The following is a 115,343-nucleotide window of genomic DNA, read 5'->3' as shown; positions in this document are numbered from 1 at the left end:
AGTATGAGTATCAGTGTTAAATAAAATCCAAAATTCGTATCGAATGTTAAGTTGAATAACGCCGAAACAGAGAAAATCAGAAATACCGTGGTGACATCCATTGCGGTGCGAAGTGAAGCTCGTTTATCCTTTTTCCATCCATACATAGCCCAGTACACAATAAGAAACGGAAAAAACGGCAGTATGCTCAGCACAATAAAAAAACCCATCAACTCACTCCTTCCGGCCTAATTCCTTCGATCAGATAAAGCATTAATTCATGTTGCGGAGCAGTCAGCCCACACCGATGGGCCATGCGTACCATTTGCCCACTGATGGATTCCACTTCGGTACGCCGTCCTTGCACAACATCTGCGAGCATCGAGGACGTATTCGAAGCCGTCGATCGACAAACGGACAAAATTTCTTCCCACATGTCGATATCCAACATGATTTCATTCGCCTTGTAAATAGCCACAGCTTCATCGTATAAATGGCGCATAACCTTTACGCGATAATCATTCTGAAGCAATTCTCCGTTGGGTATTCTCCATATCGCGGTGAGCGGATTAATGACGGCATTGATCAGAAGCTTCCTATATATCAGCTTATCGATTTGATTCGACGCTGTACAGTTAAATCCTGCCTGCTGCAGTCGTGCTTGGAGGCTAAGGTCTTGCAGATTCGCTGTGGTGTCTTCTTCTATTGCTCTAGTACGTACATCTCTACCAAACCAGGTTTGTCCCTCACCAGCCCGTATAACCCCGTTCTCCGCCCTCTTGGCACCTTCGGTAGTTACTGCGCGGTATACACGGGACAACGGCAAAGCAGCCTGAAGCTTCTCTATATGGCCCATCCCGTTCTGGAAACAGACAATATTAAGGATATATTCTTTCATCGTATCCATGTTATGAATAACATCATCTATACTTGTCTGCTTAACCATGAGGAAAAGCCAGTCTCCAGGCTGATGATGCCAGTGAGCAGATAATTCGGATATCGGATAAGCCTCAACATATTCGGGAAGCAGCTTAGTCTTCTCCCCTTGCTCTGTTATCGTTAGTCCGTGCAAACGCAGTTCTTCCGCTTGTTCTGACGTCCTTGTCCATAACCGCACAGCATTACCTGCAGCCTGAAGCTTCCCTCCATATAAGAGGCCAAGTGAGCCTGCTCCTACAACGTCGATTACCATGGGACATCCCTCTTCCAGTCTCAATAATTACTTCTATATATAATAGAACAAATACTTCAAACAAAAAACCCGTCTTACCTGCCGTTTGTAACGGAGATGTGACGGGTCTGATCAAATATCGCCATTCTTACAACTTGATCCGTTATTCAATTCGTTCCAGATTGCCGTTGGCATCCATTTTGAAACGGGTTTTCAGTTCCTCTTCTTCTTCAGCCAGAAAAGCAAGCCTGCGCGCACGATCCATGATCTGAATCAATGCTTTGTAATCATCGTTTACTACACGGTAATCGGTTTGCACTTCATTTACTTCTTTGGATAAACGGTCATTCTCACAACGAAGTTCGTGGAGTTCATCTTCTTTTTCACGAAGCTCCTTCTCAAGCATTTTGAGTTGACGACCATTTTCCTGAACCGTACCTTTCCATTGGCGCAAAAAGCGAATTACCGCATCAATGGACAGGGAGTCTTCTGAAACTCCATCAGTCTTATACAGGTTTTCTTCCGTATCAAGCGTTGACAAAGCTGCGACCTGTGGTCCAAGCAAAGCTGGCTGTTTCCGGAGATAACTTCTCTTTTGACGTTGTGCCTTCGCATTGCTGATGGCAGACTCATACTTTTTACGCACACAGCTGTTCCAGCGAAAACCGCAAGCGGCAGAAGTTCTGCCTATTTTTTCGCCAACTTCCTCGAATGCCGCGAGTTGTGTGCTGCCTTCCCGAATATGCCGCAAAGTAACCTCAGCCAAGATCAAATCGTCCTCTGTACTCCAAGCATCCTGTCTCACTGCAGTCATGCTATAATACCCTCCTAACAACATCCTAAAATAACCGTCCTCATTACCGGTTTCCCGGTTTGTGAATTAGGTATAAAAGCTGCTTCATTCATTCTTATGCCTCTCATAGAGTTCATAGAATTGATTTCATACTAAAATGTATGTCCATATTTGCGAGCACTCATACCTTACATATGGAAAAGATGGCCTATTCACATACTGATCTGCTAAAAAAAGAATTCGCTTTCATATCCAATTCTGTTTACACCTTTTTCCTTTCCCGGTATAATGTTGTGTAGACAATCTATGATCGTACATAGAGAGGAGGACTAACCGTGGCACGCATGTTTCGGGTACTCGGGTTCTTCACGCTAACGATTGGCCTGATGGCTTTTGCGGGAGATCTGGTCGAGATGGCTTTGCTTTTTTTCCTGCAGACTGCGTTTTTCGTCATTTTGGGGTATCTAAAATTTACCGAAAGAACGTACATATTGCTCTTCTGGGGTTATATGATCGTTACCTTCACAGGGTTCAGCTACTGGACCGTGTTCCAAATGGGGTTGCCGCTTTAATCCGCCAACAGCATCAAAGCGATTCGGCCATAAGCCGTTTCGCTTTTTTGTTTTTCCTTTATAGGTCCATCTGATAACGGATTGTTTTCACTGTTATGTAACCACTAAGGATATTTCAAGATTTCATTTCATATATTGTCTGGAAGACAGAAGCCTGTACAATGGATATTGTACTTAGAGGAAAGGAGAATGATACGGTGAACCGTCGATATAGCATTTGCGCCCTATTCATCTGCACACTACTATTTGTCCAGTTCACATCGGCATATGCCTATGGAGAACCTTCACCCGAGGAAACACGTGGAATTTTGCAAAAGAGTCTGTCCATCGTGGAAATCGATCATGAGATTGAACGTATCGCCGTTAGGCAAAAGGAACTCGATCAACAACAGGAAGAGTTGAAAGTTCAGCTCCAGGAACAGGAAGATCAAATACATATCCAGCAAGATCGGGCAGGTGCTGTGGTCAGATCGTATTACACGGGAGAACGAGACAGCCTTCTCATGACGGTCCTTGGGGCCAGATCGTTCAAAGACTTGTTTATCCTATATGACTATTACCAAATTATTATTGGCAGAGACCAAGCAGTCCTAAGCAAATATCAGGATCGATACCGCAGTATGCAGGAGACCTCAACAAAAATAAGCCAGACCACGGCTGAACTGGACGAATTAAAAAACAATTTGGAAAATCAGCGGGAGCGTGTGCTCGCATTGCAGAAGGAAGTTGATGGACAGGTTTCGGCAAGTGGAAATCCGGCAGCCATCCAAAAGTTAATGGATGAATTGACGATTTATTGGGAGAATGTTGGCATTTATGAGGTCAAACGTTATTTCAGAGCACTGGCAAATGCGATGCAAAATCTCCCTGAGTTTATTCAAGAGCAGAATGGTGGAATTTCCACGACCGGAACAGCTTATACCATTCGCATTGGACAAGAGGATCTAAATCAATTCCTGCGTGAACAGAACCCGATATTCGAAGATTTTGCCTTTCAGTTTGATGAGGAACGAATTACAGCTTCCGGACAACGTGATCAGTTACAGCTCAGCATTGAAGGTCATTACACGGTAGAAAATGAACCTCAAAATTCTATCCGTTTTCATGTAGATAAACTTGTTTTCAACCAGTTGGAACTACCGGATACGACAAGACGAATGCTTGAGAAGGAGTTTGATCTTGGATTCTACCCCCAGAAAATTCTGTCCTTCGTGAAAGCTACTGATGTATCGACAAGCAAAGGGATGCTTGAAGTTAAACTTGCCATATCATTTTGATGATTGATGTATATTCAAAATGCCATTCACATACTGATTCGCAGAAATCTCCCCTTGAAGAAACTGCTGAACTTTCTTTTGGTATGGTGATAAGTGCCCTTGGTCTTCTAACACACCCTTTTCAGATGTTTTGGACGTAAACCATTCCTGACCATGACCACTCATTATTTGCCCTTCGACTGATAGCTTTTGGGACTCTACGTTCAACTGCTGCTGTTGGGCGGGCAAATGATGAGCTTGCTGGTACCAGTCCGATTGCACTGAAGCGGAAGTCATGCCTTCAATCCATCGACTCGCCTGCTCTGCTTCATGTGAACCGGAAGTTATCACGAAACTTCTGGATGTTGCAGGTGCCAGGGGTTTAAACATGATCCGATTGGGTAGACGATCCTCAGTTAATGACGGTTTACCCTTCACCAGTTGGGAAAACGGTGTCACAACCATTAACGCTTCTTCCTGCATGTCTTTATCTGCGAAACCCGGGTCGGCATCTTTGGCAAGGATATGCGGCTGAACCCGATTGAGCACCTGCAGCGCCTGTTCATATCCCCCGGCTGTATACGACTCTGATGCATTTCTTAACGTACTCGGAGCGACTCCAGACCCAAACTCATTTAACCATGCATCTGCTGCGTAAGAATCATTGATATTAATCGCAAGCAATTTCTGTGTCTTATTCTCCACTAGATTAATAAGCCTAGTCCACTCATCCAGGTTATCTGGTAACCTTTCCAAGCCAGCTTCAGCAACCGAGTTGGATCTAGATGCAAGAACGTAGGGGTCAAAGTCAAATGGCATCCCCCATTGGTAACCATTCCACTCTGTTTTTTCCCGTAAATGAGATATCGAGTCACCGAGTGCCTTCGACAGCGTTGTTGCATTCAAAGGATACAGATGACCTCTTTTGGCATACCCCTGAATGTCACCACTATCAAGCAGGAGGATGTCCCCGCTGTCCCCCACAGCCAGCTCGTCATCCAGCACTTTTTTATATGTATCCGTTTCCAGATTCCGTAGATTGATCTCCACCATCCGCGCGGCCGCTACTTGTTTTGCGATTGTAGAGAACACCTGAAACTCGCCTTCAGACATTGAAACAACAATCTCAACCGGGACCTGTTGATTCTCATTACGTGATACAGCATTGGGAAATGTATCATTCTCCTGATCTTGATCTTGGTTCTGTGGTACCCCTCTAAAATCAAAGCTCGGAGACAGAATCGTCAAAGAAAGCAGTAGAACTGCAAATAAAACAACCTGATGTCTACGCTTCATTAACTCTCCTCCTCACTCCCTATATTTTTCCTGTAAAGTTTATTGTAACAAATAAGTAGTACTCCTGTCCTATCCTGCCAAAAAACATATTTTTGAGATTTTGCATACTACGAGAATACCCAGTTCTGTGTAATAACTCTTTTTAAATTTTTCAGTCAAAAGACCGGCTCCAGTGAGCCGGTCTTTTCTTTATTTTCCCGGGAAATATATCCACTTAAACTTATAACAAATCCGCCGCCAATTGAGCCAGTTTGGAGCGTTCTCCTTTTTCAAGCATAATATGTCCACTAATGCCCTCTTGTTTGAATCGTTCCACAACATAAGTTAGGCCATTGCTCGCGGAATCCAGATATGGATGATCAATTTGTTCAGGGTCACCCATCAGTATAATTTTACTGCCTTCACCTACCCGCGAAACGATGGTTTTCACTTCATGACGGGATAAGTTCTGGGCTTCATCTACAATAATAAATTGACCAGGTATGGAACGTCCGCGAATATACGTTAATGCTTCCACCTGGATACTGCCAAGCCCCATCAAAATCTTATCGATATCTCCTGCTTTTTTTGTATCAAACAGAAACTCCAGATTATCATATATAGGCTGCATCCAGGGTCTCAGCTTCTCTTCCTTTTCCCCTGGCAGATAACCGATATCCTTACCCATGGGAACGACTGGCCTCGCAATCAACAACTTTTTATATTTATGGTCGTCCTCCACCTTAAGAAGGCCTGCCGCAAGAGCCAGCAAAGTTTTTCCTGTACCGGCTTTTCCAGTAATGGTGACGAGTGGAATATCATCGTTCAGAAGCAATTCCAGCGCCATTCGCTGCTGTGCATTTCGAGCACTAATACCCCATACATTGTCATTGCTTAGGAACAGCGGCTCAAGTTTGGTTCCTTCTGTGTTTACCTTGAGCAGCGCTGATTTATTGGTGCCCATCTCATCCTTAAGAATCACAAATTCATTCGGATACAGCTTATAGGACAGCTGTAATGGTTTAATCGGCAGAAAACGATATGTGTAAAACTCATCGATTACCGACGGGTGAACTTTCAAGGCCGTGTAGCCTGGATATAGTTCACTGAGCCCTGCTGTCCGATCGGACAGGTAATCCTGAGTGAACAGACCGAGTACATCTGCTTTGATACGAACTAATACATCTTTACTAACCAATACGACCTGCCGTTCCACAACCTCTTTCTCATTTTCCTCAATTTGATAATTCAGGGCAACCGCCAGAATACGATTATCATTGGTGATTTCACCGAACATTTCTTGCACCTTTACAAAGCTACGATGATTCAGCTCCACCTTCAGGTTACCTCCATTGGCCAGAGGAACGCCACTATGCAGGTGACCCAGCTCACGCAGACCATCAAGCAATCTCGATACATTTCGGGCATTGCGGCCAATCTCATCAGCATTTCTTTTTTTGGAGTCAATTTCCTCCAGTACAACCGCGGGAATGATTACCTCATGTTCCTCGAAGGCAAAAATGGCATTGGGGTCATGCAGAAGCACGTTGGTATCCAATACAAAAATCTTTTTCATTCAATCCCCTCCAAAGCGGCGTCGTTAAAGGCATGGTTTGGAACGTGAACTCGGGAATGCCGGATCAGATCATAGGTTTTCCATGCACAAGCAGTCCCTTTTTTCCATTCCCAAGTTCATCTGTGATCGTGTGATCTTTCAGCAGCGGCATGGACAATCATGCTCCCATACATAAATGTATTCGTCTAGGACAAAATAATTGTCAACCATTCTGAAAAACTCCAAGAAAGGATGAACATTTATGAAATATTGGGTTTGCACGCTGCTTCTGATCTTTATACTTACAGGTTGCAACAGCACTTCACGCAATGCCTCCCAAGAGCAGCAAGGTACTCATGCGAGGGGTTACGGAGGAAATGTCACAACACGGCAAGATCAACAAAACGGATCCCACATGCTCTATACAGAGGATGACCGAATGAATCCTTCACGCCTTGACCGTTTCAATGAAAATACGGGTGAAGTTCATGAACTGAACGTTGCTGATGATAACCAGACAGGCCGGATGACCAATGAAAATCGAATTACCCATCTCAAGGCACTTGCCAAGCAAGTGGAAGGTGTCAAAGACGCCAATTGCGTCATTCTCGGAAATACGGCGGTCGTAGGCATTGATGTAGATGGCGAATTGGAACGCGCTCGCGTTGGAACGATTAAATACTCGGTTGCAGAAGCTCTGCGCAAAGATCCAGAAGGTATTGATTCTATTGTAACCGCTGATGCGGATGTTACCGAACGAATCCGGGAGATTGGAGAGCATATCCGCCAAGGACATCCCATATCTGGTTTTGCTTCTGAACTAGCTGACATGGTCGGACGGATTATTCCACAGCTCCCGAAAGACGTCAAAGTCCGTCAAAATCCAGATGAGCAGGCTCCTGAAGAACAGCAAATGCAGCAGCATACCACGGACAAAAAGCAACAAAAAGCCCAGTGATTTCTCACTAGGCTTTTTTCATGGCAGCAAAAACCTGCTCATCTAATTTTTCAGCAGCACGCTGATCGTATATTTTGACATATTGAGGCATAGAAGATAGCTGGGCTCCATAAAACAGGGCATTTCTGACCGCTTCAATGGAAATGTCGAAACAGCACATTTTAAAGGGGACATCTTGCAATGGATCCTGTCGAACGGAAGCGCGTCCATTGATGGCATAGACCGTTTCTTCTCCAAATACCGTAACGGTAATCAACGGATTTTGTTTCATATTGTTCACAAGACGTGAACGATGATCCAAAGCAACCCGAAGTGTGGATGCATTCTCCGCATAGATCCAGGAGATTGCCGTGGATGTCGGGCCTCCAGATTCAATGTCTACCGTATTCAGGAGTACAAACGTCTCGTTCTTGAATTGCTGCAAAAGAGATTCAGTCAATTGTGTGACGGCTTCGGACATTAAACCAGCCCTCCCTAACCTTCTTTATGCAATTCTTGATACTATGATTGATGTTATTATAACATACCCGGAAACATGCTTCCAATCCCCAGCTACTCCGCCGCCGGAGTAGCTGTTACTTTGCCAGAGAGCGTATCCTGCAATGCTTGCTTTGCATTGGCCAGCTCCGTCTCATTCACATAGACATAAGGACTTCTCCAGTCCCCGGTCACAGGCGTATAGTGCACATCCGATTTGGAAATGTTCCAATACGTAGAAATAAAGTTTTTCATCTGTTCGGATTCCACGTCTGTTGTCATATTGTCATCAACCGCACCAATCACTTTACTGATCTTCGTCACACCACCAAGTGATTTCATCTGATCCAGCATGGAGTTCAGCACCTGGTTTTGACGCTTGTTACGGTCAAAGTCATTGGATTCGGCTGTTTTGGGATCACAGTTGGATTTGCGGTAACGCACAAAATCGAGCGCTTGCTTGCCATCCAGATGCTGGTCACCCGCAACTAGATTAATATCTGTATTGTCGGCCGTATCCCTATAGCACATATTTTTGTCGACCGTCACATCCACACCGCCCACAGCATCAACGACATCGCGGAATGCCTGGAAGTTAAGCACGGTTGTGTAATTGATATCGACGTCAAAATATTTGCCCATCATTTCTTTCATTTGATCCTCAGCATTCTTACCCGAGGTCTTCTCCTGGGCTTTAAACTTAGGATAATATGAATTCAGTTTGTTCGCCTTGTATCCTTCAAGTTCAATCCGCGTATCCCGAGGCAAGGAAACTATTGTGGCCGTTTTGGTATCCGGATTCATGGCTGCTACCATGACAACATCGGATAGATACGTTCCAGTTTCAGGACGGTTGTCTGTACCCAACAGAAGCATGGTAATGGGCTTCGTCTTGGCCGACATCCCTGGAGGCACTGGTTTATCAATGCCAGTGTCCGCCACCTGATTGTATACCCAGTAGAGATATCCCCCACCTACAATAATGGCAATCACCAACAGGCTCAGAACGAATTTGGCAAAAGTACGCATCCGTTTTTTCTTTTTGGGTGGTTTACCTTTACTGTTGTTAGACCCTGAAGCTCCGGATTTGGCTGGTGCCTGTCTACGCGGAGGCAGTCCGTTCGAATTCGAGTTCATATCTTCAACACCTTTATCACATCTGTTTTTTGTCTAAATAAAAGACAACCGCTTTCCCGAAGGAAAACGGATGGTCTATACAGAGACAGATTTTATGAGTTTCTGGCGGCAGCTTCCGCCTTTTTCTTTTGACGACCTTCGATGAAATAGCGCACTCGCACTAACAGCATCAGACCGACGGCTACCAACAAGCATTGAATAATCGGGAGCTTGTCGATCTGAAAAATAAGAAGCATGAATGTGCCCATCGCCATCAATAGATAAAGAAAGATTTCCTTAACGAGCGGCAATTTCTGACGTACCCGAAACACCTTATTATATACGTAAGTAATTAGCACAAAGATGACGATGTAGGCTACGATCGGGTTTGATGCGAACCATGCTTGCATGCACAGTCAGCTCCTTTCGTTGTTCATGCTAGATATAAGTTAAATGGTTGAGGGACACTACTTCCGAATCAGATTATATAGACGCGAAATTGACCGTTCCGGTTTCGGATCGTTCTTTCGATCGCTGTTGTCTCCAAATTTTCTTGAACACCTCTTCGAGGGTTAAAATTCAGAGACAAAGGCGAACGCTTCGCTTCTACAGAATCGATTCCGATCCCTACACTACTTTAGCGGGTTAAAAATCTTCGTTCGGCTGTGTACCCTCAAACGTTAACTTATATAGTTTTATTTTTGTTGCTATTAGGATTTTGTAGCCATTTTGCGTTGTTTTTCTGCACGCTCACGCTCGGATTTGTTCAGGATCTTCTTACGAAGACGAATAGATTTCGGTGTAATCTCACAATATTCATCATCATTCAGATATTCAAGCGCCTGTTCCAACGAGAAGATAATCGGCGTTTTAATTTTAACCGTATCATCTTTACCTGAAGAACGAACGTTAGTCAGTTGTTTTTCTTTGCAGATGTTGACAACGATGTCATTGTCTCGTGTATGCTCACCAACGATCATACCCTCGTAAATTTCTGTTCCAGGCTCAAGGAAGAGCGTACCACGATCCTCAACACCCATCATTCCATAGAACGTTGACGTACCTGTTTCAGTTGAAATCAGTACACCTTGGTGACGTCCACCCACTTGACCGGATACTACTGGAGCGTAGCTGTCAAATGCATGGTTCATTACGCCATAACCACGAGTCAATGTCAGGAAGTTGGTGCTGTATCCAATCAGACCACGTGCAGGAATCAGGAACTCCAGACGTACTTGACCGCTACCCGTGTTGACCATGTTAACCATCTCTGCTTTACGTGCGCCCAGGCTTTCCATTACGGAACCCATGCTTTCTTCAGGGATATCAATCAACAAGCGCTCAAGAGGTTCCATTTTCTTACCGTCAACTTCTTTGACGATAACTTCTGGTTTGGATACCTGAAGCTCATATCCTTCACGACGCATATTTTCAATCAGGATACCGAGGTGAAGCTCACCGCGTCCGGAAACGATAAATGCATCTGGGCTCTCTGTTTCTTCAACACGAAGGGATACGTCAGTTTCCAATTCTTTCAACAAACGCTCGCGCAGTTTACGGGAAGTTACCCATTTACCTTCACGACCTGCGAATGGACTGTTGTTTACGAGGAATGTCATTTGCAGTGTTGGCTCATCAATTTTCAGAACCGGCAAAGCTTCAGGGTTGTTCGGGTCAGCAATCGTTTCACCGATGTTGATATCCTTAATACCCGCGATCGCAACGATGTCACCTGCGCCAGCTTCCTCTGTCTCAACACGTTTCAGACCTTGGAAACCAAACAGTTTCTCGATACGAGCTGTTTTGCTTTTGCCATCACGCATAATAACAGTAACGGATTGGCCTTGACGAATCACACCGCGGTTTACACGACCGATAGCGATACGTCCGAGGTATTCATTGTAGTCCATCAGCGTAACGAGGAATTGCAGTGGCTCTTCAACGTTCTCTGTTGGATGAGGGATATGACTTACGATGGTATCGTAGATCGCCATCATGTTGTCATCTTGTTTGGCAGGATCGTCTTCCATGCTGGATGTTCCGTTCAATGCGGAAGCATATACGACAGGGAATTCAAGTTGTTGATCGCTGGCACCCAGTTCGATGAACAGGTCAAGTACTTCATCAATAACCTCAGCCGGACGAGCCGCTGGACGGTCAATTTTGTTTACAATAACGATTGGAGTCAGGTTGTGCTCCAGTGCTTTACGAAGTACGAACTTCGTTTGTGGCATACAGCCCTCATAAGCATCAACAACGAGCAATACGCCGTCAACCATTTTCATGATACGTTCTACTTCACCACCGAAGTCGGCGTGTCCTGGTGTATCTACAATGTTGATCAGGTAATCTTTATAAGTTATAGCCGTGTTTTTGGCCAAAATCGTAATACCGCGTTCACGCTCCAAATCGTTGGAGTCCATTGCGCGCTCCTGTACCGTTTCGTGATCACGGAAAGTACCGGATTGCTGGAGCAACTTGTCGACTAGCGTTGTTTTCCCGTGGTCGACGTGGGCAATAATCGCAATATTGCGAATGTGTTCTCTTGAATGCATGGTTTGTATCCATATCCTTTCCAATTTCAATTCTTATCTACTAAACTTCCCGCTTTTTCGCAGGTTACTCACCCAAAATAAGCGTCGGTGATATCCCGACGCATGTCTTTATCCCTTATATTATAGTTGATCATAGCTAAAAATCAAGATATTTCGCTTGGAGTAACGTCTTTGGCAATGTTACCAGCCCTTTCGGCCACGTCCTCGTCCAAGCAGCAACCAGACCCCGCCCAAAATCAAAAGGATCGCCAGCACATAGATAATTCCGGTATGAAGCAGGGTAAATCCGAATAAAACAATGGACAAAGCACCTATACCCCATGCTGCTGGCAGCACAAACTCGGGTTTATAACGTTCAGCGAGTCCGTATTCCAGTAAACCAACGGCAATTCCCAGCAAGAACGCTGGCCAGAGACTGCTCATCAGCCCTCCGCCCCATGTATTCGTAATTCCGAACAAAATACCATACACCGTCAATATGCCTGCGGGAACAAGTGACCACGTAGGAGTGACTCTTGCATAGTACAGGGCATGGAGAGCAATGCCTGGCAGCAATAGAAGCAAAGGCCAGAAATGGCGTCCAATGAAGCCAAACACCCCAAGTTTGCCAAGCAAAATAATAATACCTGCTGCCACAATAAATATGCCGATCGCTTTTTCATTTCTCATTTTCATCTGCAATCACCTCTTATATCAATTAGGCTATGTAGGTTGTAAGCTTCAACGAATTTGCCGTTTCATGATGATCAGCTTTTGTAGACCTGCCTCTAGTGTAGCCCATGTTTTTGCAAAAAACTATACTTGATGTCGCTTTTTGCCGCTGCTCTTGTATGTATTACCCTTAACGAAATGAACCGTCCCTTATTCCTCAATGTTCACAACATAGGACGATTAAATTCAACAAAAAAACCGTCCTCGGCAGACGGTTGTCTTCCACTCTGTTTTTTTCGCTGCTATCCAGAACCAAATTATACATTCCGCCTGACAAACTTGTGCGCTCCTCCAACCGCTATGACCAGACCAGCCATTGCCACTGGTAGAAGTGTGTGGGCTTCAGCCGTCAAGCCGCCAAGCCATTGACCCAGCTTCGGGTCACTCATGACCATTTCACCTGCCGTAAATGCCAGGATCCCTGCGCCGGCAAATACCAGAATGGGGAATCGTTTCAACAAACCGACGATTAATCCGCTCCCCCACACCACAATGGGAATACTGATTGCTATTCCGATAACTATAAGTGCCAGATCTCCATCAGCCAATGCCGCAATGGCAAGCACATTGTCCAGACTCATGACAAAATCGGCAATCAAAATGGTCTGAATCGCTTTCCAGGTCGTAGAAGCTTCCCGAATATGTACTTCGTCTTCGTTTTGAAGCAGGAGCTTCACGGCAATCCAGAACAGTAATATCCCGCCCGCTGCCTGTATAAAAGGAATCCCGAGCATTAACACCGCTGCAAAAGTTAATACACACCGAAGTACAACCGCACCAAAAGCCCCCCACCATACCGCTTGTTTACGCTGCTTCTCCGGCAGATCCTTACTCGCGAGAGCAATGACTACCGCATTATCTCCACTCAAAACCAGATTGATCATTAGAATTTCAGTCAACAGCCACAATGTATCCATGTTTCTCCTCCCCCCATTCTTACTTGTATGTCAAAGTTGTCCATGCTATTCTTAACGATTGAACAAGCTTTTCTAGGTTCGGACATATAGAAGGAGTGACAGCATATGGAGCTTTTTAGCGCTGTTTTTTGGCTTGCTTTGGTGAAAATTGTATTTATTGATCTCATGCTGGCTGGCGATAATGCAATCGTTATCGGTCTAGCTGCACGTAATTTGCACCCATCTGTGCAGAAAAAGGCGATTCTCTACGGGACAGCGGGTGCCCTAGTGATTCGGATTGTAGCCACAGTTGTCGTACTTTGGCTGCTTAAGGTGCCTTGGCTGCTGCTAGTAGGTGGCGTTTTGCTGATCTGGATCGCTTATAAACTATTGGCGGACCAGGGTGAAGAGCATAACGATATTAAGGCAGGCAGCTCTTTATGGGTAGCAGTTCGCACCATCGTTATTGCCGATGCGGCCATGGGACTGGATAATGTGATTGCAGTAGCTGGTGCGGCTGAACAGCATCTGGTACTTGTTATCATCGGACTGTTGATCAGTGTGCCCATCATCGTATGGGGAAGTACCCTGTTCATCAAGCTGATCAATCACTTCCCATGGATTATATATCTTGGGGCCATTGTACTCGGCTATACCGCGTCCCATATGATTACAGAGGAACATCGGCTTGTGCCGTTTTTCACCGAGCATCCTGCCCTGCGCGTTCTGTTTATCGTGCTGGTCGTTGCAGGTGTGGTATTCGCAGGATACCGCAAACGTTCCAGCAGCAATAGACGAGGTGGAGAGCAGCAGCGTTCATATTCATAAAACCAAGATAGACATACAAAAAGGACTGGCCGATTTTCCATCGGCCGGTCCTTTTTCCATTGAAGGTAACATAGTCCTTATTATGTCATTCTGCAAGTTGATGCGATGATCAGAACCAGTCTTCCTTGATTTCATTTTCCGCGTTTTCACTAGTTGCAGGAGCTGATTCCCCTGCATGCAGAACAATGGTCTCCGTTTGAGCAACAGCTTCGTCTACCCATTCAGTCAAATGACTCATCGTTGCTTCAATTTTGTCCACGATGCGAAGATTTGGATTCGTTGTAGGCGATTTGGGCACAAAAAGGGTACAGCAATCCTCGTAAGGCAGAATCGATATATCATACGTCCCAATCTGTTTGGACAACGTAATAATTTCCTGCTTGTCCATCATTACGAGAGGACGCAAAAGTGGAAGTTCTGTTGCGCGTCCGATTACATTCATGCTAGGCAGCGTCTGGCTTGCGACTTGACCAAGACTATCTCCGGTAATTAATGCAAGTGCCCGCTCACGTTCAGCCAGCTTGGTCGCAATTCGCAGCATGGAGCGGCGCATCAGTGTGATGATGAGATTATCCTGTCCCAGCTGAGTGAACGCTGTTTGGATCTCTGTAAAAGGGACCAGGTGCAACTTGATGGTACCGGCATGATCAGCCAAAGCACGGGCCAGATCGATCACCTTTTCCTTAGCACGCTGGCTGGTGAACGGATAACTGTAAAAGTGTACACACTCCACTTCCAGTCCACGACGCATGGACGCCCAGGCCGCAACAGGACTATCTATTCCTCCCGAAAGCAGCGCCATCGCTTTGCCATTGGTACCGAGAGGAAACCCGCCGACAGCTGGAATCACTTCATTGAAAATATAAGTTCCCTGATCTCGGATCTCTACTCTCAGTTCGATGTCCGGATTACGTACGTCCACACGAAGCTGCTGGAATTTTCTTAGGATCGGGGAGCCGACCATGTGGTTCATTTCGTGTGAAGAATGAGGGAACTCTTTCCACACCCGGCGGGTATTTACTTTGAACGTTGTACCTTCCCTGAACTCATTTTCTCTCTCATCCATGAAAGCTACGGCCGTTTCCACAATATCCTCAAGCACAGAAGGAGTCACTTTAACCGGGCTGATGGACATCACACCAAAAACCCGTTTCAGCACTGCGATCAGCTCTGTATGGGAGTGACCACCGAGATCCACGTACAATCGTCCAAATTCCTTGCGCAAGCTTGCGCCTGGATATGGCTTGAGCAGGGCACGCACCTGAGATATAATCGTTTTTTCAAATCGTGCACGATTTTTGCCTTTTAACATAAACTCTCCAAAACGGAGAAGCAGCATATCATATTTCATTTGACTTTACATCCGCCTTTCCAACGGGCGCAGTTGCGCCACCATCTGATGCAGCGCTTGTTCCAGCAAGGCCACATCCTCTTCTGTATGTTCATTACCTAGACTAATCCGCAATCCGCCTGAAGCGCTCGCCGCATCTCTTCCCATCGCAAGAAGGACTCTGCTGGGCTCCGCAGAGCGGGAGGAGCAGGCTGATTGTGTAGAAACGATGATCCCAAGCTGCTCCAGCGTATGGAGCGCCACTTCAGCCTTCATCCCCGGATAGGAAAAGTGAATAATGTGGGGGGCTCCATCCTTCCGACTGTTCAGGATAAGTCCAGGAATCGTTTCAATGGTTTCCATAATTCGATCTCTCAGTACGGTTGCACGTTCAGCAAACTCCAACTGCCGTTCTGCTGCAAGACGCATCGCCTTCGCCATCCCTACAATTAAAGGGACATTTTCGGTTCCTGCTCTCATGCCCTGCTCCTGCGAACCACCAGACAGCAGTGGGGTAAGCTCTACCCCGCTTCGTACATACAGGAGCCCCACTCCTTTCGGACCACGGATTTTGTGGGCAGATAAACTGTACAGATCAGCCCCCCACGTGGCAGGCTTTGCGTCCATTTTGCCAAACCCCTGTACCCCATCCACGTGAAAAAGTACGCGCGGCGCATCACTTTTTAATCGGTTGCCTATCTCTGCAACGGGATGGATAGCGCCTGTTTCATTGTTTACATGCATCAAGCTGACAAGTACCGTGTCTGGTCTCAATGCATCCATAATCTGCTGAGCGCTCACGCGGCCATCCGAATCCACGGGCACCCAGGTCACTTCCCAACCCCACTGCTGCAGCTGCAAAAAGCTCTCATATACCGAAGCATGTTCGGTAGCCGTCGTGATGAGATGTTTTCCACGTGTCTGATATCTAAGTGCCGCTCCTTTTATCGCGAGGTTGTTGCTCTCCGTTGCCCCGGAAGTAAACACGATCTCCCCAGGCTTAACACCAATGGCAGCTGCACAACCGAATCGTGCACGTCTCAGCAGTTGATCCGCTCGTTCTCCGTACCCATGAATGGATGACGGATTGCCATAATGAGCCTCCATAATTTCAGCCATCGTTCGAACCACTTCTGAATCAGGAGGAGTTGTCGCCGCATAATCAAAATATTTCAAATGAGGTCAGACCTCCTTCAGATGTTCTCATAAACCTACAGTGAGCATTGTAACACGATCCCGCCCCAACACAAAAAGACCAAACCGGAACAGGCTGGGTTCCCAAGCATGCTCCTGAATTGATCTCTTCCTGAACTCGCTGTAATCATAGTCTTTTGCTCTATACTGTATATTTCGACTGTGCTTTTTCCACTTTGGAAATATAGGCCTGTGTCTCCGCAGGCAAAAGGTTAAGTACGCTCATCAGTTCACTGTCATTTGACACACCAAGACGGGAAACGCGCCCTGGTCCGGCATTATAAGCCGCAAGCGCCATCTTCACTTCGCCACCAAAACGCTGAAGCTGAAGGGAGAGATATTTGGTTCCGGCATCAATACTCTGCGCAGGATCGAAGGCGTTCGTTACACCAAGTCCGGCTGCAGTCCCATCCATTAATTGCATCAAGCCTTTGGCGCCAGCAGAAGATACCACGTTCGGATTAAAACCGGATTCCGTGTCAATTACAGCCTTAATCAGAGCTTCAGGTACACCGTATTTGGCACTCGCCGCTGCAATCAGAGATTCAAAATCTGTCGGCACAGATGCCTTGGCATCAGCGCTCTCAGTCTTGCTAAGAGTCGACAATGACACACTTTCCCTACTGCTGGATGAACTCACACTTGAATCCGTATTATACAAACTGCCCAGTTGTAACCATAACAAGCCGTCACTTGATCTTTTGGAGATACCAACTGACGTTGAAGAAGATGAATCGCCGCTGATGGAGGAACTTGTATTCGCACTTAACAGCCCGTCCATCATATCAGCAAAGTCTGATGATGAACCAGCAGCATCACCGGACACATTCGTTTGATTGGCAACATTGGACAACTGAAGGTCCAGTAACTGCCGTGACCCACTTGGATCAATCTGCATCTGTTTTCCCACTCCCGTATAAATAAACGTATATTATGCCTATATTCTACATCGTTTTACAAAAATCTGCCATGGTTTTCAGAAAAATAAACCAATCTTAACCTTTTGTTTGCGCAAAAACGAAAAACCTTCGCCCATATCCCGTATTTACGGGAAGGGAGAAGGTGAAGATATGCAATATTCAGATGAAATCCCTGGCTAATCAGGTATTCGTCAAGCCTGAATTTAACGGGCAAATGGAATCATGAAGAAATAACTGATCGTTGCCAGTGCGCCAAGTCCAATGGACCAGGCTCCGGCTGTTTTACGCCCGTTTACATAAGCATAGTAACCAAGCACGGCTGCAGCTGGACCAAGTACGATAGACCACATGAACAAGGACGCGATCCCGCATGCAAGCCCAATATAAGCGGAAACTTTACCGGTTGACTCCATAACGCGGTCAGCTTCATGCTTTTCTGGGGCTGCTGCAGCAGGTTCCTTGCGTTCTGTACGAACAGAAGCCGGAGGAGCTACCTCTGCGCCGTACTCCTCGCGATGTTCACGTCGTGGATAATCCACACGGTCACGCTTCTTCACATTGGCGGGGGTGGCAGTTTTGGAACGATGAAATGGATAATCCTCTTTATGGTCATTCTTCACTTCAAAGCACCTCCATTATGAATATAGGGATGACTGCTCATTTGGGTTTGAATGTGTGACAGCATGTCGCTGAAGAAGTACGTGCATGATCCTGATGATCCGAATCAAACGTTTCTCCTGCGAATTCTTCATGCAAGCGACGGGTAGCATGTTGGTCAATGTCAATCATGATGGCATCTGCATGGCAGAAATTGTTTTCTCCCCAGAAATGACAGTTGGACACACTGCATTTGACAATTGGCTTGTCTTGGCTCATTTATTTATCACCTCGACATCTATTGTCTCCCCAGCGTAAATCGGCTATTCTCTGGCGAGATGTCAGATGATGACATGAAATCAGGCACTCTTTTCTTGTTCGGAAACGCCAAAAAAACCGCCATTGCTGGCGGTTTCATCCATTTTATATAATCAGTTAGACGTTGAACTATGCGTGGTTGCGTTGATTCTGCATCCGGCGCTGGGTCAAATAGTCACTTTCATAATAGGCCAGATCATCACGCAGTTCTTCATACGTTTTGGAAATTTCAAGAATAACATCGCGCACTGCACGAACTGGCTTGTCGCGGAAGCGAATAGCATCCTGACCTGTGTACGCATATCTTCCATCTTCGGAATAACATTCATTTTTCGGATAGAAAAAGCTATTTACGCATTGATGATACGTATTATAGAGAGCCTTTTCGGCAAAATCGACATCGAAATTGGCACGACGCAGCACAACGCCAAGTTTTTCGTAAGAAACTTCAGAAAAAACAAGCAAATGACGGAGATCCGAAAGAAATCCTTTGTAGAAGGTTGTTGATTCCTCAGTCTGATTCTGATCCAGTTCAGGCAAGGCATTTTCATTCAAAAATTGTTCGATCCGATCGATAGCAGGTTTTAACTTTTCCCTAGTTGACTCACAAGTTTTCTGTACATTGGCTGCTGACATAAAGGTAGCTCCCCCTTAAATAAGTCCTTACATATAGGTCGGCCACGGTGGTTGTCCCCTGACCTTGAATTCTCAGCTACTATCCTACCATAAAAAGATGACGAGCGGTATCCCTTAATCATCCTTTACATAACCGCCACGATCCTTACCCATTAAGCGAAGTCTGCTCCGTTTTCACCTGCATAAAAATAACCGCTTTTCCTAACGATAGAACTATGCCAAGGACAACGATGAATACAGGAAACTCTCATGACTGCTGTCCAAAATACAAGAGGAGGTTACATCCCCCATGTCCAGACCTAAATGGATAAACTGGGCCATTGCCGCTGGTGCAGGAGCACTTGCGCTGACCTTGCTGCTTCCGACATCCAACCGTCCTGCACCTGAGCCGAGTGCCATGCACGATGCTCCTCATGAGGAACATGCGAACAAACAGCGTTTAAAAGTACAGGATGTGAAAGCGACAGACTTGTTGACTCGTATGGATGCCAAGCAGCATCTGAGGTTAATGCTCGAAAAGAGCACCTCAATGAATGAGGCCGAGTTTGGTCGTTACGTTCAGGATTTACAGCGTACACACGATCATATCCGTGCCATTGATGTGCTGGATACGAAAAGCTCCATCAGCAAACATTTCGCTAAAGCATCTGGTGAAGGAAGCAAAGTGGAGCAGCAAAAACTGGCGCACTCCCTTAACCTTGCGAAAAAAGCTGTTATGAAACGTCAAAGCTTTGAATCTTCCTCATTTCCCTTAGGCAAAGAAAAATACTTCGTCATGGGAATCCCCTCCAAGGACGGGAACAAAGCGGTTATTGCACTCTTTAGCCAAAGTGTCCTGAATGCGGTGGAACAACATCAGCGCAAAAATCTGCGTATGATTCCTTACCCACGTGAGGGCAAATTCAAAATCGAATCCGTTCACCCTGATACCCTTAACGAAGTCACTGTAAAAACAGGTCATGATAATGCCAATGCCAGCCATTTCTACGAAAATGAAATCGTTATTCGTTTCCGACAGGAGCCGGGTGAACGGGATATGCGAATCATCAAATCCGATTTACGTACCCAATCTGCGCGTAAGCTGGGATACACTTATGTTTTTCGATCAGAACACATGAACTACGAGCAGCTGCATGCCTATTTTGAACGCAAATGGAATCCACTGTATATGGAACCCCACTACATGTATTTAACCAATGAGACTGCACCTGAACAAACCGATACGGATGTAACGATTCCCAACGATATTTTGTTCACCGATTATCAATGGAATCTCCCCGCCATTGAAACCAATCGGGGCTGGAATATAACCAAAGGAAAAGAAGACGTTATTGTTGCAGTAGTGGATACCGGGGTAGATCTGAATCACCCGGATCTGAAGGGCAAGCTGCTGGAGGGATATAACGTGGTTGATCCTAAGAGCAAACCACTTGATGATGTAGGGCATGGTACACATGTAGCCGGAATCATTGGTGCTATTGTTAATAACAGTGAAGGCGTGGCGGGGATGAGCTGGTATAACAAGGTTCTCCCTGTGAAGGTGCTGGACAATTCAGGTTCAGGAACCACATATGCTGTGGCCGAAGGCATTATTTGGGCTGCAGACCATGGCGCTAAGGTCATTAACATGAGTCTGGGCAACTATGCAGATGCCCAATTTCTGCATGATGCCATCAAGTATGCCTTTGATCGCGATATTGTCCTGATTGCTGCAACCGGGAATGATAACACCGAACGGCCTGGATATCCTGCCGCTTATCCCGAGGTGTTCGCCGTCTCGGCCACTGATCCGGATATGAATAAGGCTTCGTACTCCAACTATGGGGATTATGTGGATGTGATGGCGCCAGGCACCAGCATCGCAAGCACCTATCCCAATAATCAATATGCCGCCTTGTCCGGAACGTCCATGGCCAGTCCCCATGTCGCTGCACTTGCAGGGTTAATTCGTTCGTTAAATCCGGATCTAACCAATACGGAAGTCATGGATCTGATGCGTCAGAGTGTCATTGACCTAGGCGACCCCGGCCACGACAAGTATTATGGTTATGGACAGGTCGATGTTTACAAGGCCCTTCAGGCTGCTTCAAGCAACAGTGCACCTCTACAGTTCTGGCCTCAACATGTGAGGCAGCAGATGGATAACACCATGAAAAAATATAACAAGTAGCCATTTCGTTGATTGTTCTCCGAGTTAGCTTGGTATAAAAAAACAAAAGCAGCTGCGCCCCGGGGCGTATGCTGCTTTTTAAGCTGTTCTCTATTTCCCCGGGGCACCCGCTGCAACTAGCGTTTGCGGGACGTTGTGCGGGCTTTGCCTGATTTTTTCACGGATTTTTTCTTGCCGTTATGGCTGGATACATAGCAAGGATCTTCTTCTTTGACAACGACAGGATACATGTGATGATGAATCGGCACACAGTGCGTTTTTTTGATGACTTCAATCGGGTGGATGACAGGTACGATCTGTGGAACGTAGTAATCCTCAACAACCTGGATCGGGTCACATACAATCGGGCAAAGCGGTGGACAGTAATGGTTCATTTCAAACCAACTCCCTTTCAAGTGATACTATAACGTATTGCATCAGGACGAAAGTGGATTGGATGTATGTCCTTGTTCCGGAAAATTAAATGAGCGGCAGCCTGTCCGCCGTTGCCCCACCCTGCTGAGGCATGACCCTCTGAATAACACCGCACAACACACGAAGCCCTTCACATAACCTGTTCAGATTCGTTACCGTGAAGCAAATTCGCAAGCTTGCCGTATCCGTCTCACCTACGTAGCAAGCTGATCCCGGCAGAAAAGAAACCCCTGCGGCCAGAGACTGACGGTGCAGCTCTCGCATATCCAGACCATCCGGCAGCTGGAGCCACAGATTCAAGCCGCCTTCAGGCAGGACCCAGTACATGCCCGGCACACCGTGTTCCTCCAGAACATCGGATGCGGCCTGAAGCCTGGCGTACAGCTCTTCGCGCAATCGAACGATATAGGAGCTATACTGATGCTGAATGAAGGATTGAAGTGCCTTTTGTGTGAGCAGAGGACTGCCCAGATCCGCTGTGGATTTGGCTGCCACCAAACGGGTCAGCACACTCCCTTCAGCGATTGCACAGGCTACGCGGCAACCTGGAGACAGTACCTTGCTGAAACTTTTTATATAAACGACATGCCCTGTAACATCCATCGATTTAATAGACGCGGGAGGAGAATCCCGGAAGTACAGATCGGCAAATGGATCATCCTCCAAAATGAGACAATGATAACTTTGGGCCAGATTCAACAATTGTGCCCGTCTTCTGGCACTCATCGTTACACCTGTCGGATTGTGGTACGTAGGAATGGTATAAATCAACTTCGGCGGGTACGTGTCGCAGAGGCGTGTCAACAGATCAATACGCATGCCTTCACTGTCCATCGGCACAGTAATGATTTTGGCTCCCCTGCTCGTAAATACATCAATTGCACCCGTGTATGTAGGAGCCTCCATGTATACCACATCTCCAGGCCCCACGAAGGTGCGAGCGACTAAGTCGATTCCCTGCTGTGTACCACTCGTAATCAGCATCCGCTCCGGGGTGACTTGCAGACCCCTTTCGGCAAAATGGCCTGCAAAGGTCTGGCGCAGCTCACGATCCCCCTGAAAAGAGCCGTACGCTGCCATGCGTTCAGGATGGTCGGAGGATAGCCGGTAGGCACTATTGATAATTTCAGTCGTTGGCAGCAGCTCAGGCTGGATGGCTGACATATGCAGTTCATACTGAACCTGAGGAGAAGCATCAAAGTGCCGCCAAAGCTGTGCACGCGGCAAATAATCCACAAGTGCCATTTGCCAGTTCCATGGGGTGTTATTATCGTGATTTCGATCTGATTGCTGGTTTTTCTCAAGATCCTGCGTTTTATCCATCTCCTGAGCCCCGCGTACATAGCATCCTTTTCCCTGTGAACAGGTTATCAGTTGAATGGCCTCAAGTTCGGCATACGCCTTAGACACGGTGACCAGACTTACTCCCAGATCCGCGGTCATTTTCCGTACAGATGGCAGACGTGTTCCCGGCTCAATCAAACCCGAACGGATCCGGTCTGCGAGTGTAAGTGCGATTTGAATATACAATTTGGTGCTGCTTCCCCGTTTCAATTCGATGTGCATCTGCCCGCTCCCCCAACTGTTATCATCCACATTTTACTGTTATATAGCATTCCGGCTATTATAGTTTATAATATCAGTATAACAGTGAATAACAGGAGATGAGAACACGATGAGTATCCCTTGGTCCAAAATGGCTTTAAACACCCCGTCCTCTGTCGTTCGCGACATGCTTCAGGCCGCTCAGGCGCCCGGAATGATATCCCTTGCCGGAGGTTTGCCAGCACAGTCATCATTCCCGGTTGAAGCTATACGTGACGCGTATCAACAGGTGTTTATGAGCGGCGCCGCTGCCCTTCAATATGCAGAAACGGAAGGCTATAGACCGCTTCGTGCCAAAATTGCCGAGCGTCTGGAATCCAAGGGCATTCCCGCTTCCCCCGATCATATGCTCCTGACTACAGGATCACAGCAATCCATAGATCTGGTCTGCCGAATTCTGCTTGATCCGGGTGACAGTGTACTGGTTGAATCACCAACCTACCTGGCTGCTCTTCAAGTTATCCATTCCTATCAGGCCGAATCTCATGGTGTAGCCTGTGATGAAGAGGGTATGCTCCCTGAATCCCTTGAAGAACAGTTAAAACGGCATCAACCGAAACTGGTTTACATTAATCCAACGTTTTCCAATCCATCAGGCAAAGTATGGAGTCGCACCAGAAGACAGCAGGCTGTTGACCTCTGTCGCAAATATGGAGTACTTATTCTGGAGGACGATCCATATGGCGAAATCCGTTTCAATCCGGAACAATTGGATGCACCTTCGCTCGTCGAACTGGATGCAGCGTCCTATGATGGACCATCCAACGTCATCTATACCAGCACATTCTCCAAAACCGTAGCCCCAGGCCTTCGTACGGGTTGGATTCTTGCTTCTGCAGATATTGTTAAGATCGCTGCACGAGCGAAACAGGGAGCCGATCTGCATTCCAGCAGCATCGACCAGAGAGCTCTTCATGCCTTGCTCGAAACGTTTGATCTTGATGGACATATTCGCAGTATTTCCAAAGACTACGCCAAACGGATGCATACCATGACTTCACTTATGACTGAGAAGGCTTGGGAAGGTATCACTTGGAACTCCCCACAAGGCGGCATGTTCCTGTGGTTAGAACTGCCTGAAGCAATGGCAGCCAGCAATTTGTTTACTTACGGTATCCAGGAAAAAGTGTGTATTGTCCCAGGTGATTCCTTCTATGCGGGGACTCCTGAACTGAACCGGATGCGTATCAATTTCACGCATACAGACCCTGACCTGCTTCCTGAAGCCGTTGAACGTATGGATCGGGCAATTCAGCGCTGGCATGCTTCTATACAATCCGATACCGCGGTTACACTGTAATAAACTGTCATTAACTGTATTATGAGTACTGTTCACTCATAACCAAATTAGTTCAAAAAAAATAAGGCGGCAGATCCGAGATCATCGGTTTCTGTCGCCTTATTGATGTTTTAATTTTAAAAGTACAATTACATACTCAGTAAGTAGTTCAGTACATGTTGTTGCAGTTTGGAAAGCTTACCGTAAGCCGGGTTCTGTGCTCTTCGTGGTTCAAACGGGAACTACCCTCCCACCACAAGCGACAATCATCTATCTAGGCCATACATTGCTGCACAGCTCAAGCGACCAACCTAGACACACCTCGGGCTAAGGCTGTCTCCTCCGAAGAGTCGACTGTGTCCCATTAGGTCTTGCTCCAGATGGGGTTTACCAGGAACGAAGTCACCAGCGTTCCTCGGGGTCTCTTACACCTCGGTTCCATCCTTGCCTGTGCCGGAAAATCCGGCCATCGGCGGTCCATTTCTGTGGCACTATCCTTCAACTCGCGCTGACTGGACGTTATCCAGCATCCTGCCCTGTGGAGCCCGGACTTTCCTCTCGTGGCAACAAGGCCACCAGCGATTGTCTGTCAAGCTTTCCGAACAACATTACATAGTATACAGGCATTTGGGTTTACAAACAAGCTTAATATTACTGGAAACAGATGACCCCGACATTACTACATAAATTGGAATACTTCCGTATTGACCTCCGAGGCCGTCACTTGAGTCTCATATCGCTTATCGGCCAAGCGGGATCGCAGCCAGTCCGCTGTTTTGGGCTTCATGATCTTCTCGGCATTGTGCCCAGCATCAATGATGCACATGCCAGCCATCAGCGCATCATGTGCGGTGTGATAATCAATATCTCCCGTTACGATGACATCGGCCCCCTTGAAGCGAGCAGTCAGGGTATAGCGGCTTCCTGAACCACCAAGGACTGCCGCCTTTTTGATCTGCCGGTTCAGATCCCCTACTACACGAACGTATGGCACGTTTAATTGGGCCTTCACGACCTCTACTAGCTCACTCAGTGTCTTTGGTTCCTTGAGGGGTCCTAGACGTCCCAGACCGAGCGTACGGCCCTTTAAATCCATCGCATACAGGTCATAGGCCACTTCTTCATATGGATGAGCCTTCAGCATAGCCTGTATGACTTTGCTCCGCAGGCTTTGCGGTACAATGGTCTCAATACGCATCTCTTCCACCCGCTCCAGCTGACCCTGTTCACCGATAAAAGGCTGTGTTCCTTCTCCTGGTACAAAGGTTCCCGTTCCTTCCGTATTGAAACTGCATTTGCTGTATTGACCAATGCTTCCGGCTCCTGCTTCCAGAATGGCCTGAAGCACCTGTTCATGATGTGTGCGCGGGACGAATACAGCCAGCTTGTACAGATGGTCTGTATGTACGTCTTCCAAAGACTCTTTGCTCTCAATCCCAATTGCTTCAGCCATCCAATCATTCATGCCGCCTTCGGCTACGTCCAGATTCGTGTGACTGATATATACGGCAATATCATGCTTGATCAGCTTCTCATACAATTTCCCCATCGGTGTATCCGTACTGAATGATTTTACCGGCCGGAAAATAATAGCGTGATGTGCAATGATTAGGTTGGCACCGATTCGAATAGCTTCTTCAACAACTTCATCGGTCACATCAAGGGCAACCAGAACGTGACTTATCTCTTTTTGCAGACTTCCCAGCTGCAGACCAATCCGGTCATCGGGTACAGCCAGGTGTTTGGGAGCCAGCTGCTCCATCAATTGAATTACGGTTTGACCTTTGGCAAACATTCGAGCACCTCCTTCAGGTTTGCAATCAGACGTTCCACCTCGGCAGCTTTTTCACGAGAAGAGTCCTGGTCGGACTTTGAGATGGACTGTACAACGCCCTTCAGCTTAACGATCTCACTTTCCCATTTTGCAAAGAATACATCTGTCGGTCTATCCACTAGGTATGGACCCATACGCAGCAGTAGATCTTTCGTCAGAACGACTCCACCTTCAAGCGGACGGGCAAGGTAGACTTCCTCATTCGCAATTGGACTGGATGCCTGGGGCATAGCTGTAATAATCTCATAGATCTTGCCATCTTCCTCGAGCAATCGTTCCGCCACGACCACCCATTGATGATCCATCAGCCAGCGTCTGAGAATATCCTCTCCCACATTAGGTTGAAGAATAAGCATCTTCACTTCTTCCAGTTTGGAAAGGCCACGATCCAGTATGGAAGCAATTAATGCTCCGCCCATTCCCGCAATCGTAATGACGTCTACCTCTCCCGCAGAGACGACCTCAAGCCCGTCTCCACGACGGACGGTAATCTGCTCCTGGAGCCCTGCATCACTCACCTGTTTGCGCGCGGCCTCGTAGGGCCCCGGGTTAACTTCACCAGCCACAGCACTTGCAGCCTTCCCACTGCGTACTGCCGCTACCGGTAGCAGTGCGTGATCTGAGCCTATGTCGGCTATGCGGCTGCCTTCGGGAATTTGATCATGTATTTGTTGTAATCGATTCGAAAGTTTCATGAAGCACCTGCACATTCATTTAATTTATTGATTTGCATTGGACAACGAAAAGCGATAAAATGAAATCCAATCAAACATTTCAAGGATTAATTACCAAAACCAAGCAATTTAAGACATTCCATTTAAAAATAAAGGAGACCTCGCCGCCGCCTGAGCGGCTTGCGAAAAGTCTCCCGTAGTTCTGTTATTCGAGGAAATCCTTTAGCCGTTTGCTGCGGCTTGGGTGACGCAATTTACGAAGAGCCTTAGCTTCGATCTGACGAATACGCTCACGCGTAACCCCAAATACCTTGCCCACTTCTTCCAGCGTTCTCGTCCGTCCATCGTCCAGACCAAAACGAAGGCGAAGTACATTTTCTTCACGTTCTGTCAACGTATCCAGTACGTCTTCAAGCTGTTCTTTCAGCAATTCATAAGCAGCAGCATCTGCTGGAGCCAGAGCTTCCTGATCCTCGATAAAATCGCCCAGATGGGAATCATCCTCTTCACCAATCGGTGTTTCGAGGGAAACCGGTTCCTGTGCAATCTTCGTGATCTCACGCACTTTCTCCACACTCAGATCCATTTCGGCTGCGATTTCTTCCGGCGTTGGTTCACGTCCAAGTTCTTGCAACAACTGACGGGATACCCGGATCAGTTTATTAATCGTTTCGACCATGTGCACCGGAATACGAATGGTACGAGCCTGATCGGCAATGGCACGTGTGATCGCTTGACGGATCCACCAGGTTGCATACGTACTGAACTTATAACCCTTTTTGTGGTCAAACTTCTCTACGGCCTTGATCAGACCCATGTTTCCTTCCTGAATCAGGTCAAGGAACAGCATACCGCGTCCCACATAACGTTTGGCGATACTGACTACGAGTCTGAGATTGGCCTCAGCCAGTCGGCGCTTTGCTTCTTCATCCCCGTTTTCAATCCGTTTGGCCAACTCCACTTCATCATCCGCAGACAACAAAGGTACGCGACCAATTTCCTTCAGATACATCCGGACAGGGTCATTGATTTTGATGCCTGGAGGCAAGCTCAGATCATCATCAAAGTGGAACTCATCGTCTCCCTCTCTGCTGTTGTTCTCTGAGTCATCATTAGGGCGAAGCGTAACCTCTTCATCATTCTCGTTTACCACGTCGATACCCAGGTCACTTAATTGTTCGTAAAACTCATCCATTTGCTCTGCATCCTGCTCAAACGGGGAGAGTTTCTCAATAATTTCCTTGTAGTTCAATGAAGCTCTCTTTTTGCCTGATTCAATCAGTTGATCCTTAACCTGATCCAGCGTCAATTCTGTTTCTAGTTCAGTATGCTGATCATTCGCCATAACTCGACTCCCTCCTCCCTAGAAACATCCAACACACGGACATTTACTGTCTCTCTAGGGCAATCATTTCAATTGCGATTTGTGCCGCGCGTACAAAATCACCTGCACGCTCTGCAGCAATCATTTCTTCCTTTTTTAGATCGTACTCTTTTTTGCGCGGATATTTCAGCACTTCCCTGATACAATCATCGAGTATCTGAACGTTCCATTCACCCGGGCCGTCCATCATTGAGATTGAACTGACGGTTTTCTCCAATCGGTCATCATGCAATGAGGACATAAAACGGCTTGTATCCGGCGATTTGCCTTGCGCATAATAGGCATATAGATAAGCAGCAATAGCTGCATGATCATCCAAGTTAAAAGCTTCACCAAGATGCTCATTCACATACTGTGCAGCCTCGTCATCCTGAAGCATCCAGGCAAGAAGTTTGCGCTCGGCAGCATGGTAAGCCGGCAATAGATTGGGTGTAGGCACCTGCCTATTTTGTTGCCTACCATTATTCCACCTTTTCGGGTTATTATCCCCATACTGCTCGTTATTTTTCATGGACTGACGCTCTTCGTTACACTCCTGCTTGAGTGTCTCAAAAGATACATCCACTTCAGCAGCCAGTTCACGCAAATACACTTCGCGTTCCGTAGGGGAAGATAATGGCGCGATTAGCTTTACCGCTTCCTTGGAATAGGCGATCAGACCGCCGCCTTCTAGCAGTATATGGTTTTTTTTAAGGTTTATAAGCTTAAATTTTGTTGTCGTTACAGCACCGTCTACAATCTGGTTGCGAAACCGCTCACCACCGTACTTGCGGATAAAATCATCCGGATCAAGTCCTTCGGGTATAAGAGCAACCTTAACCTGCAGTCCAGCCTCTTCCAGGATGGGGAAGTTCTTAAGTGCAGCGGCCTGCCCCGCTCGGTCTCCGTCATAACAGATTATGACTTCGTCGCACATGCCCTTGAGCATGAGCGCCTGATTCTCGGTCAGCGCTGTGCCCATGGCCGCTACTCCGTTTTGGATCTCTTGATCCCAGGCGGAGATCACGTCGCCGTAACCTTCGAATAAAATAGCTTGTCTTTGTTTGCGAATCGCATTTTTGGCCTGATGCAGATTGTAGAGAACTCGACTTTTGTTAAATAACCGGGTTTCCGGTGAATTTAGGTACTTCGGCTGCCCGTCTCCCAAAATGCGACCTGCAAATGCAATCGGTTTGCCGCTTCTGCCATTAATCGGGAACATGATCCTGTCTCGGAAGCGGTCCACATAGCCCTGACCTTCATTCCGCTGCGACAGAAGACCGCCCTTCTCCATCTCTTCAAGTGGGAAGTTGCGTTTCTCCAGAAATTGCACCAACGTGTCCCAACGATTCGGCGCATAGCCAATCTGGAACTGGTCAATCAGCTTGTCGCTAAAGCCCCGCGAGCGCAAATATTCCATGGCTGCTTTTCCATGCTCTGTATTTTTCAATAAGAAATGATACAGTTTTGCAGTTAGCTCATACGCCTCCAGCAGACGTTCGGTCTCCGGATTCACATGAGCGGATTCACGCCCTTGCCAGTCCCCCATGGAAATGTGACTTTCTTCCGCCATCGTCTTGACAGCCTCGGGAAAGGATAACCCTTCGATTTCCATCCTGAATTTGATGGCATTTCCACCCGTGCCGCAACCGTAGCAATAGAAAATTTGTTTCTCTGGTGTGACTGTAAACGAAGGCGTCTTCTCGGAATGAAAAGGGCAGAGGCCTTTCATGTATTTCCCCTGCTTGGTCAGATGCACAAATCGGCTCACCGTATCGACAATATCATGCTGCTGTAACACCGATTCGATAATGCTTTCGGGTATACCGCCTTGTCCGGTACTCATCTCTGGCCACCTTCATCTCTTTCAGCACGTAAATATAATTCGCTAAACTTACACATTCTCCTGCAAATCTTTTAAAAGTTTTGTCAGTTTATGTTGAAAAATTTCCCGATCCTGCTCTGTGAAAGGCTTTGGACCTTTCCCATAATGCCCTCTTTTCCGTGCTTTGGCAGCAGTATGACGGGAATCGAGCATAAAATCAATATCACGATCATTAAATTCGCGACCACGAAATGATAAAACATAACAACGTTTGCCAAGCGCGAGTGCAGCCAGTCCATAATCCTGTGTAATGACTACATCACAGGGCTTGATATGATTGGCGATGTACAGATCCGCGCTCTGATCACTGCGGTCCACCTGCACCGTACGCACCCCTTCTCCTCCCTGAAGCAAATGATCAAAGGAAGATACTAACAATACGGGGATATCAAAACGGCGGGCCGTTTCTGCAATCTCGGCTTTCACCGGACAAGCATCGCCGTCCACAACAATCTGGCGTACATTCAACTCACTCAACCTCAGGATCACCCGGCTTCATAAAATAGCTGCATATTGTTATATACGACTTCCGCCAGCGAAATTCCTTCTGACCAGTCAAGGTAAATCAAAGGCTAAAATACGGAACGGCTGTTAAAAATAAAATTTCACAACCCGTTCCGTATATTTATACCCTCATATATCCTTCTTTAATACTGAATTTGATGCGTATCCTCTAAGCCGTTGGGGGCGGGATATTACACTAACACCAATTTGGAGAAATCGGCAAATCCTTTCAAGTCACGGTCGATAGCTGCAAGCAGAGCCAGGCGGTTTGCACGCACTGCTTCATCTTCAGCCATTACCATTACGGAATCGAAGAATGCTGTTATGGCTTCCTTCCAAGCTGATGCAATCGCCAACGCTTCAGCAGCAGCGTGCTGCGACAGGGCTTTGCGATATTCCTCATTCGTTCTGCTCCAGGCTTCATGCAGTTGCTTCTCTCCCTCTTCGGTAAACAGTTCAGGATGAACAGAAGCATTGGACGCTTTGGCAGCTAGGTTACCCACCCGGTTAAAAGATTCCACTGTCGTTTTGAACGCATCGCCGGTTTGGACAGCTGCCATCAGTGCCTCACCTTTTGGAACAATGGCACTAATATCATCGAATCCAGAAGAGATCACTGCATCGACAACATCATAACGAACCGTCTCGGATAACAGTTTTTTCACACGAAGACCGAAAAAGTCCTGCAGATCTTTACGAACCTCTTCATCTGCACGTTTCAAAAGGTTCATCTGAGCATGCACCTGAAGTGCGACCCCAAACACATCGGAGAGGGTCAGTGGAAGCTGGTGATCCAGCAAAATTTGTACAATACCCGCAGCTTGACGACGAAGTGCATATGGATCCTGGGATCCAGTCGGGATGATATTGATGGAGAAACAGCCCACAATGGTATCCATCTTATCTGCAGCACTTACGATCGCACCTACGAGCGAAGCAGGAGATTGATCCCCGGCAAAACGCGGCTGATAGTGTTCAAATACCGCTTTGGCTACTTCTTCCTTCTCGCCTGCTTTGCGAGCATAATCCTCACCCATCACACCTTGCAGTTCAGGGAATTCACCCACCATCTGCGTAACCAGGTCAAACTTGCAGATATCTGCAGAGCGGCTCACCGATTCGGCAACATCAGCAGAAACTTGCAGCTTGGATGCCAAACCGTCCGCAATTTTACGAATGCGACGCACCTTGTCACCAACGGTACCCAGTTCCTCTTGAAAGACAATACTCTCCAATTTGGATAATGCGTCCTTAATCTCGAGCTTCTGGTCTTCTTCGTAGAAGAATTTGGCGTCGGAAAGGCGGGCACGCAGTACTTTTTCGTTTCCTTTCGCAATGACGTCAAGCGAATCACTGCCACCGTTACGAACCGTTACGAAGTAAGGCAGCAATTGTCCTTCACTGTCCAGTACAGGGAAGTAACGCTGATGCTCACGCATGGAAGTAATCAATACTTCTTGAGGGATATTCAAGAATGCAGGATCGAATGTTCCAAACAATACGGTTGGCGTTTCCACCAGAAACAGGACTTCTTCCAGCAAATCTTCTTTGATTGCGATATCCCAATTCTTCTCAGCAGCCAGCGCCTGAATCTGGGAAACAATCATTTGCTCTCGTTCTTTGATATCTGCAATGACATGTTCGGAACGCAGCAATTCAACATATGAAGCAGGATGAGTAATCACGGTCTCTTTACCGAGGAAACGATGTCCGCGAGTTACATTGCCGGATTTCACTCCTGCAACTTCAATATCAATGACCTCACTGCCGAGCAGAGCGACAATCCAGCGAATCGGGCGGACAAATTTGAAATCATATGAAGCCCAGCGCATGAACTTAGGGAATGTCATCGCGTGCAGGATCGACAGCAATCCTTCACCGATCACAGATGAAGTCTCTACACCTTTGCTGCTCTTGGTCGCATAGATATACTCAACACCGCTGAGTTCCTTAAACGTAAACTGATCGGGATCCACACCTTGACTTCGTGCAAATCCGAGTGCTGCTTTACTCCAGTTGCCGCTCTCATCAAGTGCAATTTTACGGGAAGGGCCCTTCACTTCTTCTTCCACATCCTCTTGCTTCTCGGCAACATCCTGAATCAGGACAGCCAAGCGACGTGGTGTAGCATAAGCGTTTACCTCACCATGTGTGATGCGCGATGCATCCAGCCATTTCACGATACGGTCCTGCAGCTGTTCAATCGCTGCGCGCATGAAGCGTGCAGGAACTTCCTCCAGACCAATTTCAAATAACAGATCTTTAGACATGCTCCGCTCCCCCTTTCTTGATCAGCGGGAAGCCAAGCTTCTCGCGCTCTTCCACATATGTTGCAGCCACTTGCCGTGCCAGATTACGGACACGTGTAATGTAACCGGTACGTTCAGTAACACTGATTGCTCCACGAGCATCCAGCAGGTTAAACGTATGGGAGCACTTCAGCACATAGTCGTATGCCGGGAATACCAGATGCTGTGCCATAGCTTTATTGGCTTCTTCTTCATGCATGTTGAAGAGGGTGAATAGCATCTTCACATCAGATACCTCAAACGTATATTTGGAGTGTTCGAATTCAGGTTGGAGGAATACATCACCATAGGTGATTCCCTCCACCCATTCCAGTTCAAACACATTTTCCTTTTCCTGAATGTAAGAAGCAAGGCGTTCCATACCATACGTAATTTCGACAGCAACGGGGTTCGTCTCAATTCCACCGACTTGCTGGAAGTATGTAAACTGTGTAATTTCCATACCATCCAGCCAGACTTCCCAGCCGAGGCCTGCGCAGCCCAGAGAAGGATTCTCCCAGTTGTCTTCCACAAAACGGATATCATGTTTAAGCGGATCAATTCCCAAACGTTTGAGACTTTCCAGGTAAATTTCCTGAATGTTGTCTGGTGAAGGCTTAATAATAACTTGAAATTGATGGTGCTGATACAGACGGTTCGGGTTTTCTCCATAACGTCCATCAGAAGGACGACGGGAAGGCTCTACATAAGCTACTTTCCAAGGTTCCGGTCCAAGCGAACGCAAAAAGGTCATCGGGTTCATTGTACCTGCCCCTTTTTCCGTATCATATGGCTGGACAATAATACAGTTGTGCTCGGCCCAGAACTGTTGCAGCGTGAGAATCATCTGCTGAAAATTCATAATCATGCTCCTTTTCAATGGGTTTAATGGCTAGCTTAGAATACTTCCGATCGCACAAGCGTCAATCGAAGCCCGACGTGGAACGAACAAACCGCGTTTTGCGAGAAATTTCACAGAATATATCGACCAGCTCAGCCGGAAAATAATTCCAAAAATCAAAAAAAGCCCTCGCCCTACGCCTGTTGTCCAGACGTAGGGACGAGAGCTATTCCCGCGGTTCCACCCTACTTGGCTTGTGTACAAAACAGGATAACCTGTTCACGCAAACCCACTTTTCCGTGTCCATTCATGCTCCCGAGGTGCCATTTCACAGACTGATTCATCCCGGCTTTCACCATCCCGGGCTCGCTTATCACCGTAATCAAGACCAAATGGCCTATCTACGAGAATAATAAATCCAGTCTCCTACTTTCTCGTTCAATGCATGTCTCCAAAAAGAGAAATTATAGTTCATATTAAATAAAAAAGAGTGCAAAGTCAAGATAATCTTGTCATCTCCTGAAAACACATCTTAAATCCCGTATTTCTCCATCTGATCGAGAAAAGAACGGGATTTTAGATTGAGCCCCAGCTGGTGATCCATGAAGGCTCTCATAATCTTCTTCATTTCATCTCTGGTAGCTTCACTGACGGATATATTGCCCAGTCGCTGCAAATCCAGCTGTGCAAATAACCGCAGTAACCTCAGAGCTTTGGGACTTACAGACAACGCGGGTGGATCAAAGTGTTTACAGGCTCGGCACAGCACTCCACCGAGCCTTGGACTTACAAACAACTGTTCATCGGGCCGTTCCTGGCCGCATGAAATACATTCATCAAGCGACGGGCCGTAGCCCGCCGACTGTAATATTTTCATCTCATAGAGACTGGTAATGACACTTGGGTCCTTCTCTTCTTTTAACGCCTGAAGACAGGCCTTAAGTTGCTTAAACCAGAAAGCCCCTGTTTCCTCATCCTGCAGAACCCTGTCCAGCAGTTCACACGCATAGGATGCATAAGCTGCTTTGACCAGATCCTCCCGCAGCTCATGATACGACACCATGATTTCGCCCGCATTCAGTGTCCCCAGGCCCGTGTTACGGAAATATACGTATTGACCGTACGTAAACGGCTGCACCAGCGCAGCATGTCGGCTCTTGGGCTTTTTGGCACCACGGACGAGTACTCCTACTTTTCCACCACTTTCGGTGCAAAGCGTAATAATTTTGTTTCCCTCGCCGTAGTCCATGCTGCGGATGACAATCCCTTCCACCCTGTATAGCATGCCTCGTCACCTAACCATTCCCGAATCAGCCAATTAACCTTCGGCTTCTTCATCTTCTATCACTTCCCCTGCAGTATCAGACTCCTGTCCTGTTGACGCGCATGACTCGGTATACAACAAATAGGACTCCACATCCCCCGTCATTGCAAAAACCTTCCACGAAAAATCTCGCATCAGAATTTCATCCTCTCTTCGGAAATGACGTCTGCATCTACCCGTTAGGATGGAGTCTTGCAAGGTAAACTATGTGTTGCAATTAATGGATACTTGCTCGATTAAACGTCACGGTGGAAGCCGAGATCACGCAGAACGCGATCCTGATTTCTCCAATCCTTTTTCACCTTAACCCACAGATCCATAAAGATTTTCGAACCCAAAAGGTTTTGAATATCCGTACGCGCACGTTTGCCGACCTCTTTTAACAGGGCTCCCTGTTTACCGATAATAATCCCTTTTTGAGAGTCACGCTCTACAAAAATAACGGCTGAAATGTATACTACCCCGTTGTCCTGAACCTTCATATCCTCAATGGTTACAGCAATGGAGTGGGGAACCTCTTCCCGGGTCATTTGCAGAATTTTCTCCCGAATCAGCTCCGCACAAACGAACTGTTCCGGGTGGTCTGTAACCTGATCTTCCGGGTAGTATTGCGGTCCTTCCGGCAAATACTTGCCGATCTGATCAAGCAGTGTACTTACATTGCTGCCGAGTTTGGCAGAGACCGGTACAATTTCTGCGAAATCATGCAGCTTGCGATACTCCTCAATAAGCGGAAGCAGCGCTTCCGGTTCGATTTTATCAATTTTGTTCATCACCAAAATGACAGGAGTTCGTACATTTTTCAGTTGTTCTGCGATGTAACGGTCACCACCGCCCATTCCTTCAGAAGCGTCAATCAGGAACAAAGCTGCTTCCACTTCCCCGAGCGTATTCAAGGCCGTCTGGTTCATATAGTCACCCAGCTTGGATTGCCGTTTGTGAATACCAGGTGTGTCCAAAAAGACAACTTGCTTGTCTTCGGATGTGTAAACGCCATGTATTTTATTACGAGTGGTTTGCGGCTTGTCCGACATAATTGCTATTTTTTGTCCAATAACCTGGTTCATCAAAGTGGATTTACCCACGTTAGGACGCCCAACAATAGCTACAAAACCCGATTTAAATGCTTTTTTTTTCATATGTTCCTCCTCAGGCGCCTAGGCCTGGAATAGTTTATTTTTTGGAAAAATCTAGATCTGAAGGACCAAAAGCCCAAGGCAGCAGCTCGGCAACGGTCGTTTCCTGTAAGTCACCTTTCAAGTTACCCATAAGGACTTTCATGTCCGGCTCGCACAGCTCAACCATAACCTGGCGACACACGCCACATGGCGCGATTGGACCTTCCGTATCACCTACAACGGCAATGGCCTTGAAACTACGAGGCTGCTCTCCCCCTGCGATCGCACTAAAAAGTGCTGTTCGCTCTGCGCAGTTGCTTGGTGTATAGGCAGCATTCTCAATATTGCATCCATGATGCACATTACCTTCGCTATCCAGCAGAGCTGCTCCTACGCCAAAATGGGAATAAGGTGTGTACGCTTTTGCACGTGCCTTAATGGCTTCTTGCATGAGCTGTTGATTATCCATAATCCAAATCTCTCCCTCAGGTTATCCCTAAAATAAACTTCTTTTTATAGCAGGCTTATCAGAAACCAAGCCAATGTATAACAGGTTTAAAGAACACCATACATCCGATGACTACGGCGAACACCGCTGCCAGCAAAACTGCGCCAGCCGCGGTGTCTTTCGCCGCTTTTGCAAGCGGATGGATATGCGGATGTGCCAGATCTACCGCTGCCTCTACGGCCGTGTTCATTAATTCGGTCACCAGAACCAAAAAGATGGCTGTCAGCACAAACATCCAGTCTGTCCTCGAAATCCCGAAGATAAATCCAGCCGAACACATGATGACGGCTACTCCCGAATGAACCCTTACATTTCGCTGTGTCCGAAAACCGTATACGATTCCTTCTGCCGCATTGCGGAACACCAGACTCCAGGAGCGCCTTTTCATTATCGTGTCAACCCGGCCTGGGCGAGTACAGCTTCCTGTTTGCCCATCATTTCGGCTTCACTCGCTTCGTCCTGATGGTCGTATCCGAGCAGGTGCAGGAAACCATGCACGAACAGGAAACCAAGCTCACGTTCAAATGAATGCCCGTATTCTTCACTTTGCAGGATGGTACGAGGAACGGAGATAATGATGTCACCGAGAACATCTGGCATCTCCTCCATCTCTTCATCCTCATCCAGTTCGTAAATGATGTCCAGTTCCTCGTCCATGGTTTCATTCATGGCAAACGACAATACATCTGTCGGACGATCGATTCCGCGGTAATCTCGGTTCAACTCATGAATCTGAGCATCATCCACAAAAGTTAGAGCAACTTCTCCATCTGCCACGCCCTCAGCTTCTCCTGCAAGGTTCAGCAACTGCTCCAGCATTGCAATCATTGGCTCTGTAATTTCTTTATCCTGTTGATCATTATTCCATGCCAGGTTAAGACTCATTCTTTCATAACTCCTGTCTGCTCATATTAGTAAGTCAACCCGCTTCAGGGGAGGTCGGCTTCGGTTTCTTGATCTCTTCCGGGTATTCAATCCGGGAGTGGAAGATCCCCATCACCGTCTCTTTCAAGGTCTTCGCTACAATGTCCAGTTCGCGCATGGTGAGATCACAATCGTTAAACTGATGATCATCGAGACGTCCCTTGATAATTTTCTCAATCATGGATTCCACTTGTTCCACAGTCGGTTTGCGCAGGGATCGAACCGCTGCCTCAACGCTGTCGGCTATTCCAACAATAGCCGATTCCTTGGATTGGGCTTTTGGCCCTGGGTAACGGAAATCTTCTTCTGTAAAGTCAGGCTCGACACCCGCTTCCTCGGCTTGACGCAGCGCTTTGTGATAGAAGTAATGGAGGAAGGTTGTACCATGATGCTGTTCCGCGATATCCCGGATCGGTTTCGGAAGCTTGTAATCCTTCTGCATTTCCACGCCATCCCGTGCGTGTGCAACGATAATTGATTTGCTCAGCTTGGGGTCGATGGAATCATGCGGGTTCTCCATATTGTTCTGATTTTCAATGAAATATATCGGTCTCTTGGTCTTGCCAATATCATGGTAATACGAACCTACTCGGCAGAGCAGACCATTTGCTCCTATAGCCTCGGCTGCGGCCTCGGACAGGTTTCCTACCATAACACTGTGATGATACGTGCCTGGTGTTTCCGTCAGCAGTTTGCGCAATAACGGGTGGTTCGGGTTGGACAGCTCCACCAGCTTCAGTGCCGATAATATACCGAACGATGTTTCGAAAAACGGCATAAGTCCAATCACAAGGATTGCCGTTAATACACCGCCTGCAAAAGCAAATCCGACGCCGTACAACGTTGTTGTACGGTTCCAATCCCCTGTATCAATCAAGGACAGTGTAAACACAGCGATGGAACCAAACAGGCAGACCATGATGGCGCCCTTTAAAATGGTGGATCGCTGGCTTGCACGATATGTGGCGAAGATGGCGACAAAAGACACCAGCACCGCAAAGAAGCCGAGCTCAAAATCAAAAATCTGACCTTGATGCGTATTCAAGATAATGCTTGACAACATGCCAATGATGATCGAGCAAACAAAAGCAAGCGATGTATCCAGCAATAAAGCAATTAACATTGCACCCACTGCAACTGGTGCAAGGAAGCCGACATACGATTTGTCTGCTGTCTGGATGAATGCCGTCACATGCATAAGCACAATTGTAATAATGAAAATGAGTACAAGCATCAGCAGCTGTGAATTATTATATTTAAAATGCGTTCCGCTGAATTGCTGAATGTACATGAGAATAGCGGCCGACAGCAGACAAGACAGCATCAGAAGACCCAGCTGCGGCCAGTAATTCACTTCGTTTTTCAACAAATCATTCTCATCAAGAAGCGCGTACATCTCGGGAGTAATCATCTCGCCCTTCGCAACTAATGTATCACCTTGCTTGATAAAGACCGTTTGTGTGTTTTCACGGGCCTGCACCTTGGCTTCCTTTGTCCCCTCTTCATCATAGAAGCGGTTGGAGGTTACCACAAGACGGGCGAGCTCCTGAACAACCTCACGCTGCGTACGCTTGCTTAGGGAACTTACACTTACCATTTCAGCTACTTTTGCGCGTGCGGTCGTAGCATCACTGATCTGATCCGTCATTAATCTGGAGACAATATCCCGGGCCACCGTCTTCATTTCCTGAATATCATCTGAAGTCAAGCGAGATATCTTAATATAAGTCTCTTCCGGAATTCGGTAGCTTTGCTCCTGCACCACGTTTCGAATCTCTTCCAAAAGAGTTTCGGAATATGTACCCGCTTTCCGATTGTTATTGATAAAGTTGGACACAAAATCCTTCTGCCGCTGCGGAATCTCATCGCGATAGATGTCAATCTTATCCTGACTGGAAATCTGGTCATCCTGATTCAGACGATCAATCCGGTCCAGCAGAGTGGTCATCAGATTTTCGTTTCGCAGCTGCACAATCTGATAGATCGGCTGTACACGCTCAGCAGCTTCCTCCTGCGCTTTCAGCGTAGCCTTCGTATTCGGAATCTGCATGGGCGCAGCAATATCCACTTCACTTCGTGTGCCTTCCTGAATATCATACCGCTCGGGAAGCAGCTTGGAAGCTAAACTAAAGTAGAAGAGAATCACCAGAAACAAAAACAGAAGATAGCGTGCCCACACGCTATACTTCCATCCTGTAGTTCTATTCTGAAAAGATTTGCCTTTTGACAGTTCCTTCGAGGTCACTTTAGACAATCCCTTCTATTCTTGATTTTCTGCGGCGTGGTTGTATGCAACGATAATTTTTTGGACGAGGGAATGCCGTACAACATCTTGCTCGGCAAAATAGACAAATCCAATTTCTTCAACTTCACTAAGTATCGTTTTTGCTTCCACAAGTCCAGACTTTTTGCCGCGAGGTAAATCAATTTGTGTCACGTCTCCGGTAATGACCATTTTGGAACCAAAACCAAGACGGGTCAAAAACATTTTCATCTGTTCAGGGGTCGTATTCTGAGCTTCGTCCAAAATGATGAACGAGTCATCAAGTGTACGCCCCCTCATGTATGCCAGTGGCGCAATTTCGATCAAGCCGCGCTCCAGTGCCTTGGCCGTTTGCTCTTGTCCCATTACATCGTACAAGGCGTCATACAAAGGCCGTAGATAAGGGTCAACCTTCTCCTGAAGGTCTCCAGGCAAGAAGCCCAAGCTCTCACCCGCTTCGACAGCAGGCCTTGTAAGCACGATGCGCTTGACGCTCCCTTCCTTGAGGGCTGCAACCGCCAGCACAACTGCCAGATAGGTTTTACCCGTACCTGCTGGACCGATACCGAATACAACATCACGTTTCTTAATCGTCGTTACATAGTGTTTCTGTCCAATGGTTTTAACACGAATCGGCTTGCCCCGGTAGGTCGTTGTAATCTCACCCTTGAACAGATCAAGCAGCTGGTCTGCACGCAGATCCTTGGCCAGTTCAATGGCATAGCTGACGTCCCGTTCGGTTAGCACATACCCATTACGCACCAATTGCAGTAACACATCGAATAGTTGTTCAAGCGATTCCACATGCTTCGTATTGCCGTGAATGACAATCTCCGCTTCGCGAGAAGCAATCTGGGCGGGAATCTCGGATTCAATCAGTTTCAGAAAAATATCTTGGGGTCCAAAAAGAGATTGACCCTCTCCCGCACTCTGGAGGGAGATTCGTATGCTGCGTGTTTGTTCTGACAAATAGCCTCATTCTCCTTGACTATGGACTAACGGAAGTTCTTCCGCAATGCTTTCTTCCACTTCAAATAATACTTTCATATAAACTTTACCATTCTCTTTCTTCTCATGCAAAATTTTTTCACTTAAAATTTTTGTTCCTTTGCCGTTTTTGGCGATAATATCATTTCTGGCTCCCTCAAGCCCTTTCGCTCTGGCCCACTCAACCGTCTTTTGTTCCTCTTGTTGTGTGGTCTCCATATCGGTTTCAGTCAACCATCCCATGGGAAGCGTGAAGGATCGCCACGTCAGCGGCTTATGGTCACTCGCCGTATTGAAGGAACTGAAGGGAGTCTTTCCATATCCCCAGAGCTGAACAGCCCAATTCCCAAGCACAACATAAAAACGTTCCTTACTCTCTCCTGTCATGGTGTTATGCTTCTGCACGAGAGGTACTTCCACCTGATATTCACGCCATACGAGCCCTCGCACCTCGCCTTTGGCCACAACATTCTCCGTATTCTCTTCATCACCCAAAATACCCGATATTAATACTTGACCTTTCTTGACGCGCATATCCTTCTGTACGACGGGACGCCCCTGTTCCGCGTATATTTGAGTAACGACTGCATCCGATTTGCTCACCAAGTGCCTTGGATTTAGCAGCGGTTCACGCTGAGGCTGGGCAGACTCCACAACTTGAATGGTAATGGTTGTCCCTTCTTTGCTCACACCGATCCAAGTTACGTCGGGAAGTGCCAACGCCAGCTGCCTGGAAAGCTTGTCCTGACTCTGGAGCCGGAATCCCCACTGGAAAGGATAGATCCCTTCTTTTTTGGCTGCAGCGAGTACGACATCGGTGGGGATTTTTACATTCCCTTTCACCTCAACGTTCCAAATCATCGAAGATAATGCAAACATGGCAATCACAAAAAGCACCATGCCCCCAAGGAAGAACTTTCTTTTCAATAATCGGGCCATAAAAAAAGGAATCCCGCTGCGGTGCGTCACCTTCACTCTGCAGCCTGTCCGCTTCAAAAGAGGACGCAGCCTAAAAAAATGCGGCAGCAGAATATTCATCTCTGCCTTGCGTCCATCCTGGGCACGCAGGTTCCACACCTCCAGTCCCTGCTCTGCCAACATGTTGATCAGCGCTTCGATGTCCCCCCCAGTGACCGTTATTCGGACTGCACCTCGCAGTTTGTACAGACTGGGCTGTTTCATCCGTTTCCCTCCGCTCCATTCATATGTATATCCAGAATCGTTCCTTCAACCGCCACTTCATCCGGCAAAATATTGCGAATCATTAGATCAACCCCTTTGATCTCGAGCTGACCCTGGGTTAAAGCCAGGACAATGCGATTTGGCGTAAAATGGATCACACCGCGATGATTTTCAATATACAATTGTTTGCTGCCAATCAGGGTTAACCGTGGCATATCATAAAGCACGTCCTGCGGCAGATCCAGTACCTCACTGGTCCATCTGCGCAGCTTGCGGCTGATCCGGGTCATACGAAGGTCTTCCCCCTTCCTCTACAGTTCAACTTATGCGGAGAGACATGATTTTATGAAAACTACAGCTTCTGTTAGATCATTAATTCTAAAAAAGGAGCACAACAAAAAGAGCCCTCTCTGGCGTATTTCTCACCTGAGACGGCTCTTTGCTGTTTTATGATTGATATTACATTTTACAACTTGCCTCTTGTTCTAAAAGGCTGTTTGGACCGTGGCGCCCCCAACACTTCTGCCCATAAAACACCGGTACGGATGTCTTCCGGACGAAGCCGGGACGATCTAGTTTCACCCGATGTACCCTCTTCCCAACTGGAGTCAGATACAGTCGGTGTATCCGCAGAAGAGATGCGATTCAAGCGCTCTTCAATCAGGCGTTGCTGTTGCTCCATCACTTTCATCTGTTGTTCAAGCGAATTTTCCATAGCGCTCATAGAGCCCTCACTTCTGTAGTCACTTGCGGGTCGAGAAGATGCAGCAGGCTCCGAATAAGGCTGATCATAACGATCATCATATTGCTCGTCGTCATACCGATCGTCATACTGTTCATCATAACGGGGATCTGCCGGTCCGGAAGATTGCTGCGGAGATGAATTGTCTCTCGAGCGATCATCCCGTTCTGAATTACCGCTGCCTCCGAATGTAGGCATCCCGTTGCCAGGACGCTTTTTGTTCGGATCAGCCGATTTGGCGGCTTTTCCCAAGAAAGAAAAGAGCGCAAAACCGATGACGGCCACTATATACAGATTATCAAAAATCCATTCAAATAGGCCCATACGCATTCACCGCCTATCTTCCGTTTTTGGAATCACCCTGATCGTTGGAATTCGAACCTTCACCAGGTTTTCCCAAAGTATTGCGCATTTGAGTATCCGCTTCAATATTTTTAAGGTTCATGTAGTCCATGACACCGATCTTGCCACTGCGAAGTGCTTCGGACATTGCCAAAGGTACTTGGGATTCGGATTCAACCACACGCGCTCTCATTTCCACTACACGTGCCTTCATTTCTTGCTCTTGGGCTACGGCCATAGCGCGACGTTCTTCCGCTTTCGCCTGAGCGATGCGTTTGTCAGCCTCAGCCTGCTCGGTTTGCAGGAACGCACCAATGTTCTTACCTACATCCACGTCCGCAATATCAATGGACAGGATTTCAAAAGCCGTACCTGCATCCAGACCTTTGGACAATACCGTACGGGAGATCAGATCCGGATTTTCCAGAACATCTTTGTGGGAATTCGAGGAACCGTTTGTACTTACGATACCTTCACCGACACGGGCAATGATCGTCTCTTCACCGGCACCACCGACGAGACGGTCAATATTGGCCCGAACCGTAACCCGTGCTCTAACTTTAACTTCAATACCATCTTTGGCTACCGCAGATACAATTGGTGTCTCGATGACACGCGGGTTAACACTCATTTGTACAGCCTGCAATACATCACGACCAGCGAGGTCAATCGCAGCAGCACGTTCGAATTCCAGCGGAATGTTTGCACGCTGAGCAGCAATCAGAGCATTTACTACACGGTCAACATTACCACCCGCCAGGAAGTGGCTCTCCAGTTGGTTCATTGACAGTTGAAGACCTGCTTTGGTTGCTTTAATCATTGGATTTACGATTCGGCTAGGTGTTACACGTCTCAATCGCATCGCTACCAGTGTAATAATTCCGACACGTACACCGGATGCAATGGCCGAGATCCAGAGCATTACTGGGAAAAAGCTGAAGAATACGCTCAATACGATAATGGCAACTACCGCAACGAGCAAAACCGTAATCAACGTTGGTTCCATAGTCAAAATTCCTCCATTTGCACTTTAATTTTGTAAAAATTCATCATAACAGATCTCAACTATAATGCTGCTAATTTTAGAAAAACACCATTCGGCAAGCAGCACGGCCATATGGTTATGTACACTGCCGAAGCCCACCAGAACTCCGGCATGACAAGCGTTTTACACCGGCAAAGCTTGCTGGACCACAATCCTAGTGCCTTCGGCTTTAACCACAATAATCGGTGTATCAACTGGGATAAAGTCTCCGTCCGAAACCACATCGACCCGTTCCCCATTAAACATTGCTGTTCCAGATGGACGAAGCGGAGTCAGGCTAATCCCTTGGAGACCAATCAGTTCTTTACGTTCTGTCGCAGATGAATAACCTCGATCGGCAGACAATTTGTCACTCAGTATAAATCGATTCCATATGCCTCTGTCCTTAAAGAGAATCACCACGATAGCTATGACTACCAGCGCTGCCCCGAAGGCAATTCCCAACGAAACAAATGCATCACTTGTATCGTAAGCTGCACGCACAACGCCGGCAACAAGTGCAATGGATCCCAATATACCCAGGATACCAAAGCTTGGAATGAACATCTCCAGAATCATCATGATGAGTCCAACCGTAAAGAGCACCCATGTCTCTGCTCCTGCAAAACCGGCAATGTAGTTCCCCGAAAAATAGAGGATAAAACAAACGATCCCCACAATACCAGGTACTCCGAATCCAGGTACAATCAGTTCAATGATTACGCCCGCAATTCCCAGGAACAAAAGTATAGTCATGACCACAGGATTCGTCAGAAAAGAAGATATATTCTCTGCTGCGGTTCGCTCTACAGTAAATACATCGTCCTGCCCATAACCAAGCCAGGCTGCTGCCTCTTCCGGAGTTGAGCTGATGTGGTCCGCATATCCCACTTTCAGCGCTTCCTCGGCTGATAAAGCAATAATTTCACCCTTTTGCTTCGTTTTGTTGATCTCCGGCATCTCCACAACCATGTTGACATCTGTCATTCCGGCAGCGATACTGCCGTCACGGCCGCCTTGTTCCGCTGCTCCCTGCATTTTGCTCTTCCAGAATGCAACTAGCTTCGGATCATCGACATGCTTCCCCGTGCTGTCCACCATCGCTGCCGCACCAATCATGCTTCCTGGCGACATTACGATCTTATCTGCATTCAAAGCCAGAAAACTCCCAGCCGAAGCAGCATCTCCGCGGACAAAAGCAACGGTTTGAACAGGGCTTTCCTTAATCAGGGTACCCAGCTCTTCCGCCGTATCGACACGTCCTCCCGGCGTATTGATATCGAGAACAATCAGGCCAGCATTCATTGATTCAGCTTCCTTAAAGCCACGCTCCATAAACTTGCCTAACCCCTGCTCGATTGGTTTATCAACCGGAATAATATATACGGCGCCGCTCTTTTCAGCTGCTTGTGCAGACGGCGATCCAACCCAGACAGGAAGCAGCAACGTCAGCAGCATCATGAGCAACAATGGCCCCGCAAGCCTCTTCCGGCGCTTTCCCTTCACAATAATCCCCCCTTTTCCATTATTGTTATACTGTCCAGCTTATGGTATTTATTACGTACAATGCAACATTTCGTTTCAAAATCTTAAAATTATATTTGAAAGCCGGAGCAATTGCAAGATTTTAAATCTAATTTTATGAATAATAACCATTTTAAAGTAAAATTCTTGTCTGTTTTGAAAATTGTACGGTTTGATTCTACCTTTACAGCGGACTCTTACAATCGAATATAATGAAGTCTGAAATGTAGATTCAGGACTCACAAACAGGAAAAAACACCCCCTGACAAGTCAGGAGGTGTTCATTGATTGCTTTATTGCAGAAATTGTTGAACTGCTTGATTAACCAGTTTGCCGTCCGCTTTGCCTTTAACTTTCGGCATAAGGGCCGCCATGACTTTCCCCATCTCGGCTTTCGAAGAAGCACCGGTTTCCTGGATGGTCTGCTGTACAATAACTTTAATTTCTTCTTCGGTAAGCTGTGCGGGAAGGTACTGACCAATTATATCAATTTCCGCTTTTGCATTTGCCGCGAGTTCTTCACGGCCCGCTTTGTCAAATTCTTGGAGGGCATCTTTGCGCTGTTTGATTTCACGACTCAGGATATCAAGCACTTCGTTGTCATCCAAAGTTCTTTTCAAATCTATTTCAAGATTCTTGATCGTCGAACGAATCAACCGAATGGTGGAGAGCTTGAACTTGTCCTTGCTCTTCATCGCTTGCTTCATATCTTCGTTCAATCGTTCGCTAAGATTCATGTTGTTCAAATCCTCCTAAAACTTTCTCTTACGAGCAGCCTCGGACTTTTTCTTGCGCTTTACGCTTGGCTTCTCATAATGCTTACGTTTCTTCACCTCAGCCAAGACGCCATCTTTAGCGATGGAACGTTTAAAGCGACGAAGTGCAGCATCAATAGTCTCGTTTTTGCGAACTTTAGTTTCAGACACCAGTTTTCCCTCCCTCCGACCAGACCGTCCAAGAGCAATAACACGGTTCATCACCTTTCATTATAGGCGAAAGGTAATAAAGGTGTCAACCTTAACGTAATGATCACTTTAATTTATACGAATCACAGTGTCCCTTTTATCTCCATTGAGGAGGAAAAGTACAGTAGGATCTAGGATTCGTTATGATTTGTGCGAATCCGATAGGCTTGTCAGCGCACCGAGTCTAGTGCCTCCAAGCAGATGGTAGTGCAGGTGATGGACGGTTTGTTCCCCATCTTTGCCGCAGTTATTAATCAAACGATAACCGGACTCATCGACCCCAAGGCGTTTGGCTGCTTCCTGTGCTGCCAGATGAATCTCACCAATCAGCGATATATCATCTGCCGTCACCTCATTCATGGAAGCTATATGTTTCTTCGGAATAACGAGGACATGTGTCGGTGCAGCAGGCTGGATGTCGTGAAAGACAACCACATGGTCATTCTCCAGAACTTTGTTGGAGGGAATGCTGCCCTCTACAATTTTGCAAAACAAGCAATCCATTGTTCATACCCTCCTTTGTACTTTAAAGATTTATGTATACCTCTCTATCATACCGGAAGTGAAAAGTGACGTCCAATCTCACATGAAAAAACAGTTAAGCTCAATTAATCCATAGCCCTAAGCTAGCATGCCAATAAATGCTCAGGACGATTCTCATTCTCTATTTGTTCATGAATATCATAAAAAAGACCTTTCTGCACCCAGGTAGGCAGCTGTATGCCACAAGGATGAGAATGGTCCTTAAGGTTGTTCAATTCCGTATCCACCATGCAATCACTTCATCAATAGTATGGCAGTAGCGTTAATGCAGTCAGCCCGATCAAGGGGAGCACCAGTCTGTTAAAACGTCTGCGACCGTAACCATAGTATGGATAGGGATAGGGATATGGATACGGGTAGCCGTACCCCGGATAGAATCCGCGAGCATGGGACACGGGATAGCCTGCTCCCGGCATTGCGTTCGGCATTGCGTTCGGCCCCCAGTTTGCGTGATGCGCTGCTTCAGGACCGACAGGCACTGCCAAATAAATCATGTCGTCATCCACGTTTTCCATGATTCCATCATAATGGTTTCCGTCTTTCATCTGCACACATACATAACGATGCATGTGTTCCTTGCAAATCTTCTTCGCTTCCACTTTCTCCACTTCAGTACGCCTCCCTTATCGTGCTTCATCACCCTTTCATAGTATTCAGATCTGGGCGAATTGACACTAAAGGTTTAGGCAAAAAAAGAAGTACCCCACGAGCGGATTTCGGTTGAAATCGGCTGCCGCGGACGTCTGACCGGGAATCTTCCTGATCAAACGTCCGCCGGGGTACTTAACATAAGGTATGTCGGCTTGACTGTAGTATAACAGCTGGTTGAACCTGTATCTGTGAGGTAACTCACTTCAATTTACAAGACTAGCCTAAGTATCGCCTTATTTTATTCTGGAAGCGAGTCAATAAGGGTTCTCCTGCTGGTTACATTAGACCTCTCTATTAACTCTAAAGCAGTCGCAGCAACTCTGTATATTAGAGACTCTCCAATACTACCCGGGAGCCGCCTCCAGCTTCGTTCGCAGGAATAACAACCAGCTTGCGCGGCAGACGAGCCCGCAGTTCCGGCACATGACTGATGACCCCGACAGCCAAACGGTCATCATGCAGTTTTTCGAGTGATGTAATGACTGTATCCAGCAGCTCAGGGTCCAATGTACCGAACCCTTCATCCAAGAAGAAAAATTGAAGCGGGTACTGGCCGCGCAGCTGAATCTGGGCAGAAAGAGCCAGTGCCAGGGATAATGAGGTCAGAAAGGTCTCTCCACCGGATAAGGTGGACACCGGACGTTTAACCCCGCCGTTGGCATCATCACAGATGACAAACCCACCACCCGAATCCACTTCGAGCGAATAGCGCTGCTTGGTCAGAAAACGCAAACGTTGTGAGGCAGCCTGGCTAACCTGCATGAGCTGTTCTTCTGCAATATACTCTACAAATGCATTGCCTCTGAAGGCAGCCTGGAGTTTGCTGAGCTGCTCCCCTTGATGACTTACTTCTACCCGTTTGTTCTCAAGTTCAGTCCAGCGAACATGACGCTGCTGAACATCTTCCAGATCGCGTTCTGCACGTGCCTTCGCACTTAGCGCTGCTTCATCCTCAGCCCGTCGCAGCTTCAGACGTTCTGCGCAGGCTAACCACTGCTCTTCGGACACTTCTGCACCACCCAGCTTCTGCTCAAGTTCGCGCAGCTGAGATGCCAGCTCGCGTTCCCTTTCACGATGATGCTGAATCTCTGCTGCCAATCGCTCAGCCTCCTCGGCAGGAATGGCCGCTTCCAGAACAGCTTGTTCAGAGTCGAATGGAGATTGATCCAGCAATTGCTCCCAGCGTGCCTGAGCCTGCTCCAAATGTTCCGATGCTGAAGCCAAGGCCTGCCTAGCCATAACATCTTTCTTGGCAGACTCCTGTTTCAGATTATCCGATTCTTTGAAGCGCCGGGCCGAGTCAGCGGCTGCTTTCCGCAGGCCATCCAGCTGTGACTGTGCAGCAGCAATGAGTTCTTCTACACGTTGTTCACCTACCCACTGGCGAAGGCGTTCTTCCTTCTCGACCAGCTGTTTGCGATTCCCCTGCCACTCGGTCTGCCACTGAATCAGTTGTTTGTCCAGTTCAACCAGCTTGTGTTGAAGGGACTGCACAGACTGTTCCTTTTCCTCCAAAAACGTGACGCTCTTGTTCAGCCGTTCCTTGATGTCTTCGGCACGTGCATCGCGTTCCTGCATCGCCTGATGAAGGGCGACAGCCTCCTCTGGGGCGATGCCAGGCAGTTCTGCGGCCCAGCGGCCTTGCAACGCAGCCGCTGCCGCCTCGCTCTCGGCCAGCTTGCGCTCCGCCTGGACGAGACCGGCACGGCCGGCCTCCTGCGCGGCAGCCGCCTCCATGCGGCGCTGCTGCGCACCCACAGCCGCCTGCTGCAACGCGGCGGCTTCCGCTTGCACTTGGGCAGCTGCGTCAGCCAGCGCCCGCGCGGTCTCGCGCAGCGCGGCGGCACGCGCCGCCCAGTCCGCCGGTGAGCGCCCGTCTGCGGGCGAATCGGCGGGCCCAGGCTCCGCTGCCGCAGGCGCGGCCTCGGTAGCGGCCGGTGCTTCGCCGGCCGCTGCGCCAAGCTGCGTCAGCAGGCTGCGACGTTCGTGCAGCTGCTGGCGCAGCCCGAAGCGCAGCTCCTGCAGCTCTGCCTGCAGGCTGCGCAGCAGTTCCAAGTCCGCATCGCCTGCGTGCGGACCTTCTCCCGGCGGCGCAGCCGGGAGCGGGTGGTGTGCGGAGCCGCACACCGGGCATGGCTCGCCGTCCTTCAGCTCGGCGCGCAAGGCGGAGGAGAGCCGGTGCAGCTCCTGCTCACGCATCGAGCCGCGCAGCTGCTCCTCCGCCCCGGCCAGCAGGCTTTGTTCACGGCCGATGTCCTGTTCACAGGCAAGCATGGCCTCCAAACCCGCCCCCGCCTGTTCAAGCAACAGCTTCCGCTGTTCGTTCAGGCGATTCTCTTCGGCTGCTGCCGCCTGAAGCTTGCTTTCTGCCAGATTCGCAGATTTCTTGTACGTTTCCATCTCGGCCTGATTCTGACGCAGCTGCTCTGCTGCCGTATCCAGTCGGTGCCGAAGCTCCAGGGCAGCTTGCAGTTGTCTTCGTTCCTCTGACTTGACTTCATTCGGCTTCAGACTTTCCTGCAATTCTTCCCGCCGTTTGCGTCCGCGTTGCTGTAATTCTTTTTCCTTCTCCAGCTGCTGGCCATGGACTTCCTGCTCAGCCTGTCCTTTGTCCAGAAGCAGCTTCAAACGTGCACTGTCCTCATGAAGACTGTCTCGTTCCCGCTGCAGCTCTTTGGCCTGTTCCAACTGTTCGAGCCGAAGCAGCAGCTTGGGTTCACCTTCAGCCAGCTGCACACGTGCTGTCTCAGCTTTCTCAGCTTCGAGAACAGATAATCGTTCGTGTTCCACCGCTTGTTCATGTGCAGCTGCAGCAGCAGCTTGTCGCAGCTTCTGCTGGGTCACTGCGTCCCGCATCGTCTGAAGCGCAGGCAATATGGCATCTGCTGAGCCAGACTGTTTCAACCGCTGCTCCCCTGTTTCGATTTTCGGTTCGAGAGCTTTGAGCTTATGTTGTTCCTCCAGACGCTTCTGGCGTTCATGACTCAACTCACGTATTTTCCCCAGCTGCTCTGCTTCCTTCGTGGCTTCATCCAGAGTCTGACGGGAGAGCTCCGCATGCTTCACGGCCTCCTGTAGGAGACGTTTGGTTTCTTCCAGCGTTTCCTTGCTCGCATTGCCAAGACCCTGTTGCTCTGCCAAGAGCGCTTGATGAACCATATCGTTATCCTTCACGCGCCGGCTGAGCTTAATGGCAAGCTGATCCCCGTACTTTTCCAAATGAAACAACCGCTGCAGCATCTGACGTCGTTCACTGCCTTTCAGCGATAGAAACTCAGCGAATTTTCCTTGCGGAAGCACTACGGCTCGCGTAAAATCATCCATTTTAAGCCCGATCACATCTTCAACACAGCGGTTCACGTCGGCCAGCTTGTCGGCCAGCACCTGCTCCTCTCCGTTTACGGTCTCAATGAATTTGCTGATCGTATTGCTTACCGATATTTCATTGTTACGCTTAAAACGCCGTTCCACCCGAAATCTTCGAGTTCCTTCAGCTGACGACAGTTCGAACGTAAAAGCAACGGCGAGGGCATCTTCAGCATGATTCATAATCCCCTGCGTTCCGTTAACCGCCCGCTCCACTTTTCCGTACATGGCAAGGGTAATGGCATCAAGCAAAGAAGACTTACCGCTGCCCGTTGGGCCGAAAATTCCGAACAATCCGGTTTCCGTCAGCACGGTAAAATCAATTTCCTGTGCCTCACGATAGCTTTGCAACCCGGCCACTTTTAATAGAATCGGCTTCATCTTCCTTCGACTTCCTCTCGTACGCCTGGTTCGTCCTCGTCCACCAGTTCAAGGAACAGCTGCACGAGACTCTCTTCTGGCTGTGCCCCGCCCGTCTGACGCTGGTAGAACTTGCGGAACAATTCATGCACAGGCAGCTCGGAACGCTGCTCCAACAATCCGGCAGCGGCCATCTCCGGATACACCGGACGAATATGAATGATGCCATCATGTGACTTGCGCAGCTGCTGGATCTCTTTAAGAGACATGGCATCGTCCAGCCACACTTCCATATCAATGAATGCTTGGGCATCTCTTCCCTCTTCCAACCAGCGATAGACCTCGGCCAGACCTCCGCGTGCCTTCCAACGTACAAGTGGGCGTCCACAGGATAACAGGACTTCTTCTACATTCGGCGTTCCGCCTGGCGCCAAATCCACCATCGTTACGGATTTGCTCTGTCCTGCTTCCGAGAAGCTGTAGGCCAGCGGTGATCCGCTGTACCGAATCACACCGTCCCCCTTTACAGCCTGGGCACGGTGAAGATGTCCGAGTGCTGTATATTGAGCACCGATCGATAGCGAAGATGGATCAACAGTATAAGCCCCACCCACCTGAATCGGTCGCTCCGAATCGCTCTCAACACCTCCCAGCACATAAATGTGACTCATCGCCAAATTCACCGTATCCGGACCAAACGAGTTAGCCAAACGCTGCATTAACATGCCTACACGGCGGCTGTAGGCTTGACGAAGCACGTTCTCATCGCCATCCGTAGTGAGCACTTCATTAAGCCTTGCCTCCGAAGGATATGGCAAAGCAGCAATTTTGGCAGTCTCCCCTGTTCTTGGCGCATGGATGGTCACCGCTTCCGCCGTTGGCAAACCCACAAGTGTAATACCCTGCCTGTTTACAAGTGGTGTCACAGAAGCTACCCGTTCCGGCTGATCGTGGTTGCCTGCAATGACCACCAGTGGTCTTCCACGCTCGGTAAGCCTAGCAGCCGCCTCATAAAACAGCTGCTCTGCCGATGCAGGCGGATTGACCGAGTCATACACATCACCGGCCATCAACACTGCATCAGCCTGCTGCTCATCTGCCATTTTAACGAGTTCATCGACGAAGTCTTCCTGTTCACGCAGCCTGCTTCGTCCTTCCAATGTTTTTCCCAAGTGCCAGTCCCCTGTGTGCAAAATACGCATATTCCATTCATCCCCTCTCTCCCCTATAAAGACATAATCATAAGAGCGCTCTGTCCCCATCTTGGTGGCTCATGACTTGTTGAAACTAGCAAATTCGGAAACAAAGGGGACACATCGCTTCTAAGAACCGATTCGTCCCCTTCTTGGCATCCGTTGTAATCCAATTTAGCAAATATGCCGATATAACTTCGGTTCAAACTGTTTCTTTAAAGTTCTACAGCATGTCCGCCATCAAAGAAGTACAGCCACTTCCGATCTACCTTCCGCCCCAAAATATCTTCAATCGCCCGACCATACAGCTCCAGCTGAAAACGATAGTTTTTGGTCAATTCGTCTAGTCCTCCGCGATGTTCCAGCACCCGGTCTGTTTTGTAATCCAGCAGCGTAAGCTGGCCATCTACCTCATAAAGGCAATCAATGATACCCTGAACAAGTACGGTTTCATTATCCAAAGAAGCCTGAAGCCCACTATCTTCATCTACGGATTGCATTCCTGCATTCGAAGACAAATTGTGCAGCCATTCGGCGGGAGAATGTTCTGCTGGCATTCCATAGATAAACGGAATCTCCCGTTTCACCCAGTCTGCACGCAGCAGCTCAGTACCTGGTTCCGTATGGAAGAATTGAGCCAAATGTTCAGGCTCAATCACTTCTGCCTGATGAGGCAACAAAATCTGAAGTGTAACCAGCCTTGCAAGCGTCTGTTCAACAATTTCGGCATCCACTTTCGTTCCATCCATTGGCAAATGCTGCATCAGCGTGTGATACACAGTACCACGCTCAGCCCCCGTCAATTGCTTCTCTTCCATAAATTTCGGGCGGCGCAAATGCAATTTGAAGGAATGTTCACTCGTGGCATCCGTCCCTTCATGACGAATTTCACTGGTTTTATCCTCTGACTGCGGTTTTTCAAGAACTTCAACATTGTCCAGTTGTCTTTCCCGCTCCTCCATTACGAGTAGAGGCTGATGATCCTGTATCGCAAGTATAGCCTTTAATTCTGAGACGGACGTGCTCGCAGCCACCCGGGTTGCCGCTTCATATGGGTACGTCCATGATAGGCGCCGCTCTACGTTTTGCACCCATTCTGTATCGGTTGCAACCCGATCAATATTCACGTCTTCTCGTGAAGGTTCATCTTGCAAATCTCTAACCATCTCGTTATGGATTGGGGAAGGATGCAGATGTACCGGTTTCACTGCTTGCAGCGCGTTCATTCGTTCTAGGCGAGCTTCTGCCCATTCGTCTTCCTCACCCTGTTTCGAACCCACAAAGATCTCCTTGGATACCCATTCCGCAGACATGACGGAAATACTCCAGCGGGATTCATCATCCATCAGGCAAGCAGCATAGGAATCTTGTACACCAGCAAGTTCGCGTAACGAAGCAGCCGATGGATGGCGAATCAGAGACGGCCCGATCCAATCGAGATAACTCCGTCCAGCCGCTATCAGGTAATCAGGCAGAATCAGTTCCGAACTGTCTTTGATCTGTGACCAGGCCGCTGCTTTTTTGGCGGCATCCTTAACCGTACCAACCAGAATCATTTTCTCCTTGGGCCGAGTAAGTGCCACATATAGTACCCGCATCTCCTCAGCCAACAGCTCAAACTGGGCTCTGCGTCGAATCGCGAGATTTGCCAGTGTGGGATAAGCCACCCTATTTTCCCGATCCACAAACCTTGGACCGAATCCGAGCTCCTTGTGCATCAGGAACGGTGCATTCAGATCCTGCTGGTTGAACATCTTGGAAATGCCCGCCACAAATACAACTGGAAATTCCAAGCCTTTACTCCGGTGAATGGTCATAATTCGGACAGCATTATCCTGTTCTCCCGATCCGGCCACTGTTCCCAGATCCCCGCCGTTCTCACGAAGTCTGGAGACATAGGTCAAAAAGCGGAACAAGCCCCGGTTCGACGTAGCTTCTTCATATTGACGTGCACGGTCATACAGAGCTTTCAGGTTGCTTTGACGCTGTATACCTCCCGGAAGACCACCCACCCAGTCCAAATAGCCGGTCTCCCTGTATATACGCCAAATGAGTTCGCTCAGGCTGCCTTGACGTGCCTCAAGCCTCCATTGCTCCAGCTGGTCCATAAAACGAATTAATTTCCGTTGTAAATCTGAACCTGAATCCCCTGCACGCTCTTCTGTATCAGGATAAACGTCAGTTTCTCTATCCCCATCTGGAGATTGCTTCTCAAGCACATGGGGCTCTGCTGTAACAGCCGCCTCTTGCTCTGCCTGCTCCATTTCTGACCATATTTCCGGCCATTGCATCTGTATAGCGGATGAGTTATCATTTGGCACTTGTTCAATCTGGATAGCAGATACAACCGCGTCATAGAAAGATTGCCTTTTATCCCCCAGACGGATTTGTGCCAAATCCTCTTCATTTAAGCCCACAATCGGTGAACGAAGGACTGAGGCGAGCGGAATATCCTGTCTTGGGTTGTCCACGATCTGAAGCAGGGATAACATGATCTCCACTTCCGTTGCCTGAAAATACCCCTTGCTCTGCTCCCCCCCGGCCGGAATCCCCTGTTGCCTGAATTCCTCGATCATTAATGGAGCCCACATCAGGGCAGAACGCAGCAGGATGACAATGTCGCCGTAACGGGCAGGGCGCATTGTTTTTAACGCCTTATCGTACACATTCAGCGCAGGCTGATCGGTATCGCCAACCATCTCCCGAATGCGCCGAGCCATAGCCCGTGCTTCCAGTTGGGCTGTTTCCAGTTCGACACTTTCGAGTTCAGCCGACGCCAGCTGATCTCCATTTTCATCTACACTCTCGCCCAGATCCGGTCCCCCGCCTTGTCGGTCAATCAGCAGCAGCTCGGGTGTATAGGCCTCATCTCCCTCGGTTTCCGGTGGAAACGAAGCCCCGTAGGCAAGCTGTGCCCGTTCGTCATAAGCGATCTCTGCTACGCCCTCATTCATGAGCTGCCGGAACAGCATATTCACCGAATGAACCACCTCAGCACGACTGCGGAAGTTACGTGCCAGGTCAATTCGTCTGCCTGCACGACGAGTACTTCCTTCTCCTTCATCGCTTTGGGTGCCAGAGTTATATTGACGGTATTTATTCAGAAATAGTCCCGGCTCAGCCAAGCGGAAACGGTAAATACTCTGTTTCACATCTCCTACCATAAAGCGATTGCCCGGATTCTCCCTTGAAATCAGCCTTACGATATCTTCCTGAACGGTATTGGTATCCTGATATTCATCGAGCAGCACCTCATCGAAACGTGCCCTGTATTCCATCGCCGCATCTGAAGGCATGGAGCGCTCTGGCGTGGAATCCTCATGCCGCAAAATGTGAAGACAATAATGTTCCAGATCGCTAAAATCAACCTGCCCACGTTCTTGTTTGGCCAGCTTGTAACGTTCGCCGAACTCACTTACAAGTTTGGACAGTTCCTGCATGAGCGGAGCAGCCTGCTCCAGCTCCTGCCAGAAGGAAAATGCACTCCGTCCAAAGAGCGAGCCTTTCAGATCGGTGATTGCCTTTTTGGCTGCCTCCCGAAGTTCCTTCACTTGTTCCTGAAGCGCCGGATCGGTTTGATCCTTTTTGCAGGGTTTCAGCTTGCCAAAAGCCGCTGGCTGAAATACTTCAGGCAGTCTCTCCCAAGGCATAACCTCCACTGCAGACAAAAGTTCCTCCACCATGGCCAGATCTTCCTTTAGCGTATCCGCGTACGGTTTGGGCCCTTCCGGTTGCATCGCAATGCCAATACCTTGACGCAAGAGTCCCGCTGCACCGCTCAGGGTAAGTGCGGCATCGCGTAAAATGCTCTGTACCCATGCTGAATTGCCAAGCGTTTCTACGCTTTCAACTTGAAATGCAGACGCCATTTCTGCGAGCCAGTGATCCGGCCAGGAGTGACTGCGCGAGAAATCATATAGGCGCTGCACAAGCCGATGCATAGCATCATCGTTTCTTTCACCGCTAAACCAGTCCACAAGCTCACGGAATGTGCTGCCTTCGTCTTCTTCCCCGTATTTATCTTCAAATAGCTCTTCCAGGAGCTCCTGACGCAGCATTTCGGCTTCATTCTCGTTCAATATCCGGAAAGCCGGGTTAAGCGGAATTTGCTGATAGTAACGGCGAATGACTTCCATACAAAATGAATGCAGCGTTGTAATTGAAGCTCGCCCAAGCAGCGACAACTGTTTGCGCAGATGCTCTTCCTCTGTCTGTTCTTCGAGTGCACGCTCGAGTGCCTCCCGAATCCGCTGCTTCATCTCAGCTGCAGCTGCCTTCGTAAAGGTAGCCACCAGTAATCGATCCACACTGAAACCACGGGAAGGATCGGCTATTTTGCGAATAATCCGTTCAACCAGCACGGCTGTTTTGCCCGACCCTGCTGCTGCTGCAACGAGAATGTCTTCGCCATTCTGGGAGATCGCGCTCCACTGGTCATCGCTCCAGAAGCTGCCTTCCGGTTTTGGCATATTCGTCATGACGTCTCCCCTCCCTTGTTGTGTGACAGCATGTCCCAGATTTGCTGTTTGCCCGGTTTGGACAACAGATTATATTCATTGCCTTCAATATTCTCATCAAATTGACAGACAGGCTTAAACGGACAGAATGTGCATGCAACCTCCTGCTGAATGCGATACGGTTCTATTGCCACGTCCCCTTCTGTAATCCGGGTCCCGATCTCCCGAATATTGCCTCGAACAGATGCGAGCAAGGTGTCCCATTGTTCCGGTGTAGCTACCGCTGCACTGCTATAGAAGCTGCCGTCAGCTTTAAGCGCGACAGGAATAATGGCCGAATAGCCCTTATCCAGCGTGTTATCCATCTGTGCGATGGCATCACGATCTGCCAGAAGCAAACCCTTCATTTTGAAGCGTTTCAGGAGTTCCTGTCCTGCATGTTCTGACGTCATGCCGTTCGCGGATTGCAGCAATGGATTATGCACATGAAAATACAGTGTTCCTCCAGGCATTGCTGATTCTCCCAGCCACTCTTCGGCAGCACTAAGCAGCACTTCCAGATACGTGAGCATCTGCAGGGACAGTCCATAGTACACTTCATGCAGCTTGAGATCCGTCTGGCTTGATTTGTAGTCGATAACCCGGAGAAGCAAACCATTCTCACCCTCGGCCACATCGACCCGGTCAATCCGGCCCACAATCTCCATCACACATCCATTCTCAAGTTCGAAACGAAGAGGCGGCAGGGGCTTGCCTGGCCCAAAGTCCAGCTCAAGACCAATAGGTTCAAAACTTCCCCGTCTGGATTGCTCGCCCAAAATGACCGAAGCCCGGCTTACAATATCCTTCAATTTGCGGAAAATGTAGCCGTATCGCTTCGTGCTCAGCAAAATCTCTCCCTGAAGCTGGGGTGCAATCTGATCGACCGTTTGCTCCGCTTCCTTGCGGCACTGTTCCGGAGAAAGGCTGCCCCAGCTGCGGTTCTCTTCACGCAGTCGTATAGCCAGTTGACTCAGCGCAGCATGGAACAGCTGCCCGATATCCGGAGCCTGAAGCCGGTACAGCTGACGTTCTTTCAATCGTAAGCCATGCGAGGCAAAATGGGAAAATGGACAGGCCACGAATCGTTCCATTCGCGAAACACTTGTCCGCACCTCCGTGCCATATAGCCGCCGGCTCGTTGAAGTACGCAGCGGCAATGCCCGGTTGCGATAAAAAATGGAGCCCAGCAAACGTTCCAGCTGAGGTCGAAGTGTCTCATTGGAACAATGCCAGTTGTAAACCGACCACCAGAGCTCTGGAATCTCCTCTCCCCTGCGCCATCTGCGCAGCTGCCCAATCAGAACAGACAGACTCTGCTCTGGATGAATGACATAAGGCCAGTGAGCTTCTTCCGAATCGGTTACTGGCGGCTGTGCAAGAAGTGGTGATTCATTCAGCCCAAACATCTTTCGTACATGTCTCACAATTTCCGAAGGCAGCAGCGTTTTGCCCTCATCGTCAGCCACAGGGTAACTTAACCACAACTGCTTACTTGCAGCAGTCAAGGCGGTATAGATCAGGAAACGCTCGTCCAGCATTCGTCTTGTTGTTCCAGGTCCGAGACCAAGACCTCTTTCGGTCAGCAGCTCCCGCTCCTGCTCCGTTAACACGCCATCTTCCTGCGGCACAGCCGGCAGCTCACCGTCCACGGCACCCAGGATGAATACATATTGGATACCCTGCAGCCGCGTCCGGTCCATGGAACCGACCAGCACCTGATCCAGCGCCGGTGGAACAAGTCCTAGCTTCAGCTCGGTTAACCCCGTTTCCATCAGACCCGCGAACAAATCGATGTCCAGTCGTTCGGCTCCCATCATGTCCACCATCTGGTCCAGCAGATCCAGGACTGCTCCCCACATCTGACGATGTTCCCGCGAACGCTCCGGGTCGCCCTGAGCTGTTGCCGCAGCAGACATCATTTCCAGCTTCCAGGGAATTTCTGCGTCTTCGAGTAGTCCATATAGCGCAGCACACTGTTCTTTTGCCGTCTTGGCTTTGATCATGCGTTTCTCAAACGCAGCCATTGGATCCGTAATGACTGTTCGGCATTTTTCCATGAGCGACAGCATTTGTTCCCGCCCTTGGCTTCGGCCTTCCTGGCCATTGTCTTCCAGAGACAGACTGGGGACGTATTTCCAAGGCTTGCCGTCGGTCCAGCGGTAACCGTGGATTCCACAGGCGAGGATATAGTTTTCGAGCTGGTCCATGTCTTCACGAGTGATAGAACCATCACGTGGAAGCAGCAGATCCGTTTTGACACAGCGAAATACATCTTCGTAACGCCAGCGGCGACGAACGACATCAATTGCAGAACGAATGAATTCGGAGAGCGGATGATGAAGCTCACTTCTTCTACGGTCCAGGAAAACCGGCACGTCATGATCCCTGAACAATGGCTCGGCAATATCGGCATAGGCATCCAGCTGACGAACGAGTACGGCCATATCCCGGTAACGCACGCCTTCCTCCTGAGCCAATCTGCGCATTTCACGCAGTGCCCCTTCCATCTCAGCCCTGCGATTCTCCGCTGCGTATAACTTCACGCCCGCATCGCGGCCATCACTTTTCCAACGAATCCGTCGGTCGAACCCAGACTCTAGATGGGCCAAACCAGGGCTGTGCTCATATCTTGGCAAAACATCCGGCTGCAGCACTGTGGTTTCACTCAAAACTCCCAGATCATCAGCCATACCTTTGAGCCGCGCATATGCGCTCGCTGTTGGATGGAACAGATCCAGTTCGCTGGGAAGAGCCCCGTGATCATATGGACGGTCCAGAGTCAACGTGATGGTTACTGAAGAAGACTGAAGCATCAGCCTTCCTATCACGCTCATTTCCTGCGGGGTAAAGCCCTGAAAACCGTCAATCCAGATTTGTGCATCCTGAAGAAGCTCACTTTCTACCAAACGGTCGTTCAATTCTGTCAACGTGTCTTCATCATCGATGTAGAGTTCCGTTAGTTCCTGTTCATAATCTCGATATATAAGAAGCAAATCATGTAACTTATCACCCAGGATCGGTGCCGAAGAAGACGTATTCCACGTAGAAAGACCTTCTTCCAACAAGCCGGGATCTAGTTCATAACGCTTAAACTCACTGTATAAATCATTCAAATGCCCGATAAAGCCCAATTGATTGCCCGAAGCGCCAAAAAGCTTCAACTCTTCCTTGCGCCGCTGAAGCACTTTATAGAGCAGCATCTTTTTCCCCTCGGCACCAATTGGAATTCGCGCAGAACCACCTGCTTCCTGCATGATACGATAGGCTAATCGGCGAAAACCCAGTACTTCTGCACGCATGGTACCTTTAATTGCGCCAGAAGAAACCAGGGCCTGCTCGGTACGAAACGAGCTCTGCTCCGGAACCAGCCATATGAGTGGTTTGCCTTGAGGTTCCTTTTGAAGCAAAGACGTAATTTCCCGGGTAATCAGCGTCGTCTTGCCGCTGCCTGCCCGGCCAATAATAAAGCGTACAGACATGTCCAATCCTCCAAACCATCACGAACAAGATTTTAATTCCCAGTATAACATATCTGACCTCGTTCGGAACATACGTTTGCCACAATCCGGTAAAGCCAGGCTGATTTCCTGTAACACGAAACAAGCCCACAGCTAACTACACCGTGGACTTGTTTCTTAACGTCATTTTTTTGCAAATGACAGATCAGTTTGTTTTGCTGCGCACTTCAAAAATTGCAAATTTCAAGTAATGTCCCTCATCCACGCCCAAAATTTGCGGGTGATCCTTGCCGGCAGCTTTCCATTCAATCAGACGCAGTACTTTACCCGCGTCTTCAGCTGCATCCGCAATCGTTTCCAGGAAGAGATCAGGGCGCATATGATACGAACAGCTCGCCGTCACCAAATACCCACCTTCATTCACAAGTTTCATGCCATGCAGGTTAATATCCTTGTATCCACGGCACGCCCCTTTGACTGCCGATTTTGTTTTGGCGAAGGCAGGTGGGTCAAGAATGACCACATCAAATGTTTTCCCGCCACCAGCTGCAAGGGCTTTGGAAGTATCTACTTTCTGTTCAGCTGCGCGTGCACGTACGGAACGCTCTTCTACTCCTTTGACCTGTTCACGTAAGTACTGGAATGCGTCAGCGACAACAAACTCTACCCGATCGGTGAATCCGTTCAACTCTACGTTGGTGCGGGCACTTTCAATAGCATGCTCTGAAATATCAAGGCATGTGACTTTTTTGGCTCCATATTTACAAGCATTCAGTGTGAAACTGCCTGTGTGTGAGAAACACTCCAGGACGGTAGCACCGTCCCAATAAGGGAAAGTTACCACTTTACCACTTTTATTTACGGGCAACAGCTGTTTGCTTCCATCCTGCTCCACTTCCTGCAAGGAGATTCCGCTTTTGTAACCCCAGCCCTTCATGAGCGGTTCAATTGCAGCCCGATTCTCACGCTGGTCGAAGAAATAACCCGTTTTCTGGCCTTCTACGATATCGACTTTAATAAGCAATCCATTCTCGGTTACCGTAACATGACGCGGGCACTCCCCGTAGAGCGGTCCCTTTGTCTGCTCCAGCCCTTCCAACTCCCTGATAGGCACATCACTGCGCTCATAAATCCCCTCCGGCTGCATCACTTCAATTAGAGCCTGTACGATGGCTTCACGGCAGCGGTCCATTCCCAAGGTAAGCAGTTGTACAACGAGAATGCTGCCAAAACGATCCACGATCAGACCTGGCAGAAAATCAGCTTCCCCATAAACCAAACGATAGGCCTCTCCATCCTGGATAAAACGTTCCCGGTGACGCAGGCAGTCGCTGAAGCGAGCGGCAAAAAAGGCTGTGTCCATTTGCTCAAACTCCAGCGGTTGATAAGAAACGACTCTCACTGTAATCTGTGATGCCGGGTTATAGTATCCTGTCGCCAGATAACGTCCTTGATGATTTAATACATTGACCAGATCTCCTGGTTCGGGGTTACCGTCAACCGAGGCTATCTCGTTGTTATATATCCATGGATGTGCATGTTCAAGCCGCTTTTTGCGACTGCGTTCCAGTGTAACCGATGGCAAGGTAAATCCACTTCCTTTGTTGTAAGTTAGTTGAAAAGATAGGTTTAGTGCAAAGGGAGACCGCTTCGGGGACAGATCGGTCTTCCGATCGCTGTTATCCCCAGATTTTCTGATTCCCTTTTCACAAAGGGAAAATCCCGGGATAAACGCGAACGCTTCGCTTCTCCAGATCCCATTCCGTCCCCTCCGCTCCGTTTGCACGAATCACCGTACCTTTTGAATTGTGAGATGAGTATGGTAAGGACTAAATTGAAAGCTGTTTCCCACCGATTTCCTCTGGCTGTCATGGTTGTCCTCTCTTACTCATAAGATGAGATAACGACTAGGCACGGAAGGACTGATGGAACGAGATGTTTAGAGATGTTGTGCTGCCGCTTATCTATGGGCTGATTATCTTTTTTGGTGGAATGAAACTGATGGAAACAGCCTTGCAGCGAATGGCTGGGCCGATGCTGGCCGGATGGCTTAACCGGGCTACCTCTGCGCCCTGGAAAGGCATGGCTTTCAGTGCAGGAGCCACGGCAATATTACAGAGCAGTACTGCAGTTACAGTCCTCACCATCGGCCTCGCGAATGCAAAATTGATTACCTATGGTCGCACGCTTGGCATTATTCTGGGCACGAACATCGGTACATGCCTGACAACCGAGTTGATTGGGTTACAGATTGGACGTGCTGCCCTGCCCCTGCTTGTGATTTCTCTTACAGGTTGGGCTGTCTTTGTTGTTCTAAGTGAACGTAATCAAGCAGCCCCTGAACATACCCAAAGATTCCTGACTAACTCACAGTACAGCTTTCTTGCCTCTGCTGGTTTTGCTCTGGTCATGACTGGCATTCAGGTCATGCAATCCATCGCCGTCCCCCTGCGCAGCATGGGCGTATTTCAGTGGTTTTTGGATCGCTCGGCTGACAGCTTATGGTGGGGATTCCTGGCAGGTGCCTGCCTTACGGCTCTCATCCATAGCAGTGCTGCTGTCATCAGCATGGCGATTACGCTGGCTGCCACAGGTGTGCTGCCTGTGGAGATCGGTATTGCCATCGTGATCGGGTCCAATGTCGGGACATGTGTCACAGCTGTCATTGCAGCCGCCGGCGGAGCGTCCGCAGGCAAATTCGTTGCGGCCTCCCATGTCGTATTGAACATTGCGGGAGCCTTGCTTTTCATGCCGCTGATCGGCCAGCTGCATGCAGCTTCAGCCTGGCTGTCAGCGGACAACGGGGCGCAGATTGCGCATGCCCAGACCCTTTTTAACATCATCAGCTCACTGCTTGCATTACCACTGTGCTATCTGCCCATCTGGCACAAAAAACCACCGGCACACGCCCCATCAGCGAAGTCGCCCGCGGCTTGATGCTTGGCTCCTCTACTTAGCAATGAACCAAGCATCGCTGTATTCGGCAATTGCTATACGTTAATGCCCAGCTTGTTCAGTGCCACACGCAAGATGTTATCGTTGTTGTCGTAACCGTTCTGCTGCTGTCTTGACCAGGCTTCTTCTGGTGCGTACCAATCGACTCCCTTGATCTCTTCGATCTGTGGCTGCAGGTCTCCGCTCTCTGCTTCAACCAGATAATAGTGAACTTCCTTGTCTACCGGACCAAATTCAACATGTTGATACGTATAGGCAATGATATCGACAGGCTCCACAATTCGGCCCACCATGCCTGTCTCTTCCAAAATTTCGCGCAAAGCGGTTTGCTCTACCGTTTCTCCCGCTTCCATCTTGCCTTTGGCAAGTGTTGTTTTGCCATAACGATCAACAATGAGCTGAATTTGAAGACTTCCGTCTTCCCCTTTACGATAGACTACGCCGCCTGCCGATATTTCCTTTTTGTTCATCAGATTTCCCCCGTTCATGAATATGTCTTGCCTTTAGTTGAAAAACAAGGATCTCATCTCCCCGGGTACGCTCCCCAAGGAAATGAAATCCTTGTTTTTGATGCCACGATTACATCGCTGCAGACTTCAGATTATCTTCCAACACACGGACCAGTGTAGCCTGGCTTTCGTTCACACCAGCTTCGGTCACTTTGACACGGCACACTTTGCCGATCATGTCCGTAGAGCCATCAAATACGAGCTGAATATAGTTATCGCTATAACCGTGCAGTTTTCCGCTGCCTTCACGGCCTTTCGCTTCACCCTCCGGAATAACATCCAGAACCTGACCTACAAACTTCTGTGCATAAGCCAGCTGCATTTGTTCAGATAGGTCAATCAGTTCATGCACACGTGCATTTTTGACTTCTTCATCCACCTGGTCTTCCATCCGGGCTGCCGGCGTTCCTGTACGTTTGGAGTACGGGAATACGTGCATCTCCGAGAAACCGATTTTTTTCATCAATTCATAGCCGTTACGGAACATTTCGTCTGTCTCACCTGGGAAACCAACGATAACGTCCGTGGTAATAGCCACATCCGGCATTGCTTCACGAATGCGAAGCATTTTGTTATAAAATTCTTCGGTCGTGTACTTGCGGCGCATGCGTTTTAACACCGTGTCATCGCCCGCTTGCAGCGGAATATGGAAATGGCGTACAAGCTTGTCCGAACGTTTGATGACATCGAGCATCCGATCATCGATCTGGCTCGCTTCAATGGAACTGATACGGATGCGCTCTAGCCCTTCCACTTTGTCCAGATCCCACAGCAGATCAGTCAGATCATAGTTCTCCATATCGTCACCATACCCGCCCGTGTGAATGCCCGTTAGGACAATTTCCTTATATCCGGCAGATACGAGTTGATGAGCTTGCTGAACAATGCTGTTTGCTTCCCGGCTGCGGGAGAGCCCGCGTGACCATGGAATGATGCAGAACGTACAGAAGTTGTTGCATCCATCCTGAATTTTCAGGAATGCACGCGTACGATCCGCAAAGTCCGGCACGTCCATTTCCTCAAATACACGAGTTTTCATAATGTTCCGTACGGCATTCACCGGCTGACGGGACTCCTGAATTTCGCGAACGTAAGGCAAAATTTTATCCCGGTCCTGAGTTCCGATGACGAGATCCACTCCAGGAATGTCGAGAATTTCTGCAGGCGAAGTCTGGGCGTAACAGCCCGTAACAGCCACAATCGCATCCGGGTTGCGCCGAATGGCACGACGAATAATTTGACGGCTCTTTTTGTCCCCGGTATTCGTTACCGTACATGTATTAATCAAATATACATCTGCTGTCTGTTCATCGAAGTCCACTTGATCGTATCCTTCATTTTTGAACAATTGCCAGATCGCCTCTGTATCATAAAAGTTAACTTTGCAGCCCAAGGTGTAAAACGCCACGGATGGCATAATTACATTCCCCCCATTTCTCCGGATTCGTATAAAACACAAGTCAGCGCCGCCATCCCTGCGGTCTCGGCACGCAAAATGCGCTTGCCCAGCCCAACGGATACCGCGCCTGCCTGATCGGCTTCCAGCGTTTCTCTTTCGGAGAACCCGCCTTCAGGCCCAACCACGATCAACACGTCTGCAGCTGCACCGGGTGCGAGCTGTTCAATAAACGGCTTCAGCGCATCACGCAGCTGCTTGCCGTTCTCCTTTTCATAACAATAGCATACTAAACTGTAGCCCTCAAAAGAAGACAGCAGCCCTTTCCAGGAAAGTGGCTGCTCGACGGATGGAATGCGATTCCGATGACTTTGTTCAGCGGCTTCCTTGGCAATTTTGCGCCACCGCTCCAACCGTTTGCCTTCTTTCTTGGCATCATATTGGACAATCGTCCGTTCCGAGAGGAAAGGTACAAACGATACCGCTCCGATTTCGGTACATCTCTGAATAACCGTCTCCATTTTGTCGCCCTTCGGCAAGCTCTGGGCCACCGTTACGCGAATGCGAGCTTCATGGTCCATTTCCAGAGATTCCACGATATTTGCCGTTACCTGGCCAGCTTCGATACTCTCAATCTCCACCAAAGCCTCACGACTCTGCCCATCGCTGACAATCAGTTTATCTCCAGGCTTGCCACGCATCACTTTACTGATATGGCGCGCATCATCTCCCAAAATGACAACCGAATGCGCTGTAAGCTGTTCTGCAGATACAAAATAACGCTGCATGGGTTTATCCACCTATTCTTTCCTGTTATGACTGGCATTCACCCTGCCGCGCGGCAGGCGTGAATCCAATCGCCACAGATGATCATACAACTTTTATGTCCTTCTGACCAGTATTTCAGTCCAAAACGCCCTGAATCCATCCTTATTAAAACAAACCTAAAATCAAATATGAGAAATCAACATACATGTTGTATGCCAACTGGTATAAAGGTTGGATCGTTACTCTTTGCAAGGGAGGAATGATCAGAATTAAGAGAAAGATGAAAATGGACCATTGCTCTACTCCTTGAAGCTTGCGACTAATGGACGGTGGTAATATATCCTCAAGAATTCGATATCCGTCCAGAGGTGGCAGTGGGATCATGTTAAACAAAAACAGGAAAAAGTTCGTCAGGTTAAACATGTAAAAGAACGTGGAGATCGCTGTGAACAAGCGTTCATTCTCAATCCCGCCCATTACGCCAGAACCCACCAGCGAAGCATATATAATCGTTCCGACAACTGCTAGCAGCAAATTACTGAGCGGTCCAGCGAACGATACAATGACACCCATTAATCTTGGTTTATCAAAATTCGCACGGTTGACCGGAACAGGACGTGCCCAACCAAAACCCGCAATCACAAGCAGCAGTACACCAAACAAATCAAAATGCACTACCGGATTAAGGGTGACCCGACCCAGCAGCTTCGCGGTCGGATCCCCAAATTTATTGGCAAAGTACGCATGTGCAAACTCATGTACGGTGAAAGCTATCAGAATGGTTAGCAGGAAAAACGGGAGCTGATCAATGGGATAACGAAAGAACGAATTCAGAAAGTCCATCCGTTACCTCTTTCTGGCAACGTAAGCCAGCCAGTCCTCATCACGGTGGACCGCACTAATTTCAAAGCCGGAAGCAACGAGTGCATCATGCACAACCTGTTCTTTATTTTTCCAGATACCTGAAGCAATATAGACACCGCCCGGTTCCAGTGCATTGTATACATCATCAATAAACAGCATAATAATCTCGGCCAAAATATTGGCCACGATGACTTTCACAGGCAATTGAACGCCTAACGCAGGATCCTGGCTTCCAAGAACAGATAGGAGATCACTCTCTTTCACCGTAACTTGTTGTTCCAACCCGTTCAAATGCACATTCTCCTTCGCACTCGATACTGCAACCGGATCAAGGTCGAGCGCTAGCACATGTTTTGCGCCAAGCTGAATGGCACCAATCGCCAAAATACCCGAGCCTGTACCTACATCAATGACTTCCTCGCCGCCCTGGATCACCGTTTCCAGTGTCCGCAAGCATAGGGAGGTTGTCGGATGTGTACCGGTACCAAAAGCCATACCCGGATCCAGCTCGATGATCTTCTCTTCCGGACTCTCTGGTGTGTAATCTTCCCATGTTGGTTTAATCGTCAAACGATCGGAAACCCGAACCGGCTTAAAATACTGTTTCCAGGCATTCGCCCAGTCATCCTCATCCACTGTACGAACCTCGTACCGGATCTCGCCCGCATCAATATCAAATTCGGAAAGCTGCTCAATCCTCGGATTAACCTCGTTTTTAAGTGCTTCCATGTCCGTACCTTCCGAGAAATAACCTTTAATCACAGCCAAACCTTCAGGAATATCATTCAAAGGCAGTTCATACCACTGGCCATAAGACGTATCACGTTCTTTATTTAATGTGCCAGATTCTTCGATCGAGACACCTCCAGCACCTGCTTCATGCAAAAAATTCGAGATCATTTCCACAGCTTCTTCTGTGGTATGTATTGTTAGTTCATGCCATAACATACTTGATTTTTCCTCCTCATTTTTCAAACATCCCAATCATTGTACTACACAAGGGAGCAGGAGCACAAAACCGTTCCTGAGATTCAAACCAAAAAAACAGGACACCCGCAGTTTAACTGCTCGGATATCCTGTCTCGATTTTGCCCGAAAAAGAGGGAAAATCCTCAGCAAAAACGTCCACCATTCTGCGTAATCATCTCAGCCGCCTGAGGGAGATAGTCACTAGCTACAGAAACGGTCAACCGTATTTCTTGTCGGGAGGGAACTGATGCTCGCTGATCTGTCATATCCATAACCTCGCCATTAGATAACATCTCTGTCTCATCACTGATGAGTGCAAGTACATTCAGTTCGCCGCTGAATCCCCCCGTCAAGGCAGTAGGCGCTTCATCCATATGCTCCTGCGGTTCTGCGTCTCTAGAAAGGGACTCGCTCGTAAGACTCTCGATGCTCAACTGATTCGGATGCAGCAACGCCAGAGCTCTTCGTGCAGATTCAGCTTCAGACCAGCTTGTGAAGATCGCCTCGATCGTTACAGCCGAGCGTTCTTCATTCATGAAGCTCCCGTCCCTGACGACGATCAGCCGCTTCACTGCGTCGCAATGCCTCTACGTCATCATGGTCCGCAGCCTCAGCGCTGAATTCAACATCTTCGTTTTTTGCGGATTGCATCCGTTTCATCTTTTCCGTTTTGGTCAAAATCTTGCCTGGGCGTTCGTGCTCAGCCATCGTTATAATCCTCCTTCAAAATAGGTTAGTCCGCTTATCTCTAGATCATTCCACCAGCTTGTTCAATAATGGATAACGCCCGGTGATGTACTGCTTCGTCAACAACAACCGTTAACAATACATCTCTGCCGGTAGGACCTTCTTGTCCACCATCACTCATGCCACTTGCAGAGGGATCTGCTGCAGCCATGATTCCCGCTGTTGCATTCGTACCAAGCGCACCCGGTACCCACGATGAGAAGCTGCCGGAAACTCCTGGTGTGTAGGAAGCGCCACTGGGTCCAATACCTGCATAACGGCTGAAACGATTAATGGACAGGTCTTCCACACGCAAGGCTTCCAACTTTTTGGCTGCTCCCTCGGCCTGCTCCGGACTATGAAAATAGGCCAAAATATTTTTTTCGGTCATTCGGTTCACCTGCTTCCCAATATTTCGCATAACAGTTATGCATGATCGTTCTCGCCTTGCTATCTTTCCGCAGTATTGCTCATCTTATGCAGAATTCTCGCACTTGGAGCACCTGTTATTCGGAGCCTATGTCATGTAACGCAGGAGCTACAATCAACCTTAACCCTATGTATATATGTAAAAGGACACCACGCGTTAAACCGCTGTGGTGTCCTTACACATTGTTATATTTTGATACTCAGTCTCCGCGGAAAGCCCGTTTCACCCGGTCAAAGAAGGATTGTTCATGTTCATGTGTCTGCTCTCCATCTAAGGCAGCGATTTGACGAAGCAGATCTTTCTGCTCATCATTCAGCTTGCTCGGTGTAACAACAACCACCTTCACATGTTGATCCCCTTGGCCCATGCCGCGCAGGCGCGGAACCCCTTTGCCCTTGAGACGGAAATACGTTCCGGTTTGCGTACCCGCTGGAATTTTCAACTTCACTTTTTCAGTCAACGTTGGAATCTCAATCTCGTCACCCAATGCTGCCTGAGCAAATGTAAGTGGAATTTCGCAGTAAATATCATCGCCTTCACGCTCAAAGAAATCATGTGATTTCACACGAATGACGATATAAAGGTCTCCTGCTGGTCCACCTCGCAGACCACCTTCGCCTTCACCTGTCATGCGCAGTTGAGCACCGTCATCCACACCCGCCGGAATGCGAACATGAATTTTGCGCTGCTTGCGGACTTTACCGCTGCCGCTGCATGTAGTACATTTTTCTTCAATGATTTGACCAGAACCATTACAGTTCGAACAAGCACGACGATTGACCATCCGGCCAAATGGTGTGTTTTGCACGACTTCCTGCTGACCGCTACCTTGGCAGACGGAACAAGTCTTCGGCTTCGTACCTGGTTTGGCACCTGAACCATGACAAGTATCACAGCTTTCGGTGCGCGGAATGGTAATGTCGGTTTCTTTGCCAAATACCGCTTCCTTGAACTCAATGGTCATCGTGTACTGCAGATCATTTCCCCGCTGCGGAGCATTCGGATCACGTCGTCCGCCGCCACCGCCAAAGAACATATCGAAGATGTCGCCAAATCCGCCGCCGCCGAAATCACCGCCACCGCCGAATCCGCCCTGATTCGGATCGATATGACCATATTGATCATACTGAGCCCGTTTCTGGCTGTCGCTGACTACATCATAAGCTTCTTTTACTTCCTTAAACTTGGCTTCCGCATCTGCTGCCTTGTTCACGTCAGGGTGATACTGACGGGCAAGCTTACGGTATGCCTTTTTGATTTCCTCGTCGCTTGCATTTTTGCCGACGCCGAGTACCTCATAATAATCACGTTTTTCAGCCACTCTTCCACCCCCATAACATTCACCTTATCGCACATCGTGACAAAAGGAAAGTCAAAGCACGGAAGACCCGGCTATGACTTTCCCCTCGATCCGAACGTCACCGATGATTAATCCACGAAAAACCGCGAATTAGTTTTGTTTTTTATCTTCATCCACGACTTCGTAATCAGCGTCTACGACGTTGTCACGTTTAGCGGAACCTTGTTGCTCTTCAGCACCTTGAGCTGCTTGCTCTTGTGCCTGTGCTTGCTCATACAGTTTAACGGACAGTTGTTGAACGATCTCTGTCAGTTCTTCTGTAGCTGCTTTGATGTCTTCCAGGTTGTCGGAAGCCAGCACGCCTTGCAGTTTTTCTTTTGCAGCATTGGCTTTCTCAACTTCGCCAGCGTCTGCTTTTTCGCCAAGATCTTTGATCGTTTTGTCCACAGAGTAGATCAGTTGATCTGCACTGTTTTTCGCTTCAACGAGCTCTTTGCGTTTTTTATCTTCTTCAGCGTGCAGTTCAGCATCTTTCATCATTTGCTCAACTTCAGCATCGCTCAGACCGCTGGAAGACGTGATGGTGATTTTTTGCGTTTTGTTCGTACCTTTGTCTGTTGCAGATACGTTAACGATACCGTTGGCATCAATATCGAAGCTAACTTCGATTTGCGGAACGCCGCGTGGAGCCGGTGGAATATCTCCCAACATAAAGCGTCCCAGCGTTTTGTTGCCAGCTGCCATTTCGCGTTCCCCTTGCAGGACATGGATCTCAACGCTTGGTTGATTGTCTGCATAAGTGGAGAATACTTGGGATTTGGATGTAGGGATCGTTGTGTTGCGCTCGATCATTTTAGTGAATACGCCACCTGCAGTTTCGATACCCAGGGACAGTGGAGTTACGTCGAGCAATACCACGTCTTTCACGTCACCTGTCAGTACGCCCGCTTGTACAGCTGCGCCCAAAGCTACAACTTCATCCGGGTTAACGCCTTTGTGAGGCTCTTTTCCAGTCAGTTTCTTGATCGCTTCCTGTACTGCAGGAATACGTGTGGAACCACCAACCAGAACGATTTTGTCGATATCATTAGCAGTCATGCCAGCATCGCTCAATGCGCGGCGAGTTGGTTCAAGCGTACGCTCAACCAGACCAGCAGAGATTTCTTCGAATTTCGCACGGCTCAGGTTCAACTCCAAGTGCTGAGGAACGCCGTCAGCTACGGTGATGAACGGCAGGGAAATCGTTGTAGTCAATACGCCGGAAAGTTCTTTTTTCGCTTTTTCCGCTGCATCTTTCAAACGTTGAACCGCTGCTTTATCTTTGCTCAGGTCAATGCCTTGATCTTTTTTGAATTCACTTACGAGATAATCAATGATTACTTGGTCAAAGTCATCGCCACCCAGTTGGTTATCACCACTAGTCGCTTTAACTTCGAAGAAGCCGTCACCCAGTTCAAGGATGGATACGTCGAATGTACCGCCACCCAAGTCATATACGAGAATGGTTTGGTCTTCGGATTTCTCCATACCATATGCCAAAGCTGCTGCTGTTGGCTCGTTGACGATACGCAGAACTTCCAAACCTGCGATTTTACCTGCATCTTTGGTTGCTTGACGCTGGCTGTCATTGAAGTAAGCCGGTACAGTGATAACCGCTTGAGTTACCGTTTGGCCAAGGTAAGCTTCAGCATCGGATTTCAGTTTTTGCAGGATGATCGCAGAGATCTCTTGTGGAGAGTAGTCTTTGCTATCGATTGTTTCTTTGTGGGAAGTACCCATGTGACGTTTGATCGAAATGATCGTACGATCCGGATTCGTGATCGCTTGGCGTTTAGCTGTTTCACCAACAACGCGCTCTCCATCTTTTTTGAAACCCACTACGGATGGGGTTGTACGTGCGCCTTCCGGGTTTGGAATAACGACAGCCTCGCCGCCCTCCATTACCGCTACGCAAGAGTTGGTTGTTCCTAAGTCAATACCGATTACTTTGCTCATCGGAAAATTTCCTCCCTCAACTATTTAAAATGGATCAGGTTGATCCTTATTTGCAGTTCTTCCTTATCGCGCTCTATGTGTGTAAACCTTTATATTAAACTTCGTCACAGCTTACAAATCAATGGGGCGAGGCCCATTATTCTGTAACCAAAATTATGAGCTGACTTTAACCATGGCAGGACGAAGTACTTTATCCTTCAGCATATAGCCTTTTTGGACTTCCTCCACAACGGTACCTTCCTCATACTCGTCGCTCTCCACTTGCATAATTGCTTGATGGAATTCAGGATTAAACGGCTGTCCAACCGTTTCCATTGCAGTCAGACCTTCATTGTTCAGCACCGTTTCCAGCTGGCGGAAGATCATTTGGATGCCTTTGGAGAAGGATTCGGATTCCGTACCTTCCGGCACAGTAGCCATGGCACGTTCGAAGTTGTCAATAACCGGCACCAGTTCGGTGACCAACTTCATTGAAGCATACTTCGCCAGTTCCTCTTTTTCCTTTTGTGTACGGCGACGGAAGTTATCAAAATCAGCTTGAGCACGGACAAAGCGCTGCTGTGTTTCCTCAACCTCTGCCTTCAAACGTGCGAGCTCATCTTGCCCCTGATCTGCCATCTCCTCGGCCTGCGCTTCTGCAGCTCCTGCTTCGTTAACAGGTCCCTGGCTCTCGGCCGCTGTCATTTCCTGCTGTTCCTGTTCTTCTGCTGCGAATGATTGCTCCTCTTTCAAGATGTTCACCTCCTTATACTAATGAATTCGTTCAATCCCGTATCCTTATGGCTTGCAGCATGTTTCCTATTTGAAGCGATGCGTTAGCATAGCCGTTAAATCACGAGATAATGTATTTAAAATATGAATGACACGTGCATAATCCATCCGTGTGGGTCCCAGTATCCCGATTGATCCCAAAGCTTCTCCATCCAATGAATAGGACGCTGTAATCAAACTGCAGTTGGCGAAGGCTTCATGATCATTCTCGGTGCCGATACGCACCTGAATACCTGATCCACCCGGCACAGGCATCATTAATTTCATGAGTGTTGGTGTCTCATCCAGCAGGTCAAGAATATCCTTTACCTTTTCGACATCTTTGAATTCCGGTTGGGTCAACATATTCGTTGCACCACTGAGGAATAGACGATTATCATGTTCGTTGTCAAAAGCACTGTTCAGCACCTGCATAACTTCCTCATAGCGTGAAATGTGCCGTTCCATCTCTTGCCCAAGCTCGGTGTAGAGGCGGGATTTTAATTTGTAGATAGGCACACCAACCAGTTTGGCGTTAAGCAAATTGACCACTTTCTCCATCTCGGCTACCGAGATCTCCGGAGGAATTTGAACCGTCTTGTTCTCCACTTGACCCGTGTTGGTCACAATAATAGCCACGGCCGTATTTTCATTCAGCGGCAGCAGCTGAAAATGACGCAGTGAAGTATGGAATACTTCGGGTCCAAGAAGGATTGAAGTATAATTCGTCATGTGCGACAAAATGACCGATGCATGCTGAATCACTTGTTCCATGACATTTAATTTTTCGGCAAAGAATGATTTTAGATCATCCAGCTCTTGCGGCTCCACCTGATTCCAGGGAACCAAATGATCGACATAATATCGATAGCCTTTATGCGAAGGAATACGGCCTGCCGAGGTATGCGGCTGTTCCAGAAAACCCATATCTTCGAGATCCGCCATTTCATTACGGATCGTAGCCGGACTGTATCCAACATCTCCCCTTTTGGAAATGCTTCGGGACCCTACGGGCTCAGCTGAACGGATATAGTCATCCACTATAGCGTTCAGAATCATACGTTGACGCTCTGTTAACATGGTGAGTATTCCCTCCTTCTGACTGTACTGTCCCATGTCGTTAGCACTCCGGTTAGATGAGTGCTAAGCGGTAATACAAAAATACCAAACTGACGTGAAGATTGTCAAGTCAGTTTGATGAGTACGCTCATCTATTTATAGTATAGACCATTCTTGGCCGGTCATAACAGCATTAGCCACTAAATTACTATAAAAGAAAAGGACCCAGCTCAGACGAATGTTACATTCTTCCGAAGCATATGGCCCTTCATTATTTTATGCGGATACATTCAATTCCTTCAGCACTGCGATCTCATCGCAGCAGTCCTGCTTGCTGCAATGAACACAGTCCGTCCACACTTTTTCCGGGAATATCTCTTTGTTTACCACGGCAAACCCATTTTTGAGGAAAAAGGAGACCTCATATGTCAGTGCCATGACCTTTGGAATCTGCTGCTTCTCAGCTTCTTCCACCAAACGGTCCAGCAGCAAGGAACCAATCCCCATCCCTTTGTGTCCTTCCGAGATGCCGAGCGACCTGACTTCCACCAGATCATTCCCCAGACGGCACAGCGAGCCGCAGCCCACCACTTCACCGTTCACTTCGGCTACGACAAAGTGTTCCAGCTGTCGATGCAGTACTTCCCTTGATCGCGGAAGCATGATCCCACGTTCAGCATATCCCTTAATCATTTCAAACAATGGTTCAACATCTTCCGGTACGGCTTTTCTGCATATCGCCGACATCCCGCTCTCCTCCTATACAAGCTTTCCAGAGGAAAGCTGACTTCGTAGTGGTTATCCAAACACGCTCTGTAAAATCAATATGAATAAATATACAACAGAGTGTATGGAATTTCAAGCTACGAATTCAGCGATATTGACCCGATAAACTCGGCAAAAACGTCATTCCCGAACAGGATCCCCTGTTCACTGAGCCGGAAGCCGTCTGACGTCCGTTCAAGCAGTCCTGCATTCAGCATTTTGCCTAGGGGCTTAGCAAACACGTCTTCGATGGATTCTCCAAACTGTTCACTGAACCGCGAAGCGGATGCACCCTCCAGCATTCTCAGTCCAACCATCAAATAATCTTCCATGGCTTCGGCACGACTGATCTCAAAATGATCCAGGCGAGGCAGTCCTGCACGGGATGCTTCGACATAAGGATTTATACCTTTAATATTCATATGACGCTCACGGCCCACGTATCCATGCGCACCGGCTCCAAGACCATAATAGTCCTCATTGCGCCAGTACGTAATATTGTGCCGACTCTCGAATCCGGGTTTCGCAAAGTTACTGATTTCGTACTGGCCGTATCCCGCTTCTTTCATTCGCTTCATTAATAGAAGATACATCTGCAGCTCATCATCCTCATGAGGGAGCGGCAGTTGGTTCTTTTGATATAACGTATGGAAAAGCGTATTCTCTTCAACTTTCAAACTGTATATGGAATAGTGAGGCAAATCGAGCTCAAGCGCCTTATCAATACTCTCGTTCAGCATCTCCACCGTTTGATTTGGCAAGCCAAACATCAGGTCGATCGACAGGTTAGTCAATCCTGCCTTGCGGGCGTTCTCCAGACTGCGATATACATCGTCCGTATTATGAATTCGTCCAATACCTGTCAACAGGTCATTTTGAAAAGCCTGTACGCCAAAGCTGACGCGGTTCACTCCGCCTTCTTTCATCACGGCTAGCTTCTCGGCATCTGTCGTTCCCGGGTTGGCTTCCATTGAAAATTCAATATCGTCCGCCCAATTCGGGAAATACGTTTTAACAGACCGCAGGAATACGGCCATTTCGTCTGGCTTCAAAGCCGTTGGTGTACCACCACCAACAAAAATGGTTTTGATTTCTCCCGGCGGATTGGCTTTGACGGTATGTTCCATCTCCCGCTCCAATGCCTCAAGGTATTGCATTACAGGCTGGTCCTTCAGGACATAGGAGTTGAAATCGCAATAGAAGCATTTATTTGTGCAAAAGGGAATATGAAGGTACACCGCTTGGGGTGCACCTGTTTTCCGGCTGTGTGCTGCCAATGTCATGGCAAGTCCCCCTCTATTTGAAAAAAGGAAAGCCATCCGGCTTCCCTTTCAGCTTAGTTTATTTAGTATTCTGTAATTCACTTTTGATACACGCACTGTGTGTTGCACTCAAAATTGAATGGTTTAATCATCAATTTTCAGCACCGCCATAAACGCTTCCTGCGGCACCTCAACGTTACCAACCTGCTTCATCCGCTTCTTACCTTCCTTCTGCTTCTCCAGCAGCTTCCGTTTCCGCGAGATGTCACCGCCGTAACACTTGGCAAGTACGTTTTTACGCATGGCTTTTACGGTTTCACGTGCAACGACCTTCGTACCTACGGATGCCTGAATCGGCACCTCAAACATTTGCCGTGGAATCAGCTCGCGCAGCTTCTCACAGATAATGCGGCCGCGGTTATATGCACGGTCACGGTGAACGATGAACGACAGGGCATCGACCTGCTCGCCATTAAGCAAAATATCCATTTTCGCCAGATTGGACTGACGATAACCAGACAGTTCGTAGTCGAAGGACGCGTACCCTTTTGTACTTGATTTCAATTGATCGAAGAAATCATACACAATCTCGGACAATGGGATCTCATACGTAATGGTAACCCGAGTGGTATCAAGATATTCCATATTCACATATTCACCGCGTTTGTTTTGACAAAGTTCCATAATGGTACCTACATAATCATTCGGTACGATAATGGAGGCTTTCACGTATGGTTCCTCCACGTAATCGATTCTTCCCACCTCAGGATAATTGGATGGGTTATCAATCTGCATGACTTCACCATTCGTCAATGTCACATGATAGATTACGCTTGGTGCTGTTGTGATGAGCGGTATGTTGAACTCTCGCTCAATCCGCTCCTGAATAACATCCATATGAAGCAGTCCCAGGAATCCGCAACGGAATCCAAAGCCGAGTGCACTTGAGGTTTCCGGTTCGAAGCTTAGGGATGCATCGTTCAACTGCAATTTCTCCAGCGCTTCACGCAGATCCACATAATCGGATGTCTCAATTGGGTAGAGACCACAGTAAACCATTGGATTAATTTTGCGGTAACCCGGCAAAGGTTCTAGTGTTGGATTTTTGGCATCTGTTATCGTATCCCCGACTTGGGTATCTCCTACATGCCGGATACCTGCAACAACAAAACCAACATCCCCCACGTTCAGCTCGTCCACAATGGTCATACGTGGTTTAAACGCACCCACTTCGATAACTTCAAATGATTTTCCTGTTGCCATCATTTTGATTTTGGAACCGGACTTGATTTTGCCGTCAATGACACGGATATATACAATTACGCCTTTGTACGGGTCATAGTGCGAGTCAAAAATCAGCGCTTTCAATGGCTGGTCAGGATCACCCTGTGGTGCAGGAACACTCTGTACGACTTGTTCCAGAATCTCTTTAATCCCAATGCCGGCTTTGGCCGAAGCCAGAACTGCATTGCTGGTGTCCAAACCAATGACATCTTCCACTTCCTGCTTCACCCGATCCGGATCGGCGCTTGGAAGGTCAATTTTGTTGATGACCGGTAAGATTTCAAGGTCATTATCCAATGCCAGGTATACGTTTGCCAGTGTCTGCGCTTCAATTCCCTGAGCCGCATCCACAACCAGCAACGCACCCTCACATGCAGCAAGACTGCGAGATACTTCATATGTGAAGTCTACGTGTCCAGGCGTATCAATTAGATTCAATAGATATTCTTCACCATCATCCGCTTTATAAGACAGGGCAACGGCCTGCAGCTTGATCGTAATACCACGTTCGCGTTCAAGCTCCATCTGATCCAGTACCTGCTCCTGCATTTCCCGTGTGGTGAGCGCACCTGTGTACTCCAAGATCCGGTCCGCAAGTGTTGATTTGCCGTGATCTATATGTGCAATAATTGAAAAGTTACGAATTTTACGTTGTCTTGCCCGAATGTCAGTCATTCCTTACCCCCAGAAACAGCCTAGTGTCAATCACTTCATTATAACAGTTGATGCAGGGTGCATCAATCCCGCGTTGTCTCAACTTTATAACAAACATCCTGTTTTGTGAATCTCCAGGGGTTTATTTTACCTTTACCGAGCAGCTTTTTATTCAGCAACCCCGCTAAACAATGAAACTACCCACTTAATTCCATTATGAGACAGATTTTGAAGCAGTCCCGCCGTTTTATCTGCAAGCACATCCACGGGGGCTTTGTTCTGCTCCGCCCCAAGCACCTGACTTGGAGTTTGAACAGGAACAATCGGCTTCTCTTTTTCTTCCTGCTGAACGGGAACAGTGGGCTCCGATTCGGCAGCAGGTTCTGGTTCTGGTTCCGGTTTGACTACGGCCGGAACCTCTGAAATGTTACCCACCTGAAGGTTACTTCCTGCCAGCTGCATCCCCAGCAGAACCCCTAATAACATGAATACAATAACGGTTAACATTTTTTTGCCGAATCTGGACACATTGTTCCCCTCCTGTCAGGTTACATCTTGAAATACTCAACTGCCTTGTGACTTGGTCCCCGTACTGGCTTTATCCACGTTCTGATCTTCCCAATATACTTCGGCAATCATGTCTGCAAGGACTTTTGATGTTCGCTTGAGCTCAGCCCCTGTATTGTCAATCCCTCCGATTTCGATCAGAATGCTGTTGGGTGAGAGGGTTTGGTTGTACTCACCATTATTTGCTCCGCCACCATCTTTGCCCCAAACCCCTCTGGAGACACCAGGGTATTTCGCTTCGAGTTTCTTGTGAATCTTTGCAGCAAAGGCTTCATTTTGTTGCCAATTCGGATTCTCATGACCAATGATGAAATATACTTTGGCATACCCCTTGCCATTAATGGTCGTGGTTGTTTTGTTGTGACGCTGGGAATCCCGGTGAATATCAATGAGATAGGTCAGGTCATCATTTTCGGCGAGTGCAGCCTTTACAGTCTGGCGGGAATATTTATAGGAATAGTTCCAGTTATAATCCTTCACTTTGGTCGGGTAATCGTCCGTTGCATGCTCCACTCCAACGCCAAGCGCTTGCAAACTGTCGGACAGGTACGTCCCTACTTGAAAAACGTTGCCTGTCGCTTTTCCGGAGGAAGGATTATCACTCTTGGTGCCAAGCAACGGATTGTATCCTTCACGCGGATGGGAATGATAGATCAGTACGGCTTTTTTACCCGTTGTGGCTGTACCTTCTTGACCATCGCTCTTCGGCGGTGGATCTTCCTTCACTTCTCCGTCATCCGGCTCGTCCGTTTCGGAAGAATCCAGGTTATCCTGACCTGGGGGAATATGCAGTTCGCCATCCGTTTTGCCTCCTCCAGCAGATGCGGTATCCGTCAGCCCTGGTCCTGGTTGATAATCTTCAGGTGCTTCGGCCTTCTCGTTTCCAGAACCAGGACGGAGCAAAACCGGTTGATTGGCACCCATGCCAGGCATTTCTCTTGCGATCAGGCTTTTGGGGTCTTGAGGATTAACATTCGTAAGAAGCTGAAATACAAATGTCGTCAGATTTTCGCCGGAGAATGCGGAAGTTTGCTCCTTCTGGGTCAGGTGGGGCATCTCCATGCCGAGCATATCCACAAAAAAGCTGCTGGATACAGCACTCGCAAAACCTTTCATGGAAGAAACCGGCGAATTGTTCAACCTTTTCTCTGCCATGCCTCCCAGACCAAGTACGACAAAAAACAAAGCTGATATAATCATAAGCAGCAGCAACGTACGGCCCATGGCCAGCACGTGCAGACATCTTTTTTTCCACTTTCCGATATTCCAGGCCAATATTTTGTTCATTCATCTGTCTCCTTCCCTGCTGGACAACTCTTATACTTCAACTCTATGAGCCTGCAAGATTTGATAGAACAGGAAATAGAAGAAAGACAAAAAAAAGAAAGTCCGATAGATTCGGACTTCCTGCCTTTGATGGTTTACTGTTTAATGAGTATACGCCGCAACGTTATCCGGATTCACCGCGTCATGCAGGGCAGCATTCAGGCCTGATGCAATAACGTTGGCAATTCCCTCGATGAATTCATCAATTTCCTTTGGGGTAACAATCAAATCATGACCAAGTGGCTCCAAAACCTCTTTCACCAAACTTAAACGATCCTGCTCACCGATATCGTCCAGCATGCCCATAATCTGTTTGGTCTGATCCGTCTCTTGACGGAAGTGTGCGCTCATCATTTCAATGACATTATTTACGATCGTCGAGGCGTAACATACGGTCGGCACACCGATGGCAATACAGGGTACACCCAAAATCTCTTTAGTTAGTCCGCGTCGTTTGTTACCGATACCTGAACCAGGATGAATTCCAATATCAGCCACCTGAATTGTGGTGTTGACCCGTTCGAGTGAACGAGAAGCCAGTGCATCAATGGCAATAATGGCATCCGGTTTGGTCCTATCCACAATCCCTTGCACGATGTCACTGGACTCAATCCCTGTAGTACCAAGCACGCCAGGGGCGATGGCACTAACTTCACGATATCCTGGAGCCACCTGATCCGGTACCAATTCGAAGTACTGACGGGTTACCATCAAGTTTTCCACCACCAGTGGACCAAGCGAATCAGGAGTTACATGCAAATTACCAAGACCTACAATAAGTATTTTGGATGTCTTGTTCACACCCGCCTTGGTTAGAAAATCCTCCATCTCCCGCGTGAATTCCGCTGCCACGCGTTCCTGAAGTTCGGTGTCGCCGTTACGTAGCGATGGAACTTCCAGCGTGACGTAATGTCCTTTGACACGTCCGATTGTTTTTGCGGCAGCATCGTTCAGTACATCAATCCGTGTGATGGTAATGCCGTCTTTTTCCTCCACATCTTCACGCAGGCCGGGAATCGTCTGCTTCTGTGAACCTTGAGCCATTTCTTTCGAGTCAATTGCCAAATCAGTGCGAACGGTATAGTTCTGTAAATCGAGCGTCATCTGTTCCTGCCTCCCTTACCGCATTTGAGCATATTGTGTGGGGAAAAGAGGTTCTTTATGCAATGCCAAGAACACTATAGGAATATTTGTTGCAATTTGCATGCTAGCGTGCTAGAATATTTTAAGTTGTGAAACGTTTGTATTCATGCGAATGCCTTACAGGAGGTGAATGTAATGCCAAACATCAAATCCGCTGTTAAACGCGTAAAAACGAGCGACAAGCGCCGCGCACTCAACGCTTCCCAGAAATCCGCACTCCGTACAGCTGTTAAAGCTGCTGATGCTGCTCTGGTAAGCAACGAAGTTGATACTGCAAAAGCTGCGATTCAAGCTGCTTCCAAAAAGCTGGACAAGGCTGTAACTAAAGGTCTGGTTCATAAAAATGCTGCAGCCCGCAAAAAGTCTCGCTTGGCGAAAAAACTGAACGCTCTTTCCGCACAAGCGTAAGAAGCGTTACTTATACGATCCAATGGAAAAATCCTGAACAGCACCGTGCTTTCAGGATTTTTTAGTATCTGGTCTGATAAGTATTCAATCAATCCAAACAAAGAACCCGTCTCCGGCGATCTATCTGACGACCGAATACGGGTTCTTTGTTTGCGAATCCATTCTCTCTCGAGATGCTGTCTTTATGCTCCAAGTCTAAGCAGGAATAACTCCAATCCAAGCACTTTATCGACGACACCTGTCTTCATCTGGTAATCCAGTTCGCTAAGATGACTCAGAATATTTCTCAGCCGTTCCGGCTGAAATTTGCGAGCCTGCTCTCCGGCAATTTTAACCGCATACGGATGCAAACCCAGCTGACTGGCGATTTGCTGTTGTGAATAGCTTTGCTGCCCGAGCTCTTTGACTTGAATCATAATTCTGAACTGACGAGCGATCAGAGCTGCAATTTTAATAGGCTCTTCGCGCTGTTTCAGCAGTTCATAGAATAGACCCAGTGCTTTCTCCAGACGTAGGTTGGCTAATTCTTCCACCAAGGCAAATACATTCTGCTCGGTACTGCGTGCTACCAATGACTCAATATCAGCACGACGGATGGTTCCCCCATTACCCGCGTACAGGCATAGCTTGTCTACTTCAGCAGATAGAGTCTGCAAACCTGTGCCCGCAAAACTCACAAGTGTATCGGCAGCTCCCGCTTCAAACGACACATCCCGCTGCTTCGCAAGCTTCACGATCCAATTCAGCAGTTCTTCTCCGCTCAGTGGAGCAAAGGCGAGAACGACTGCCTGTTTCTTGACTGCTTTTACCAACTTTTTACGCTCATCCAGTTTGTCTCCTTGTGCGAGGAAAACAATGGTACTGTAATCAGCTGGATTGTCCATATAAGTAAGCAGACGATCCACCTGGTGATCAATCTTGGACTCTTTACCCGCCGTAAACAAGCTAGCATCCCTTACAATAATTAATTTACGAGGGACCAAAAAGGGAACCGTCTCCGCTTCCTCAATGACCACCTCTACAGGTGTTTCGGACAAATCATACGGAATAATGGCAAAATCCCGATGCTCTTCCTCAATTACCTGATCTTTTAACATATCCGTAAATTGCTGTATCTGGTATTTCTCCGTTCCGTACAGCACATATATCGGAGCCGTCTCCCCATTGCGTATCGCCTTTGTTGCCGTTTTCACATCCATCACGGTGCCCCCTATCCCTACTATCCTACCAGAAAACAGGACAGACAACAAAGGGGCCATCATCCTTTATAACGAATGAAGGCCCCTGGTCCTACATCTATATAAACGAGGACACCAGCAATTCTAGAAATGGCTGGACCCCGGTCATACGACGTCAGTTGTTTCAACTGAGATAGGACGTTATTGATACGTTCAGTATATTCTTGCCAAGCTTAAAATGTTCTGCTGATTCGAGAGAGCAGGCTCACACTCTCCGAATTATTTAGTGGAAGTTTCACCCGAAGCCGAAGGCACAGTGAACGAACTCTTCACCGTAGTTCCATCCTTGTCTGTCTCGTAGTTGAACGAGGTACTGTCGCTGGACCAGCCGGCTGTCTTCAATGTACCTTCCAAACTGCGCTGTTCCACCAGATTAAGAACGTCTGAATCCGTTGCCGATTTTGAATAAACACTTAACTGGTTGTCGATCAGCATCACTACATAGGATCCGTCGGGTGAATTCCATTCCTTCGACGTCATGGTAGAGGTTATCCCCTGATTTGGTGCAACAAAGCCTTTGTTGCCACTCTCCGCAGCTCCCGCTTCGGTACCGGGAGATTGATTATCTTCAGTCGGTTCCTCAGTATCTACCTCAGGCGCAATCCCCTGTGTGTTGAATGATTCAGCATCCCTGCCGTCTGCTTCTGTTGTTTCTTTTTCATCCGCTCCTGCAGGAGGCACAGCAGCTGTATTTGAATCCTGATTTTTTTGCTGCGTATCCTGTCGTTGATCTTGGCTCTTCTGACTATCGGAAGCATCCGGATTACTGGAAGGAGAATTTCGAGCTTCCGTGCTGTTATCTGATTCAGACGTTGTGTCTGACTGATTTGGCGTCTGGTTATCCTTCACCTCAGGCTCCTGGACCTGACCCGATCCACTTTCTTCGGGCGCAGTCTCTGGATTCGTCTTTTCTGACATGGGCGATTGACTCTCCGTATCATCCATTAATGGACCGCTGTTATTTTCAGATGAGGAGGATTCGTCGTTCTCGAGCTCCCGGCTTAGCGGATTTTGATCGACCGTCCCCGTCTCCTGGGTGCTGCCCGAACTCATCATGATCGACTCGGCATTCTCCACCTTTTCAGGTTCATAACCCCAGATCGCAACACCTAGCACCACTGCCGCGGCAGCAGCACCCATGGACATCCGGCCCATCATGGAGTTAAGCCACTTCTGTTTTGGTTTGCGTTCACTTGAACGTTGTAAATTCTCGAATGCAGCAGGGACAGGACTCATTTCCTGTATTGTACTGCTTTGTTCCCTCCGCGCTTCGTCAATCGCATCCAATTGAGGTATAATTGCATCAACCAAGCTGAATTTCGGGGTCACCTGCGGCAAATCTTCCAATTCTCTGGAAAGAGCTCTAAGCAAACTAAAATTCTCGGCGCACTCCGGGCATTGGGCCACGTGCTGTAGCATCTGCGCAGTTTCCGCGTCGCCCAGATCATGATCCAGATACCGGTGCATCCATTCCACCACCTCTTCGCATTTCATCCTGTCACACCACCTTTCTGATACTCCTGTAGTAGATTTTGCAATTGCTGTCTGGCTCTGAATAAATACGATTTGACTGTATTCAGCGGAAGATCAAGACAATCCGCAATTTCGTTATACGATAAATCCTGCAAATATCTTAGTACAATTACCGTTCGATGATGCTCTGGAAGCTTGTTGATCGCATCCTGAATATCTTTTGCAACATACGTGGACATCACTTCAAACTCCACATCCTGATTATCCTGAAATACCATCTCATGCTCGTCAATGGAGACCGAGGGCTTGGTTCTTCTGAATTTATCAATACAGATATTCGTTACGATCCGCTGCACCCATGTTTTGAATTGGGCTTTTTCTTCGTAGGAATTAATTTTGGTATAGATTCGGATCAATGCTTCCTGAGCAGCATCCAAAGCATCCTGTTCATTATTTAAAATGTAATATGCGGTTCGGTATACATGCTGTTCTATGTCCCGCAATAGGGTAATTAGAGCGTCGCGATCGCCCGATTGAGCGGCTCTGATGAGTTCCGGCTCTACCACAAAGGATCCCCCTCTCCCTGCAACCTTACAGACGTGTTCATCAATAAAATTGTTGCAAAGTTAAGTATTTTTTTAGACAGAAAAGGTAAAACATTGGAGCATTCACACTTGTTATCGCTTACTAAGCTCAGCATGTTCCTAGAATACGTTAATAGATGTGAATATTACCACAACAAAATAACGGCTTATGTATGAAGGGCCGCTGAAACTTATCTAAGAATAACAGAAATTGCATACCGAGTCACCACGCGGCTTCAACCAGCCATTCCATTACTTACACGACTCAATTCCATTGCAATGGCATACATTATAGATAAGCGCGTGAAAGTTTTCAAAAATAAAAAAAGTCGAAATTTGTCCAAAATTAAGCTCTTTTTAATGCAATTTTCATGAAAATAGTGTATTGTAAATTTACATTCATAATACGAGGTGATGAGCATGCCAGCTCTTGCGAAGATTCAATTATTAAAAGAACAAATGCCGAAGGAATATCAAAGCATTTCTCATTTTGTAGAACATGCAATGCAATCCATTGATACTTTGGTTGAGGAACACCGGAAATACACCGCTGCACAGGCGTTATACGGCGATAAAATCGTCGGATCGGAAGAACGTCTGTACAGAGAAACTGTACTTGATGTCAGAGAGCAGCTTCTGCTCACGCTGGAAAAAACAGTAGAAGACCTTTTGCACAAAGGTGACAAGCATTGGAACAAACATTTTAAGGACGGCGTTGAATAATTCTTTTGATTATTAATGGCCCGTTTCGGCTATACTCCAACCAGGAGTCTAGCCGAAACGGGCTTTTTGCATAATTTCATTGAGACGGTGATTTCATGCTATTGAAGATAAATTTAATAAATGCTAATCAGTTTTCCACTGACAAAGCTCAAAACACGCAATAAATTCGGCCCAGCATAGACCCACACTTCTATTTTACCCTTTGAACTCATTTCTTGGGTAATGCTCGTGGGGTCTCCCCACGCCAAACCTGCTTGTGTCGTGGTCATACCCAGAGCTACTTCACCGGCAATAATCTTCTTCCATGTGGACTGCGACCATTTGTATTTTTGGTAGGGATCATAAGTGAAGAATTGATCCGAATCTGACAACATCTCCGTGACCTTGGTGGCATTGCCCCCTGCATAAACAACACCTGTTTTACCTTTTGCGTTACGAAATACTACAGAGTAGCTCTTATCTCCAGAATCATTCTTATTAATTTCGATATCGGTTATCGTTACTTTGCTGAAACGTTGTCCCAACTCGGTGTAACTATTAATCCAATACGATTTGCCGATCAATCGGCTAAGACTTCCAAGCTCTTTTTTCTTGATTAGTGCAGCTGTATCCTTGGATTCAATAAGAATGGATGACTTACCCACCAGAACCTCTGCCTGTTTTAACTCTCCATCCCATCGAACTTTAATCCCTGCAGTCTGACTCAAGAGACTTGCTGGAAATACCGTCTGTCCTCCAATGGTTTGCACTTTTCCTTTTAACTTGAGCTCTTTATTGTTAAATTGCGCAGTTGCATTTCCCTTTTGCAGGATAATCTTGTCATCTCCAAGTTGAATTGAAAAAGACGAACCTTTTACCTCGACTTTGGCACCTAACGTCTTAAACACCGACTGCACTGGCAAATATACGGTACCATTTAATAATGCAGCTCCTGTCAGCTTTTGCTGCACTCCTACATCCAACTGAATGCTTGAAGTCAGGTCTTCTATTGTAAATGTTACTTGAGTCGTCCCAATCCCCGTAACCTTAAGTTTGCCGTCATCCTGAATTTTAGCAACTTGAGGCTGTTCCAACGTTATTTCCGCAGGTTGCGGCTGACGTTTAGTTTTAAAGCCGTTGCTATATGTCTGCTGAACCGAAAGTGTAACTTCATCTCCAATAACAGCTTCTTTCGCCGATGCAGTTAACGTTACTTTAGTTAATGAAGGAACTTGGAGTGGTACCATTTGCCCTTCATTATAGACAACCCAAGATCCATCCTGTAATCGTGCATATAATTCATCTAGCTCAAACGAATATATAAGCTGATTGACATTCGTTAGCCCTGCCAATTGTTCAGACTTATATTTAGCCGTACGATCATAACTCCATACCGTGCCATCTTTCTTCACCGTTAGTAGCTTATGTGTACTCCCTTGCCAGATTATGGATTGAACGTCACTTGCGACTTGTACCTGCTCCTCTTCATACATCATATTAACAATAACTACGGATCCGTCGTTCTTCAGAACAGCAGCATACGCACTATTCGTGGCAACGGCTTTTCCATCCGCTACGTTCCCTACCTTGCGAACCATGTTTCGATAGTCCGCATAATAGACGTCTCCCGACGAAGATAATGCGCCATATGAATAATTACGATCCGCTGGATAAGGACCGACATCGATAATGGATTCCAACCCTTTAATTTGCTTTCCATCGTCGTGGAGTGTTCCATCCTGAAGAAGGATCAAACCATTTCCATACACCTTTTCTACTCCATTGTATTGATTTATCTCAGGCTTTTGCGGATTGTCCACATCCCAACGATAGACTTGCCCATCCGCAGTCCAACCATATAGGGAATGAGAATCACCTTTGGAGATGCCAATCAGGTTTCGACTTTGCGTCCAGACTCCACTGGTCATGCCCTTAGCCCAAACTGTACCAGTGTCGATTAGATAATGGTTACGGTCCAGTACGGAAATGATCGAGCTGCTTGTAGTGGATGCTGCAGTCGCAGGAGACTGACCGGGCAGCAAGCTGGAAAAGATAACTCCAATACATAACATCAATGTTATTTTGAGCCACTTAGCTCTGAAATGCTGCTTAACTCCGCCGTTCTTTAGTCTTGTTTCTTCGTATCCCATCGCTTCTTATCCCCTTCTTATTATGTATCTCGGTATCTCTGGCGCTTAATAAAACTGAGCCTAATCATTATTCGGTAAAAATAACCATTATCCTGCACCGGGCGAAAATTCATAATTCATCCATAATCAATTTTTGACGTACGTCAATCTTGCCGTCTTTTATTCTCATCTGGATTTCGCCCATCTGATCTGTTCGGTAAATCTGCGAACCCACAGATTCCAGGCGTTCGAGTACATCAGGGTTGGGATGTCCATAGGTATTGTTGGCTCCTGCTGAAATGACCGCTGATTTGGCATCCCAGTACTGCAGCCACGCTTCGGTCGACGATGTCTTGCTGCCATGGTGCGCCACCTTCAACACATCGACCGCCTTGCGGGTGGAAGACAAAGAGAATGAATCACTTTCTTGTTTGAATGATGCTGCAAGAGATCCGTCTTGTATCATATATAACAGATTCTGTTCTGCTGCTGCATCCATGTCTCCTGTGAATAACAGGGAGGCGCCTGCCATATCCAGCAGAAATACAACTGAATCATGGTTTTGGTGTTCAGACACAGGCAGTCTGCCTTCTGCAACCAGTGAATGATCCAGATCCGGTGATATAAAATGAAGCGCGGTCTCATTATCCGGTGCGTATGACATTCCTTGTTGAATGGCATATAACGGAATATGTCGTTCTACTGCGGTATCCAGCAACTTTTCGAAATTGTCTTTGCCACTTGTTGTACCGTTAAACATGAAACGTTCAACCGGAATCTGCTCAAGCACGGCCTGCAAGCCTCCGGCATGATCCTGATCGGCATGGGTCAGAATGACTGCATCCAGTCGATGAATGCCACGTTTTTTCAATAAAGGCACAACTACTTTAGCTCCTACTTCATAAGGATCTCGCCGAATTTTCCAGGATTCCTGGTTGCCAAAGTGAACCGTGCCGCCGCCATCCACCAGTATATGTTTACCTCTAGGCGTAGTAATGAGTGTGCTATCCCCCTGGCCAATATCCAAAAACTGAACGACTCCAGTGCCGGTAGGCTGGGGAGTCCGGTAAGCCCAAGCCAACCCCGCAACAAGAATCAGAACCAGCAAACCACATACCCCTTTATGGAACAAACTCATCCGTTCACCAGTATAGTAGCCTGCACCTCGTGCCGTAAATGCACTTGTATACTCCGGCCAGGCAATACTTGCACTGAGTGTCGTCATCGATCCAGACTTATTACTCCGAACCTGATCACTTCCACCTTGGTTTTCCATCGGTGTATCCATCACACCAGACTTAACGGCTTCAACCAGACGACGTTCACGTGATGCCTGATTCAATGGTACCGTGTCTCCTTCAGCGTTCAAGGCAGGCTGAACCTCTCCTTTTCCCCGATGAAGAAGGTACAAAAGTATATATAGAACAGCATAATATGCCGCAATCCATAACAGGGAAGGTGTAGCCCAGATGAGCACAAAACCCGGCAGGCTGTTCATCCATTCTACGCTCACAAATGTCAGTTTGTTGAGTACAATCGCAACCCAGGCAAGAGGTTTGGCCAGAGGCAGCCAGAGGAATGATAATATAAGCGCGACCGTACCGAGCGGCAGTACAACAGCGCTAATTAAAGATACAAGCAGAAAATTGGCGACGAAGGAAAGCAGTGAAAACTGGTTGAAATATAGAATGGTTACTGGAAAAGAAATGAGCTGTGCGGTTATTGTTACTGAAGCTGTCGCTGCAATGGCTTTGGGCCAGCCATTAAATAGCCGATTTATAAGGGGCATATAGATCATCAGCCCTGCAGTCACGAGAAAGGACAGCTGAAAGCTCACACTGAGCAGGAAATAGGGATTCCACCACATCATCATCAAGGCAGCTGCACTAATCATCTGCAGTCCGTCCCTGGCGAGCCCTCGCCGCGCCATATACAAACCGATCATGGACATAATCCCTGCACGAATAACCGAAGGCGAACCGCCCGATAACAGCACATATGCAGGAATCATTAACAAGACAATGGTAAGTGATGTTTCCCGGGTTAACCTCAGCCACGACATAAGAAGTAATAGCGACGCCACATATACGGCAACATGCGTACCCGAGATAGCCAGTATGTGCGTAAGTCCCAGTTGTGAAAATTGACCATATGTATCCGGATCTATGTCGCTTGCCATACCTATAATAAGTCCTTTCATGTAACCCGCGTGAGGTTCGGGGAACAGTCGGTCTACTGCAGAACCCAATTGGTTTCTGACCAGGTCATTCCAACGGAGTATATTGAACTGTCCAAACCCTTCTGGAGAAGTGGTTGTTACCGAACTGGCTCCTTTCACTTTAAACAACCAATGGATATACTGTGTCTTTAGATAATTCCGATAATCAAAACCGCCAAAATTCCTCGCTTCTCCCGGCAGCGCCAGTGAACCGGTCAACGTGATTGCGTCACCTCGCCGCCATTCTGCCGCGACCTGCTGTTCTTCCTCTTCAGCCAATCGTACCTGCACCATCAGGCGTTCTTTTTTTGTAGGCATCTGCAGAATTTCGGTTTCTGTCCCAGATTGGTCCTCTGCCAAAGGTTCTATTGAAGTAAGCTGAATCTGAAAGTCTGCCCGGTCGCCGTCAATCCGAACGTCTGAATCCAATGTTCCATAAAGCGTAGCAGCGTAACCATCCAGTTCTGCAACTTCCAGTTGAGTAACCTCGGGCAAACTGCTTACATTCCGGGCCTCGTTCCACTCCCAGTGCACAGCACCACCTGTTAGCGACGCGATTAACACCAAGATGGACCAACCCCGCATGTCAATCCATTGTAGCAGGAACGGCAAACAAGCGATTGCACCGAGCATCCCCCAAACCAGAGTCCATCCTGTCATAACACATGCCAACCCGCTGCCGCACAACCAACAAACAGTGAACACGAATAAAGGTCTGCCCTTCACTAACGTATTCCTCCCTCCGACATAAATTAATGGAATGCAAAGAAACCCCGGCAGCTGAAACAGCTAAACCGGGGGTTCTTCCCCATCGAATCCACTATACGTTATCCTTCTTTTAATGGCCTGCCTGTGTTTTCAAATTTTTAACCAGCATTAAAATACCGTTAATCACTAATCGTCATCATGGTTTCACGCGGTGGTTGATAATTCTCCAACCTGCGAAACGTTATCCCCTTCTGAGCCATCATGCGTGTTACTTTGCCTGTATCCTTGGGATACGGACGATGAAAAACAATCTCTGTGATGCCGCTGTTTGCCAGCATATTGGAACAAGTCCAGCAAGGTTCATCCGTCACGTACACGGAAGATCCTTCACGGTCATTCCGATCGGTAAACAAAAGCAGATTTTGCTCCGCATGTATCGTCCGAATACAGCGCTGCTTTTTGATCATTTCCTCCTGACCATCGGTTACGACCAGCTCATACTCTTCGGAAATCATGCATCCGGCTTCGGAGCAGTCGGGAACGCCCATGGGTGCACCGTTATACGCTGTTCCAAGCAATTTTTTACCTTGAACCAGCACGGCTCCCACATGGCGCCGCGAACAGCGGGAACGGGTTGAGACCATATAGGCGATGTCCATGAAATAAGTATCCCAATCTTTGCGTACATCTGCTGTACTCATGTTCGTTTCCTCTCCCGTTCGTTATAAATTACATTCAGTACCATGCATATCTAGTCACTTAACGTAAGAAAATATTTGTTTACTGCCCGTAATCATCTTATTAGAGCAATTATCGGATCTGAACATAGGGGGCCATTTTCTCCAACATTTTCATCCCAATTCCCTTGACCTTTGTCAAATCGCTTACTTTGGTAAAAGGACCATGGGCATTGCGATAGTCAATGATGGCCTGGGCTTTTTTCTCCCCTATGCCCGGAAGCTCCGTAAGTTTGGAAGCAGGTGCTGTATTGACATCAATTTTACCGTTATCGATATCCTGTGCAGGCAGAGCGGTTTGAGTATTTTCTGAAGCAGATTCCACTGCAGGTACCGTTACCGAAGCAACCTCTGGTTCACTCGCACTGCTATTTGAACCCGTCTCTTTAACAGCCATATTTGCCTGTTCAGTCCCCTCCGCAACAGCGCCACCAGCAGCTTTATTCGGGTCTGCATCTACAAGCTGATCCGCTTCGCCATGACCCAAAACAGCCGACTGCACAGCAGGGGGCTCCTGCTCTTTCGTCGGCGTCTCGGTGCCGAGCTGTATGGGTTCCCAGCCAGAAGGAGGCTGTTCACTTTTGCCCGACCATAATATGAATACACTTCCTATCACCGCAGCAGCAATGGCTATTCCCTGTTTCCATTTCATGCTTCCACACCTCTCCCTGTCTTCAAAATAAAATATTCTGAACACGGGCGGTGCTTCCGAACCGTTGAATGTTACTGGTGAAATCATAGCTTTGCTTTTTTCATGTCATGTCATACAAGTCCTGATGCATAGAATAGAAGGAACGAACTGCGCCAGTACCGTAAAGCATGAAAGGAGGCCTGAAACAATGAAGGTTGGATTTATCGGAACCGGCAGCATGGGAAGCCTGCTGATCTATGCCTTGATTCAGTCCGGAGCACTCGAGCCTCGGCAGATCGCTGCAAGCAATCGGACCCCTTCCAAAGTGCGTCAGTTATCCCTCCGTTATCCCGGTCTGCATGAATCGCAGAGCAATCGGGAAACTGTCATCCGAAGCAACATCATATTTCTATGCGTGAAGCCACTCGAATTTAAGCATGTTATTGACGACATTCTGCCTGTCGTAAATCCCAATCACATCATCGTCTCGATTACGAGTCCCGTGCAGCTGCGCCATCTGGAATCTTCACTTCCTTGCAAAGTCTCCAAGATTATTCCCAGCGTTACACACCAGGTCGGCAGCGGAGCATCCCTGTGCATTCATGGCGAACGCATGACTCCTGAGGACCGTTCCGTTCTGGAAGGGCTTCTCAGTCACTTCAGCAGACCTTACCAAGTCGATGAAGCCTGCACCCGCATTACATCCGACTTTTCCAGCTGCGGACCTGCATTCATATCCTTCTTCCTGGAACAATGGATCGAGAGTGCCGTCAAACTTACAGGGATCAAACGCGCAGATGCCTGCGCTCTTGCAGGTGAAATGCTCCTCGGAACAGGCAAGCTGCTTACGGAAGGAGGATATACACCCCAAGAGCTTCAGGCTCGCGTTGCAGTACCCGGCGGCATTACCGCCCAGGCACTTGCTTTAATGAAAAACAGCCTGGACGGTGTATTCGACAGCCTCATCCATACAACCCATGACAAGTACGAAGAAGACTTGTTAAAGCTGGATGAAGTATTCAGAGCCGGTGAAATTAACCGGCAACAATATTAACGAGTTTGCCTGGAACGGCAATGACCTTGCGAATGGTCTTGCCTTCCAGAGCCTGTTTGACAGTCGCCAGTTCCATCGTGTAGTCCTGCATGCCTTGTGCATCAAGATCCTTAGCAATTGTTGCACGGGTTACGATTTTACCATTTACCTGTACAACGATCTCCACTTCAGCATCTACCGTCATGGACTCATCATACTCCGGCCAAGCTACGTAGGAGATTCCTCCTTCGTGTCCAAGGCGGCTCCACAGTTCTTCCGCCATGTGCGGTGCCAGTGGGGACAGCAGCTGTACGAAGTTTTCCATCGCTTCACGTGGCAGTGTATCGGCTTTGTAAGCATCATTGATGAAGATCATCAACTGGCTGATCGCTGTGTTGAAACGCAGATGTTCCAGGTCATCCGTAACTTTCTTGATCGTTTTGTGAGCTGTGCGTTTGAATTCTTCCGTTCCGCCATCCACAGTGATCTTGTCGTTGATCGCTCCAGTGTCCTCGTTGATGAAGAGACGCCATACGCGTGACAGGAAGCGGTACATGCCCTCTACCCCGTTAGCGTTCCACGGTTTTGTAGCTTCCAAAGGTCCCATAAACATCTCATAGAGACGCAATGTATCGGCTCCGAATTCATTCACAATTTCATCCGGATTAATGACATTGCCACGGGATTTACTCATTTTCTCGTTATTGGTTCCCAGAATCATACCTTGGTTCACCAGTTTGTGGAATGGCTCCTTGGTACTCACCACGCCCAGATCATACAACACTTTGTGCCAGAAACGAGCATACAGCAGGTGAAGCACGGCATGCTCGGCTCCCCCGATGTACAGGTCAACCGGCAACCACTGCTGCTGTTTCTCCTGGGAGATCAGCTCTTTGTCGTTGTGTGGATCGATAAAGCGCAGATAGTACCAGCAGCTTCCCGCCCATTGTGGCATCGTATTAGTCTCGCGGCGTGCTTTCATTCCCGTTTCTGGATCTACGGTATTCACCCAATCCGTTACGTTCGCCAGTGGTGACTCCCCAGTACCTGAAGGTTTGATCTGGTCGATATCCGGCAGCAGCAAAGGAAGTTGATCTTCCGGTACGGTCTTCATCGTTCCATCTTCCAGGTGCAGAATTGGAATCGGCTCACCCCAGTAACGCTGACGACTGAACAACCAATCGCGCAGACGGTACGTTGTTTTTCCTTGTCCCTTACCGCTCTCTTCCAACCATGCAATCATCTTCGCAATCGCTTCTTCGTTATTCAGTCCGTTCAGGAAGTCGGAGTTCACATGCGGTCCGTCACCGGCATACGCCTCTTGTGTCACGTCACCACCCTGGATAACTTCAATGATGTCCAGACCGAACTGTTTCGCAAATTCCCAGTCCCGACCATCATGGCCTGGAACCGCCATAACAGCTCCTGTACCGTATCCTGCCAGTACATAATCCGCAATCCAGATAGGCAGTTTCGCACCATTAACCGGATTGATCGCATAGGCACCAGTGAATACACCTGTTTTTTCTTTGGCCAGATCCGTACGTTCCAGATCACTTTTGCGAGCCGCCTGCTCTTGGTAAGCCTTAATAGCTTCACGCTGTTCTGCTGTCGTAATGGCATCGACCAATTCATGCTCAGGAGCAAGAACGGCGAAGCTTGCACCGAACAGGGTATCCGCACGTGTGGTGAACACTTTGATAACTTCTTCGCTACCCTCAATGGCGAATACAACCTCTGCACCCGTCGATTTGCCAATCCAGTTACGCTGCATATCCTTGATGCTCTCGGACCAGTCCAGCTCTTCCAGATCTTCCAGCAAGCGTTCAGCATATTCCGTGATTTTCAGTACCCATTGACGCATCGGTTTGCGTACAACCGGATGACCACCGCGCTCACTTTTGCCGTCGATAACCTCTTCGTTAGCCAGTACCGTACCGAGCGCTTCACACCAGTTAACCGGCACTTCATCCACATATGCCAGGCCTTTTTTGTACAGCTGGATGAAGATCCATTGCGTCCATTTGTAGTATTCAGGGTCCGTTGTGCTAATCTCACGATCCCAGTCGTACGAGAAACCAAGAGACTTGATTTGACGACGGAAGTTGTCGATGTTGCGGAACGTAATTTCCCGCGGGTGCTCACCCGTGTCCAGAGCGTGCTGCTCAGCAGGCAAACCGAAAGCATCCCAGCCCATCGGATGCAGCACATTGTAACCGCGCATGCGTTTGAAACGGGAAACGATGTCCGTTGCCGTATAACCTTCCGGGTGACCTACGTGCAGACCTGAACCGGATGGATATGGGAACATATCGAGTGCATAAAACTTCGGTTTACCCGGATCCTCACCTGTTTTAAACGTTTTGTTCTCATCCCAGTACTGCTGCCAATTTTTCTCCATAACCTGCGGCTGATAGCCGTGCTTCGGCTGGTGATTTTCACTCATCTATTGTTCCTCCTCTTGGTTATTCACATTTATTGCAACAAAAAAACCTCAGCATCCATAGCGTTTGCAGCGCTAGGGACGAGAGGTTGAATTCCCGTGGTACCACCCTAGTTAGCGGACGAACGTGCTTCGTCATCCACTCCCTTTGGACCTGTAACGGCGGTTAACCGATGCGGATTTCCATTCCTGAACGAAATGCCAGACATTCAAGCACAGGATGGTGTAATCACCGCATTTCTCCAAGGCGAGTTCGTGAAATACTGTCAATCGGCTTGCACCAACCGCCGACTCTCTGTCATGTACAGGACTCACTACTGTTCCTTATCATCGAAATATGTATACAATATCGGGACCATTATATAAAAAAGCAAGACTAAAGTCAATATTGCGTGTTTTGTTGGACTTTAAATGATGCGGTTCTTCAGCATTCGGCTCAGGACAATCGAAACCGCTCAATGCCTTCTTCCAAGTTATTAATCGCCCACTGTATGTGTTCCTTGTTATCATATTGACGATATGTGCATTCGATCCACAGCACCAGATCAAAATACAGATCGTACAAGCTTCTTCGTTTTCGTTCGCTATCGGTTGTGATGGCCCTCCCATACCCCCTTACAAACCCTGGTGTATAATTAAAATGACTGAAATAGTGTTCCATCAGGGGATCCGCCCAAAGGGAACGTTCAAAATCAATAATGGCTGTAATCCGCCCCTCTTCCACAAATACATTGCCATCCCACAAATCCCAGTGAATAAGAGCCGGCTCGTTAACATCATTCAGCACATCCGATTTCTCCATAATCAATTGTGCAAGGCCATCATAATCGATAGGAAGACTTACGCCAGCCTCTTTACCATCGGTAAGCAGGTCATCCATCAGACTGAGAAATGCTTCCTTCCAAGTGCTATACTTTGGTTTCTTTTCTGAGAAATAGCCGAATTTCTCTCCTTTGATCTCATTGATCCGACGATTGTATGCACCAAGCTGCTGTTCGATCCCTGCCTGTTCTGCTTCACTATACTGATCTTTGACCTTGTTATAGGGCGTGCCGGGCATAAATTCCATAATAAAGTAATCCGCAGGAGCAAGACTGCACGATGTATCACACGCCAATACACGGGGGACGGGCACATCCCGGAGCTCTTCCACGAGACGCAGTGCCTGAACTTCAGCCATCAGAAGATCCTGCTCACAACGCAATGTTTTATCGACGTTAGTAGGAGCGATTTTGAGCACCACCACCTGCCCGTTATCCAGCGAGATACAATAAGCATGGTTGGCCCATCCGTCAATCATTTCCTTATATTCCTGGATGCCTGTGTTGAAATGTTGCCTCGCAATGGCATTCAGCTGTTCTGAAGTCAGCCTTGTTTTATATGTACTTTCCATTTTGCACCCGCCTTTTCATGAATACAAATTCTATGCCAATTCCAGAAAGCGTTTTCCATACATCCATTATGGCTTCCTCTCCCGCTGCTGACAATGCCTTTCATCACAAAATAAAAAACCACCCTTATCCTCATAAGGGTAGCTTCCATTAGCAATTCTATTTCACTGCGACATAAAAAAGCCGCTGTGCGCCTTCTCCAGCTTCTTTCCACTCGAAATCTGAATATACGCGTACATCTCTGAACCCGGCTTTTGTCAGCTCCAGCTTCATCCAATCGGGATCGTATGCACGCTGAACGTGAACCTCTTCAAAACGCTGGTACATGTCCTTGCTGCCATTATCCACTCGGGAGAAGATACTCAGATGATGCTCAATCTCACACCGTTCACGATCCATGTCACAGGTCCAAATGTAGGATACAGAGCGTTCATCCAGCACAAAAGGCTGCTCTTCTTCATAACGAATCAAGGTGTCAGGGTGGTGTACGTCAAACAGGAACGTCCCTTCGGGCTTCAGCATCTCATAGGTACGCTGGAACGTGCGAATAACATCTTCCTTTTCAAGCAGATAATTAATGCAGTCACAAAAGGAGATTACGGAGTCTACTGGTTCAGGTACTCTCCAATCCCGCATATCCTGCTGAACCCAGCGGACGCTGCCTTCACGATACAAGCGATGACCTTGAGGGGTTCCCTCCATCTTGCTTCGCGCCACGGATAACATATCGGCAGACAGGTCAATGCCCGTTACTTCAAAACCCGAGTTAACCAGCGGGATCGTAATAGATCCTGTTCCGCATCCAAGTTCGGCTACGCTCTTTGGCATGCCATGCTGCTCCCAGGCTGTTCTTGCAAACCTTATCCAGTCCGGATAAGGCATATCTTCCATTAATTCATCGTACACATAAGCAAATTTACGGTAAGACATGTCAGGCACCGCACTTTCAATTTCATTTTCGGATTCCAAAAGAAAAAGCAGGGGCGTCCGGAGTTCACCCAGCCTTGCCCTGCCTTCTCTCAGGTCCAATATGACGTTAACGATTACTTGCTTTCACTCGAATCTTCAGGAGCTGACTCCGTCAAGTACGTCCAGTTTTCCTTCTGCGTCACCAGTCCGTCTTTCATCAGCTTGCCCAAAGCACGCTTGAAAGCAGATTTGCTAATTCCGAAGCGCTGCTTGATGATATCCGGTGGAGTTGCATCCGAATAAGGCATACCGCCCATAGGACGATCTTTCATGAACGCCAGGAGTTTGTCCGCATCTTCATTACGGCCTACCTCTTTGCGAGGTGACATGGCCAGATTAACACGTCCGTCTTCACGAACCAACGTTACCCGGCACTTCACCTTCTCGCCAAGTCGCAGCATTCTGTTGCGTTCGGACGAATGGATCATGCCGATGGCACCGAAGCCAAGTACTCCGCCCTCTACGAGCACAAATGTACCCATTTGCAAAGGCTTGTACACGGTTGCTTCCACCCATTCATTCAACCAAGAGGTTGGAGCGTGGAACGACAGTGGCGCAAGCTCGCGTTCGCCAGCCAATTTGGCGCGAAGACGTCCTTGCTTGTCATGTTCCATGATAACAAAAACTTCATCGCCCACATGTGGACGCAGTTCTTCCAATTCGGGCAATTCACGGATGGGGAGCAGCAATTGCCGTCCAAGTCCCATTTCGAGGAAACAGCCGAGGCGTGGATGTACATCTGCCACAACCAATCGCGCCATTTCACCGAGAGTGAGATATGGTTTTTTCATTGTCGCTGCCAAACGGTCCTCTGTATCAAAGAACAAAAAGACCTCAAGCGTTTCCCCGATTTTTACATCCCGCGTAAGCTCCGTATAGTGAAGCAGTACATCTTCCGATCCTGTCGTCAAAAAGTAGCCAAAGGGAGATACTTCACGATCAACCGGCAAGGAGACGACCGTTCCTGCAATCAAACTCATACCGTTTCCACCACTTTGGCGTCAGACCACAGCCGTTCAATGTTGTAATATTCGCGCTCATCACGATGGAAAATATGCACAACCACGTCGCCCATATCCATCAGCACCCAACGTGCGGAATCCATGCCCTCGATCCCTTTGATGTCAACGCCAGCTGCATGCGCCTGTTTGCGAATTTCCGTTGCAATGGACTGTACCTGTGTATCGGAATTCCCGTGGCAGATGACAAAATAGTCTGCAACCAAAGAGATGCCCATCAGATCCAGTGCTACAATATTAGATGCCTTTTTATCGTCAGCGGCAGTTACCGCCATATTCATAAGTTCTTTCGATGATACTGTCATGAACCAACCTCCATATTTTATAAGTGTGCAATCAGATCATTCCGCGATAACATCGTCAGCGGATAAATGACGCGGCGCTGCGAGATCAGCAAGCTGATCGTGGAATCAAAGCCGGCAATCAGCCCCTCTTCCAAACTGCGCTCTGCCTGCTCACGAATGTGATCTACGCCCGGGAAATCTCTCCCCGGTTCGATATAGTCAGCAAGACATACGACCTTATCGAGCAGACTCATCCCTACACGCCCTGAAGTATGCCAGCGGATCGCGTTAATAATTTCCGGATCATCCACACCATAATCGCGCTGTGCCACGAAAGCACCTACTTCCGAGTGCCAGAGCTGCTTGTCATGCTGTAGGAGCTCTTCGTTCAATCCGTTTTCACGGATGACTGCTTCCATCTCTGAGACAGGCCAGTACTTGGCGACGTCATGCAGAATGGCTGCCAGATCAGCTTTGACGGGATCCGCACCATACTTTTCAGCCAACTGAACGGACTTTTCCATTACGCCAAGGGTATGCTTCCAACGCTTCTCCGGCATCTGACCTGAAACAGCCTTAATTAATTCTTCACGGCTTAGTCCCATATAAACCGCTCCTTACAATATATTGATGCACTTCATCAGGGATCATGAATCGTACCGAGTGCCCTTTTGCGAGTCTCCTGCGAACAGCCGTGGATGAAATGTCCACCAGGGGCATCTCGGCCAGCAAAACGCTGTCCTGCAGTTCCTCCGGCAGGTCATCCAGATGCAGCTGAAACCCTGGCCGACCCACACCGATAAAGGTTAATTTCGCTGCCAGCTCTTCAATCTGTTCCCACTTCGGAAGATAGTTCACCATGTCCGCTCCGATAATGAAATAAAATTCATGCTCCGGATAACGACGCCACAGTTCCTTCATTGTATCGATCGTATAGGAAACACCACCGAGTTCCATTTCGATGCCCAGCACTTCATACTGTTCTACACCTTTTACCGCAGCCTCAGTCATCTCAAGGCGCTGCTGTCCCGAAGCTCCCGCTCCACGTTTATGGGGCGGAACATGGGAAGGCATAAACCAGATCTCATCCAGGGCATGTGAATCTCTTGCAGCTTCGGCTGCGAGCAGATGTCCCATGTGGATCGGATCAAACGTCCCGCCCATGATGCCAATCTTCACCCGTGTCACCGTCCTAAGGAAGTTCGATTTGTTTGTTGTCGCGTGATTCCTTATACAGGATGATAGTGCTTCCGATGATCTGCACCAGTTCGCTACCGGTTTCCCGGGCCACTTCTTCAGCGATTTCGTTTTTGTCATCCAGACAGTTGTTTAACACTTGCACTTTCATCAATTCGCGTTTCTCAATTGCCTCTTCGATATGACGGAACAGATGATCATTGGTGCCCCCTTTGCCGATCTGAAATACAGGGGTCAGATGATGTGCTTGTGAGCGCAAAAAGCGCTTTTGTTTACCGTTTAACATAATTACTCCATAACTCCTTATGCCCGGCAGGCCACTTTCACAGCGTTGATCGTCTGTTTGTTGCCTGTCCGTTCAATTATATTTTTCACTTATTAAAACTATCCAATACAGCGTGTCTCATGGTCTCTACTGGGGCAGGAATGCCGAGCCAGTGCTCAAAAGCGACCGCGCCCTGAAACACAAACATGCCAAGGCCGCCGTGCACGACGCATCCCCGCAGACGTGCTTCTCGAAGCAAGCGCGTCTCCAGCGGATTATAGATTAAATCACTCACGGCCGCACCTTCGCGAATCAGCTCCGGATTCACAGGAACATCATCGACATGTGGATGCATGCCTGCCGCCGTAGTGTTAATAACGATATCGGCCGAGGCCAGTACAGCTGAAGCTTCTTCCATGCCGCTGCCTGTGATGTTAGCCAATCCATGTCCTCTCAAATCGGAGGCAAGGCCCTCGGCTCTCTCCGCAGTACGGTTCAGGATGCTAATCCGTTCCGGCTTCTCCATTGCCAGAGCATAGATGACGCCTCTTGCAGCACCTCCTGCCCCAAGAACGGCGATCTTCTTGCCCGTGAGTTCCGGTACTGCTTCTTCCTTCAACGAACGAACATAACCAATACCATCGGTATTGTACCCTGTCAGTTTACCGTTATCATTAACGATCGTGTTCACCGCACCAATCAGCCGCGCACTTTCATCAATGACATCGAGGTATTTCATTACCTCTTCTTTGTGCGGTATCGTTACATTAACACCCCGATATCCCAGGGCAACAATGCCTTTAACAGCTGCTTCCAGCTGCTCTGGACGAACATGAAGCGGCATGTACAATCCGTTCACACCCGCTGTCGCAAGAGCCGCATTATGCATGGCAGGCGACTTGGAATGTCCAATCGGATCACCAAAGACTCCAAGCAAAACAGGAAGTGAAGTATGGGTATTCTTTTGTTCTGACATGCGTCCGCCTCCGATCTATTGAGAAATCAATTTGCCTTATAACTAGATCAAAGATGGACGAACCAGTACTCGAATGCCTTTTGGTGCGTGTACAGCGACAAGCGCCCCATTCTCACCATTGACCTTGATCCAGCCCAGACCGGATATGAACACATCGGACTGGCTGCCGCGTTTGATACGGAACTCATGCCGTGTCCATTCAGGCATATCAGCTGCATCCTCACGGCTTGGCGGGGACAGCAGTTCTCCGGCATGGTCACGATACAGATCGTCGGCACGCTCCAGTTTTGTCCGGTGAATATCAATTGCATTGCTTGTATAACAAGTAAAGGACTGGCGATCACCTTCAATGAAATCAAAACGAGCCATTGCACCAAAGAACAGCGTCTGACCGGCATTCAATTGATAAACGGCCGGTTTGAGCGGCTTGTCCGGCATAATGGCCGCCAGATCCTTGCGTGATACGATCTCACTGAAACGCCATGGATAAACGATTCCCGGCGTATCGATAATATATTTTCCATCATCCAAAGGAATGTTGACCATATCCAGCGTCGTTCCCGGATAACGGGACGTTGTCAATTCCTGTTCCAAATCGCTGTAGTCACGGATGAGACGGTTAATTAATGTGGATTTGCCCACATTGGTACCGCCAACCACGTAAACGTCACGATCCTCGCGATACGTACCAACAAGCTCCAACAGACGATCGAATCCCTGGTTTTGCTTGGCACTGCAGAGCACAACGTCCACCGTACGCAAACCTTGCTCCTTAGCCTGCTTCTGCACCCAGTTACGAACCTTATTCCAGTTGGTTACTTTGGGAAGCAGGTCCGTTTTGTTGACAGCCAGCAGTACCGGATTGTTCCCTACAAAACGCTGCAGACCGGAAATAATGCTGCCGTCAAAGTCAAACAGATCAACGATATGGATGACAAGTGCATCCTTATCCCCGATTTTGCTGAGAAGAGCCAGGAATTCGTCTTGATCCACCGTGACGGATGATGACTCATTGTAGTTTTTGATCCGGAAACACCGCTGACATATGACCGGTTCACGATCCAGCGCTTTCTCCGGGATAAATCCCGGTTTCTCCGGAGTTTCCGTTTGCAGATGCACTCCGCATCCACTGCATCTTACGGCAAGATTGCCGTTATGCGTTTCTGTCATTTCTTCTTTTCCTCCTCGAGCCATAAGCCTTTCTTGCGTAAACTGGTTAGAGCAATCCGTTCCACGCGACGATTGAAGCGGGTCATGAAACCTTCATCACCAATGGAAATGGGCAGTACCAAGACCGTATAAAGTCCCAGTCGGTTGCCTCCATATACATCCGTAAGCATCTGGTCGCCTACCACAATCGTTTTTTCTGGAGTTAGCTCCATCATCTTCATTGCTCTACGAAACGGTGCATTCGATGGTTTGCGTGCACTATGCACAAACTGGATATCCAGCGGAGTCGCAAACAAAGATACACGATTCAAATTGTTATTGGACACGATTATCAGCTTGAAACCCGCCTCTTTCACACGCGCAAACCATTCAATCAGTTCCGGCGTAGCATCAGGGGCTTTCGCACCGACAAGCGTATTATCCAGGTCAGTTATAATTCCACGGTAGCCTTGAGCGTACAGCTCTTCCAGATTTATGTCAAAAACCGTGTCTACTCGCAGCTTGGGCATTAACATTTTAAACAAAGAAGTCACCTCAGTTTCATACGACACACTATATCACAAATCCGTCTTTCCTGAAAATGCATACAGTGCCTGATGGTATGGGAAAAAGGAAAAACGGGACGGGCATCCTCTATGCCCGTTCCGCTTTGAGTTCCTTGCGCAGCTTCAAGGCCGTCTCATAGACAGCCTTCCAATCATCCGAAGTAACGGAAGCCGGGCTGTAACGCGTCCGTTCAAACATCGCCAGCAGTTCCTGCAGCGTTGCAGCTGCAGCCGGCTTGGCCTGACTCCATCGGTTGACAGACTCACGCAGGGTCTCGTCTCCGCTTCGGGTCAATCCTTTTCGTTTCACATAGCGAATCCAGCGTTCCGTCTCTGCAACAACCTTCTGCTCAGGCGTAAGAGGTCCGCCGGTGCGCAGACGCAGAACCCAGAAACGTAGTGAGAAGCGATTCCGCCAGAACATATATGCAACCCATAGTGCAAGTACAGCCACCGCTGCCCAGATCACAAACGCGGGAATGCCGGATGCTGCTTGTTCAGGTGCAGGTACTTGCTCTTCTTCCACAACCTGTTCTTCCTCCGGTTGTTCTTCAGGCTCGTCTACTGGCTGTGCATCAGGCTGTTCCGTCAACAGTGGCATATCGAAGCCAGGTGTCGCTTCAACCGGAATCCAGCCGTATTCGCCAAAGTAAACCTCAGCCCAGGAGTGGGCATCTGCATTGGTCACGGTATACGTCGTCTCAATTTCCGAACCGGGCTGGCGCGGTGCCTGCATGTCAGAGTTCAGAGACATTTGCCCAGGAGCATAACCTTTTACCCAGCGGGCAGGTATACCTTCCGAACGTGCCATCATGACGAGCGCCGTAGAGAAATAGTCACAGTAGCCCTCGCGGATGTCAAACAAAAATCCTTCAACAAAATCACTGCTTACTTTTCGGGATAAATCGGGATTGTTGGTGTAGTTAAAGTTTTGTTGTAAGTAGTTTTGCAGTAATGCCACTTTTTCATACGGCGTATTTGCCGTAGCCGTTATTTCGGCTGCGAGCTCCGTCACTCTATCCGGGAACCGGGAAGGCATTTGCAGGTACATGTCATCTGCGGGATTGCTTCCATATAGCTCATCAAAGGTCTTGGTTCGGAGCTCATCTTCCACGATGACTGGTGCTTCGGATATTACCGTATACGTTTTGGGAAATTGCGGCTGCTGCCGATCTGTTACGATGTGCAGTTCTGCCTGATTCGCATTCCACAGCATCCGGCCTGATTCGTTCTCGCCATTGACCGAGCTCACTTCGGTTATGGAATACGCACCGAAGAGGATTGGATACACATTATCGTTCAGCATCGTTACGTTTTGAGTAACTTGCTTGGTGTTCACGCTGCCCGCATCCTCATTCTCCAGCGTTTGTCCAAGCTCTACATCTTCTGTGGACACCCGTCTGCGGTCATCCCACCCTGTACCGGTGTACTCTTCCCTGGTTTCACCGCGCCAGTAACTTCGCTCATTGGTTGTTACCGACATGACAGGCGTGTAATCAAAATTAAATCCACCGCCCAACTGGTTATCTTCACGGCTGTATCCGGACTCAGTGGAATTTGGAATGTCCAGTGTCCCGTTACCTGTCTGACTGGCGGGGCTTCCGGTATAGTTACGCCATGCCGTATAAGGATCAGTCAACGTAGGCGGTACTTCCGGCATGTTTACACTCGCTACAATAATCAGTGAAAATATGATCGCTATGTTCGCCAGGATTTTGTACGGATAACGCAGCAGGCGCTTCCAGCCTTGTGGATAGTTCAGTTGGAAATTGCGGAAGTGCTGGCAAACCAGCCACCCCATCCCGGCAAACATGACCCAGGCCACTTCGATCCAGAGCTGAATCTGGGTGAACGAATCCAGAATACCCATCGATACGATGTTCACACCCAGAAAGACAAGGATACGGCGTGTTGTAGTCACCAGACGAAGAGCAGCTTCGAGCATGACCCATGCACACAGGGAGAACCAGATGTACGGGGTCAAATGCAGCAGAAATTGCTCCGTGCGATCGGTCAATGTACCGTAAGGAATGTAGACCGAGTAATCAATAAGCGTTTTATGCAAAATATAAATGAGAACGATAGCCTTGATTACGGTTCGGTATATCGGTTTGAATGGTAAAATAATCTCCAGTACACTGACTGCAGCCAGCGTCCATAATACCAATGAAGTCGTCTCGGTGTACCAGGATTCCTGTGTAAACGAGATCCACTGCATGCCGATCAGGAAAATCCAGAGCAGCGACGCTGCGTGGTACCAGGATCTTTTCCCCATCAACTGTTCTCTACTATTCGTACTCATACAGAACCTCCCCCCATAACCGTTGGAAGTTCCTGCAGATGGGAAACAACAAAGGATCTCGTGCCTCTTCCTCGCAGCATTGCGGACCATTCGGCAGTCTGACGTGACTCCTTGGTGTCAATGATAATATGGCAAGGAGTCATCCCACGAGTATCAGCCCACCGCAGCAATTCCAGTACTTTTTCATCCTTTTGGGGAGATATCACAACAAAATAAGCGCCCTGCGGCAGCTGACGAGCAAGCTTCTCAATGCCGGGCAGCAGCCTTTTATCCTGACCATTGTGCTGAACATCCACCAGGTGATGCATCATCTTCTGCCGTTCAAGCAGGCTTTCGCTTGGGGGAAGCAGCGTCGTTTGGTCAGATAGCGTCATCAGCCCCATGCCCATCCGTTCTCTCGTACCATACTCCAAAAGCGAAGCCGCAGTGGAAACAGCCAGCTCAAACGCTTCTCCCTGCTCATAACTGCCCGCCAGAGCATCAAGTACAAGAATGGTTTTGGGTACCGACTCATGTTCGAACTCCTTGGATTTCCATGTTCCTGTCTTGGCTGTAGCGTTCCAGTGAATGCGGGACAGCCTGTCGCCATACACATAATCACGAACACCGTTGATTTGAGTCGTTTCCCTGCGGGAACGCGTCTGAGCGGTTTGTGGACCCGACAGTCGTGATTTACGATCGTACAGCTGCCAGTACGGTATGAATACGGTGCGGGGCAGCACCCTGAACTCGCCTTTGGCCTTGAATGTACCGCGGTGCTCAATCAGTCCAAAGATATCCTCGCTTGCACATTCCGTTTCGGAAAACGCATATTTGCCGCGCTCCAGGGGCGGGGTCTGAAAAGACAGCTCCCCATTTCCCCGCATGTTAGGAATCAGGCTCTCCCTAAAGGACCAGGATTCCCCGTTATGACGATGCAACATTTCACGGACGACCACGTAAGGCAGCGGCAAAAATCCGGGAATGGTCAGTTGAAGCTTCACCTGAACCTGGTCACCGGCATGCAGCAATTCTTCATGGTCCTGGCCTGATGACAGCATTCGTACACCGCGCGCACGTCTTACTCCGCTGAATCCGGCAATGGCGAGATACAGACAAAGGAGGGTCACCATCGAGAGCAGCATGATGGATGTCTTCCCGCCCTGGAACAATACATAGGTCAAGCAACAAATCCACACCGCCGCGATACTCCATACGCGAGGGTGGCGCATTCCTCTTCTGACATTACTCAAAAGCGGCTTCATGAATTATTGCCCCATGGAGACGGGCACACGAACCTGCTGAAGTACAGAATTTAGTACGGCTTCAGAGCTCATGCTGTCCAGTCTCGCTTCAGGACGCAGTACAATCCGATGGGAGAGGACATACGGTGCCATCGTTTTCACGTCATCCGGGAGCACATAATCACGTTCCTGCAGGAAGGCAAACGCCTTCACCGCCATCATGAATGAAATGGCCGCACGCGGGCTGGCCCCCAGCAGCACGGATGGATGCGAACGTGTATTGCGAACGACATCAAGCAGGTAGTCCATGACCGGATCGCCGATAAAGACTTCTTTGATCTCCTGCTGAATCGCCGAAATCTGGTCCATGTGGGTTACGGACTCCAGCCGGTCCACAGGCTGACCTGACTGATGCTGCTTCAGTAGCGTTCTCTCGATATCCTTGTCCGGATAACCCAGACTTATTTTCAGCATAAACCGGTCGAGCTGCGCTTCCGGCAAAGTATAGGTTCCCTCAAAATCAATTGGATTCTGTGTAGCACAGAGCATGAACGGGTGCGGCAGATCATAGGTATCTCCATCAACCGTTACACTGCGTTCTTCCATGACTTCCAGCAGGGCTGACTGGGTCTTCGTTGTTGCCCTGTTGATCTCATCCGCCAGAAGTATGTTGGTCATGACTGGACCCGGACGGAAATAAAAGCGCTCGTCACGCGGGTGGAATACGGATACACCTGTAATATCACTTGGCAAAATATCAGGATTACATTGAATGCGGCGGTATTCTCCGCGCATGGATTTCGATAATGCTTTGATCAACTGTGTCTTGCCTGTTCCGGGTACGTCTTCAATCAGAACGTGTCCGCCTGCAAGCAAAGCTGTGAGCAAAAGTTGAATTTCAAAGGATTTCCCCATTATGCATGATTCCAGATTAGAACGAACTGCTGAAATGATTTGGATCGACTCTTTGCGCACAGGCATGTGGTCTAACCTCCTAAAAAAGCATACAGATTTCCTTTTATTGTACATGAACAACAGGCCCGAGTACACTCGAAGAGAATCACAATTTGTTTCCAGCCGTCAGATTGGCCGCCATTCTCGCATGATTGCGACAAAAAGCCCCGGATATAATCATCCGGAGCCTTTCAGTGTAATACATATGGCTAAAACCATTCGGCTGTGTCTTGTCAGCCTTTCGGCCGAACCACCAGCGCGGCGAGAAAGGAGAAGATTATCGCGGCGGATATCCCTGCTGCCGTCAAGTCGAAGATCCCGGTAATAACCCCGATCCATCCTACTTTTTCAAGCTCGGTCAATGCCCCGTGCACCAATGAATTGCCGAAACTCGTAATGGGGATGGATGCCCCTGCTCCTGCAAATTCAACCAGTGGATCATACCATCCGAGCGCATCCGCAACCGCGCCTGCCACAACGAGCGTACTCATGGTGTGAGCCGGCGTCAACTTGACGCCATCCATCAGCAGTTGACCCACCACACAGATTAAGCCTCCCACAATAAATGCCCATAAAAATTGCATCGTTTATCCCTCCTTTTCAATGGCTACGGCGTGTGCAATACACGGGATACTCTCGCCCTGCTGGTAGGATATCGGTGACAGCAGCGCGCCCGTGGCAACAACCAGAACCCGTTTGAGATCGCCTTTCTGCATCCGGTTCAATATATGTCCGTACGTTACAGTCGCGGAGCACCCGCATCCGCTGCCCCCAGCGACGACGAATGGCTGCTTTTCCCGATCATAAATCATGAGGCCGCAGTCATTAAATGTCGTTTGTTCCATGGGGATGCCTTCCTTTTGCAACAGTTCTTTCGTAATCGGGAGTCCAACCGAAGCCAAATCCCCAGTGACAATAAGATCGTAATAACCTGGTTCCAGCCCCGTATCCCGGAAATGAGACACGATGGTATCTGCCGCTGCTGGTGCCATGGCTGCCCCCATGTTGAACGGGTCTTTAATTCCAAGATCCATGACCCGCCCAATGGTTGCCCGGGTGATAACAGGACCGTCACCTGAGCGGGATACCACCCCGCAACCCGATCCGGTCACCGTGTACTGAGCATAAGGAGGTTTCTGGGATCCATATTCGGTCGGGTAGCGGAACTGCTTCTCCACGGTGCAGTTATGACTGACCGTACCGGCGAGGACATATTCACCTGCTCCCGAATCGACGATTAGGGATGCTAGTGCCAAACTCTCCATAGAGGTGGAACAAGCCCCAAATACACCGAGGTAAGGAGCTCCCAATTTCCGAGCAGAAAAAGAACTGCTTATAATCTGGTTGAGGAGATCGCCACCAATAAAAAACTGAAGCTCTTCCTTTGTAATGTTTGCATTGATGAGCGCCAGCTGCGTAGCTTGTTCAAGCAGCTTGCGCTCCCCTTTTTCCCATGTTTTCTCGCCAATCTCCAGATTGTCATAGACGTAATCGAAATCGGCGGAGAGTGGTCCCGCTCCCTCTTCTGGCCCAACAACCGCTGCCCTGCCGATAATTCGAGGACGATTCTCAAATTGCCAAGTTTGGCGTCCGACAAGCTTCATAGATGCCCACCTCCAACTCCAAGGAAGGCGTATATGATACCTATAATGAAGGCAGCCACGACGCCAAATACAATAACCGATCCGGCTAGCTTAAACATGTTGGCTCCGACGCCAAGGACAAGTCCCTCAGCACGGTGCTCCAATGCTGCCGAGCACATCGAGTTGGCAAATCCGGTAACCGGGACCGCTGTTCCTGCTCCGGCCCACTGGGCAATTTTATCGTAGACCCCAAGGCATGTGAGAATAACCGAAATCAGGATCATGACCGCAACCGTAGGACTGGCCGCTTCCTTGGAAGTCATATCGAACCCTGCTTTGAATGCTTCCTGGATAGCCTGTCCAATGATGCAAATGAATCCCCCGACAAAGAATGCTTTAATGCAATTCGCAAGAATCGGACGGGATGGCTCATGCTTTTTGGCTACCTTCTTGTAGTCCTGTTCACTGATGGACAGGGATGATGATTTTTTTCCGTTTCCGGATCCTTTGGTTTGAGCTGGCAAGATACAGAACCTCCTTAGAAATCGAATGGGTCGCACAGCTTGTCGCTGCATATAGTGTGGAATCCTATGTTCATTGTTTGTTAATCATGGGAAGGTTATGTATCCGGCGAATTGCAACAATTGTTTCCAGTTGGTGAGAAGTTCAATTATGCAAGTTAAATCCAATACGCCGGAGCAGAGAGGATAAGTTAATTGTATGAACCGTCAGGTCCGAAGCATTTACTTATAAATAAAGAAGTACGATAACGAGCAAAATAAAAAGGACGATAAAAAGGATATCTTCATTACCTTCATGAGGTGGCTTCATCTGGGGTTCCAACTCCTTCCTGTCGTCAGGCAAACGAATAAGAGATCCGCGGTAATTGGTACGGAGAAAGTCTCAACTCATGCATATTCCATCGTGCTGTGAAAGGCGTGAGGGTAAAGCCCAATTCGTAAAGCCCATTTCATAAGCAAACTTATAAGCAAACTTCCGTTTATTGTACTAACGATGCCTTAGATACGTGACACAAACATGGACAATTACCTGCGCAAGGTTCATACTATAATGTGCTATAATGTGACCAGTGGTTAATAATGTCCTTTAATAATGGAGGACAACAGTCCGCAGCCGTTCTGCCGAGACTGTCATACATACGAGCAGAGGAGTTGTCGACACATGAATGAAAAAACAATGGAGATGTTTCGCACCTTAACCGAATTCCCTTCCGCTTCCGGATTTGAACGCGAGCTTCGCGGATGGATGAAGGAACAGCTCTCCCAATATACAGAGGAATTTGTTCAGGATCGTCTGGGGAGTCTTTTTGGCGTACTGCGCGGTGAAGAATCAGGCCCTAAAGTTATGGTAGCCGGACACTTTGATGAAGTGGGCTTCATGACAACAGGCATTACGGAAACAGGCATGGTTAAATTCCGTCCGCTCGGCGGATGGTGGAGTCAGGCCGTTCTGTCCCAGCGCTTGCAGATCATTACACCGGATCGCCGTATTACGGGCGTTGTAGGTTCAACGCCTACTCACTTGCTGGATGAGTCCCAACGGAGCAAACCGGTTGATCTGAACCACATGTACCTGGATATCGGTGCGGATAACCGTGCGGAAGCAGAATCTTGGGGTATTCACCCAGGCATGCAAATCGTGCCGATCTGTGAATTCACACCAATGGCGAACCCGAAGAAAATCATGGCGAAAGCCTGGGATAACCGTTACGGAGTCGGTCTTGCCCTTGAATTGGTTGAAGCGCTCCACCAAGAAAAGCTTCCAAACACGCTGTATTGCGGTGCAACAGTTCAGGAGGAATTGGGGCTCCGCGGTGCACGCACAGCAGCCAATCTGATTGAGCCAGACATCTTCTTCGCACTGGACTGCAGTGCAGCAAATGACATGACAGGTGACAAACAGTCTTTTGGACACATTGGACAAGGGGCCCTGCTTCGCATTTTCGATCCAGGCATGTTTACGCACCGCGGCATGGTGGAATATGTGCAGGACACGGCTTCTTCGAACCAGATCAAAATGCAATATTTCATCTCGCCTGGCGGCACGGACGCTGGACAAGTTCATCTTAGCGGAATTGGTGTACCATCAACGGTTATTGGTATTTGTGCTCGTTACATTCACACATCATCTTCCATCATACACACCGATGACTATGACGCTGCCAAGGCGCTGCTAGTCAAACTGGTGAAGGGCTTGGATCGTACAACCATGAACACCATTATCGAAAACGCGTAAACGTGGGAGCGAGTTGCAGGAGTGGGTAATCTCTTGTGACCTCCCTCCTAGATAAAGAGGTATTCTGACTTTTGTTGGAGTGCCTCTTTTTTTTGCTTAAAAATAGATTAATAGTTCGAACATTATAGGAAATCACACATAAGATACAACAACGAAAGAGAACAAAACACCAAGCAGTGGGGGACCTGTTATGGCAGTGGGAAGGAATGGAAAATCGAATAAAGGTTCCAAAAAAACAAATGCCGCAAACTCCCTTCTCAATGGCAACCTTAAAGGTAAAAACCTGGAACTTATCGTTGCAGCTTTGCTCGTTAGTGGTAAATTAAGAGTCGATGCCGTGACCTTGTTTCGCGAAGCCACTCTGGTCGTTGAGCTGGTCGGACAGTATAAAACACTGACAAACATTTCGCCTTCGAATGCGGATAAAGTGGTCCAATTTCTTGACGAGATGGGCGATGTGACTTTGGATGATGTGATGCGGGCTTTCCAAAAAAGAATGAATTCCTAAATGATTAGAATGAAATGAGGTTGGGATGATGTCTGACTTTGATGGAACTGGATTTGCAGAGCTATTAATTGTAGTCATCCTTGTTGTGTTATTTGTATTTGGCTCTTCCGATATTGATGGGCTTACCGATTCCCCATCCTCTTCCTGATCCTAGTTCACAAGTGGATAGCCGCTTGAACGATCTACATGGCAAGGAGCGTTACAGGACTCGGAGAGTCAATAAAAACGCCAGTCCATGTATCCAGGACTGGCGTTTTTGAATTCTTTTGCTGTTCAGCACGTTTGCATAATCCGATTCAAAACCACGACGCAAAAATTGCTCAGAGTTACAGGAATAACGGCGAAAATGCGATCCAGGCCAAAATAAGCGTTAGCACGATACATACATTTTCTACCACGGCTCCATGTTTGGTCCCCGTGCTCATCAAATTCGCTCTGATCCGCCACTTCAGTGGCGGAAGCGGACGAATCCCGCGATTCGTCAACGAGTCTGCAAGAAGATGCATGGCATAGGCTACTCCACCGGCAACCCAGATCTCCGGTCCCTGCACATGCGTTGTGCTGTATAAGAGTCCTCCCCAGACTGCAGTTCCATAGACAGTATGTGTTAGCCCTCTATGGGTCAGCGTAGTACATAACATGAGCAGACTCCCCGCAATCAGGTTCCATGGCGCTAATGCGTGACCGTAGAATACAAGACCCAGTCCGATGACAAACATTAACACTTTGCGGAGCGAACGTGACGGCAGGAAAGATACCAGTCCGACCAAAATGGCAAGCAGCAGATTCCAAGGCTTCGCCTGCACATAAAAGTACACAAATACGGCTGTAGGCAGCAAAATGGTTTGCAGCAGCCTGATCAAACTATTGGGCAGCGCCTTGGATACCAACAAGGAATTCGGCTCATCAATGTCCGGCAGCAGTGAACCAATGAGCGCAACCGTAACTGCCGGTGCCGTTACTTGCATCCCCATCAGCTGAAGAACAGATAGTGAGACGCCTGTTCCAATAATCAGGTGGGATCTTCCCATCATGATGCAAAAACTTCCTTTCGAAGAAATAGGGAACATCATATCCCATTCTCGATGTTACACCGAAAAGAAAAAGAGAACAATAGTTCGTATTTCTTATTTTAGATTAGAGTCACGACCTCAATACCTTCCCTTCTTCATACTTCAATAAAAAACAGTTTCCGTGACGGGGCTCACACTTATTAAATTGTGCTACTTATATCTTTCTTAGTGAAATAAATCACATTAAGTGTTAGCAATCCACGGTATGATTCAAATATAAACCACTAAAAATGTTGATATTGTCCAGTGTTAAACCAAGGAGGCTTACACACATGAACGGAAAAAGAGAAAAACTTGTCGTGATCGGTAACGGTATGGCCGGCATTAGTACGGTTGAACAAATTTTGAAATTGACTTCACGCTATGACATTACGGTTTTCGGCACGGAGCCCTATCCCAACTATAATCGGATCATGTTGTCCTATGTCCTGGAGGGCAGCAAAACCATTGATGATATCGTGCTGAATGATCTGCACTGGTATGAAGACAATGGCATCACGCTCCATACCGGGACAACCGTGTCCCGTATCGATGCAGACAACCGGGAAGTCGTAACGAACGAAGGCACACGGGTGCCCTACGATAAAGTCATTATCGCTACAGGTTCCAGCTCCTTCATTCTCCCGGTTCCGGGTCATGATAAAGAAGGCGTTGTCGGATTTCGGGATATTGCCGATTGCAATATGATGCTGGAAGCAGCCAAGCAATATAAAAAAGCAGCTGTTATCGGCGGAGGACTTCTCGGACTGGAAGCGGCCAAAGGACTGGTGCAGCTCGGCATGGACGTTACTGTAGTGCATCTTATGCAAGACTTGATGGAACGTCAGCTCGATCCTCAGGCTTCGGCCATGTTAAAAGCGGAACTGGAGCGTCAGGGTATTCGTTTCAAAATGGGGGCCCAGACGGCTGAACTGATCGGTGGGGAACGTGTGGAAGGTCTCCGATTTGCCGATGATACCGTGCTGGACGCAGACTTCGTCGTTATGGCCGTAGGCATTAAGCCCAACACAATTGTAGCCCGTGAAAGCGGCATGGAGGTTAACCGGGGCATCGTCGTCGATGACTACATGCAGACTTCACTGGAAGGCGTATATTCCGTCGGGGAATGTACCGAACACCGGGGCGTATGTTACGGCCTCGTTGCCCCTTTATTTGAACAAGGCATGATTCTCGCCAAGCATATCTGCGGTGTGGAGACTGCTCCGTATGAAGGCTCTGTCGTATCTACAAAATTAAAAATTTCAGGTGTGGACGTCTTCTCCACAGGTGAGTTCCTCGATAGTCCGGACCATACGGTGATCAGCCATAAGGATGACTGGAAACGGACTTACAAAAAAATCCTGCTGCGGGACAACATCATGGTCGGCGCTGTGCTCTTTGGTGACGTGACCGATTCTGCCGAATTGCAGAAATTAATCAAACAAAGAGCCGAAATGACGGATGAGCTGTATGCCTCGCTGATGGGTACGGGCTGTGGCGGTCACAAAAAAGCTGCCTCCGTCGAAACGATGGCCGAGGACGAGATCGTATGTGGATGTAATGGTGTAACCAAAGGAACCATTGTCGATGCCATCACGAATCAGGGTCTGACCAGCGTCGACGAGATCAAAGCCTGCACTGGTGCAACCCGTTCAT

The 115,343-nt window shown here is 48.2% G+C and carries 105 protein-coding genes, 1 other RNA gene and 1 other annotated feature (2 of these 107 cut by a window edge); of the genes, 14 read left to right on the top strand and 92 right to left on the bottom strand.

The window, feature by feature from the left end:
* From ABGV42_RS24230 to ABGV42_RS24220, 3 genes are all read right to left on the bottom strand, one after another.
* Nucleotides 1-209, bottom strand: the 5' portion of a protein-coding gene (locus tag ABGV42_RS24230; RefSeq protein WP_347384041.1) for a DUF3397 domain-containing protein. The gene continues 166 nt to the left of window position 1, outside the view; only the first 209 of its 375 coding nucleotides appear in the window; the start codon lies at nucleotides 207-209; its stop codon lies beyond the left edge, outside the window.
* A complete protein-coding gene (locus ABGV42_RS24225) occupies nucleotides 209-1,171 on the bottom strand; it encodes a ketopantoate reductase family protein (RefSeq protein WP_347384040.1) in 963 nt (320 codons plus the stop codon). Before ABGV42_RS24225 ends, ABGV42_RS24230 begins: the two co-directional genes overlap by 1 nt.
* 142 nt (nucleotides 1,172-1,313) lie before the next feature.
* Nucleotides 1,314-1,964, bottom strand: coding sequence for an RsfA family transcriptional regulator (locus ABGV42_RS24220; RefSeq protein ID WP_347384039.1), 651 nt, complete (start codon nucleotides 1,962-1,964; stop codon nucleotides 1,314-1,316).
* 314 nt (nucleotides 1,965-2,278) lie between these two features.
* On the opposite strand from ABGV42_RS24220, the gene ABGV42_RS24215 reads away from it, so the two are divergent.
* Both ABGV42_RS24215 and ABGV42_RS24210 read left to right on the top strand, forming a co-directional pair.
* Nucleotides 2,279-2,515, top strand: coding sequence for a DUF2626 domain-containing protein (locus ABGV42_RS24215; RefSeq protein ID WP_095289941.1), 237 nt, complete (start codon nucleotides 2,279-2,281; stop codon nucleotides 2,513-2,515).
* Nucleotides 2,516-2,712: 197 nt separating this feature from the next.
* Nucleotides 2,713-3,792, top strand: coding sequence for a coiled-coil domain-containing protein (locus tag ABGV42_RS24210; RefSeq protein WP_347384038.1), 1,080 nt, complete (start codon nucleotides 2,713-2,715; stop codon nucleotides 3,790-3,792).
* Here ABGV42_RS24210 and ABGV42_RS24205 read toward each other — a convergent pair.
* Together ABGV42_RS24205 and ABGV42_RS24200 are read right to left on the bottom strand one after the other, a co-directional pair.
* Nucleotides 3,784-5,067: an extracellular solute-binding protein gene (locus ABGV42_RS24205; protein WP_347384037.1), complete on the bottom strand. Its 1,284-nt coding sequence runs from the start codon at nucleotides 5,065-5,067 to the stop codon at nucleotides 3,784-3,786. The genes ABGV42_RS24210 and ABGV42_RS24205 overlap by 9 nt on opposite strands.
* 220 nt (nucleotides 5,068-5,287) lie before the next feature.
* Nucleotides 5,288-6,622 carry a PhoH family protein gene (locus tag ABGV42_RS24200; protein WP_347384036.1) on the bottom strand — a complete coding sequence of 445 codons (1,335 nt, stop codon included), beginning with the start codon at nucleotides 6,620-6,622 and terminating at the stop codon, nucleotides 5,288-5,290.
* Between the two features lie 241 nt (nucleotides 6,623-6,863).
* Between ABGV42_RS24200 and ABGV42_RS24195 the strand changes: the two genes are divergently transcribed.
* Complete coding sequence (locus ABGV42_RS24195; protein WP_347384035.1) at nucleotides 6,864-7,559, top strand: YhcN/YlaJ family sporulation lipoprotein; 696 nt, start codon at nucleotides 6,864-6,866, stop codon at nucleotides 7,557-7,559.
* Nucleotides 7,560-7,566: 7 nt separating this feature from the next.
* Here the strand turns inward: ABGV42_RS24195 and ABGV42_RS24190 are convergent, their stop codons facing one another.
* The 6 genes from ABGV42_RS24190 to ABGV42_RS24165 form a co-directional block, all read right to left on the bottom strand.
* The gene (locus ABGV42_RS24190; RefSeq protein WP_347384034.1) at nucleotides 7,567-8,019 is read right to left on the bottom strand and encodes a pyridoxamine 5'-phosphate oxidase family protein; all 453 of its coding nucleotides are present in this window, start codon (nucleotides 8,017-8,019) and stop codon (nucleotides 7,567-7,569) included.
* A gap of 92 nt (nucleotides 8,020-8,111) precedes the next feature.
* Nucleotides 8,112-9,173 (bottom strand): LCP family protein, encoded by a 1,062-nt coding sequence (locus tag ABGV42_RS24185; protein WP_347384033.1) that lies wholly within the window; start codon nucleotides 9,171-9,173, stop codon nucleotides 8,112-8,114.
* 92 nt (nucleotides 9,174-9,265) lie between these two features.
* The gene (locus ABGV42_RS24180) at nucleotides 9,266-9,562 is read right to left on the bottom strand and encodes a YlaH-like family protein (RefSeq protein WP_175397516.1); all 297 of its coding nucleotides are present in this window, start codon (nucleotides 9,560-9,562) and stop codon (nucleotides 9,266-9,268) included.
* Between the two features lie 300 nt (nucleotides 9,563-9,862).
* Complete coding sequence (typA, locus tag ABGV42_RS24175; RefSeq protein WP_347384032.1) at nucleotides 9,863-11,707, bottom strand: translational GTPase TypA; 1,845 nt, start codon at nucleotides 11,705-11,707, stop codon at nucleotides 9,863-9,865.
* 180 nt (nucleotides 11,708-11,887) lie between these two features.
* On the bottom strand, nucleotides 11,888-12,382 hold the full coding sequence (locus tag ABGV42_RS24170) for a hypothetical protein (RefSeq protein WP_193723844.1): 495 nt from the start codon (nucleotides 12,380-12,382) through the stop codon (nucleotides 11,888-11,890).
* Between the two features lie 293 nt (nucleotides 12,383-12,675).
* A complete protein-coding gene (locus ABGV42_RS24165) occupies nucleotides 12,676-13,335 on the bottom strand; it encodes a TerC family protein (protein ID WP_347384031.1) in 660 nt (219 codons plus the stop codon).
* A 105-nt stretch (nucleotides 13,336-13,440) separates the two neighbouring features.
* Between ABGV42_RS24165 and ABGV42_RS24160 the strand changes: the two genes are divergently transcribed.
* Nucleotides 13,441-14,142 carry a TerC family protein gene (locus tag ABGV42_RS24160; RefSeq protein WP_347384030.1) on the top strand — a complete coding sequence of 234 codons (702 nt, stop codon included), beginning with the start codon at nucleotides 13,441-13,443 and terminating at the stop codon, nucleotides 14,140-14,142.
* 109 nt (nucleotides 14,143-14,251) lie between these two features.
* Here the strand turns inward: ABGV42_RS24160 and thiI are convergent, their stop codons facing one another.
* The 6 genes from thiI to ABGV42_RS24130 form a co-directional block, all read right to left on the bottom strand.
* Complete coding sequence (gene thiI, locus ABGV42_RS24155; protein WP_347384029.1) at nucleotides 14,252-15,493, bottom strand: tRNA uracil 4-sulfurtransferase ThiI; 1,242 nt, start codon at nucleotides 15,491-15,493, stop codon at nucleotides 14,252-14,254.
* Nucleotides 15,494-15,499: 6 nt separating this feature from the next.
* Nucleotides 15,500-16,648 (bottom strand): cysteine desulfurase family protein, encoded by a 1,149-nt coding sequence (locus ABGV42_RS24150; protein WP_347384028.1) that lies wholly within the window; start codon nucleotides 16,646-16,648, stop codon nucleotides 15,500-15,502.
* Nucleotides 16,649-16,808: 160 nt separating this feature from the next.
* Nucleotides 16,809-17,564, bottom strand: coding sequence for a lytic transglycosylase domain-containing protein (locus ABGV42_RS24145; protein WP_347384027.1), 756 nt, complete (start codon nucleotides 17,562-17,564; stop codon nucleotides 16,809-16,811).
* 225 nt (nucleotides 17,565-17,789) lie between these two features.
* A complete protein-coding gene (locus ABGV42_RS24140; protein ID WP_431523675.1) occupies nucleotides 17,790-18,206 on the bottom strand; it encodes a hypothetical protein in 417 nt (138 codons plus the stop codon).
* A 37-nt stretch (nucleotides 18,207-18,243) separates the two neighbouring features.
* Nucleotides 18,244-18,462 carry a DUF1540 domain-containing protein gene (locus tag ABGV42_RS24135; RefSeq protein ID WP_095289916.1) on the bottom strand — a complete coding sequence of 73 codons (219 nt, stop codon included), beginning with the start codon at nucleotides 18,460-18,462 and terminating at the stop codon, nucleotides 18,244-18,246.
* 168 nt (nucleotides 18,463-18,630) lie between these two features.
* Nucleotides 18,631-19,137 carry a YpuI family protein gene (locus ABGV42_RS24130; RefSeq protein WP_175397508.1) on the bottom strand — a complete coding sequence of 169 codons (507 nt, stop codon included), beginning with the start codon at nucleotides 19,135-19,137 and terminating at the stop codon, nucleotides 18,631-18,633.
* A gap of 289 nt (nucleotides 19,138-19,426) precedes the next feature.
* Here ABGV42_RS24130 and ABGV42_RS24125 point away from each other — a divergent pair, with 289 nt between their 5' ends.
* On the top strand, nucleotides 19,427-21,307 hold the full coding sequence (locus tag ABGV42_RS24125; RefSeq protein WP_347384026.1) for a S8 family peptidase: 1,881 nt from the start codon (nucleotides 19,427-19,429) through the stop codon (nucleotides 21,305-21,307).
* Between the two features lie 116 nt (nucleotides 21,308-21,423).
* On the opposite strand, the gene ABGV42_RS24120 is transcribed toward ABGV42_RS24125, so the two are convergent.
* Together ABGV42_RS24120 and ABGV42_RS24115 are read right to left on the bottom strand one after the other, a co-directional pair.
* Nucleotides 21,424-21,681, bottom strand: a complete 258-nt coding sequence (locus tag ABGV42_RS24120; protein WP_347384025.1) for a hypothetical protein — start codon at nucleotides 21,679-21,681, stop codon at nucleotides 21,424-21,426.
* Between the two features lie 85 nt (nucleotides 21,682-21,766).
* A complete protein-coding gene (locus ABGV42_RS24115; RefSeq protein WP_347384024.1) occupies nucleotides 21,767-23,287 on the bottom strand; it encodes a PLP-dependent aminotransferase family protein in 1,521 nt (506 codons plus the stop codon).
* A gap of 109 nt (nucleotides 23,288-23,396) precedes the next feature.
* Between ABGV42_RS24115 and ABGV42_RS24110 the strand changes: the two genes are divergently transcribed.
* Nucleotides 23,397-24,626, top strand: a complete 1,230-nt coding sequence (locus tag ABGV42_RS24110) for a PLP-dependent aminotransferase family protein (protein ID WP_347384023.1) — start codon at nucleotides 23,397-23,399, stop codon at nucleotides 24,624-24,626.
* A gap of 168 nt (nucleotides 24,627-24,794) precedes the next feature.
* Here the strand turns inward: ABGV42_RS24110 and rnpB are convergent.
* The 30 genes from rnpB to ABGV42_RS23960 form a co-directional block, all read right to left on the bottom strand.
* Nucleotides 24,795-25,203, bottom strand: an RNA gene (gene rnpB, locus ABGV42_RS24105) — RNase P RNA component class A.
* Between the two features lie 81 nt (nucleotides 25,204-25,284).
* On the bottom strand, nucleotides 25,285-26,400 hold the full coding sequence (locus ABGV42_RS24100; RefSeq protein ID WP_347384022.1) for a Nif3-like dinuclear metal center hexameric protein: 1,116 nt from the start codon (nucleotides 26,398-26,400) through the stop codon (nucleotides 25,285-25,287).
* The gene (locus tag ABGV42_RS24095) at nucleotides 26,376-27,134 is read right to left on the bottom strand and encodes a tRNA (adenine(22)-N(1))-methyltransferase (protein WP_347384021.1); all 759 of its coding nucleotides are present in this window, start codon (nucleotides 27,132-27,134) and stop codon (nucleotides 26,376-26,378) included. Before ABGV42_RS24095 ends, ABGV42_RS24100 begins: the two co-directional genes overlap by 25 nt.
* A gap of 184 nt (nucleotides 27,135-27,318) precedes the next feature.
* Entirely contained in the window at nucleotides 27,319-28,458 is a 1,140-nt protein-coding gene (rpoD, locus tag ABGV42_RS24090; RefSeq protein ID WP_095289908.1) for an RNA polymerase sigma factor RpoD, read from the bottom strand.
* Nucleotides 28,459-28,501: 43 nt separating this feature from the next.
* Nucleotides 28,502-30,322 (bottom strand): DNA primase, encoded by a 1,821-nt coding sequence (dnaG, locus tag ABGV42_RS24085; RefSeq protein ID WP_347384020.1) that lies wholly within the window; start codon nucleotides 30,320-30,322, stop codon nucleotides 28,502-28,504.
* A gap of 48 nt (nucleotides 30,323-30,370) precedes the next feature.
* Nucleotides 30,371-30,838, bottom strand: coding sequence for a YaiI/YqxD family protein (locus tag ABGV42_RS24080; protein ID WP_431523674.1), 468 nt, complete (start codon nucleotides 30,836-30,838; stop codon nucleotides 30,371-30,373).
* Nucleotides 30,839-31,056: 218 nt separating this feature from the next.
* Nucleotides 31,057-33,135 carry a glycine--tRNA ligase subunit beta gene (gene glyS, locus ABGV42_RS24075; RefSeq protein WP_347384019.1) on the bottom strand — a complete coding sequence of 693 codons (2,079 nt, stop codon included), beginning with the start codon at nucleotides 33,133-33,135 and terminating at the stop codon, nucleotides 31,057-31,059.
* Nucleotides 33,128-34,015, bottom strand: coding sequence for a glycine--tRNA ligase subunit alpha (gene glyQ / locus ABGV42_RS24070; protein ID WP_347384018.1), 888 nt, complete (start codon nucleotides 34,013-34,015; stop codon nucleotides 33,128-33,130). The genes glyS and glyQ overlap by 8 nt, the downstream gene beginning before the upstream one ends.
* A gap of 511 nt (nucleotides 34,016-34,526) precedes the next feature.
* On the bottom strand, nucleotides 34,527-35,279 hold the full coding sequence (gene recO, locus ABGV42_RS24065; RefSeq protein ID WP_347384017.1) for a DNA repair protein RecO: 753 nt from the start codon (nucleotides 35,277-35,279) through the stop codon (nucleotides 34,527-34,529).
* A 33-nt stretch (nucleotides 35,280-35,312) separates the two neighbouring features.
* The gene (locus ABGV42_RS24060; protein ID WP_095289899.1) at nucleotides 35,313-35,453 is read right to left on the bottom strand and encodes a YqzL family protein; all 141 of its coding nucleotides are present in this window, start codon (nucleotides 35,451-35,453) and stop codon (nucleotides 35,313-35,315) included.
* A 101-nt stretch (nucleotides 35,454-35,554) separates the two neighbouring features.
* Nucleotides 35,555-36,457 carry a GTPase Era gene (gene era, locus ABGV42_RS24055; RefSeq protein ID WP_095289897.1) on the bottom strand — a complete coding sequence of 301 codons (903 nt, stop codon included), beginning with the start codon at nucleotides 36,455-36,457 and terminating at the stop codon, nucleotides 35,555-35,557.
* Nucleotides 36,458-36,491: 34 nt separating this feature from the next.
* Nucleotides 36,492-36,905 (bottom strand): cytidine deaminase, encoded by a 414-nt coding sequence (locus tag ABGV42_RS24050; protein WP_347384016.1) that lies wholly within the window; start codon nucleotides 36,903-36,905, stop codon nucleotides 36,492-36,494.
* A gap of 58 nt (nucleotides 36,906-36,963) precedes the next feature.
* On the bottom strand, nucleotides 36,964-37,332 hold the full coding sequence (locus ABGV42_RS24045) for a diacylglycerol kinase family protein (protein ID WP_347384015.1): 369 nt from the start codon (nucleotides 37,330-37,332) through the stop codon (nucleotides 36,964-36,966).
* Entirely contained in the window at nucleotides 37,332-37,829 is a 498-nt protein-coding gene (gene ybeY / locus ABGV42_RS24040) for an rRNA maturation RNase YbeY (protein WP_347384014.1), read from the bottom strand. The genes ABGV42_RS24045 and ybeY overlap by 1 nt, the downstream gene beginning before the upstream one ends.
* Nucleotides 37,830-37,863: 34 nt before the next feature.
* Nucleotides 37,864-40,113 carry an HD family phosphohydrolase gene (locus ABGV42_RS24035; RefSeq protein ID WP_347384013.1) on the bottom strand — a complete coding sequence of 750 codons (2,250 nt, stop codon included), beginning with the start codon at nucleotides 40,111-40,113 and terminating at the stop codon, nucleotides 37,864-37,866.
* A gap of 15 nt (nucleotides 40,114-40,128) precedes the next feature.
* Nucleotides 40,129-41,100 (bottom strand): PhoH family protein, encoded by a 972-nt coding sequence (locus ABGV42_RS24030; RefSeq protein WP_347384012.1) that lies wholly within the window; start codon nucleotides 41,098-41,100, stop codon nucleotides 40,129-40,131.
* A gap of 6 nt (nucleotides 41,101-41,106) precedes the next feature.
* Nucleotides 41,107-42,300: a sporulation protein YqfD gene (yqfD, locus tag ABGV42_RS24025; protein WP_347384011.1), complete on the bottom strand. Its 1,194-nt coding sequence runs from the start codon at nucleotides 42,298-42,300 to the stop codon at nucleotides 41,107-41,109.
* The gene (gene yqfC / locus ABGV42_RS24020) at nucleotides 42,297-42,590 is read right to left on the bottom strand and encodes a sporulation protein YqfC (protein ID WP_095289883.1); all 294 of its coding nucleotides are present in this window, start codon (nucleotides 42,588-42,590) and stop codon (nucleotides 42,297-42,299) included. The genes yqfD and yqfC overlap by 4 nt, the downstream gene beginning before the upstream one ends.
* 176 nt (nucleotides 42,591-42,766) lie before the next feature.
* The gene (locus ABGV42_RS24015; protein ID WP_347384010.1) at nucleotides 42,767-43,366 is read right to left on the bottom strand and encodes a hypothetical protein; all 600 of its coding nucleotides are present in this window, start codon (nucleotides 43,364-43,366) and stop codon (nucleotides 42,767-42,769) included.
* A 13-nt stretch (nucleotides 43,367-43,379) separates the two neighbouring features.
* A complete protein-coding gene (gene floA, locus ABGV42_RS24010) occupies nucleotides 43,380-44,390 on the bottom strand; it encodes a flotillin-like protein FloA (RefSeq protein WP_095359498.1) in 1,011 nt (336 codons plus the stop codon).
* A gap of 162 nt (nucleotides 44,391-44,552) precedes the next feature.
* Nucleotides 44,553-45,869 (bottom strand): NfeD family protein, encoded by a 1,317-nt coding sequence (locus ABGV42_RS24005; protein WP_347384480.1) that lies wholly within the window; start codon nucleotides 45,867-45,869, stop codon nucleotides 44,553-44,555.
* A gap of 356 nt (nucleotides 45,870-46,225) precedes the next feature.
* Nucleotides 46,226-46,669: a GatB/YqeY domain-containing protein gene (locus tag ABGV42_RS24000; RefSeq protein ID WP_095289878.1), complete on the bottom strand. Its 444-nt coding sequence runs from the start codon at nucleotides 46,667-46,669 to the stop codon at nucleotides 46,226-46,228.
* Between the two features lie 15 nt (nucleotides 46,670-46,684).
* A complete protein-coding gene (gene rpsU / locus ABGV42_RS23995) occupies nucleotides 46,685-46,858 on the bottom strand; it encodes a 30S ribosomal protein S21 (RefSeq protein WP_005547957.1) in 174 nt (57 codons plus the stop codon).
* Between the two features lie 180 nt (nucleotides 46,859-47,038).
* A complete protein-coding gene (locus tag ABGV42_RS23990; protein WP_347384009.1) occupies nucleotides 47,039-47,401 on the bottom strand; it encodes a histidine triad nucleotide-binding protein in 363 nt (120 codons plus the stop codon).
* Between the two features lie 281 nt (nucleotides 47,402-47,682).
* On the bottom strand, nucleotides 47,683-48,009 hold the full coding sequence (locus ABGV42_RS23985; RefSeq protein WP_431523689.1) for a hypothetical protein: 327 nt from the start codon (nucleotides 48,007-48,009) through the stop codon (nucleotides 47,683-47,685).
* 409 nt (nucleotides 48,010-48,418) lie between these two features.
* Nucleotides 48,419-51,838: an SMC family ATPase gene (locus ABGV42_RS23980; RefSeq protein WP_347384007.1), complete on the bottom strand. Its 3,420-nt coding sequence runs from the start codon at nucleotides 51,836-51,838 to the stop codon at nucleotides 48,419-48,421.
* Nucleotides 51,835-53,019, bottom strand: coding sequence for an exonuclease SbcCD subunit D (locus ABGV42_RS23975; RefSeq protein ID WP_347384006.1), 1,185 nt, complete (start codon nucleotides 53,017-53,019; stop codon nucleotides 51,835-51,837). Before ABGV42_RS23975 ends, ABGV42_RS23980 begins: the two co-directional genes overlap by 4 nt.
* Before the next feature lie 206 nt (nucleotides 53,020-53,225).
* Nucleotides 53,226-57,488 (bottom strand): helicase-exonuclease AddAB subunit AddA, encoded by a 4,263-nt coding sequence (addA, locus tag ABGV42_RS23970; protein WP_347384005.1) that lies wholly within the window; start codon nucleotides 57,486-57,488, stop codon nucleotides 53,226-53,228.
* Nucleotides 57,485-60,988, bottom strand: a complete 3,504-nt coding sequence (addB, locus tag ABGV42_RS23965) for a helicase-exonuclease AddAB subunit AddB (RefSeq protein WP_347384004.1) — start codon at nucleotides 60,986-60,988, stop codon at nucleotides 57,485-57,487. The genes addA and addB overlap by 4 nt, the downstream gene beginning before the upstream one ends.
* 184 nt (nucleotides 60,989-61,172) lie before the next feature.
* On the bottom strand, nucleotides 61,173-62,552 hold the full coding sequence (locus ABGV42_RS23960) for a class I SAM-dependent rRNA methyltransferase (protein WP_347384003.1): 1,380 nt from the start codon (nucleotides 62,550-62,552) through the stop codon (nucleotides 61,173-61,175).
* 350 nt (nucleotides 62,553-62,902) lie between these two features.
* Between ABGV42_RS23960 and ABGV42_RS23955 the strand changes: the two genes are divergently transcribed.
* Nucleotides 62,903-63,904: a Na/Pi cotransporter family protein gene (locus ABGV42_RS23955; RefSeq protein WP_347384002.1), complete on the top strand. Its 1,002-nt coding sequence runs from the start codon at nucleotides 62,903-62,905 to the stop codon at nucleotides 63,902-63,904.
* 53 nt (nucleotides 63,905-63,957) lie between these two features.
* On the opposite strand, the gene ABGV42_RS23950 is transcribed toward ABGV42_RS23955, so the two are convergent.
* The 18 genes from ABGV42_RS23950 to gpr all read right to left on the bottom strand — a co-directional run bounded on the left by ABGV42_RS23950 (nucleotide 63,958) and on the right by gpr (nucleotide 81,650).
* A complete protein-coding gene (locus ABGV42_RS23950) occupies nucleotides 63,958-64,395 on the bottom strand; it encodes an NUDIX hydrolase (protein WP_347384479.1) in 438 nt (145 codons plus the stop codon).
* Between the two features lie 106 nt (nucleotides 64,396-64,501).
* Nucleotides 64,502-65,848, bottom strand: a complete 1,347-nt coding sequence (gene mtaB / locus ABGV42_RS23945; RefSeq protein WP_347384001.1) for a tRNA (N(6)-L-threonylcarbamoyladenosine(37)-C(2))-methylthiotransferase MtaB — start codon at nucleotides 65,846-65,848, stop codon at nucleotides 64,502-64,504.
* Between the two features lie 2 nt (nucleotides 65,849-65,850).
* Nucleotides 65,851-66,615, bottom strand: a complete 765-nt coding sequence (locus ABGV42_RS23940) for an RsmE family RNA methyltransferase (RefSeq protein ID WP_347384000.1) — start codon at nucleotides 66,613-66,615, stop codon at nucleotides 65,851-65,853.
* Between the two features lie 145 nt (nucleotides 66,616-66,760).
* A complete protein-coding gene (locus tag ABGV42_RS23935) occupies nucleotides 66,761-67,438 on the bottom strand; it encodes a site-2 protease family protein (protein WP_347383999.1) in 678 nt (225 codons plus the stop codon).
* Between the two features lie 3 nt (nucleotides 67,439-67,441).
* A complete protein-coding gene (gene prmA / locus ABGV42_RS23930) occupies nucleotides 67,442-68,407 on the bottom strand; it encodes a 50S ribosomal protein L11 methyltransferase (protein WP_347383998.1) in 966 nt (321 codons plus the stop codon).
* A gap of 164 nt (nucleotides 68,408-68,571) precedes the next feature.
* Entirely contained in the window at nucleotides 68,572-68,964 is a 393-nt protein-coding gene (locus tag ABGV42_RS23925) for a hypothetical protein (RefSeq protein ID WP_347383997.1), read from the bottom strand.
* Nucleotides 68,957-69,136 carry a YfhD family protein gene (locus ABGV42_RS23920; RefSeq protein WP_347383996.1) on the bottom strand — a complete coding sequence of 60 codons (180 nt, stop codon included), beginning with the start codon at nucleotides 69,134-69,136 and terminating at the stop codon, nucleotides 68,957-68,959. The genes ABGV42_RS23925 and ABGV42_RS23920 overlap by 8 nt, the downstream gene beginning before the upstream one ends.
* Nucleotides 69,137-69,176: 40 nt before the next feature.
* Entirely contained in the window at nucleotides 69,177-69,545 is a 369-nt protein-coding gene (locus ABGV42_RS23915; protein WP_095359515.1) for a hypothetical protein, read from the bottom strand.
* 238 nt (nucleotides 69,546-69,783) lie between these two features.
* Nucleotides 69,784-70,905: a molecular chaperone DnaJ gene (dnaJ, locus tag ABGV42_RS23910; RefSeq protein WP_095359516.1), complete on the bottom strand. Its 1,122-nt coding sequence runs from the start codon at nucleotides 70,903-70,905 to the stop codon at nucleotides 69,784-69,786.
* Nucleotides 70,906-71,034: 129 nt separating this feature from the next.
* Complete coding sequence (dnaK, locus tag ABGV42_RS23905; RefSeq protein ID WP_175397471.1) at nucleotides 71,035-72,879, bottom strand: molecular chaperone DnaK; 1,845 nt, start codon at nucleotides 72,877-72,879, stop codon at nucleotides 71,035-71,037.
* Between the two features lie 153 nt (nucleotides 72,880-73,032).
* Nucleotides 73,033-73,611 carry a nucleotide exchange factor GrpE gene (grpE, locus tag ABGV42_RS23900; protein ID WP_347383995.1) on the bottom strand — a complete coding sequence of 193 codons (579 nt, stop codon included), beginning with the start codon at nucleotides 73,609-73,611 and terminating at the stop codon, nucleotides 73,033-73,035.
* Between the two features lie 66 nt (nucleotides 73,612-73,677).
* Complete coding sequence (hrcA, locus tag ABGV42_RS23895; protein ID WP_095289841.1) at nucleotides 73,678-74,709, bottom strand: heat-inducible transcriptional repressor HrcA; 1,032 nt, start codon at nucleotides 74,707-74,709, stop codon at nucleotides 73,678-73,680.
* Nucleotides 74,710-74,964: 255 nt separating this feature from the next.
* Entirely contained in the window at nucleotides 74,965-75,435 is a 471-nt protein-coding gene (locus tag ABGV42_RS23890; RefSeq protein ID WP_095289839.1) for an N-acetyltransferase, read from the bottom strand.
* Between the two features lie 116 nt (nucleotides 75,436-75,551).
* Nucleotides 75,552-76,736, bottom strand: coding sequence for a radical SAM family heme chaperone HemW (gene hemW, locus ABGV42_RS23885; RefSeq protein ID WP_347383994.1), 1,185 nt, complete (start codon nucleotides 76,734-76,736; stop codon nucleotides 75,552-75,554).
* A 123-nt stretch (nucleotides 76,737-76,859) separates the two neighbouring features.
* Nucleotides 76,860-78,674, bottom strand: coding sequence for a translation elongation factor 4 (lepA, locus tag ABGV42_RS23880; protein ID WP_095359520.1), 1,815 nt, complete (start codon nucleotides 78,672-78,674; stop codon nucleotides 76,860-76,862).
* A 147-nt stretch (nucleotides 78,675-78,821) separates the two neighbouring features.
* Nucleotides 78,822-79,181, bottom strand: a complete 360-nt coding sequence (locus ABGV42_RS23875) for a hypothetical protein (protein WP_347383993.1) — start codon at nucleotides 79,179-79,181, stop codon at nucleotides 78,822-78,824.
* A 36-nt stretch (nucleotides 79,182-79,217) separates the two neighbouring features.
* The gene (locus ABGV42_RS23870; RefSeq protein WP_347383992.1) at nucleotides 79,218-80,507 is read right to left on the bottom strand and encodes a stage II sporulation protein P; all 1,290 of its coding nucleotides are present in this window, start codon (nucleotides 80,505-80,507) and stop codon (nucleotides 79,218-79,220) included.
* 141 nt (nucleotides 80,508-80,648) lie between these two features.
* Nucleotides 80,649-81,650: a GPR endopeptidase gene (gene gpr, locus ABGV42_RS23865; protein WP_347383991.1), complete on the bottom strand. Its 1,002-nt coding sequence runs from the start codon at nucleotides 81,648-81,650 to the stop codon at nucleotides 80,649-80,651.
* 174 nt (nucleotides 81,651-81,824) lie between these two features.
* Between gpr and rpsT the strand changes: the two genes are divergently transcribed.
* Nucleotides 81,825-82,097 (top strand): 30S ribosomal protein S20, encoded by a 273-nt coding sequence (gene rpsT / locus ABGV42_RS23860; protein WP_024628504.1) that lies wholly within the window; start codon nucleotides 81,825-81,827, stop codon nucleotides 82,095-82,097.
* A 182-nt stretch (nucleotides 82,098-82,279) separates the two neighbouring features.
* Here rpsT and holA read toward each other — a convergent pair whose 3' ends face one another.
* The 3 genes from holA to ABGV42_RS23845 form a co-directional block, all read right to left on the bottom strand.
* A complete protein-coding gene (gene holA, locus ABGV42_RS23855; protein ID WP_347383990.1) occupies nucleotides 82,280-83,296 on the bottom strand; it encodes a DNA polymerase III subunit delta in 1,017 nt (338 codons plus the stop codon).
* Nucleotides 83,297-83,554: 258 nt separating this feature from the next.
* Entirely contained in the window at nucleotides 83,555-84,829 is a 1,275-nt protein-coding gene (locus ABGV42_RS23850; RefSeq protein WP_347383989.1) for a zf-HC2 domain-containing protein, read from the bottom strand.
* A complete protein-coding gene (locus ABGV42_RS23845) occupies nucleotides 84,826-85,374 on the bottom strand; it encodes an RNA polymerase sigma factor (protein ID WP_095289827.1) in 549 nt (182 codons plus the stop codon). The genes ABGV42_RS23850 and ABGV42_RS23845 overlap by 4 nt, the downstream gene beginning before the upstream one ends.
* Nucleotides 85,375-85,812: 438 nt before the next feature.
* Here ABGV42_RS23845 and ABGV42_RS23840 point away from each other — a divergent pair, with 438 nt between their 5' ends.
* Nucleotides 85,813-86,115: a hypothetical protein gene (locus tag ABGV42_RS23840; RefSeq protein ID WP_095359525.1), complete on the top strand. Its 303-nt coding sequence runs from the start codon at nucleotides 85,813-85,815 to the stop codon at nucleotides 86,113-86,115.
* Between the two features lie 113 nt (nucleotides 86,116-86,228).
* Here ABGV42_RS23840 and ABGV42_RS23835 read toward each other — a convergent pair whose 3' ends face one another.
* The 4 genes from ABGV42_RS23835 to ABGV42_RS23820 all read right to left on the bottom strand — a co-directional run bounded on the left by ABGV42_RS23835 (nucleotide 86,229) and on the right by ABGV42_RS23820 (nucleotide 92,538).
* Nucleotides 86,229-88,244: a copper amine oxidase N-terminal domain-containing protein gene (locus ABGV42_RS23835; RefSeq protein ID WP_347383988.1), complete on the bottom strand. Its 2,016-nt coding sequence runs from the start codon at nucleotides 88,242-88,244 to the stop codon at nucleotides 86,229-86,231.
* 109 nt (nucleotides 88,245-88,353) lie between these two features.
* Complete coding sequence (locus ABGV42_RS23830; RefSeq protein ID WP_347383987.1) at nucleotides 88,354-91,101, bottom strand: ComEC/Rec2 family competence protein; 2,748 nt, start codon at nucleotides 91,099-91,101, stop codon at nucleotides 88,354-88,356.
* Nucleotides 91,102-91,328: 227 nt separating this feature from the next.
* Nucleotides 91,329-91,850, bottom strand: a complete 522-nt coding sequence (locus tag ABGV42_RS23825) for a deoxycytidylate deaminase (protein ID WP_095289821.1) — start codon at nucleotides 91,848-91,850, stop codon at nucleotides 91,329-91,331.
* A gap of 109 nt (nucleotides 91,851-91,959) precedes the next feature.
* Entirely contained in the window at nucleotides 91,960-92,538 is a 579-nt protein-coding gene (locus tag ABGV42_RS23820; RefSeq protein ID WP_347383986.1) for a ComEA family DNA-binding protein, read from the bottom strand.
* 187 nt (nucleotides 92,539-92,725) lie between these two features.
* On the opposite strand from ABGV42_RS23820, the gene comER reads away from it, so the two are divergent.
* Nucleotides 92,726-93,571 carry a late competence protein ComER gene (gene comER, locus ABGV42_RS23815; protein ID WP_347383985.1) on the top strand — a complete coding sequence of 282 codons (846 nt, stop codon included), beginning with the start codon at nucleotides 92,726-92,728 and terminating at the stop codon, nucleotides 93,569-93,571.
* Here the strand turns inward: comER and leuS are convergent.
* The 17 genes from leuS to spoVAC form a co-directional block, all read right to left on the bottom strand.
* Nucleotides 93,552-95,996 (bottom strand): leucine--tRNA ligase, encoded by a 2,445-nt coding sequence (gene leuS, locus ABGV42_RS23810; RefSeq protein ID WP_347383984.1) that lies wholly within the window; start codon nucleotides 95,994-95,996, stop codon nucleotides 93,552-93,554. The genes comER and leuS overlap by 20 nt on opposite strands.
* A gap of 71 nt (nucleotides 95,997-96,067) precedes the next feature.
* Nucleotides 96,068-96,333, bottom strand: a binding site (T-box leader).
* Nucleotides 96,334-96,429: 96 nt separating this feature from the next.
* Nucleotides 96,430-97,386, bottom strand: a complete 957-nt coding sequence (locus tag ABGV42_RS23805; protein ID WP_347383983.1) for a phosphotransferase family protein — start codon at nucleotides 97,384-97,386, stop codon at nucleotides 96,430-96,432.
* Nucleotides 97,387-97,543: 157 nt separating this feature from the next.
* Nucleotides 97,544-98,314, bottom strand: a complete 771-nt coding sequence (locus ABGV42_RS23800; protein WP_347383982.1) for a class I SAM-dependent DNA methyltransferase — start codon at nucleotides 98,312-98,314, stop codon at nucleotides 97,544-97,546.
* A 113-nt stretch (nucleotides 98,315-98,427) separates the two neighbouring features.
* Entirely contained in the window at nucleotides 98,428-99,333 is a 906-nt protein-coding gene (locus ABGV42_RS23795) for a CvfB family protein (protein ID WP_347383981.1), read from the bottom strand.
* The gene (rsfS, locus tag ABGV42_RS23790) at nucleotides 99,330-99,677 is read right to left on the bottom strand and encodes a ribosome silencing factor (RefSeq protein WP_347383980.1); all 348 of its coding nucleotides are present in this window, start codon (nucleotides 99,675-99,677) and stop codon (nucleotides 99,330-99,332) included. Before rsfS ends, ABGV42_RS23795 begins: the two co-directional genes overlap by 4 nt.
* Nucleotides 99,678-99,694: 17 nt before the next feature.
* Nucleotides 99,695-100,261, bottom strand: a complete 567-nt coding sequence (yqeK, locus tag ABGV42_RS23785; RefSeq protein ID WP_347383979.1) for a bis(5'-nucleosyl)-tetraphosphatase (symmetrical) YqeK — start codon at nucleotides 100,259-100,261, stop codon at nucleotides 99,695-99,697.
* Nucleotides 100,245-100,835, bottom strand: a complete 591-nt coding sequence (locus tag ABGV42_RS23780; protein WP_347383978.1) for a nicotinate-nucleotide adenylyltransferase — start codon at nucleotides 100,833-100,835, stop codon at nucleotides 100,245-100,247. The genes yqeK and ABGV42_RS23780 overlap by 17 nt, the downstream gene beginning before the upstream one ends.
* Nucleotides 100,836-100,848: 13 nt before the next feature.
* Nucleotides 100,849-101,139: a ribosome assembly RNA-binding protein YhbY gene (yhbY, locus tag ABGV42_RS23775; protein WP_095289806.1), complete on the bottom strand. Its 291-nt coding sequence runs from the start codon at nucleotides 101,137-101,139 to the stop codon at nucleotides 100,849-100,851.
* A gap of 85 nt (nucleotides 101,140-101,224) precedes the next feature.
* Complete coding sequence (aroE, locus tag ABGV42_RS23770; RefSeq protein WP_347383977.1) at nucleotides 101,225-102,094, bottom strand: shikimate dehydrogenase; 870 nt, start codon at nucleotides 102,092-102,094, stop codon at nucleotides 101,225-101,227.
* A gap of 42 nt (nucleotides 102,095-102,136) precedes the next feature.
* Entirely contained in the window at nucleotides 102,137-103,264 is a 1,128-nt protein-coding gene (gene yqeH / locus ABGV42_RS23765) for a ribosome biogenesis GTPase YqeH (RefSeq protein WP_347383976.1), read from the bottom strand.
* Nucleotides 103,261-103,788: a YqeG family HAD IIIA-type phosphatase gene (locus ABGV42_RS23760; protein WP_095289801.1), complete on the bottom strand. Its 528-nt coding sequence runs from the start codon at nucleotides 103,786-103,788 to the stop codon at nucleotides 103,261-103,263. The genes yqeH and ABGV42_RS23760 overlap by 4 nt, the downstream gene beginning before the upstream one ends.
* 109 nt (nucleotides 103,789-103,897) lie before the next feature.
* Nucleotides 103,898-106,111, bottom strand: a complete 2,214-nt coding sequence (locus ABGV42_RS23755; protein ID WP_347383975.1) for a transglutaminase TgpA family protein — start codon at nucleotides 106,109-106,111, stop codon at nucleotides 103,898-103,900.
* Nucleotides 106,108-107,355 carry a DUF58 domain-containing protein gene (locus ABGV42_RS23750; protein WP_347383974.1) on the bottom strand — a complete coding sequence of 416 codons (1,248 nt, stop codon included), beginning with the start codon at nucleotides 107,353-107,355 and terminating at the stop codon, nucleotides 106,108-106,110. The genes ABGV42_RS23755 and ABGV42_RS23750 overlap by 4 nt, the downstream gene beginning before the upstream one ends.
* Nucleotides 107,356-107,358: 3 nt before the next feature.
* Nucleotides 107,359-108,315: an AAA family ATPase gene (locus ABGV42_RS23745; RefSeq protein WP_095289796.1), complete on the bottom strand. Its 957-nt coding sequence runs from the start codon at nucleotides 108,313-108,315 to the stop codon at nucleotides 107,359-107,361.
* Nucleotides 108,316-108,521: 206 nt separating this feature from the next.
* Nucleotides 108,522-108,872, bottom strand: a complete 351-nt coding sequence (spoVAE, locus tag ABGV42_RS23740; RefSeq protein ID WP_239299757.1) for a stage V sporulation protein AE — start codon at nucleotides 108,870-108,872, stop codon at nucleotides 108,522-108,524.
* Nucleotides 108,873-108,875: 3 nt separating this feature from the next.
* The gene (spoVAD, locus tag ABGV42_RS23735; protein WP_347383973.1) at nucleotides 108,876-109,892 is read right to left on the bottom strand and encodes a stage V sporulation protein AD; all 1,017 of its coding nucleotides are present in this window, start codon (nucleotides 109,890-109,892) and stop codon (nucleotides 108,876-108,878) included.
* A complete protein-coding gene (spoVAC, locus tag ABGV42_RS23730) occupies nucleotides 109,889-110,395 on the bottom strand; it encodes a stage V sporulation protein AC (protein WP_347383972.1) in 507 nt (168 codons plus the stop codon). The genes spoVAD and spoVAC overlap by 4 nt, the downstream gene beginning before the upstream one ends.
* A gap of 658 nt (nucleotides 110,396-111,053) precedes the next feature.
* Here spoVAC and ABGV42_RS23725 point away from each other — a divergent pair.
* The 3 genes from ABGV42_RS23725 (at nucleotide 111,054) to ABGV42_RS23715 (ending at nucleotide 112,783) form a co-directional block, all read left to right on the top strand.
* Complete coding sequence (locus tag ABGV42_RS23725) at nucleotides 111,054-112,127, top strand: M42 family metallopeptidase (RefSeq protein ID WP_154895081.1); 1,074 nt, start codon at nucleotides 111,054-111,056, stop codon at nucleotides 112,125-112,127.
* Between the two features lie 190 nt (nucleotides 112,128-112,317).
* Nucleotides 112,318-112,635 (top strand): hypothetical protein, encoded by a 318-nt coding sequence (locus tag ABGV42_RS23720; protein WP_347383971.1) that lies wholly within the window; start codon nucleotides 112,318-112,320, stop codon nucleotides 112,633-112,635.
* A 25-nt stretch (nucleotides 112,636-112,660) separates the two neighbouring features.
* Nucleotides 112,661-112,783: a hypothetical protein gene (locus ABGV42_RS23715; RefSeq protein ID WP_347383970.1), complete on the top strand. Its 123-nt coding sequence runs from the start codon at nucleotides 112,661-112,663 to the stop codon at nucleotides 112,781-112,783.
* A 178-nt stretch (nucleotides 112,784-112,961) separates the two neighbouring features.
* Here ABGV42_RS23715 and ABGV42_RS23710 read toward each other — a convergent pair whose 3' ends face one another.
* A complete protein-coding gene (locus tag ABGV42_RS23710) occupies nucleotides 112,962-113,669 on the bottom strand; it encodes a metal-dependent hydrolase (RefSeq protein ID WP_347383969.1) in 708 nt (235 codons plus the stop codon).
* 311 nt (nucleotides 113,670-113,980) lie between these two features.
* Between ABGV42_RS23710 and nirB the strand changes: the two genes are divergently transcribed.
* Nucleotides 113,981-115,343: the 5' portion of a nitrite reductase large subunit NirB gene (gene nirB / locus ABGV42_RS23705; RefSeq protein ID WP_347383968.1), read on the top strand. 1,067 nt of this gene lie beyond the right edge of the window; the window shows 1,363 of its 2,430 coding nt (coding positions 1-1,363); its start codon is at nucleotides 113,981-113,983; its stop codon lies beyond the right edge, outside the window.

It is taken from the genome of Paenibacillus pabuli (assembly GCF_039831995.1).
GTDB lineage: Bacteria > Bacillota > Bacilli > Paenibacillales > Paenibacillaceae > Paenibacillus > Paenibacillus pabuli_C.
The sequence above is the reverse complement of the archived record's forward strand: the minus strand, read 5'-3'. Positions and strand labels throughout refer to the sequence as shown.

What these genes read in the sequence shown, in the direction of transcription:
- ABGV42_RS24225 (WP_347384040.1), bottom strand. Translation starts at nt 1,171, where the DNA reads ATGGTAATCGACGTTGTAGGAGCAGGCTCACTTGGCCTCTTATATGGA.
- ABGV42_RS24220 (WP_347384039.1), bottom strand. Translation starts at nt 1,964, where the DNA reads ATGACTGCAGTGAGACAGGATGCTTGGAGTACAGAGGACGATTTGATC.
- ABGV42_RS24205 (WP_347384037.1), bottom strand. Translation starts at nt 5,067, where the DNA reads ATGAAGCGTAGACATCAGGTTGTTTTATTTGCAGTTCTACTGCTTTCT.
- ABGV42_RS24200 (WP_347384036.1), bottom strand. Translation starts at nt 6,622, where the DNA reads ATGAAAAAGATTTTTGTATTGGATACCAACGTGCTTCTGCATGACCCC.
- ABGV42_RS24195 (WP_347384035.1), top strand. Translation starts at nt 6,864, where the DNA reads ATGAAATATTGGGTTTGCACGCTGCTTCTGATCTTTATACTTACAGGT.
- ABGV42_RS24190 (WP_347384034.1), bottom strand. Translation starts at nt 8,019, where the DNA reads ATGTCCGAAGCCGTCACACAATTGACTGAATCTCTTTTGCAGCAATTC.
- ABGV42_RS24185 (WP_347384033.1), bottom strand. Translation starts at nt 9,173, where the DNA reads ATGAACTCGAATTCGAACGGACTGCCTCCGCGTAGACAGGCACCAGCC.
- ABGV42_RS24180 (WP_175397516.1), bottom strand. Translation starts at nt 9,562, where the DNA reads ATGCAAGCATGGTTCGCATCAAACCCGATCGTAGCCTACATCGTCATC.
- typA (WP_347384032.1), bottom strand. Translation starts at nt 11,707, where the DNA reads ATGCATTCAAGAGAACACATTCGCAATATTGCGATTATTGCCCACGTC.
- ABGV42_RS24170 (WP_193723844.1), bottom strand. Translation starts at nt 12,382, where the DNA reads ATGAAAATGAGAAATGAAAAAGCGATCGGCATATTTATTGTGGCAGCA.
- ABGV42_RS24165 (WP_347384031.1), bottom strand. Translation starts at nt 13,335, where the DNA reads ATGGATACATTGTGGCTGTTGACTGAAATTCTAATGATCAATCTGGTT.
- ABGV42_RS24160 (WP_347384030.1), top strand. Translation starts at nt 13,441, where the DNA reads ATGGAGCTTTTTAGCGCTGTTTTTTGGCTTGCTTTGGTGAAAATTGTA.
- thiI (WP_347384029.1), bottom strand. Translation starts at nt 15,493, where the DNA reads ATGAAATATGATATGCTGCTTCTCCGTTTTGGAGAGTTTATGTTAAAA.
- ABGV42_RS24145 (WP_347384027.1), bottom strand. Translation starts at nt 17,564, where the DNA reads ATGCAGATTGATCCAAGTGGGTCACGGCAGTTACTGGACCTTCAGTTG.
- ABGV42_RS24135 (WP_095289916.1), bottom strand. Translation starts at nt 18,462, where the DNA reads ATGAGCCAAGACAAGCCAATTGTCAAATGCAGTGTGTCCAACTGTCAT.
- ABGV42_RS24130 (WP_175397508.1), bottom strand. Translation starts at nt 19,137, where the DNA reads ATGTCAGCAGCCAATGTACAGAAAACTTGTGAGTCAACTAGGGAAAAG.
- ABGV42_RS24125 (WP_347384026.1), top strand. Translation starts at nt 19,427, where the DNA reads ATGTCCAGACCTAAATGGATAAACTGGGCCATTGCCGCTGGTGCAGGA.
- ABGV42_RS24120 (WP_347384025.1), bottom strand. Translation starts at nt 21,681, where the DNA reads ATGAACCATTACTGTCCACCGCTTTGCCCGATTGTATGTGACCCGATC.
- ABGV42_RS24115 (WP_347384024.1), bottom strand. Translation starts at nt 23,287, where the DNA reads ATGCACATCGAATTGAAACGGGGAAGCAGCACCAAATTGTATATTCAA.
- ABGV42_RS24110 (WP_347384023.1), top strand. Translation starts at nt 23,397, where the DNA reads ATGAGTATCCCTTGGTCCAAAATGGCTTTAAACACCCCGTCCTCTGTC.
- ABGV42_RS24100 (WP_347384022.1), bottom strand. Translation starts at nt 26,400, where the DNA reads ATGTTTGCCAAAGGTCAAACCGTAATTCAATTGATGGAGCAGCTGGCT.
- ABGV42_RS24095 (WP_347384021.1), bottom strand. Translation starts at nt 27,134, where the DNA reads ATGAAACTTTCGAATCGATTACAACAAATACATGATCAAATTCCCGAA.
- rpoD (WP_095289908.1), bottom strand. Translation starts at nt 28,458, where the DNA reads ATGGCGAATGATCAGCATACTGAACTAGAAACAGAATTGACGCTGGAT.
- dnaG (WP_347384020.1), bottom strand. Translation starts at nt 30,322, where the DNA reads ATGAGTACCGGACAAGGCGGTATACCCGAAAGCATTATCGAATCGGTG.
- glyS (WP_347384019.1), bottom strand. Translation starts at nt 33,135, where the DNA reads ATGTCTAAAGATCTGTTATTTGAAATTGGTCTGGAGGAAGTTCCTGCA.
- glyQ (WP_347384018.1), bottom strand. Translation starts at nt 34,015, where the DNA reads ATGAATTTTCAGCAGATGATTCTCACGCTGCAACAGTTCTGGGCCGAG.
- recO (WP_347384017.1), bottom strand. Translation starts at nt 35,279, where the DNA reads ATGCTATACAGGGTGGAAGGGATTGTCATCCGCAGCATGGACTACGGC.
- ABGV42_RS24060 (WP_095289899.1), bottom strand. Translation starts at nt 35,453, where the DNA reads ATGCGAGATTTTTCGTGGAAGGTTTTTGCAATGACGGGGGATGTGGAG.
- era (WP_095289897.1), bottom strand. Translation starts at nt 36,457, where the DNA reads ATGAAAAAAAAAGCATTTAAATCGGGTTTTGTAGCTATTGTTGGGCGT.
- ABGV42_RS24050 (WP_347384016.1), bottom strand. Translation starts at nt 36,905, where the DNA reads ATGGATAATCAACAGCTCATGCAAGAAGCCATTAAGGCACGTGCAAAA.
- ABGV42_RS24045 (WP_347384015.1), bottom strand. Translation starts at nt 37,332, where the DNA reads ATGAAAAGGCGCTCCTGGAGTCTGGTGTTCCGCAATGCGGCAGAAGGA.
- ybeY (WP_347384014.1), bottom strand. Translation starts at nt 37,829, where the DNA reads ATGAGTCTTAACCTGGCATGGAATAATGATCAACAGGATAAAGAAATT.
- yqfD (WP_347384011.1), bottom strand. Translation starts at nt 42,300, where the DNA reads ATGAAACAGCCCAGTCTGTACAAACTGCGAGGTGCAGTCCGAATAACG.
- yqfC (WP_095289883.1), bottom strand. Translation starts at nt 42,590, where the DNA reads ATGACCCGGATCAGCCGCAAGCTGCGCAGATGGACCAGTGAGGTACTG.
- ABGV42_RS24015 (WP_347384010.1), bottom strand. Translation starts at nt 43,366, where the DNA reads ATGGGCCTATTTGAATGGATTTTTGATAATCTGTATATAGTGGCCGTC.
- floA (WP_095359498.1), bottom strand. Translation starts at nt 44,390, where the DNA reads ATGGAACCAACGTTGATTACGGTTTTGCTCGTTGCGGTAGTTGCCATT.
- ABGV42_RS24005 (WP_347384480.1), bottom strand. Translation starts at nt 45,869, where the DNA reads ATGATGCTGCTGACGTTGCTGCTTCCTGTCTGGGTTGGATCGCCGTCT.
- ABGV42_RS24000 (WP_095289878.1), bottom strand. Translation starts at nt 46,669, where the DNA reads ATGAATCTTAGCGAACGATTGAACGAAGATATGAAGCAAGCGATGAAG.
- ABGV42_RS23990 (WP_347384009.1), bottom strand. Translation starts at nt 47,401, where the DNA reads ATGGATTGCTTGTTTTGCAAAATTGTAGAGGGCAGCATTCCCTCCAAC.
- ABGV42_RS23985 (WP_431523689.1), bottom strand. Translation starts at nt 48,009, where the DNA reads ATGCATCGTTATGTATGTGTGCAGATGAAAGACGGAAACCATTATGAT.
- ABGV42_RS23980 (WP_347384007.1), bottom strand. Translation starts at nt 51,838, where the DNA reads ATGAAGCCGATTCTATTAAAAGTGGCCGGGTTGCAAAGCTATCGTGAG.
- ABGV42_RS23975 (WP_347384006.1), bottom strand. Translation starts at nt 53,019, where the DNA reads ATGCGTATTTTGCACACAGGGGACTGGCACTTGGGAAAAACATTGGAA.
- addA (WP_347384005.1), bottom strand. Translation starts at nt 57,488, where the DNA reads ATGACGAATATGCCAAAACCGGAAGGCAGCTTCTGGAGCGATGACCAG.
- addB (WP_347384004.1), bottom strand. Translation starts at nt 60,988, where the DNA reads ATGTCTGTACGCTTTATTATTGGCCGGGCAGGCAGCGGCAAGACGACG.
- ABGV42_RS23955 (WP_347384002.1), top strand. Translation starts at nt 62,903, where the DNA reads ATGTTTAGAGATGTTGTGCTGCCGCTTATCTATGGGCTGATTATCTTT.
- mtaB (WP_347384001.1), bottom strand. Translation starts at nt 65,848, where the DNA reads ATGCCATCCGTGGCGTTTTACACCTTGGGCTGCAAAGTTAACTTTTAT.
- ABGV42_RS23940 (WP_347384000.1), bottom strand. Translation starts at nt 66,615, where the DNA reads ATGCAGCGTTATTTTGTATCTGCAGAACAGCTTACAGCGCATTCGGTT.
- ABGV42_RS23935 (WP_347383999.1), bottom strand. Translation starts at nt 67,438, where the DNA reads ATGGACTTTCTGAATTCGTTCTTTCGTTATCCCATTGATCAGCTCCCG.
- prmA (WP_347383998.1), bottom strand. Translation starts at nt 68,407, where the DNA reads ATGTTATGGCATGAACTAACAATACATACCACAGAAGAAGCTGTGGAA.
- ABGV42_RS23925 (WP_347383997.1), bottom strand. Translation starts at nt 68,964, where the DNA reads ATGAATGAAGAACGCTCGGCTGTAACGATCGAGGCGATCTTCACAAGC.
- ABGV42_RS23920 (WP_347383996.1), bottom strand. Translation starts at nt 69,136, where the DNA reads ATGGCTGAGCACGAACGCCCAGGCAAGATTTTGACCAAAACGGAAAAG.
- ABGV42_RS23915 (WP_095359515.1), bottom strand. Translation starts at nt 69,545, where the DNA reads ATGACCGAAAAAAATATTTTGGCCTATTTTCATAGTCCGGAGCAGGCC.
- dnaK (WP_175397471.1), bottom strand. Translation starts at nt 72,879, where the DNA reads ATGAGCAAAGTAATCGGTATTGACTTAGGAACAACCAACTCTTGCGTA.
- hrcA (WP_095289841.1), bottom strand. Translation starts at nt 74,709, where the DNA reads ATGTTAACAGAGCGTCAACGTATGATTCTGAACGCTATAGTGGATGAC.
- ABGV42_RS23890 (WP_095289839.1), bottom strand. Translation starts at nt 75,435, where the DNA reads ATGTCGGCGATATGCAGAAAAGCCGTACCGGAAGATGTTGAACCATTG.
- hemW (WP_347383994.1), bottom strand. Translation starts at nt 76,736, where the DNA reads ATGACATTGGCAGCACACAGCCGGAAAACAGGTGCACCCCAAGCGGTG.
- lepA (WP_095359520.1), bottom strand. Translation starts at nt 78,674, where the DNA reads ATGACTGACATTCGGGCAAGACAACGTAAAATTCGTAACTTTTCAATT.
- ABGV42_RS23870 (WP_347383992.1), bottom strand. Translation starts at nt 80,507, where the DNA reads ATGAACAAAATATTGGCCTGGAATATCGGAAAGTGGAAAAAAAGATGT.
- gpr (WP_347383991.1), bottom strand. Translation starts at nt 81,650, where the DNA reads ATGACGCTCGATTTACAGAACTATACCGTTCGCACTGATTTGGCAATT.
- rpsT (WP_024628504.1), top strand. Translation starts at nt 81,825, where the DNA reads ATGCCAAACATCAAATCCGCTGTTAAACGCGTAAAAACGAGCGACAAG.
- holA (WP_347383990.1), bottom strand. Translation starts at nt 83,296, where the DNA reads ATGGATGTGAAAACGGCAACAAAGGCGATACGCAATGGGGAGACGGCT.
- ABGV42_RS23850 (WP_347383989.1), bottom strand. Translation starts at nt 84,829, where the DNA reads ATGAAATGCGAAGAGGTGGTGGAATGGATGCACCGGTATCTGGATCAT.
- ABGV42_RS23840 (WP_095359525.1), top strand. Translation starts at nt 85,813, where the DNA reads ATGCCAGCTCTTGCGAAGATTCAATTATTAAAAGAACAAATGCCGAAG.
- ABGV42_RS23835 (WP_347383988.1), bottom strand. Translation starts at nt 88,244, where the DNA reads ATGGGATACGAAGAAACAAGACTAAAGAACGGCGGAGTTAAGCAGCAT.
- ABGV42_RS23830 (WP_347383987.1), bottom strand. Translation starts at nt 91,101, where the DNA reads ATGACAGGATGGACTCTGGTTTGGGGGATGCTCGGTGCAATCGCTTGT.
- ABGV42_RS23825 (WP_095289821.1), bottom strand. Translation starts at nt 91,850, where the DNA reads ATGAGTACAGCAGATGTACGCAAAGATTGGGATACTTATTTCATGGAC.
- ABGV42_RS23820 (WP_347383986.1), bottom strand. Translation starts at nt 92,538, where the DNA reads ATGAAATGGAAACAGGGAATAGCCATTGCTGCTGCGGTGATAGGAAGT.
- comER (WP_347383985.1), top strand. Translation starts at nt 92,726, where the DNA reads ATGAAGGTTGGATTTATCGGAACCGGCAGCATGGGAAGCCTGCTGATC.
- leuS (WP_347383984.1), bottom strand. Translation starts at nt 95,996, where the DNA reads ATGAGTGAAAATCACCAGCCGAAGCACGGCTATCAGCCGCAGGTTATG.
- ABGV42_RS23805 (WP_347383983.1), bottom strand. Translation starts at nt 97,386, where the DNA reads ATGGAAAGTACATATAAAACAAGGCTGACTTCAGAACAGCTGAATGCC.
- ABGV42_RS23800 (WP_347383982.1), bottom strand. Translation starts at nt 98,314, where the DNA reads ATGTCTTACCGTAAATTTGCTTATGTGTACGATGAATTAATGGAAGAT.
- ABGV42_RS23795 (WP_347383981.1), bottom strand. Translation starts at nt 99,333, where the DNA reads ATGAGTTTGATTGCAGGAACGGTCGTCTCCTTGCCGGTTGATCGTGAA.
- rsfS (WP_347383980.1), bottom strand. Translation starts at nt 99,677, where the DNA reads ATGACAGTATCATCGAAAGAACTTATGAATATGGCGGTAACTGCCGCT.
- yqeK (WP_347383979.1), bottom strand. Translation starts at nt 100,261, where the DNA reads ATGGGACTAAGCCGTGAAGAATTAATTAAGGCTGTTTCAGGTCAGATG.
- yhbY (WP_095289806.1), bottom strand. Translation starts at nt 101,139, where the DNA reads ATGTTAAACGGTAAACAAAAGCGCTTTTTGCGCTCACAAGCACATCAT.
- aroE (WP_347383977.1), bottom strand. Translation starts at nt 102,094, where the DNA reads ATGTCAGAACAAAAGAATACCCATACTTCACTTCCTGTTTTGCTTGGA.
- yqeH (WP_347383976.1), bottom strand. Translation starts at nt 103,264, where the DNA reads ATGACAGAAACGCATAACGGCAATCTTGCCGTAAGATGCAGTGGATGC.
- ABGV42_RS23755 (WP_347383975.1), bottom strand. Translation starts at nt 106,111, where the DNA reads ATGAGTACGAATAGTAGAGAACAGTTGATGGGGAAAAGATCCTGGTAC.
- ABGV42_RS23750 (WP_347383974.1), bottom strand. Translation starts at nt 107,355, where the DNA reads ATGAAGCCGCTTTTGAGTAATGTCAGAAGAGGAATGCGCCACCCTCGC.
- ABGV42_RS23745 (WP_095289796.1), bottom strand. Translation starts at nt 108,315, where the DNA reads ATGCCTGTGCGCAAAGAGTCGATCCAAATCATTTCAGCAGTTCGTTCT.
- spoVAE (WP_239299757.1), bottom strand. Translation starts at nt 108,872, where the DNA reads ATGCAATTTTTATGGGCATTTATTGTGGGAGGCTTAATCTGTGTGGTG.
- spoVAD (WP_347383973.1), bottom strand. Translation starts at nt 109,892, where the DNA reads ATGAAGCTTGTCGGACGCCAAACTTGGCAATTTGAGAATCGTCCTCGA.
- ABGV42_RS23725 (WP_154895081.1), top strand. Translation starts at nt 111,054, where the DNA reads ATGAATGAAAAAACAATGGAGATGTTTCGCACCTTAACCGAATTCCCT.
- ABGV42_RS23720 (WP_347383971.1), top strand. Translation starts at nt 112,318, where the DNA reads ATGGCAGTGGGAAGGAATGGAAAATCGAATAAAGGTTCCAAAAAAACA.
- ABGV42_RS23715 (WP_347383970.1), top strand. Translation starts at nt 112,661, where the DNA reads ATGATGTCTGACTTTGATGGAACTGGATTTGCAGAGCTATTAATTGTA.
- ABGV42_RS23710 (WP_347383969.1), bottom strand. Translation starts at nt 113,669, where the DNA reads ATGATGGGAAGATCCCACCTGATTATTGGAACAGGCGTCTCACTATCT.